This is a genomic window from Bradyrhizobium zhengyangense (assembly GCF_022012555.1).
Classification (GTDB): Bacteria; Pseudomonadota; Alphaproteobacteria; order Rhizobiales; family Xanthobacteraceae; genus Bradyrhizobium; species Bradyrhizobium zhengyangense.
In genome coordinates this window covers 786,011-901,353 of sequence record NZ_JAKLTZ010000001.1, presented here as the reverse complement: position 1 = coordinate 901,353, position 115,343 = coordinate 786,011, and the positions used below count along the sequence as shown (strand labels likewise).

The window sequence follows — 115,343 nt, the reverse complement described above, 5'->3', positions numbered from 1 at the left end:
ACGATCGGCGACAACACGGACGCCTCCAACACCGGCGTGATGCAGATTTCAGCCATCGGTGCCGACAACAATTATGCCCATGCGATTTCCGGTAGCGGCGGCACCTTTGCCGGAAACGGCGCCTCGGCGAACACGTCGGATAATTCGACCGTCAATGCCGGCATTGGTAACGGCAACCGCGGCGCCGCACCCTCCGGCTCCGACAACTTCATCTCGGTCGCCTCGCTGGCGATCCTCGCCACCCACACCGACAACTACACGACGATCGCCGATTCGGCGCAGGCCGCGGTCCTCGGGGCCAGCGGCGCGGCCTCGACACACAGCGCCAATTCCGTCGTGACGGCGGGGATCGGCATCAACAATACGATCGGGGTGAGGGGCACCAATCCCGGCCATTGCGACGTCTCGGATTGCGCCCCCGACCTGACCATCGCCGCCAACAACATCTTCAATGAGGTCGGCACCGGTTCCAGCGCCAATGCGGGCGCCGGTGGCGGCATCAACGGCGTCGGCGCCACCAGCGCCATCACGCTCGCGGGCGTTGCGACCGTCAATATCGGCAAGAACACGCACATCACCGCGGGCACCGACACGGTGCTGAACCCGGGCAATGTGAGGATGCTCGCCACCAGCACGATCACCGGCACCGACCGCGTGACCCTGGTCACCGGCGGCGGCATCGAAGGTGCCGGCGTCTCGTCGTCGCTGTCCGCGAATGTCGACAATAACATCAATATCGGCTCGGCGGCGGCGTTCGATGCCGGCGCGCTGACGTCGCCGTCTGCGGCCACGGCCGACCAGGTATGGATCACTTCGTTCGGCACGATCGGAGCCGGCACCTACACCATGTCGTCGGCCAACACCTCGTCCAACGCCAACACCTATGGCGTCGCGTTCGTCGCCGCCGCGGCCTTCGCCAACACTGACATCACCACCAACCAGAACATCGTGGTCGGCTCGTCGGTGCTGACGGCGTTCGACAACATCGATCTCACAGCCGGTCGGAGCCCCGACGGGTCGAGCCCGACCACCATGCAGGATGACGCGTCTGCGATCAGCTTCGCGAGGGGACTCATCGCGGTGCCGGACGCGCGCGCGTCCTCGACGCTCACCAACAACACCAGCGTCACGATCGCGGCCGGCGCATCGGTCAACAGCGGCCAGAACATCATCGCCGGCGGCTATGCCGGCGTGGTGAACGCGACCGCGACCGGCAGCGGCCACGGCTACGAGCTCGGATTCATTCCTGCCAGCGACGGCCACAGCGACCCCAGCAACAACGCCCATGCCGAGCTGACGGTCAGCGGTGCGCTGACGGCCGGGATCTACAACTCTCTGCTGATCACCATTTCCTGCGACTACAGCGCCAGCTGTCTCAGCGTGGCGCCTGGCGGCGCGCCGTTCAGCTTCAGCTACACCAATGCCTTCGACGGCACCACGCTGATCAACAGCCATTTCGACCAGGAGGTCCGCCACACCCTGCTCGCCGGGCTGAGCACGTCGGGGAACGCGTTCGCACTGGGTCAGCTGTTTGCTTCGGGTGGCACCGTCACCCTGAACGCCGACCACATCACCGGCAGTGGCACCGTCACCGCCAGGGGCGCGCCGACGATCTCGGTGAACAACCAGAGCGACGCTAATCTGATTCTCACAGGCGCCTATATCGGCATCGCTGCGGCGGGCGACATCTTCTTCACGGGCGCGGCGAGCGGCTTCGCGAGCGGATCGACGGCGACGCTTCACGCCAACGCGAACACCAGCGGGATCGCCACGATCGCGATCAACAACTCGTACAATCCGCCAAACTACGATCTAAGCGTCAACGGTCCGACGCTGCTGATCCTCGGCGACGTCACCAACGTCAACGGCCTCGTCACCGTGAACAACACGCTCGGATCCTACGGACTGTCGGCCAATCTGACCGGCCAGCAGGTCCAGATCACCGTGCCGAACGGCGCGGTTGCGGTCTCGGCGAATGATGATTCGGGCATGTATATCGCTGGCGGCTCGCCATTCTCGGAATGGTCGAGCTTCATGGTGTTCCCGGGTGGCAACCCCGCGAGCGGCGCGCCGGTCGGCAACATCGCAGCCGCGGTTTTGGCAAATACGTTGTATCCGGACGCCACTAGCGCTGCCGCGCTGAACAGGGACCTCTACGGCGAAGTCGGCGACCACCCGCCGGGCAATATCAGCATGATCCTGTTCGGCAACTGCATCATGTATTCCGGCAATGGTAATTGCATCCAGTTCCACGACCGGTACACGTCCAATTGGAACGGGGCCGTCAGCCAGTCGCAGAATTACGATTTCAACGTTAACAACTCCGACGCGATGCAGCCGTACATCACGTACTTCCAGCCGCTGACCAAGTCGACCGATGCGAGCCTGAGCGTCTCCCAGCAATATGCGCAGGCGAACCTGAGCGGCAGCCTCGCGAGCTTCCAGATCTACGGCTCCCAGGTCGCAATCAAGGCCAGCATCATCGACGTCAACGGCAGGATCACGGCCGGACGCCAGACCAATTACAGCATCAACCTGGACTCGAGCCTGTCCGCGCCCGCGGTCGTCACCACGACGACGACGGCCGTCGGCAACGACAACTCGTTCGGCTGCATGTTCTTCCAAACCGGCTGCGCGACGACGGTGACGAACACGAGCGTCTCGGGCGGATCCATTTCCGTGTTCGAGTACAATTATCAGCAGGCCATCCTGACCAATCCGACCGTCAACGCGCTGATGACGCTGGTCACAGATCAGTTCGGCGCCCCGCTGGCGACCTACAATGCCGCAACCAACCAAATCACCGTCGCCAACATCAACGCGTCGTCTGGCGGCGGCAGCGTGCTGCTCGACGGCAAGATCATCAGCACCAACCAGCTCGGCAACATTCACGTCAACGGCGGCTACGGCAGCGTCAGCATCAACAACCAGACCGGCCTCGACCTCGTGGTCAAGGGCGTCAACACCGGCAACACGGCTGCGGCCGCAGCGTTGACCAGCACCGTGACCCTGGTCGATCGCAATATCACGTCCGGCAACAACACTTCGACCTACGTCTATTCGCCGGCGACCAACGCCATCAACCTCTACAAGACCGCGAACGGCGCGCCACCCGTCACCAGTGCCGGCTGTACTGCGGCCAATAACTGCTCCACGACCTCTGGATCGGACGGATATTACGATCCGGTTTCGGGGCTGCGCTTCCAGTGGATGCAACAGGCCTCGATCCGTCGTGGCACTCTGACCACCGATCCGATCACCCACGTGGTCACGAACGTCATCGGGGCCTACTCGGACTGGGAATTCACCGGCGACGTCAATCAGCCGTGGTCATACGTCGCGGCGAACGGCACGCTGTCATCGACCCCGCAGGGACAGATCACGACGGGCAATTCCACGAGCTTGCCGGTATTCCAGGAGACCATCACCGGGAGGGTGGATCATTACGCCCAGACCAACGTCCAATATGGCAATTGTGACGGGCACACCTGCAGCTATTTCTTCTATCAGAACGGTAGCAACTACGCCGACTGGAACTACAATCTGGCGGACCAGGGCACGCTGACCCTCACCTCGTCGGTGAAGGCGGACAACCGGTTCGGGATCAATTTCGGCGGCAACGCCAGCGGCACGGTGAACATCGCCTCGAACGGCAACGTGATTTTCACCGGCGGCATCGTCAATCCGAACGGCGCGCTGTCGGTGAGCTCGTCCTCGCAGCAGCAGCTCTTCAACACGACGACCGGCGGCAGCATCTCGCAGACCTCGACCGGCTCGATCCTGACGCAGAGCGCTAGCTTCACTGCCTCGGGAGCCATTGGTTCGAAGGCGGCCCCGATCAACGCGACGTTGTCCAATACCGGATCGGCACCGGGTGCCCTGTCGGCGCAGGCGGGCGTCGGCGGCGTCTACCTGAACCTTGGTTCGGGCGCGACGCTCGGGCAGGTGTCGTCGGGCAACAGCAACACCGGCTTCGGCGACGTCGACATCACCGCGACGGGCGATCTGATCGCGGGGGCTAATGCGCAGGTCACCGGCCGCAACATCTCGTTGATCAGCACGCTCGGTGCCGTCGGTTCGACCAGCAATCCGCTCTCGATCAGCGCCAACGCGTCGCAGCAGGCCGACGGCTCGTATAGCGGCGGCATCGTCAACGTCGTCGCCCATGGCGACATCGGCCTGACCCAGACGGCAGCGTCCTCGGCCTATTCCAGCGATCTCAGGGTCGGCCTGATCGCGTCGGCGAGCGGCGACGTGCTGCTGAACGTGCCCTATGGCACGATCCGCGACGCGAGCGGGCAGACCGCGTCGCAAACGCTGACATCGGCGCAGGTCGCGGCGGTCTCCTCGGCCTTGCACCTGACTGCGCTCGATGGTGCCAACGATACCGCGCTTGCGAGCGTGATTGCGTTCTCCAATACGGTGAACCGCGATCTCGTGGCCTATAGCGTGCTGCTGCAGCATGGCACGATCCAGGCCGGTTCGGCGCCGCTGAACGCGTCCGGAATCGCGCATCTGGCCGTCGGTGTGCTGAGCTCGACCGATTACGCCACGTTCCAGAGCCTCACAGCCGCAGCCAATGCCACGATCGGATCGGACGGCACCCTGACCCTGACGGCGAACGGCATCAGCCAGTTCAGGGCGGCGGCGGCCACCGCACTCGGCATCGCCAACCCGACATCGGCGCAGATCCAGAGCTACGCCAACAGCCAGTACCAGGCCTTTGCAACGGCGATCCAGAGCTACGCCAATGCGCAGGGCACTTACGTGCTGGCGAGCGACCTCGCGTCGATCGCGACCTATGCGCCGACGGCCCTGTCGGCTGCGGACTATGTGACGTTCCAGACGTTGACCTCGAACGGTGCGACCCTCGGCACTGCCGGCGTTCTGACCTTGACCGCGGCCGGCGTTGCCGCGAACGCCTCGGCGGCGCTGGGATCGACGGCTTACACCGCGTTCCGGACACTGACCTCGAGCGGCAACGCCACGTTCAGCGGCAACACCCTCGTGCTGACCGCGGCGGGCCTCTCCGCCTATGCCTCGTCCGCACTCGGAGCTGCGTCTCCGGGCTACACCGCGTTCCAGAACCTGACCTCGGCCACGAACGGATCCGTCAGCGGCGGCGTGCTCACGCTGAACGCGACTGGCATCGCCTTCTTCACCGCAGCCGCGGCCGCGGCGCTCAATGTTGCCTCGCCGACGGCAGGGCAAGTGCAGGCTTATGCCAATGCGCAATACCAGGCCTATGCGCAGAACATCCGGGCCTACGCCAATGGCCAATACCAGGGCTATGCGCAGACGACGCAGACTTACGCCAACACGGCCTATCAGGGCTTGAAGACCACTATTCAGGCCTACGCGCCGACGCTGTACCTGCCGATCGCCACCGTGTTCGGACAAGCCTACGGGTCGAACTGGAAGACCAATTCGCAGGTCGCAAACTATGCGGCGAATTCGTCGGCACTACTGACGCTCAACACCTATGGCAGCGTCGTCAATGGCGTGTTCACGCTGGGCACCGGCGCGATCGGCGACGCCGCCGTCGCCAACTACGCGTCCGCCGGGCTGACGTCGACGCAATACGGCCTGTTCCAGACCCTGACGTCCGCGCAGAACAGCTCGGTCAGCAATGGCGTTCTCACGCTGACGGCAGCCGGCGTTGCGTATTATGCGTCGTCCGCGCTCGGATCGGGCTCCGCCAATTACACGACGTTCCAGGCGCTGACCGCGAACGGCTCGACCGTCAGCATCGCCGGCGTTCTGACCTTGACCGCGGCCGGCGTTGCGGCGAACGCCTCGGCGGCGCTCGGGTCGACGGCCTACACCGCCTTCCAGGCGCTGACCTCGAACACCAACGCCACGGTCAGCGGCAACACCCTCGTGCTGACCTCGGCGGGCCTGTCCGCTTACGCCTCGGCCGCGCTCGGATCGGCGTCCGCCGGCTACACCGCGTTCCAGAACCTTTCCTCGGCCGCCAACGGATCCGTCAGCAATGGCGTGCTCACGCTGACCCCGGCCGGCGTCACCTTCTTCACCGCCGCCGCAGCCGCGGCGCTGCATGTTACCTCGCCGTCACAGGCGCAGGTTCAGGCCTATGCCAATGCGCAGTACCAGGCTTACGCGCAGAGCATCCAGACCTACGCCAATGGCCAGTACCAGGGCTATGCGCAGACGATCCAGATCTACGCCGGCGCCAAGTACCAGACCTTTGCGCAGACCATCCAGACTTACGCCAACGGCCAATATCAGGGTTATGCGGGGACCATCCAGACCTACGCCACCGGCCTGTACCAGCCGCTGCAGACGGCCACGACGTTCAATGCCACGCCTGCGGTCGCGTTCTCGCTGCTGAGCGCCAGCGGCTCGCTGCAGAACGGCACCTTCGTGCTGACCAACAGCGGCATCCTGAGCTACGCAAAGAGCGCGCTGTCGAGCACCAACTACGCCCAGTTCGCCAACCTGCTCAGCAACGGCAGCTTGAGCGGCGGCACGTTCCAGCTCACGACCAACGGCGTCTCCTCGCTGGCCCAGACGGCGCTGACGCAGGACTACCAGAACTTCCAGACGCTCTACACCAACGGCTCTCTGGTGAACGGGGTCTGGACGCTGACGGCCGCGGGCATCGCAGCCTTCCGTCAGGCGGCAGCGACGACACAAAATCCGAACCCGACCGACGCGCAGGTGCAGGCCTATGCCAATGCGCTGTACCAGTCCTATGCGGCGAACATCAACGGCGCGGCCAACGTGCAGTATCAGGGCTACCTGACGTCGATCTCGACCGCGGCAAGCACGGCGTACCGGAACTTCGCCGCCGAATTGCTGGCGCAATACAATCAGTACAACCCCAACAACCCGATCGCGATCACCGATCTGCTCGGATCGACGGCGACATACACCGCCGCCAATGCGATGCAGTTCCTGCAGACCTTTGCGTTCCTGCTCCCTACCGCTGATAGGACGACGTTTGCGAGCCTGATGGCGCTCGGGCAGATTCAGAACGGCACCTTCGTGCTCAACAACGTCGCGTCCTATGCCCAGACCGGACTGAGCGCCACCAACTTCAGTGCGTACACCGCGCTGCTGGCCTCCGGCACGTTGTCGAACGGTGTGCTCTCCCTGTCGCCGGCTGGCTTGAACGGCATGGCGCAGGCCCAGCTGACGCCGAACTACCAGTCCTACGTCAATCTCACCTCCAACGGCTCGTTGCAGAGCGGTAACTTCGTCTTCAGCAACGCGGGCGTGTTCGCCAACGCGCAGGCCGGCGTGACCGCCGCCTATAATTCGTTCCAGCAGTTGATGACCAACGGCTCGGTCGTCAACGGCGTGTTCACGCTGTCGAGCAGCGGCCTGTCGGCCTACACGCCGATTGCCGCGGCGGCGCTGGGCATCGCCAACCCGACGGCGCTGCAGGTGCAGACCTACGCCAACCAGCAGTACCAGAACTCGCTGTTCAGCAGCGCCAACCCGATCTACCAGTCGTACGCACAGTCGATCAGCTCCGGCGCCCAGGGACAGTACACGGATCTGGCCCACAAGGTCTTCGTTTACCTGCAGCAACATGATCAGCAGGGCTGCAGTGGCTTTGGCGGCTGTTCGGGCCCGATCCTGGCTCCGGGGCAGACCTCCGCCACCGATGCCCAGGTTGCGCAATATGCCAGTCAGGCGCTGTTCGGCACTGACCTGCAGAACTATCAGACGCTCACCGCCAACGGCACGGTCGCCAATGGCGTGCTGACGCTGAATGCGGCCGGTCTCGCGCCGGTGTCCGCGCAGGTGCTTTCCGCGCCGCTCGCGACCGCCTTCAGCTCGCTCCTGAGCACGGGCTCGCTGCAAGGCGGACAGTTCGTGCTCAGCTCGGCGGCCGTTTTGCAGAATCTTCAGACGTTGGCGACCGGCGGCAGCGCGGCGTCCGGGCTGTTCCAGTTCAACACCGCCGGCATCCTGGCCAATGCGTCGACGGCGCTGGGCAGCAATCCCTTGCAGCAGCTTCTGGCGAGCGGCTCGGTCCAGACCACGACGGTGAACGGGGTCTCGACCCCGAGCTTCGTTCTCAGCGATCCCGGCGTGTCCTATTATGCTGCGGCGGCGCTGACGGCCGCGAACTACCTGACGTTCCAGGGGCTGACCGCGAGCGCCAATGGTGAGGTCGTCAACGGCGTGCTGACGCTGTCCGCCGCGGGCATCGCGCAATTCTCGGCGGCGACGGCTGCGGCGCTGCACCTGGGCACGACGGCTCCGACGGCGGCACAGGTTCAGGCCTATGCCAACAGCCAGTACCAGGGCTTCGCGACCACCATCAAGACCTACGCCAATTCGCAGTATCAGAGCTACGGCAGCACGTTCTCGTCCTACGCCAACGGTCAGTACCAGCCGTTGCAGCAGGAGGTGCTGAACTACGCCGCGAACAACCTCAATATCGTGGTTGACCTGCCGAGCGGCACATACCGCACCAGCTTCGATTTCAGCGGGACTTGCCAGTACAATAATTGCTCCGCGCCGGCGCCGATCACCAATGCGGTTCTGGCCGACTGGGCGCAGCAGGCGCACTCGGGCACGAACGTCAACAATCCATTCGGCAACGGCTTTGGCACGATATCGACCGCGGACTACAACAGCTTCACCGCGATGCTCGGGCAGGGCACCGTGCAGAACGGAACGCTGACGCTGAATTCGGCGGCGCTGCAAAGCTACTACTCGAACCCGGCGTCGACCTCGTCGATCCTGAATCAGTCCTATCAGGTGTTCCAGGCGATCGTCGGGGCGGGTAACAGCACGATCCAGAACGGCACGCTGACGCTGACCTCGGCCGGCATCACCAACGTTGCGGCCGCCGCTGCAGCCTTCCTCGGATATAATCCGACCAATGCGCAGGTGCAGGCCTTCGCAGCGCAGTCCTATGTGAGCGATCTGGCTTCGATCCAGGGTTACGCCGCGACCCAGTACCAGTCCTACGCAACGTCGATCAGCACCTACGGCAACACCCAGTATCAGGGCCTCGTCCAGACCATCCAGAACTACGCCAGCACACAGTACCAGGCGAACGTGACGACGATCCAGGCCTACGGCAATTCGCAGTACCAGGCCCTCACGGTCAACGGCACGCCGCAGGTGAGCACCGGCATCCTCAGCCTGGTGGCCAACTCGGTCTACTCGACGGGACAGATCGTCTCCACGCTGAGCAATGCCGCGTTGCTGCCCTCGGCAGGGACCGTGGGCACCAATGTCACGGCCAGCGTTGTCGGCCGTAACGTCACGCTGAATGCCGGCAACAGCGTCGGCAGCACGGCGCCCAGCGTCTCGATCGGCCTGACCGATCTGAAGGACGGCACGATCACGACGACACAGCAGGCCGCGCTGTCGGTTGCGACCACGCCGGGTTCGATCACGTTCAGCGCGACGGTCAGCAACCAGGTTCTGGCCGGGATCGACCTCGCTCATCTTCCGGCCGGCGTCACCGTCAACGGAAACACGCTCAGCGGCCTGACGCTCGGCAACCTGCCGAGCGGCGTCACGGTCAACGATCTGAACTCCGTCGAGCTGGCGCAGACGGCGCCGCTCTACGTCAACGCCAGCGGCACCTTCAACGCGACGGCGGGTACAGCGCTGTACGTCCAAGCGGCCGCGAGTGAGGGACATCCGGTCGCGAGCCTGACGGTCGGTCAGATCACGGCCGGCGGCGATGTCACCCTGCTGGCGCCGCAGAGCATTCTGGCGGCGACCAATTCCTCCGGCGCGGCGCTGTATGCCAACCAGGTGGTGATCAATCCGGTCAACGGTGCGATCGGCAACCTGACGATGGCCGCCACGAACGCGATCGGTTCGGCCGCCAACGCGTTCACCTATCAGATCAACGGCAAGCTGGTCTCGGCGCAGGCCGGCACCGACGCCTATCTGACTGCAACCGGTGGCGACGCCATCTTCGGCAAGGTGTTTGCCACGAACACCGTCTCGCTCACCGCGACCAACGGCAATATCGACAGCTATCTGGCGGGTGTCACGATGGCCGCCAGCAACATCATCCTCAACGCGTCGGGCGATGTCGGAACACAGAACACACCGTTCACGGTTCAGGTCGGCGCCACCGGCCTGTTGAGCGGTACGATCGCCGGATCCGGCTTCTTCTATAGCCCGACGCTGGCGACACAGAATCCGGTGTCGCTCAACGTCGGCAACCTGACAGCCGCGAACGGACTGACACTGATCAGCGATGCCGGCATCTCGTTCAGCGGCGCCGCGGGTTCGTCGCAGGGATCGGTCACGGTCTGCTCTGGACCGTGCCTGACCGGTTCGACCGCGGTCGGCGGATCGATCACGATGAGTGCGAATGCCTCGATCCTGACAGGACAATCGATCAGCCTGACCGCGCCCGGCGACATCGTGCTCGGCGAGCTGATCTCGACCGCCAGCCCGTCCTCGACCGCGACCGTCATCACGGTCAACAGCACCGGCGGCACCATCACGGCGAACGGCGATGGTCACACCAACCTCACGGCGACGGCGGCGAACGCCGAAGCGTCGCTCGCCGCAAACAGCGTGGGCACCTCGAGCCAGAGGCTCAGCGCCAATGCGTCGCTGCTGACGGCGACCGCCTCTACTGCAGGCATCTATCTGAGCTCGGTCGCCGATCTCGATGCGGTCGAGCTGTCGGCAATCCACGGGTCGGTCGATATCGTCTCGAGCGGCAAGCTGACGCTCGACAACGTCCTGGCGGGCACGGCCATCGGCGCGAGCGGTACCATCACCGCCAAAACGCTGACGCATACCGGCGACGTCGTCATTGGGACCGCGACGAGCCGTGGCTACATGACGGTCGACAGCGCCGGCGCCCTTCGCTTCACGCAGCTTGGCACCACGGCTGGAGCCATCGGGCTGACCGCCTACGCCGCCGTGAACGGCGGAACGCTCGATGCGGCGGCTGGGCTCGGCGTCACCTCGACGACCGACAGCATCACGCTGGCGTCAGCGAGCAGCGGCGGCTCGCAGTCGATCCGGGCCAACCAGAACGTCACCTTCAATAGCCTGACCGCGACGGGTATCACCGGCGATGCCGGCAACATCACGGTCGTCGCCAGCAACGGCTTCGTGCTGGCGCAGACGGTGCCTGCGAACGGGACGGCGACGCTAGGTTCGGTCGTGGCCAACGGCTCGGCCTCGTTGACCGCAGGCACGACCAACACGGGCAGGGTGCTGACGGCCACCACTGGGTCGGCCTCGATCACCGGCGGTGGCCTGGTCGATTGGACCTCGCTCACGGCCGCAACGACGCTGGGTGTGACCTCGACGGCCGACAGCATCACGCTGGCGTCAGCGAGCAGCGGCGGCTCGCAGTCGATCCGGGCCAACCAGAACGTCACCTTCAATAGCCTGACCGCGACCGGCATCACCGGCGATGCCGGCAACATCACGGTCGTCGCCAGCAACGGCTTCGTGCTGGCGCAGACGGTGCCTGCGAACGGGACGGCAACGCTAGGCTCGGTCGTGGCCAACGGCTCGGCTTCGTTGACATCAGGGACGACCAACACGGGCAGGGTGCTGACGGCCACCACTGGGTCGGCCTCGATCACCGGCGGTGGCCTAGTCGATTGGACCTCGCTCACGACCGCAACGACGCTGGGTGTGACCTCGACGGCCGACAGCATCACGCTGGCGTCCGCCAGCAGCGGCGGTGCGCAGACGATTCATGCGAGGCGGGATGTCACCTTCAATAGCCTGACCGCGACCGGCATCACCGGCGACGTGGGCAACATCAACGTCACCGCCGACCAGGGCTTCATCCTGGCGCAGACGGTGACGTCGGGCGGCGTGACGACGCAGGGCTCGGTCACGGCCCATGGCTCGGCGGCGCTCGTTGCCGGTACGACCATCACAGGCAATACGCTTGCGGCAACGACCGGCTCGGGCCTGCTGACCGCAGGCGGTCCGATCAACTGGAACGGTCTCAACGTCGGCACGACGCTCGGTGCGACAGCGAGCCAGGGCAGCATCGCCGTCCAGACCGCTCAGAGCGGCGGGACGCAGACCATCCACGCCCATGACGCCGTGACGTTCAACGCACTGACGGCCACCGGCATCACCGGCGACGGCGGCAACATCAACGTCACCGCCGACCACGGCTTCATCCTGGCGCAGACAGTGACGTCGGGCGGCGTGACGCAAGGCTCCGTGGCAGCCCATGGCTCGGCAACGCTGATCGCGGCATTGTCCAACACCGGGCACAATCTCACGACGACCACAGGCGATGCGATCCTGCGCGGCACGGTGGTCCGCTGGGACAACCTCAACGTCGGCGGCTCGCTCGGTATCAGCGCGACATCAGGCGGCATCAATCTCGGAACGGCCGTCAGCGGCGGCACGCAGACGCTGCACGCCGTGACCGACATCGTCTTTAACCAGCTCACCACCACCGGAATCCCGGGCGATGCCGGCGACATCAACCTCACGTCCGACACCGGCGCGCTTCGCGGCGGATCGATCAGCGCCAACGGCGATACGCATTTCGACACAGCCGGCCCGATCGCGCTCGACCGTATCAGGGGCAGCACGATCAAGCTGTCCTCGCGCGGCGACCTGACGATCGGCTTCGTCAGCGTGGTGAGGGAACTCGACCTCGCCGCCAACACCATCAACGTCAAGGGCGAGCAGATCCGCTCGACGCCGCCCATTCCGCTGATCATGAACGTGACCGGCTACAACGGCGGGACGGCGACATCGGCCAACATCTCGCTCGATCCGGACAGCATCATGATCAATCAGTTCAAGGTGGTGGATGCCAACTTCCTGACCGATGCGCGCGCGGTGTCGATCCTGAACGGCTATGTGCCGGGTCAGCTCATTCTCATCACGGCGACCGAGCAGGTGCTGCTGAACAACCGGTCGCCGGCGCCGACCAACTGGCCCTCGCTGCAGCTCTACCAGCCGGGCGGCGTCTTCACGATGAGCCAGGTCGCAAACGCCAATGTCAGCAACGCCTATGTGGTGTTCTACAGCGGCGACATGTCGGCGACGGTTACCAATTATGGGGCAACCCACACCTGCTGCACCGACTACACCGGCGCCAGCATGATGCGGAACATTGCGGTCGACGGCGAGGGCTATGAGAGCATCGACACCTGGTTGGCGCAGAAGAGCGTGGGGACGTTCTACCAGCTCGGTCTCTCCGGCCATGCGCGGCTCGACGCATTGCTGTCGCCGCGTCCGGTCGAGACCATCGGGTCCGGTCCTGCAGTGAACATCGAGGGGCTCAGCGACATGCGCAAGCTGCGCCGCCACGGGCAGCGCACGGGGCGCCCAGGCTGGAAAGATGCCGCAGCTGGTGTCGTGACGAAGCCGGCGACAAGCCGTCTTGCGGAGGCGTGGTAGGTCTGGGATGCGGATTCTGGGGGCGGCACTGGGGATCGGGCTTGCGGCGTCGAGCATCGTCGCCGCGCGCGCGCAGGTGCCCTCGATCAATCCCGGCGCCATTCAGAACGACGTCGACCGGCAACGCCGCCAGTTCGAACAGCAGAGCGCGCCGCCCAAGCTGAACGGTCCCGCCGTGGTCGGTGGCCAAAGGGAAAAGTCCCCGCTGATGAAGCCGGGCGGCCCGAAATTCCGCCTGCGCAAGCTCGAGTTCGACCCGTCCAAGTTCATCACGCAGGCCGAGCTCGATGAGATCGCCAAGAAATATGTCGGCAAGAATGTCGATATCGCGACGCTGTTGCAGATCGTCGCGGACATCAACGCGATCTATACGGAGCGTGGGATCGTCACCGGCATCGCGACGCTGCCGGATCAGGATCCCAAGGACGGGACGGTCAAGATCAAGCTAACCGAAGGCCGGCTGCAGAAGACCACCGTCGAGGGCAACCAGCAGACCCGGACCGACTATATCCTCCAGCGGGTGCAGGAGCCGGAAGGCGAGGTCCTCGACGTTCCCAAGCTCAATCGCGACGTGACCTGGTTCAACCGGACCAACGACGTGCAGATCAAGGCGCTGCTCCAGCCCGGCACGAGCTTCGGCCTGACCGATCTCCAGTTCGCGGTGATCGAGCCGCCGGTCGACACCTGGCAGCTCTTCGTCGACAACCAGGGCTCCGAAAACACCGGGCGCTGGGAGGGCGGCACTTTCTACAAGCGCCACGGCCTGTTCGGCGTCGACGACCGCCTGACCTTCTACGGCGTCCGCTCCGACGGCAACCTCAACGGCAATGTCGCCTACAGCGTGCCGGTCAATCCCTGGGGCGGACGCGTCGGCGTCAGCTATACCGAAGGCAAGATCAAGATCATCGAGGGGCCGTTCGTTGCGCTCGACGTCACCGGGCGGTCGAGCCAGGCCGCGGTGAATTTCAGCCAACCGGTCTGGGCGACGCAGAACTGGCTGGTGCTGCTCAACGCCGCCGAGACCGAGGGCAAGACGGTGAGCCGCTTCTCGACGGTTGCGGTGACCGACGACCATTATGACAAGGCCACGGCCGGCGTCTCCGTGACCAATTCCGGCAACACCTATTCGATCACGGTCTCGCCCGCCGTGAACTACATCGAATGGCAGGACCACGTGCTCGGCAACAACCGCACGTTCAACACCTATACCGGCTCGCTGAGTGCGACCAGCGCGGCCGGTCCCCCCAATTTCAGCACCAATGTGCTGGCGAGCTGGCAGTACACGCAGGAAAAGCTGCTGCCGGGCGACCAGATTTTTACAATCGGTGGTCCGACGACGGTGCGCGGCTATCCGTCCAACGCGGCGTCCGGCGACAGCGGCTATTATTTCAACGCCGAGCTGCACTACAACTGGTCGCAATGGCTGCGGGGATTTGACACCTACATCTTCACCGACTGGGGTGCGGTGTATTCGACAGCCCCCGGCATCACCGAAATGGCCTCCGTCGGCGTCGGCTTCTCCTGGACCTATGCGCAGTTCATGACGTTCGAGGCCAATTACGCGACACCGCTGAAGAATGCGGTCTCGACCCAGCGCCATTACGAGGCGTATGGCCGCGTCATCTTTCGCCCGCTGTTGATGTTCGAGAAGCAGCACACCGCCACGCCTGTGGCGGCTGTTGCAGACAAGAGCAAGTCGTAAGGCCTCTCTAGCGCCGCAGCGTGAACTCGCTCGCGTCCCGCCGATGCTCCCACTTCGCCCGCTCGAGCTCGGGCTGGTCGCACTCGGCCTCGGGGTAGCCGATGCAGAGATAGGCGATGAACTTCCAGGAGGCGGGCACGTCGAGCACGCCGTGGATGCGCTGCGGGCTGAGGATGGAGACCCAGCCGAGCCCGATGCCCTCGGCGCGCGCGGCGAGCCACATCGCGGTGATGGCCGCGACCACGGAATATTCCAAGGTCTCCGGCATGGTGGCGCGGCCGAGGCCGTGGCCGATGTCGCTGGCCTTTTCGGCGAAGATTGCGAGGTGGCAAGGTGCCTGTTCGAGACCCGAGAGCTTGAGCGTGGCATAACGGGCGGCGCGCTCGCCGGAATAGCAGCCGAGCGCATCGGCGTTGCACGTCTTGAAGTCGTCGATCACGGCGCGGCGCCGCGCGGGATCATCGACGATGACGAAGCGCCACGGCTGGCTCAGGCCGACGGACGGCGACAGGCAGGCGGTGTCGATCAGCCGCTCCACGGCGCCGTCAGGCAGCGCCCGGTTGCGAAAGCGGCGCACGTCGCGGCGCCACACGAACAGCTCGCGCAATTGCCGGCGGAAGGTATCGTCAAACTCGACCATGGCTCATCCTCCGCCGTGGAGGAAGGCTGCCGCGACCAGCAGGATCAGGATCTCGCCGACCTGCTCGAACGTGCCGAGGATGTCGCCGGTGTGTCCGCCGATCTGGCGAATGGCAAGTCGCGCCAGGATCAATCCGGCTGCTGACAGCAGCGCGAGGCCGACCAGAGCCTTGGCCGGCCCGAGCGCCAGCGCAAGCACGAGCGTTCCGAGACCGAACGCCGTGGCCACGCTGCGGCCCGGCGGCGCTCCTGCGTTCGCCGAAAGCCCGTCGGCGCGCGCCGGGGCGACCAGCGACATGAAGGCCGGCAAGCCCGCGCGCGCTGCCGCATGCGCGGAGACGAGTGCGAGCATCACGGCCCAGGGATTGGCGATCGCCGCAAGCGCGCTCCAGCGCAGGCCAAATGAAACGATCAGTGCGCAGACACCATAACTGCCGATCCGGCTGTCGCGCATGATCTCGAGCTTGCGCTCGCGCGTGCGGCCGCCGCCGAGCCCGTCGGCGGTATCGGCAAGCCCGTCCTCGTGGAGCGCGCCGGTGATGAGCGTGGTCGTCGCGAGCGCGAGCAGGGCGGCGAGGTTCGGCGCCAGTCCAACGCCAATGGCGATCTTGTAGACGAAGGCGCCCGCAAGCCCAACCAGCAATCCCGCGACCGGCAGCGCCCAGGTCGCGCGCGCGACGGTGCCTTCGCCAGATGGCTTCGACGAGGCCACGGGGAAGATCGTGACGAAGGACGCCGCGATTCTGAGATCGGCGACGACGTCTTTCAGAATGTCGGCGCGCGGCGTCATTTCAGCTTCATCGGCAGGCCGGCGACCACGAACTCGACTTCGTCGGCGGCGGCTGCAATGGTCTGGTTCATGATGCCGGCAGCGTCGCGAAAGCTGCGGGCCAGCGCATTGTCGGGGACGATGCCAAGTCCCACCTCGTTGGTGACGAAGACAACGGGGCTCTTGAGACGGGACAGGGCGGCGGCGAGCTCGCTCACTGCGTGCTCCCAGTTGCGCTCGGCATGCATCAGATTGGAGAGCCACAGCGTCAGGCAATCCACCAGCCGCGCACCGCCGCCATCGCTTGCGATCAGCGCGGGCACGAGATCGAGCGGCACCTCCCGCTCGATCCAGTCGGTTCCGCGCCGCGTGCGGTGTCTTGCGATGCGCGCCTCCATCTCGGCATCAAGCGCCTCGGCCGTCGCGACATAGACGGGCTGCCCGGGAAACGCACGCGCGCGCGTTTCCGCACGCTTGCTCTTGCCCGATCGCGCTCCGCCCGTGATCAAGATGACGGCCATCAAAGTCTCCTGTGGGCCTGACTAATCACCAATCGCGGCCAAAGACAAAGCCGAAATCAGCCGATCAGGGGCTTGCGCTTGCCCCTGGCTTTGCGCAACAGGGGCGGGACAGGAGGCGGATGTGGGCTTTGCGGGCGCGATGGTGGTGGCGATGGCGGTGGATGCCCTCACGGGCTGGCCGTCATGGCTGTTCGCGCGGCTCGGCCACCCCGTGACCTGGCTGGGCCGGTTGATCGCAGCCGTCGACGCCAGCTGGAATCGCGAGTCCGACCCGCCAGCGTTTCGCCGCGCCGCCGGCGTCGTCGGCGCGCTTCTGGTGATTGCGCTCACGGTCGCGCTTGGTTGGCTGCTTCAGTCTCTGCTTCCCTCAGGCTGGATCCGGATCGTGCTGATCGGCATCCTGGCCTGGCCGCTGGTCGCACTGCGCTCGCTGCATGATCATGTTGCTGCTGTCGCCAGGCCCCTGCTGGACGACGACATCGCCGCCGCGCGCGAGGCGGTCTCGCGCATCGTCGGCCGCGATCCCGCCGCGCTCGATGAGGCCGGCATCGCACGCGCGGCGATCGAGAGCCTCGCCGAGAACGCCTCCGACGGCGTCGTCGCGCCGGTGTTCTGGGGCGCGCTGTTCGGCTTGCCGGGAATCCTCGGCTACAAGGCCATCAATACGCTGGATTCCATGATCGGCCATCGCAGCGAACGGCACGAGGCCTTTGGCTGGGCAGCCGCGCGTATCGACGATGTCGCGAACTTCATTCCGGCGCGCGTGAGCGGATTTTTGTTCGTGCTGCTCGCACCGCAGCGCTCCCAGGCGCTGTCGTGCATGACGCGTGATGCGCGCCGGCATCGCTCGCCCAATGCCGGCTGGCCGGAAGCGGCGATGGCCGGCGCGCTGGGTGTGCGGCTCAGTGGTCCCCGGACCTATCACGGCAGCGTCACGAACGAGCCCTGGCTCAACCAGGGCGCACGCGATCCGCTTGCGGCCGACATCGCCGGGGGACTGGCGATCTACCGCCGCGCCATGATGTTGCTCGCGGGCCTGCTTGCGATCCTGGCCTTCGCGTGAAAGAACGGGACATGCGCGAGCACGGTGGAAATCTCGATCTGGCCCGGCAGCGTTTTGGCGGGCGCGCAGAAGACTGGATGGATCTGTCGACCGGCATCAACCGGCTGCCTTATCCCGTGGGCAAGATATCAGCGCATCACTGGCAGGCGCTGCCGTCGCGATCCGAGATCGAGGCGCTGCATCGGGCTGCCCAACACGCCTATGGCACATCAGCGCCTGTTGTCGCGATGGGTGGCGCACAAGCCGCCATTCAATTGTTGCCACAGCTCGCGCCGCGCGGCCTGGCCCGCATCCTCGCTCCGACCTACAACGAATATGCGTCCGTTCTCTCAGCCGGGGGATGGCAGGTCGAGGAGGTGAAGGAGATCGACGCGCTTGCGGGCGCGAACCTTGCCATCGTCATCAATCCCAACAATCCCGACGGCCGCCGTCACGACCCGAACGACCTGCTCGCGCTGTTGCCGCGCGTTGGACACCTCGTCATCGACGAGAGTTTTGCCGACGCCGTTCCCGAGCTCTCGCTCGCCTCGGAAGCCGGTCAGCCGGGGCTGCTGGTCCTCCGCTCGTTCGGCAAGTTTTATGGTCTTGCCGGCCTGCGGCTCGGCTTCGCGATCGGCGAAGCGGAGGACATCGGCAAGCTCGCGGCGGCATCAGGTCCATGGCCGGTCTCGGGCGCCGCGATCGCGATCGGCTGCCGCGCCTTGCATGATGATGCCTGGGCGAAGGCGACGTCAGCGCGGCTCGTGCGGGACTGTGCGCGCCTCGACGAGATGGTGCAGGCGCAGGGCTGGCGGCTCGTCGGTGGCGCATCATTGTTCCGTCTCTACGAAACGCCTGACGCGCTTGTTGCGCAGGAAAAGCTCGCGGGCGGCCAGATCTGGTCGCGGGTGTTTGCGAAAGAGCCGACGTGGCTGCGACTCGGCCTTCCGGGCGCCGAGGCCGAATGGACGCGCTTGGCCAAAATTCTAGCGCGCTAGCGCGAGCAGGCCTTCGACGTCGAGATGCCGTTCGATGTGATCGGCGAGGGCCTCGAGCGCGCTCTCGACCCTCGCGTGATACGGCTCCTCGCCTGCGGGAATGTCAAGCTTTGCCAGATATGCCTTGCGGAAATCGTCCGACGTGAACAGGCCGTGCAGATAGCTGCCCTGCACGCGCCCGTCGCGCGAAATCGCACCCTCCGGCTCGCCGTTCAACTTCGCGAACGGCCGCGTGCGGTCGGGTCCATCAGTGCGGCCTATGTGGATTTCGTAAGCCTGGATCGGCTGATCAGTCGCCGCGTGAACGGCTGCCACACGCGTCAGCGTCTTCTGCGGACTCATCACGGTCGTCACGTCCAGTAGCCCGAGACCCTGTGTATCGCCGGCAGGACCTTCGATTCCGGCCGGATCAGCAACGCTGCGCCCGAGCATCTGATAGCCGCCGCAGAGGCCGAGCACATGGCCGCCCCTGCGGCGGTGCGCGATGAGATCGATGTCCCAGCCTTGCGCGCGCAGGAAGGCGAGATCGCCCCGCGTGGACTTTGAGCCGGGGATGATGACGAGCCTGACATCGCCGGGGATCGCTTCGCCCGGGCGCACCATCACGAGATCGACTGAAGGCTCGAGCTTGAGCGGATCGAGATCGTCGAAATTGGCGATCCGCGACAGCGCGAGGCAGGCGATCTTGCACTGGCCGGGCTTGCGCGCGTCGCTCAGGCCCAGCGCATCCTCGGCCGGTAGCTCGCCGGCGCGCGGAAACCACGGCAGCACGCCGAGGCCGCGCCATGCAGTCTTTTGTTCAATCAGCTTGTAGCCGTCGTCGAACAGTGTGGGATCGCCGCGGAACTTGTTGATGACAAAGCCCTGGATCATTGCGGCATCATCAGGGTCGATCACCGTTTTGATACCGACCAGCTGTGCGATGACGCCGCCGCGGTCGATGTCGCCGACCAGCACGACCGGAACGTCGGCCTTGCGGGCAAAGCCCATATTGGCGATGTCGGCCTTGCGCAAATTCACCTCGGCCGGGCTGCCGGCGCCTTCGACCAGCACCAGATCAGCGCGCGCCTTCAGCCGTTCAAAGCTCTCCAGCACCGCGCCCATCAGCGATGGTTTCATCGCCGCATATTCGCGCGCGCGTGCGGTTGCGATGCGCTTGCCGTGCACGATGACCTGCGAGCCGACATCAGTCTCGGGTTTCAGCAGCACCGGATTCATGTCGGTATGCGGCTCGACACCGGCGGCGAGCGCTTGCAACGCTTGGGCGCGGCCGATCTCGCCCCCATCGACGGTGACGGCCGCATTGTTCGACATGTTCTGCGGCTTGAAGGGAAGCACGCGCAATCCGCGCCGTGTGAAGGCCCGCGCGAGACCGGCGACGATGAGCGACTTGCCCACGTCCGAGCCGGCCCCCTGGATCATCAGCGTGCGTGTCATTGATCTCAGAACTCGACGCCGGGCTGCGCCTTGATGCCGGAGCGGAACGGATGTTTCACCAGCGTCATCTCGGTGACGAGATCGGCGATCTCGATCAGCTCGTCCTTGGCATTGCGGCCGGTGAGCACGACATGCGTCATCGGCGGCTTCGAGGTCTTCAGGAAATCGACGATTTCGGCGATGTCGAGATAGTCGTAGCGCAGCGCGATGTTGATCTCGTCGAGCACGACCATGCGCAGGCTCTCATCTGATATCAGCTCCTTCGCCTTCTCCCAGCCGGCGCGCGCGGCCGCGATGTCGCGCGCGCGGTCCTGCGTCTCCCAGGTGAACCCTTCGCCCATGGCGTGGAACTGGCAGAGCTCGCCGAAATGGCCGGTGAGCAGGCGCCGCTCGCCGGTATCCCAGGCGCCCTTGATGAACTGCACCACGGCGCAGGGGAAGCCATGGGCGACACAGCGCACGATCATGCCGAAGGCGGAGGAGGACTTGCCCTTGCCGGCGCCGGTGTGGACGATGATGAGGCCTTTTTCGCCGCTCTTGGTCGCCATGATCTTGTCGCGGGCGACCTTGATCTTCGCCATTTTGGCGGCGTGCTTTGCGTCAGTCTTGGCGTCATTCTTGGCGTCGGTTTCGTCGGCCGTTTGGGTCTCCGGTTCAGTCGTCATCGTATCCGGTCCTTCGGCTTGACAAGAGGCGGCCGGGGGCAAATGGTGGCCCGGCGTTGGTTCCTGTCCTATGACAGGCGAAGAGGGAATGCGATAGGGTCCGAATCGGCAAGATTTGGGTCCAAAATGCAGCCGCCCCCGCGACCGTGACCGGAGAGATGCCCAAAGCCACTGATCCCCCAGGGATCGGGAAGGCGGGGATCGAAGGGGAAACCCTGCTCCGCAAGCCGGGAGACCTGCCAGCGCGGACGATGTTTGGACCGGCGGACGGGGTGTTCCGCGACGGGGAAACGGACCTTCGCAAGCAAGGTCCGTGAGCCTCTTCGCCTCCCGCTGATACTTCTGGAAGAGGCGATGACTGTCACACTGCACGTCTGCATCACCTGCCGCGCCGGCCAGACGCTGGGCGAAGGCGAGGCCACGCCCGGCAAGCGCCTGCACGGCGCGATTCTCGAAGCCGGCGTGCCTGAGGGCGTCAGCGTGGTTCCCGTCGAGTGCCTGTCTGCATGCAGCCAGGGCTGCTCGGTCGCGCTCAGCGCGCCCGGTCGCTGGTCCTATGTCTATGGCCGCCTGTCGGATGCGAACGCGCGGGACGTGGTTGCAGGCGCTGCCGCCTATGCTGCCGCGCCCGATGGCCTCGTGCCCTGGCGCAGCCGCCCCGAAATCTTCCGCAAGCAATCGCTTGCGCGCATTCCCCCCATCGCCGTGTTGCCGGAGGCCGCCGAATGAACTCGCTTGCAAAAGTTCCTGTGACCGTGGTCACCGGCTTTCTCGGTTCGGGCAAGACGACGCTGATCCAGCATCTGCTCAGCAATCCCAATGGCAAGAAGCTCGCCGTGCTTGTCAACGAGTTCGGTAGCGAAGGTGTCGATGGTGAGATCCTGAAGTCCTGCGCCGATGAGAACTGCCCGGAAGAGAACATCGTCGAACTCGCCAATGGCTGCATCTGCTGCACCGTTGCCGACGATTTCATTCCGACCATGGAGAAGCTGCTGGCACGGCCAGTGCGGCCCGATCACATCCTGATCGAGACCTCAGGCCTGGCACTGCCAAAGCCGCTGCTGAAGGCGTTCGACTGGCCGGAGATTCGCTCGCGCATCACGGTCGATGGCGTGATTGCGCTGGCCGATGCCGAGGCGGTGGCCGCCGGTCGTTTCGCGCCGGACCCGGCTGCCGTCGAAGCGCAGCGCGCGGCGGATGGGAATCTCGATCACGAGACGCCGCTGTCAGAAGTGTTCGAGGACCAGATCGCCTGCGCCGATATCGTGCTGCTAACCAAGGCCGATCTCGCAGGCGCCGCGGGCATCGAGGCCGCCAAGGCGTTGATCACCGCCGAGATGCCGCGCCGCGTGCCGATGCTGTCGATCACTGACGGTGCCATCGACGCGCGCGTGATCCTCGGCCTCGGCGCTGCCGCCGAGAACGATCTCGCCGCGCGTCCCTCGCATCATGATGGTGAGGACGACCACGAGCACGACGATTTTGCCTCCGTCGTGATCGATCTTCCTGAGGTCACCGACATCGATGTGCTGGTCGCGTCGGTGCAGCGTCTTTCGCGCGAGCAAAACGTGCTTCGCGTCAAAGGCTACATCGCCGTCGCGGGCAAGCCGATGCGGCTGCTGCTGCAAGCGGTCGGTGAACGCGTGCGCCACCAGTTCGACAAGCCCTGGGGTGCAGGCAACAGGCAATCAAAGCTCGTCGTGATCGGCGAGCACGGCGATATTGACGAGGTCGCGATTAGAGCGGGACTGGGAGTCTGATGCACGTCGTCTTCCGCGAGAGCCGCGGTCTCGAGGAGACCACGACGCCAAGGGACATCGGCCAGGACCCGGCCGATCTCGTGGTACTCTCGTTCTCGGATTCCGACCTTGCGGCATTCGCGGCGGGCTGGCGGCGTGGCCAGGACAGCCTGCCGTCGCTGCGGCTCGCCAATCTCGCGGAACTGCGTCATCCTCTCTCGGTCGACACCTATATCGAGCGCACGCTGTCGCAGGCGCGCGGCATTCTGGTGCGCCTCATCGGCGGTGAATCCTACTGGCCATACGGGCTGGCGGCGCTCCAGCAACTGGCCAAAGACCGCAATATCGTTCTCGCCGTGCTGCCGGCCGACGGCCGCGACGACATCAGGCTGGATGCGTACTCGACCTTGCCGGTTTCGACGCTGCGCCGGCTCAAAGCGCTCTGCGACACAGGCGGTCCCGTCGCGGCGCAAGCCGCGATTGCGCAGCTCGCGCTGGCCTCAGGCCTTTATGCCGGGCCTGTTGTCGGCGAGATGAACGTGCCCGAAATGGGCTTTTACGACCCTGCGCGTGGTGTCATTGCCGCGCCGACGCCGCGCGAGCGGAAGCCCCTCACGCTCGTGACGTTCTATCGCTCCTATCTCACGGCTGCCGACACCGGTCCCGTCGATACGCTGATCGCCGCGTTGCGCGAGAAGGGTTTTGACGCCTATGGGGCCTTCGTCACGTCGCTAAAGGCGGCAGGCGTCGGAGATTGGCTTCGCGCGCATCTCGCGCAAAATCCGCCAGCCGCGATCGTCAACGCGACGGCGTTCTCGGCGATGGGCGACGACGGCACGACGCCGTTCGACGCTGCGCCGTGTCCCATCTTCCAGGTCGCGCTCTCCTCGGCGCGGCGCGAGGACTGGGCGGAATCGCTGCGCGGCCTGTCGCCTGGCGATCTCGCCATGCATGTAGTGCTGCCTGAGGTCGACGGCCGCCTGTTCGCCGGCGTGGTGAGTTTCAAGTCGGCCGCGGAACGCGATCCCGATCTGCAGATCTCGCATCTGGCCCATAGGCCGGATGAGGAGCGTGTGAAAGCGGTTGTCGCCCGCGTCGCTGCTTGGCGAAGGCTTGCCTGGAAGCCGGCGGCCGTGAAGCGGTTGGCCATCGTCCTTTCGAACTATCCCGGGCGTCCGCATCAGATCGCACATGCGGTCGGTCTCGATGCGCTGGCGTCGGTCGAAGCGCTGGTGGCCGATCTCGGGGAGGCCGGCTTTGATGTTGCGCCGGTGCATGCACTCGGCGAGACGTTGCTGAAGCAGAAATTGACATGGAGTGTCGCAGACTACCGCGCGGCGCTCTCGCAGCTTCCGCAAGGTTTGCAGGACGATCTCGCGCAAGCCTGGGGCGCGGCGGAGAACGATCCGAGCTGCCGCGATGGCGCTTTCCACTTCGCAGCCATCGCAAGCGGCCGATCGATCATCGCGGTCCAGCCCGAGCGGGGCGATGCGGCGACACGCGATGGCGACTATCACGATCTCGCCCGCACGCCGCGCCATGCCTATGTTGCATTCTATCTCTGGCTCCGCGGGCAGGGGATCGATGCTGTTGTGCATATGGGCGCGCATGGCACGCTGGAATGGCTGCCGGGGAAATCCGTGGCCCTTTCATCCGCGTGCTGGCCGGAAGCGCTGATCGGCGATCTCCCTGTGATCTATCCCTTCATCGTCAATGATCCCGGCGAGGCTGCGCAGGCCAAGCGGCGGATCGGCGCCGTCACCATCGGCCATCTGCCGCCGCCGCTCGAACAATCCGCGATACCGGAAGGCCTTCGCCGGCTCGAACGCCTGCTCGACGAATATTCGACCGCCGATGGTCTCGACCCCGCCCGCCGTCAGCGCCTGATCGCCGCGATCCGCGACGAGGCGCGTGCGGCCGGCCTCGAAGACGATCTTGGTATTGTAGCCTCGGCTGCGCCAGCCGAAGCCATCCCGCGGATCGATCGCTTCGTCTGCGATCTCAAGGAAAGCCAGTTCGGCGAGGGCCTGCACGTGTTCGGCCGCGGGGCCTGTGGCGATGCTGAGCGGGATGCGCTACGCATCGCGCTCGCAGGACAACGCGTGGCGCCGGGCCCGTCCGGCTCGCCCTATCGCGGACGCCAGGACGTGCTGCCGACGGGACGCAATCTCTTCGCCGTCGATCCGCGCGCCGTGCCGACGCCCTCAGCGCATGCGCAGGGCATCAAGCTCGCCGAAGAGCTGCTGCGTCGTCATTTGCAGGATCATGGCGACTGGCCGAACGGCCTCGTGGTCGATCTCTGGGGCTCGGCGACGATGCGCACCGCGGGCGAGGAGTTCGCGATGGCGCTGCATCTGGCCGGCCTCGCGCCGCACTGGGATCATGCCTCCGGCCGCGTCACCGGCTACGACATCATCGCGCCGGCTGAGCTCGGCCGTCCCCGCATCGACGTGACGCTACGCGTGTCCGGCCTGTTCCGCGATGTATTCGCGGGCCTGGCGCAATTGTTCGAAGCTGCTTCCGAAGCGCTCGCATCGCGCGAGGAAGAGGGCGACGAAAATCCTTATCGCCATCGCGCTTCCCGTGTGTTCGCGCCGCGCCCCGGACAATACGGCGTCGGCCTTTCGGCCATCCCCGATGCGTTCACATCGGAGACGCGCGATGCGGCCGGCGAAGCCTGGCTATCGGCATCGTCGTGGGCGTTCTCCGCCGATGGCGAGATCAGGCCGGATCGTGCCGGTATCGAGCGGCGGCTCGCGTCTGCCGATGCGTTCGTCCACGCCCAGGATCTACCCGAGACCGATCTATTGCTTGCCGCCGATTATGCCGCGCACGAAGCCGGGGTCGCGGCAGCGGCCACGCATCTCGGCGCATCAGGGCCCTCGCTCTATCATCTCGACACGACGCGCCCCGACGAGCCGCATGCGCGCACACTCACCGAAGAAATTTCCCGCGTCGTCCGTGCCCGCGCCGCCAATCCGGCCTGGATCGCCGGCATGATGCGCCACGGTTTTCGCGGGGCAGCCGAGCTATCAGCGACGCTGGAGCATATGGCCACCTTTGCTCATCTCGCCGGCGCCGTGCCGCCGCATCTGTTCGATCTCTACTATGATGCGACGCTCGGCGACTGCGATGTCCGCGCCTTCTTGGCCCGCGAGAATCCGGCGGCGCTTGCCGTAATGGAAACCTGCTTCACGCGCCTGCACGAGGCCTCGCTCTGGCGGACGCGCCGCAATTCGATTGCGGCGGCGCTGAAGGAGGCGTCATGAGCGCGGCGTCGGTGAAGGGCTGGTGTCCCGGCGCGCTGCGGCCGATGCAATCGGGCGATGGGCTCGTGGTCCGCGTTCGCCCGTTCGGCGGCCGGCTCGATGCCGCACAGACCGCCGGGCTCGCGCATCTCGCCGAGCGCCATGGCAATGGTTTGATCGACATGACCAGCCGCGCCAATCTCCAGATCAGGGGCGTCAGCGAGGCCAGCCACCGGCTGCTGGTCGACGGGCTCGCACAATTGACGCTGCTCGATCCCGATGCCGAGACTGAATCCCGGCGCAACATCCTGGTCACGCCGTTCTGGCGCGAGGGCGATGAGACCCAGGCGCTCGCCGCCGAGCTCGAAGAGGCATTGGCGGGCTCTGCGCTCGAGCTGCCGACGAAATTCGGCTTCGCCATCGATGACGGCACCTCGCGCGTGCTTGCCGGAAATTCCGCTGATGTGCGGATCGAACGTGACGCTGCCGGTGGCCTCCTCGTGCGCGCGGATGGCGTCAGGCTCGGTCGCAGCGTCGCGCGTGGCGAGGCTGTAAGCACCGCACTTGCTGTCGCACGCTGGTTCGTCGCATCAAGTATCAGGGATGGGCGCGGGCGCATGGCAACGCATCTTGCGGCCGGGGCAAAAATGCCTGAGGGCTTGCGCGGCCAGGCGGAGCCTGCGCCGATCATGGCCGCCGCGCGTCCTGGTCTCTATCCGCAAGGCGCCATGGTCGGCATCGCCTTCGGTCAGATGCCGCATACGACGCTCAATCAGCTCTCTGCTTGCGGGCTTGCGCTGCGGATGACGCCGTGGCGGATGGTTTTGAGCGAGGGCAAGCGGACAATGCCATCGGCCTCTGGCTTGCTCACGGAGCCTTACGATCCGGCGCTGCGCGTCATTGCCTGCAGCGGCGCACCACGCTGCCGCGAGGCCCATGCCGATACGCGGGGGCTGGCGGCGGCGCTTGCGCAAAACATCGGTGGGGCCGCGCAGCTTCACGTTTCGGGCTGCGCCAAGGGCTGCGCCCATTCCGGCGCGGCCGCGATCACGCTGGTCGCGACGGCCAAGGGATTCGATCTCGTGCGCGGCGGCTCGACGCGCGACGAGCCGATCCTGCGCGGGCTCGACCACGACGACATCGTTCGCGATCCCTCCATTCTGATGGGAGGGCACTGATGCCGCATATTTACGAGACCGATGATGCGGCGATCTACCGACAATCCTTTGCCACTATACGGGCGGAGGCCGATCTGGCGCGCTTCACGCCTGAGGAGGAGCAGGTCGTGGTGCGGATGATCCATGCCGCCGGCATGGTCGGCCTCGAGGCGCATATCCGCTTCACGCCGGGCATGGCAATCGCCGCGCGCGCGGCCTTGCAGAAGGGCGCGCCGATCCTGTGCGATGCGCGGATGGTGTCTGAGGGAATTACGCGCGCCAGACTGCCTGCGGCAAATGCCGTGATCTGCACGCTTGCCGATGAGACCGTTGCCGCGCTGGCGCGATCCATGCGCAACACCCGCTCGGCCGCGGCACTGGAGTTGTGGCGGCCGCATCTCGACGGCGCGATCGTCGCGATCGGCAATGCGCCGACCGCGCTGTTTCATCTGCTCAACATGCTTGAAGATCGCGACTGTCCGCGGCCGGCGGCGATCATCGGCTGTCCCGTCGGCTTCGTCGGCGCGGCTGAGTCAAAGGCCGCGTTGATGGCTGATCCGCCAGTGCCGGCACTCACCGTTGAAGGCCGCCTCGGCGGCTCCGCGATCACGGTCGCTGCCGTGAATGCACTGGCGAACCGGAGCGAATAGCCATGGGACGCATCATCTGCTGCGGTCTCGGCCCTGGCGATCCTGATCTGATGAGCGTGCGCGCCGATCGCACGGTGCGTGGCGCCAAGCACGTTGCCTATTTCCGCAAGAAGGGTCGGCCCGGGCAGGCGCGGCGCATTGTCGAGGGGATGCTGGCTGGCGACGTCACTGAATATCCCATGGAATACCCTGTCACGACCGAGATTGCCTTCGACAGCCCGGACTATGTCCAGCTTCTCGCCGGCTTCTACGACGAATGGGCGGAGCGCCTGGCGCGGCTTTCGCGTGCCGTCGACGTGGTCGTGCTCTGCGAGGGCGATCCCTATTTTTACGGCTCCTTCATGCACCTCCACACGCGCCTGCAGGGCCGCGTCGAGATCGAGGTGATTGCCGGCATTCCCGGCATGGTCGGCTGCTGGAATGGCGTCGGCCAGCCGATTGCCCTCGGCGACGACGTGACGACGGTGCTGATGGGCACGCTTCCTGAAGCCGAGCTCGAACGCCGCATGCGCGATTCCGATGCGGTTGTGATCATGAAGACCGGACGTAATCTTGCAAAAGTGCGGCGCGCGCTCGCGTCCGCCGGGCGGCTCAACGATGCCTGGCTGGTCGAGCGCGGCACCATGCCGGGCGAGCGCGTCGCGCGGCTTGCGGAGATCGACGCCGCTGAGTGTCCTTACTTCGCGATCGTATTGGTGCACGGCAAGGGCCGGCTTCCGGACGCCGCCGAATGACGGGCACGCTGACCATCGCGGGCCTCGGCCCGGGTAGCGAGGCGCTGGTGACGCCGGAGGTGTCCGCCGCGCTCGCTGCCGCGACCGATATCTTGGGTTACGCGCCCTATGTTGCGCGTGTGCCGGCGCGACCCGGGCTCACCCTGCATCCCTCCGACAATCGCGAGGAGCTCCAGCGTGCGGCTGAAGCATTAAGGCTCGCGGCCGAAGGCGGCCAGGTCGTTATCGTCTCCTCCGGCGACCCCGGCGTCTTCGCGATGGCCTCGGCCGTGTTCGAGGCGCTCGAACGGGCGCCGCACTATCAGGATCTGCCGATCCGCGTGCTGCCTGGCATCACCGCGATGCTGGCCGCCGCCGCGCGCGCCGGTGCGCCGCTGGGCCATGATTTCTGTGCGATCAATCTCTCCGATAATCTGAAGCCGTGGACGGTGATCGAGAAGCGGCTGCGGCTTGCCGCGGAAGCGGATTTTTCGATTGCGATGTATAATCCGCGCTCGGCAAGCCGGCCGGAAGGATTTGGCCGCGCGCTGGCCGTGTTGAAGGAGGCTGGTTGCGGCGAGCGCCTCGTGATCTTCGCGCGCGCGATCAGCGCTTCCGACGAGAAGATCGCGACCGTGACGCTGAATGACGCGACGCCTGAGATGGCCGATATGCGCACGCTGGTCATCGTCGGCAATTCCCAGACGCGGCGCGTCGGCCACTGGGTCTATGCGCCGAGGCAGGTCCGATGACCGAGCCACTGCATCACCTCAGCGACGCTCTCCACCCGCAGCCGTTCAGGCAGCTTCGGTCGCGAGATCATGATCACGGGCAGGCCGAGGATGCGGGCCGCATCGATCTTGGCGCGGGCGCCGTCGCCGCCGGAATTGCGGGCGACGATCGAGGCGATGCCGCGCGTGCGCATCATCTCCAATTCGCCGTCAAGCGTGAACGGTCCGCGCGATACGATCACATCCGCGGCGAAGGGCAGGGGCGCTTCGGGCGGATCGACGAACCGCAGCGTGTAGGCGTGCTGTGGCTTCGTTGCGAACGGCGCGATGTGCTGACGGCCGATGGCGAGAAACACGTTGGCCGGCGCCTCGGGCAGCGCGGCGGCCGCTGCGTTGACATCGCCGACTTCAATCCAGATGTCGCCGGGTGCTTTCACCCAAGAAGCGCGCTCCAGCGCGATCAGCGGCGTACCGGTCTCCGCGCACGCGTCGATGGCATGACGGCTCATCTCGGCGGCAAAGGGATGCGTCGCGTCGATCACATGGGTGATGCGTTCGCTACGGATATAATCAGCAAGTCCGCTCACGCCGCCAAAGCCGCCGATGCGGGTCGGCAGCGGCTGATCGGCAGGCGCGCGCGTGCGCCCACCGTAGGAATACACCGCATCAATCCCTGCGCGCGCGATCTCCGCGGCGAGCAGGCTCGCATCGGCAATCCCGCCCAGAATAAGGGCGCGCATCATGGCTGATTCCTTGGCTGATCCCTGGCTGACCATCATCGGTATCGGCGAAGATGGCCTTGCCGGGCTGTCGGAAGCAAGCCGAAAGGCGCTTGCTGGCGCGGAAACCGTGTTCGGCGGTGAGCGCCATCTAGCGCTCGCGAATGCGGGGAGCCGTGGCCGCACCTGGCCAGTGCCATTTGATTCTGATGTCGTGCTCAGTTGCCGCGGCCGGCCGACTGCGGTGCTGGCTTCCGGCGATCCCTTCTGGTACGGCGCAGGTGCAGGCCTCGCCGAAAAACTCGGCGGCGGCGAGTGGATCGCACATCCCGCACCGTCGACCTTCTCGCTCGCCGCCGCGCGGCTGGGCTGGCGGCTCGAATCCGTCATCTGCCTCGGTCTTCATGCTGCGCCGTTCGAACGTCTTGTGCCGCATCTGGCGGACGGCGCTCGGATCATTTGTCTCGTGCGAGACGGCAAAGCTGCCGGCGATCTGGCGCGATGGCTGACGGAGCGCGGATGGGGTGTCTCGCCATTCTGGACTCTCGCCGCGCTTGGCGGACCCCATGAAAAAGTCGGCAAGTATCACGCGGAGACCTATACGCGTGCTCCCACTGTAAATCTGGTTGCTGTCGCCTTCGAGGCGAGGGGGGCGGACGGGCTGTCTCGCGGCTCAGGCCTCCCGGACGCTCTTTTTGCCCACGACGGTCAGATCACAAAACGGCCGGTGCGCGCCTTGGCGCTCTCAGTGCTCGGGCCGTGTCCTGGCAGGAGGTTGTGGGACATCGGTGCGGGTTCTGGATCAATCTCGGTGGAATGGGCATTGGGCGGCGGGTCTGCGATCGCTGTCGAGGCGCGCGAGGATCGTGCCGCCAACATCCGCAGCAATGCGGAAGCGTTCGGATTGGAACACAAGATCACGGTCATCGCAGGCACTGCGCCCGAAGCGCTCGCAACCTTGGACGCGCCGGATGCTGTTTTCATTGGTGGCGGTCTCGATCGCGCAATGTTCGATGCCGTCTGGTCGCGACTTGCGCCGGGGACACGGCTGGTTGCACATTCCGTGACGCTGGAGACGGAGGCATTGCTCGGCGAACTGCATCAACAGCATGGCGGCGAGCTGATGCGGGTCGAGATTGCGCATGCCGCTCCGCTCGGCCGTTACCGCGCGTGGGAGACGACGCGTCCGATGGTGCAATGGAGTACGGTCCGATGAAGGTCGCCGGGCTCGGATTCAAGAAGGAAGCGACGCTGGCCTCATTGCGCGAAGCGCTCGTGGCCGCAGGCGGCCCAGGCGGCCTCGCGGCCGTAGCGACCATCAGCGACAAGGCTGACGCGGAGGTGCTGAAGCAGCTGGCGCACGAGTGTGGCGTTCCGATCAAGGCTGTGCCAGCCGACGTGCTGGCATCCATCGAAACGCCGACGCAATCGAAGCGGATCACCGAAACGTTCGGCACAGGATCGGTCGCTGAGGCAGCAGCTCTCGCGGCCGCCGGCGTCCGCGCGCGATTGATCGCGACGCGCGCGATCTCGCAGGATCGCACCGCGACCGCCGCGATCGCGGAAGGAGACGGCCCATGACGGTGCACTTCATCGGCGCCGGGCCGGGCGCAGCCGATCTTCTCACGCTGCGGGGGCGCGATCTGATCGCGTCCTGTCCGGTCTGCCTCTATGCGGGCTCGCTGGTGCCCGAGGGCGTGCTGGCGCATTGCCCGCCGGGTGCGCGTATCGTCAACACCGCGCCGCTGTCGCTCGACGAGATCATGGCCGAGATTGCCGCCGCCCATGCCGAGGGCAAGGATGTCGCACGGCTGCATTCCGGCGATCTCTCGATCTGGTCGGCGATGGGCGAGCAGCTTCGCCGTCTGCGCGCGCTCGGCATTCCGGTCACGGTCACGCCCGGCGTGCCGTCCTTCTCCGCGGCCGCCGCGGCGCTCGAAACCGAACTGACACTGCCCGGTCTTGCCCAGTCAGTCGTGCTGACGCGCACACCGGGCCGCGCCAGCGCAATGCCCGAGGGCGAGAAGCTCGCGGCCTTCGCCGCGACCGGCGCCGTGCTCGCCATTCACCTGTCGATTCATCTGCTCGACAAGGTCGTTGCCGAACTCACCCCGCATTATGGCGGGGATTGCCCGGTCGCGATCGTCTGGCGCGCGAGCTGGCCGGACCAGCGCATCGTCCGCGCCACACTGGCAACGCTCGATGCCATTGTAGCTGCCGAGATGGAACGCACCGCGCTGATCCTGGTCGGCAGGACACTTGGCACCGCGGATTTCGACGAGAGCCGGCTTTATGCTGCTGAATACGACCGGCGCTACCGGCCCGTCGGCGCTGAGCCGCGCTTTCCGGAGGCGTCGTGATGGCGGCAGGCCTTGTCATCTCCGCGCCGGCCTCCGGCGTCGGCAAGACCACGCTGACGCTGGCGCTCGCGCGCGCCTGGCGCCATCGCGGCTTGAACGTGCAGTGTTTCAAGAGCGGCCCAGATTATATCGATCCGGCCTTCCACGCAGCCGCCACAGGCCGTGCTTCGGTCAACGTCGATAGCTGGGCGATGGACCGCGCGACGATCGAACATTTGGTGAGCCGTGGCAGCGACGCCGACATCGTGCTCGCCGAGGGCTCGATGGGCCTGTTCGACGGCGTCGCCGCGCGCGGTGTCACCGGCACCGGCGCCACCGCTGATATCGCGGAGATGCTGGGCTGGCCGGTGGTGTTGGTGATCGATCCCTCCGGGCAGGCGCAGACGGCCGCGGCGATCGCCGCGGGTCTTCGCGATTATCGCGCCGGCGTGCGCCTTGCGGGCGTCGTGCTCAATCGCGTCGCCAGCCCGCGTCACGAAGACCTTGTGCGGCGCGCGCTCAACGAGGCCGGCATCGCCGTGTTCGGCGCGCTGCCGCGCCATGCGGAGATCAGCCTGCCGAAGCGGCATCTTGGCCTTGTGCAGGCCGAGGAGCAGGCGGAGATCGGCAAGCTGATCGACGAGGCCGCGCGCTTTGTCTCCGAGCATGTGGATCTCGATGCGGTGCTGCGGTCGGCGGCTTCCAGGTCGCCGCAAGGCGTAACGAATGGCCTGAACGTGATGCCGCCCGGCCAACGCATCGCGCTCGCCCGCGATGCCGCGTTCTCCTTCGTCTATCCGCACATGCTGGAAGCCTGGCGCGCGGCCGGCGCGGAGATATCGACCTTCTCGCCGCTGGCGGATGAAGAGCCCGACGCCAGCGCCGATGTGTGCTGGCTCCCCGGCGGCTATCCCGAGCTTCACGCCGGAAAGATCGCGGCGAACATGCGCTTCCGCAGCGGCCTGCGCGCCTTCGCCGAGACGCGGCCCGTGCACGGCGAATGCGGGGGGTATATGGTGCTCGGCACTGCTTTGACCGATGCCGAGGGTATCCGTCATGAGATGGCGGGCCTGCTCGGACTGGAGACGAGCTTTGCCAAGCGTCGCATGCATCTGGGCTATCGCCTTGCCGCGCTCGCGGCGCCGATGCCGGGGCATCAGGTTGGCGCGCGTTTGCGCGGCCATGAATTTCACTATTCGACGATCCTGGCCCAGCCAGACACGCCGCTGGCGGTCGTGCGCGATGCGACGGGTGCGGTCGTCGCCGAGACCGGTTCGCGGCGCGGCCACGCCACCGGAACGTTCTTTCATCTGATCGCGGAGGACCGGTGAGCGGCTTTGTTTCCTTCGTCTCCGCCGGCCCCGGCGATCCTGAATTGCTCACGCTCAAGGGCGCTGCGCGGCTGCGCGAGGCGGATGTCGTGCTCTATGACGATCTTGTCTCCGGCGCGATCCTCGATTTGGTGCGACCCGGGGCCAACCTCGTCGCTGTCGGGAAGCGGGCAGGGCGGCCGTCGACGAAGCAGCATCATGTCAACCGCCTGCTGGTTGACTACGCAGCCACGGGCGTCCGCGTCGTGCGGCTGAAATCGGGCGATGCCGGCATCTTTGGTCGACTTGAGGAGGAGCTGGAGACGCTGCGCGAGGCCGGCGTCGGCTATGAGATCATTCCCGGCGTCACCTCGGCCTGCGTCGCCGCCGCGCAAGCTGGCATCCCGCTGACACGTCGTCACACCTCGCGCCGGGTGCAATTCATGACCGGTGCCGATGTCACCGGCGAGCTGCCCCCAAATCTGAACTGGACCGCACTGGCCGATCCCGATGCGACGACCGTGGTCTATATGGGCCGGAGAACCTTTCCGGCGCTGGTCGCGAAGCTGATCGAGCATGGCCTCTCGCCGAGCACGCCGGCATTGTTCGCGGAATCTCTCGGCCGTGCCGATGAGCGTCTGGTCCGCACCACTATTGTCGAGCTGGCCGATCAGCTGAGCCGCGGCGGTGCGGCCTCCACGGCCGCGGTCATCATGTTCGGCGCGCTGGCGGAGGGCGCATCGTCATGATGAAGTTGTCTCTGATCGGCATCGGTTGCGGCGATCCCGCGCAGCTCACGCAGGCTGCGATTGGCGCGATCAACGCGGCAGATCTGGTCCTGATCCCGCGCAAGGGCGCCGCAAAATCCGATCTCGCCGATCTCAGGCGAACAATTTGCGCCGATGTGCTCACCAACGCCACCACGCGGATCGCCGAGTTCGATCTTCCTGTGCGTGACGCCAGCGAGGCTGACTACCGCAAGGGCGTGGACGATTGGCACGACGCGGTCGCCGCGAGCTGGTCGCAGACGATCGCCCATCATCTCGGCGGTGAGGGCAAGGTCGCGCTGCTGATCTGGGGCGATCCCTCGCTCTACGATTCGTCGCTGCGCATCGCGCGGCGGCTCAATCCGTTGCCAAACATCGAGGTCGTGCCGGGCATCACCTCGATCCAGGCGCTGTGCGCGGCGCATGCGCTGCCGCTCAACGATATCGGCGAGCCATTTCTGGTGACGACGGGGCGGCGCTTGCGCGAAGGCGGCTGGCCTCAAGGCGTCGATACCGTCGTTGTGATGCTCGACGGCGGCACGGCGTTTCAGTCGCTGGATCCTGAAGGCCTTCACATCTGGTGGGGTGCCTATCTCGGTATGACCGACCAGATCATTCTGTCCGGCACGCTGGCCGAAGTGGGCTCGCGCATCGTTGCCGCGCGGCAAGACGCGCGCGAGCGTCATGGCTGGATCATGGACAGCTACATTCTCAAGCGCAGGCCATAAGCGAGGCAGCATGCTCCCCGAATGGATCACCCAGAAATGCCCCGAGATCTCCGCTGATCATCGCGAGGCGGCCATCGCGCGGCAGGCGCAACTGACGAAACCGACCGGGGCGCTCGGCCGGCTCGAGCAGCTCGCGATCGAGCTTGCGGGCCTGCAGGCGAGCGAACGTCCGCGCGCGACGCGCGTGCCGATCATCATCTTCGCCGGCGATCACGGCATCGTCGCACAGGGCGTGTCGGCCTATCCGCAAGCCGTTACCATCGCGATGATGGCGAACTTTGCGTCCGGAGGTGCTGCAATCTCGGTGCTGGCGCGTGAGCTGGGCTCCAGCCTGGAAGTGGTCGACGCCGGCACGCTGGCCGAGGACGCGTTGCCGGGCATCGTCACCGACAAGCCGCGCCACGGCACGCGCGATTTCAGCGTTGAGCCTGCGCTCACGCCGGCGGAGCTGGCATTTGCCTTCGAGGCCGGCCAGCGCGCAGTAGCGCGGGCGAAGGCCAGTCAGCCCGATCTGCTGATCTTCGGTGAAATGGGCATCGGTAACACCACAACGTCTGCGGCGATGGCCGCAAGCCTGCTCGGCATCAGCGCCGAGGAGATCGCGGGCAGTGGTACCGGCGTCGATGCGGCGGGCCGCGCGCACAAGGTGCGCGTGATCGAGGCCGCGATCGCGCGTCATGGCGTGGCGGGCACCTCGCCCGAGAAGATCCTGTGTGCCGTCGGCGGCCTCGAGATCGCGGCCATTTCCGGCGCGATTATCGCGGCCGCGCAGGCGCGCATTCCCGTGCTGATCGACGGTTTCATCGTCTCGGTCGCAGCACTGGCAGCAGTGCGGCTCAACCCGTCGTGCCAGCCGTTCCTGCTGCCGTCGCATCAATCGGCGGAGCAAGGGCATCGGCTGGTGCTGCGCGCACTGAACGTGCAGCCCTTGATCAGCCTCGATCTCAGGCTTGGCGAGGGCTCGGGCGCCGCGATCGCGTTGCCGCTGGTGCGATCGGCCTGCGCGCTCCACAACGACATGGCAACGTTCGCGCAGGCCAATGTGCCTGACAGGCCTAGCTGACTCGCTGATTGACCGACACGACACGCCAGCCGGTCGCGAGCCGGTCGATCCTGGTCAGCGACAGCGGATCGATCACGAAGCGCAAGGCGGCTGGCGACGTCAGGTCGAGCGCGATGCAGAGCGCGGCGCGGATGGTGCCGGAATGCACGACCAGCGCTGCCGAACCCGCGCCGATCCGTGCGAGACCCAGCCGGACGCGCGCGACCTGGTCCTCAAAACTCTCGCCACCGTGCGGCCGTCCGCGCGCTGGATCGCTCCAGAACCGCGCATAGGCCTCGCCACCGCTGCGAGCGAGCTCGTCATGCCGCCGGCCGGTCCAATCGCCAAAATCCTGCTCGCTGAATTCAGCCACCAGCTCGGGCGCGAGCCCCAGCGCGCGCGCCGTCTCGACCGTGCGTCGGGCCGGGCTCGCATAGCTCGCCGCATCGCGCGGCAGGCACAGACGCAGCGCCTCCAGCTGCGCGTGATCGCCGAGGTCGGCGGGCGCGTCATTGGCGTGGATGGTCCCTGCGATGCCGTCGACGGGGGCATGCCGTATCAGCCAGAGGAAGGTCTCGCCTTCCATGCAGATCTCCCGGGGAAATTGGCCGCTGCGGCAATATCGCCGCATCGGCACATTGACTCTGTCTTTGCCGTAATCCTAGATGCTCGCGACGGTTTCCCCGAAAGGGGATGAAAAGGGAATGCGGTGCGGGGACGTTGTCCCCAACGCCGCAGCTGCCCCCGCAACTGTAAGCGGTGAATCCTTCGTCACAAGCCACTGGGTCCTCGGTCCCGGGAAGGCGACGAAGCGGTCACGACCCGCGAGCCAGGAGACCTGCCGTCAGCCGTGGTCACACGCGAAGATGTCGGTCGGGGAGTACAGACATTCGGCTTCATCGGAGGGCTTATAGCCTGATGATGGGACCTTGGTTCGCGGTGACGTGCCACTGACGTCACACCGAGGTCCAGGACCGTGTCTTCCATCCGTATCGTACGACCGCGCCGCTTTCTGCTGGCGTCCGCCGCTCTCACATCTCTTGCCGCCGCCGATACGCCCGCTGCGCTCGCGCAGCAGGCCGGCCAATCTCTGCCACCGGTGGAGGTGTCGCCCCCGCAATCCCGCAAGCAGGCAAAACCGCCGGCGCGGGACGCGGCAAGCGGACGCCGCGCGACTGCGCGCAGGCCTGTCGCCGTAGCGGCGGTGGCAAAGCCAGTTGCGCCGAACGCTGCGGTGCCGACGCCGCTCAATAGCAACGCCGTTGCCGAGAGCGCTTCGCGCCTCGGCCTGACGGTGCGGCAGACGCCTGCGACCGTCGAGGTGATCTCCGCCGAGACCATGCGCGAGCAGGGCTACCGCACCGTCTCCGACGTTGCGCAAGGCGCGGTCGGCGTCACCGCCGGCGACAATCCTGCCGAGCCCTCGGCCTTCTCGATGCGCGGCTTCACCAACAGCCAGATCAACACGCTCTACAACGGCATCAAGATCGGCCCGCAGAACATGACATCGCGGATCATGGACACGGCCAACCTTGAAGCCGTGGAGATTCTCAAAGGCCCGGCCTCTCTGATATCGGGCGAGGGTGCCGCCGGCGGCGCAATCAATTTCGTCACCAAGCAGCCGCACACGGGGCCGATCCGGAACGAAGCCGATTTCTCGTACGACTCGCTGAACTCGTTCCGCGCGCATTACGGCTCGGGCGGCAGCACCAATGTGCAGGGGCTGGACTATCGCTTCGACGTCAGCCGTTCCTCGCTCAACGGCTTTGCCGACGACACCAACACCAAGACGTTCGACGTCTCGGGCCAGCTCAATTACCGCATCTCCGACAGCCTCAAGGTCTGGGGCGCGATCGAGTATCGCGAGGACCGCGGCAAGGCCTATTGGGGCGCGCCGCTAGTACCCGTGGCCTTTAGCAGCTCGCATGCGACGGCAGGCATCGTCTCGGGCACTTATGTCTCGAACTTCAACGGAACCAATCTCGGCCCCGTTACGATCGATGATCGCACCTTAAATACCAATTACAACGTGCTCGACAACCGCAACGTGGCACAGGAAGTCTGGCTGCGCGGCGGCTTCGAGCTGAAGCTGGCACCCGACCTGACATTAAAGAGCCAGGCCTATGCTTACGGCGCGGAGCGATCGTGGTTCAACAATGAGGTCGAGGCGTTCAACGCCACGACGAATACAGTGGATCGCAGCCGTTTCTATGTCGCGCACAGCCAGCGCTTGGTCGGCAACATCACCGACCTGACCTGGGACTCGAACATTGCTGGCCTCGACAATCGTCTCGTCACGACGCTCTCGTCGAGCTATCTCGATTTTGTCCGGCCCGGTGCGGCCAATTTTCCTGGCGATTCCGTCGATCTCGTCGATCCCGATCGCGGCTTCTACGGCCTGCTCACGACCAAAGAGCAGACTGCGCGTATCGACAACGAGGCCCTGTCGTTCGAGGACCGGCTGAAGCTGACACGGACTTTTGCGCTGATCGGCGGCCTGCGCGTCGAGCATATCGGGCTCGATCGCAACTCGACCGACGTCGTCGGTCTGGAGAACGCCGGCTTTCCGTTCCCGAAATCGTGGGCACCCGTCACGGGGCGCATCGGCTACACCTGGGAAGCGGTTCCGGGCCTGACGTTCTTCAGCCAGTACGCCACCGGCGCCGACATCTCGGCCAACAACATCTTCCTGCTGGGACCGACCCAACCGCTCGACCTCACCACCGCGCGCACCTATGAGACCGGCGTCAAGCATGTGCTCTGGGATAACAGGGCGGAGTGGTCATTCTCGGCCTACGATATCGTGCGCAAAAATGTCTATGCCGCAGCCGGCGGCCAGACGCTCAACATCGCGGGACGGCAGGACTCAAAGGGCGTCGAGCTCGCCGGATCGATCCGCCCGATCGAGCCTTTGCGTCTGTGGGGCAACATCGCCTATGTCGATGCGCGCTATGCCGACTATGATTTCGTCGGCGGCTCGTTCTCGGGCAACACGCCGCCGAACGTACCGCGCATTGTCGCCAATGCCGGCGCGTCCTGGCGGTTCCTCACGCCATGGCCGGTGGAGATCGGCATCACCGGTCGTCATGTTGGCGATCGCACCAACAGCGACGCCAACACCGTGACGATGAATGCGTACACGGTGGGAGACCTCTACGCCTTCGTCGATATTCCCAAGGCGGTCTTCAATGCCGTCGACCAGGCCCGCCTGACCTTCCGGGTGCGTAACTTCACCGACAAGCACTACGCGATCTGGGGCGACCCGTTCTATCCCGACCAGGTCCTCTTGGGCGCACCGCGGACCTACGAGATCTCCGCTGCGTTCAAATGGTGAGGCCATAAACGCATGATGGCCGCGATTGTCCTCTTGCACCGCTGGCTTGGGATCGCGTTCTGCCTGATGTTCGCGATGTGGTTTGCGAGCGGAATTGTGATGCATTTCGTTCCGTTTCCGTCGTTGACCGAGGCGGAGCGCCTTGCCGGCCTGGCGCCGGTGGAGCGCGGGCCGGCCGTCATGGCTGTTGCCGATGCCGTGACCGCGAGCGGAATCACCGGCGCCACGCGCGTTCGCTTGATCCAGCGCGGCGACGGGTCGGTCTATGTCGTGTCGGGACCGTCGCGCGTGCGGGCTGTCCATTCGTCAGACGGGGCCGACGCGTCGGTGGAGTTTCCCGATACCGCGCTCGCCATTGCGCAAGACCATGCCCGCCGACGCGGGCTCGATGCCGCACGCGCCACGATCGTTGCGCGCGCGGACTACGATCAATGGAGCGTCCCCAACGGCTTCGATCGCCACCGGCCGCTGTTCCGCATCGCTCTCGGCGATGCGGCCGGAACGGAAGTCTACGTGTCGTCGCGCACCGGTGAGGTCGTACTGGACACAACCCGCAGCGAGCGTGGCTGGAATTGGGTCGGCAGCGTCCTGCACTGGATCTATCCAGCGGTTCTCAGGAGCAACTGGGCGCTGTGGGATCGCGTGATCTGGACGCTGTCGCTGTTGGCCTTGATCGGGGCAATGTTCGGCGCGGTGCTCGGTGTGATCAGGATCAGGATTCGCGGACGCCAGATCTCGTCGCCTTACCGCGGCTGGCACGCGCTGCACCACATCATCGGGCTCTTTTCGACTATGTTCGTGTTGGCCTGGATCTTCAGCGGCTGGCTCTCCATGGATCACGGCCGGCTGTTCTCACGCGGGCAATTGACCGCGGCTGAGGCGAGCGTGACGAATGCGGTGCCGGACTGGCGCGCGGCTCCATCTTTCGATCAGCGGCCGCTATCGACGTCATCCCGTGAAGTCGAATGGTTCGCCTTCAATGGCAGCGCCTATCGGCGCGATCGGACAGACCTTGGCAGCCAGACCCTGATCAAAGCAGGCGAGCCAGCCCGCGATCGGCAGATGGCATTCCTGGAGGAGCAGGACGTCTCCAGCCTGACACCACGTTTGGCGGCCGGATGTGACGCGGCGTCCGTTCTTGCCGACAACGACGCCTATCCCGCCCGTCCCATCGTCCCCGGTGCGCCCGTCTATCGCTCCCGCTGCGGCGATCTCTGGTTCGACGTCGATGGTGCCGATGGCAGCATCGTGCAGCGGCTCGATGCCTCGCGGCGGGCCTATCGCTGGGCCTACAGCGCGCTGCACACGCTCGATCTCCCCGTTCTCATGGCGCATCCGCGCCTGCGCGATGGCCTGATCGTCGGACTTTGCGCACTGGGCCTGGTGTTTTCCGTCACCGGCATCGCGATCGGCTGGCGGCGTTTGCGGGCGACATTTGCGACCAAAGCGGCATGACGCGCCATTAAGTGTTTCTGGTCACGGCGCGCGCCGACAGCGTAACGACGCACATCAGCGCGGCGAGCATCCAGAAGGCCGCCGGCAATCCGACGGCATGGGCGACAAAACCGATGCCGGCAGGGCCAATCAGAACGCCGGCATAGCCGGCGGTGGTGATCGACGCCACCGCGAGCCCGGTGGGCATGGCCGTTTGCCGCGCCGCGCCGCGGAACAGCACCGGCACGAGGTTCGACGCGCCGAGGCCGATCAGCAGGAAGCCGGCGATGGCAACGGACGCGCTCTGTGCCAGCAGCAGCACGGCAAGGCCCGCGACCGCAAGCAGGCTTCCCCCGATCAGTGTCGCCCGATCGCCAATCCGTGCCACGACGGCATCGCCGCCAAGCCGGCCGGTGGTCATCGCGATCGAGAACACGATGTAGCCGATGCCGCCTCGCGCCTCGCTGACGAGGCCTGCGTCGATGACGAGCAGTGCGCCCCAGTCGAGCATTGCGCCTTCGATCAGGAAGGTGACGGCCGCGAGTAGCGCCAGCAACAGCACGATGCCGTGCGGCAGCACGAATAGCGGGCCTTCCTGCGCCTGAGCCCTTCGCAGGAGGCGCGGCCAGGTTATCGCCATCGCGATCAGCATCAGCGCGGAACAGATCAGGGCGCTTCCGAGCGGCCCAAGATGCAGCGACAACAGCGCCGTCATCACCGCGGATCCGGTGAAGCCGCCAATGCTGAAGAGTGCATGGAAGCCCGACATCAAAGGCTCGCTCGCCGCGCGTTCGACCTCGACAGCATGAATGTTCATGGCGACATCGATCGAGCCGAGCGCACCACCGAACGCGAGCAGCGTCAGCGCCAATGCCACGGGCGTGCCGGCGACGACCAGCAGCGGCAAGATCAGGGCAAGGCCGATCCCGCCGGCGATGATGATCGGCTTGGTGCCGTAACGTGCGCTCAGGATACCGGTCGCGAGCATCGCGAGGACCGAGCCGATGCCGAGGCTGAGCAGCAGCAGGCCGAGGACGGCGTCGTCGACCGCGAGCCGCGCCTTCGCGAACGGGACCAGCGGCGCCCAGCACGCAAGGCCAAATCCGGCGACCAGGAACGAGAGGCGCGTGGCGAGCCGCGTCGCTGGCCGGTCGGCTGAGGTCATCGATGGACTCCGGGAGGGAAGCGCGCGGGTGAGGGGTGTGCTTAGATCATCAACGGGAAGCGAAGGCCAGAGTTCCGGCAGCGCGGTGAGTTGACGTTTTGTATCATTGTGATGTCGTTCCTTGCGCGGTCACCTGCTCGGTCAACCCCCGCACATCAGAACATTCCATTTTACCGAAGTTCGGATTTGTCGCATATATCGGCCGTCGCGCGAGCCGCGGATGGCGGTGATGGACCCTAGGGGCACAAATAAATGGAAGCTGCGCTGACCGCTGTGCATAGCTCGTAGGCATCCGACGATCGGATATCGCGATTCGAGCGCCTGCAAATTAGCCAAACGGTTCGTTTGCTCCGAGTGCGGCGCGGCGAAAGTCGCTATTCGCACGGAAAAATCCGTGGCGCGCTGCACGTTTCTCCCTACACTTGCGTGCTCATTCCGCGGGCAGTTCGGCCCGCCGTGATGGTCGCGAGCCGCACCTTCTAGGCGTGCATCATCATCTCCGCGCCCGAGGGTTTATTGTGGTGCGGCTGCAGGTGCCAAACGGGAAAGGCGGACGGCATGAAAGCTGCTTGGCTGGAAAAGCGTCGCTCGGCCACGTTATGCTGCGCGCCGACCCGCCATTGAAGCTGCGATCGTCAGCCTCGCCAAAAAAAGTCGTCAAGAAATCAGGATATCGCTGATGCGTCTCGTCACAGTTGCCGCCGCCCAGATGGGCCCGATTCAGAAGGCCGACAGCCGCGAGGCCGTGGTCAAGCGCATGATCGCGCTGATGGACGAGGCGAAAGCCAGGGGTGCTGATCTCATCGTCTATCCGGAACTGGCGCTGACGACATTCTTCCCGCGCTGGTATGTCGAGGACCGCGCGGCATTCGACAACTGGTTCGAGCGCGAGATGCCGAATGCGGCGACCAAGCCGCTGTTCGAGCGCGCGGCGCAGCACAGAATCGCGATGAATTTCGGCTATGCCGAGCTGACGCCCGATGGCCACCACTTCAACACGGCCGTTCTGACCGACAAATCCGGCAAGATCGTCGGCAAATATCGCAAGGTCCATTTGCCCGGTCATGTCGAATACGAGGCACATCGATCGCATCAGCATCTGGAGAAGCGCTATTTCGAGCCGGGCGATCTCGGCTTCAATGTCTGGCGCGAGCTCGGCGGCATCATTGGCATGGCGATTTGCAACGATCGCCGCTGGCCCGAGACCTATCGCGTCATGGGCTTGCAGGGCGTCGAGATGGTGCTGATCGGCTACAACACGCCGTCGGTGAATGCGGAGCAAGGCGAGGAGGGTGTCGAGAAGCGCCTGTTTCACAACCGCCTCTCCGTGCAGGCCGGCGCCTATCAGAACGCGACCTGGGTGGTTGCCGTCGCCAAGGCCGGCGTCGAGGACGGGCATGCGCTGTTCGGCGGCAGCCTGATCGTCGATCCCAATGGCGAGATCGTCGCTGAAGCAAAGACCGACGGTGATGAGGTTCTGGTCCATGCTTGCGACCTCGATGCCACCACCTTCGGCAAGACCACGATCTTCGATTTCGCCCGGCACCGCCGCATCGAGCATTACGGCCTGATCACCAGCCGGACCGGCGCGGTGCCGCCACCGGCGAAGTGACGCCACCGGTCTTCCCGCAAGCTGACGACCACGATGGAGTGCCCCGTGACAGAACCCACCTACGACCTCATCATCCGCGGCGGGCGCGTCGCCACCACGACCGACGTGTTCGAGGCCGACGTCGCCATCTCCGGCGAGGCCATCGCTGCGATGGGCCGCGGCTTGCCGCCAGCCAAGCGCGAGATCGATGCGCGGGGCAAGCTGGTGCTGCCGGGTGGCGTCGACAGCCACGCGCATATCGAGCAGCTCTCTGCGGCCGGAATCATGAATGCCGACACGTTTGAGAGCGCGACCGTATCGGCAGCCTTTGGCGGCACCACCACGGTGATTCCATTCGCGGCCCAGCATGTCGGGATGAAGCTGCCGCAGGTGGTGGAGGACTATCACGCGCTCGCCAGGAAGGGCGCCGTGATCGACTACGCCTTTCACATGATCATCGCGGACGCGACCAAGGAAACGGTCGAAGAGCACATTCCCGCGCTGGTGAAGCAGGGGCATGCGTCGATCAAGATCTTCATGACCTATGACCGGCTCAAGGTCGATGACGAGCCGCTGCTCGATATTCTCCTGGCGGCGCGCCAGTCCGGCGCGATGCTGTGTGCGCATGCGGAGAACCACGGCATCATCGCCTGGATGGTGAAGCGCTTGCTTGCACGCGGCTACACGATGCCGAAATACCATGCCGTCAGCCACGCCCGCGTGTCGGAAGCAGAAGCCTTCACGCGGCTGATCGGCATGGCGGCGCTGCTCGACCAGCCGATCATGATCTTCCATGTCTCGACCGCTGAGGGTGCCAGGGTGATCCGTGATGCGCGCGGGCAGAGGTTGAAGGTGTTCGCGGAGACCTGTCCGCAATATCTGTTCCTCACTGCTGGCGATCTCGACAAGCCCGGCGCGGAAGGCGCGAAGTGGATGTGCAGCCCGCCGCCGCGCACGCATGCCGACCAGGAAGCGCTGTGGCAGGCATTGTCGCTCGGCGATCTCCAGACCATTTCGTCGGATCACGCGCCGTATCGCTTTGACGAGACCGGCAAGCTGCGCGCCGGCCCCAATCCGAACTTCAAGCAGGTCGCCAATGGCCTGCCGGGACTCGAGCTGCGCTTGCCGCTGCTGTTCGACGCGATGGTCTCGAAAGGACGCCTGGGTCTCGAAAAATTCGTCGAGCTGACCGCGACGGCGCCCGCCAAGATCTACAATCTGCATCCGCGCAAAGGCTCGATCGCTGTCGGCGCCGATGCCGATATCGCGATCTGGGATCCCAATCGCGAGACCGTCATCGCCGACGAGATGATGCACGATCTCGCCGGCTACACGCCGTTCGCTGGACGCAAGCTGAAAGGCTGGCCGGTGTCGGTGCTGTCACGCGGCCGGCTGATCGTCGACGGCGGCAAATGCCTCGCCAGTGCGGGCAGTGGCCAATTCCTGGCGCGCAGCGGCGGCGAAGCGGCGAAGCCGACCGGCCGGCTCGTCGCGGACATGGATCCGGAGCGGAATTTCGGAGCCAGACTGCTGTGATCGCGCGCCCCGCGCGATGAAGATCGTTGTCCGCGCAGCTGCGCAGCGACAGCCGGAAGTCGCCAATATCCTGCTAGCGAGGAACGGTTGCTGGCATACCATTTGCAAGCCAATGGGCTCTGTTTCACCTCGCTTTGGCCAATGAACGGCCGGCATCACGGCATGATTGGGAGGATATTATGGATCGCAGGACCGTATTGAAGGGACTGGCCGGCGCGAGCGGTCTGGCGTTGACCGGTGGCCTCTCGGCTCCGGCGATCGCGCAAGGCGCCTCAGCCCGCACCCTGCGTTTCGTGCCGCAGGCCAATCTCGCCAATTTCGATCCCATCTGGGGCACCCAATATGTCGTGCGCAATGCGGCGGCCCTGGTCTGGGACACGCTCTACGGCGTCGATTCCTCGCTCGTACCACAACGCCAGATGGTCGAATCCGAGGAAGTGACCGACGACGGCATGACCTGGACGTTCAAGTTGCGTTCGGGCCTGAAATTCCATGACGGCGAGCCGGTGCTGAGCAAGGACGTCGTCGCGAGCCTCAATCGCTGGGCTGCGCGCGATCCCATGGGCCTGATGCTCAAGGCGATCCAGCAGGAGCTCACGGCCGTCGACGACCGCACCTTCAAATGGGTCCTGAAGCAACCCTTTCCGAAGATGCTCTATGCGCTTGCCAAGAACAATTCGCCTTGCGCCTTCATCATGCCGGAGCGCATCGCGCAGACCGATCCGTTCAAGCAGATCTCGGATTATGTCGGCTCCGGCCCGATGAAGTTCTTGACGGGCGAGTGGGTGCCGGGCGCGAAAGCGGTGTTCGAAAAATTCGCCGATTATGCGCCGCGGCAAGAGAAAGCGTCCTGGCTCGCGGGCGGCAAGCAGATCCTGGTCGATCGCGTCGAATGGGTGATCATGCCGGATCCGGCAACCGCAGCGGCGGCGTTGCAGAATGGCGAGATCGACTGGTGGGAAAACCCGATCGCCGATCTCGTTCCGGTGCTGAAGAAGAACAAGAACATCAATGTCGATATCGGCGACCCCCTCGGCAATATCGGCTCCTTCCGCATGAACTTCCTGTATCCGCCCTTCAACGACGTGCGCGCGCGGCGCGCCGTGCTGATGGCGATGAGCCAGGAAGACTACATGCGTGCGCTCGTTGGCGACGACGACTCGCTGTGGAAGCCGCTGCCCGGCTTCTTCACGCCAGGTACGCCGCTTTACACCGAAATGGGCGGTGACATCCTGAAGGGCAAGCGTGACCTTGATGCCGCCAAGAAGCTGCTTGCGGAGAGCGGCTATTCCGGTCAGCCGGTGACGTGTCTCGTCGCGCAGGACCAGCCGATCACCAAGGCGATGGGCGATGTGACGGCCGATCTTTTGAAGAAGCTCGGCATGAATGTCGACTTCGTGGCGACGGATTGGGGCACGGTCGGCTCGCGCCGCGCACAGAAGACGCCGCCGGGACAGGGCGGCTGGAACATGTTCCACACTTGGCATGCAGGCGCGGACTGCATCAATCCTGCGCCCTACACCGCCATTCGGGCCAATGGCGACAAGGCCTGGTTCGGCTGGCCGACCAGTGCCGGCACGGAGAAGGAGGTCACGTCCTGGTTCGAAGCCAAGAATTTCGACGAGGAGAAGGCCGCAATCGGCCGTCTTAACAAGGCGGCGATGGATGACGTCGTCTACGCGCCGACCGGTTTCTTCCTGAGCTACACCGCGTGGCGCAAGAACGTGTCCGGTGTCACCAAGGGGCCGCTGCCGTTCTTCTGGGGCGTGTCGAAGACCGCATGATCCTGCGCTGAGGCCAGATGCTCTCCTACATCCTCCGGCGCATCGTCGCCACCTTGCCGGTGATGGCGATTGTCGCACTGTTCGTGTTCGGCCTGCTTTACATCGCGCCGGGTGATCCGGCCGTGGTGATCGCGGGCGACCAGGCGAGCCCGGAGGATGTGGAGCGCATCCGCCAGAGCCTTGGCCTCGACCGGCCGTTCCTGATCCAGTTCGGAAGCTGGATGTGGCGTCTTATGCACGGCGATCTCGGCACCTCGATCTTCACCAACCTGCCGGTGTCCACGATGATCGGGCAGCGTCTCGGACCGACACTGTCTTTGATGATGGTCACGCTGCTGCTCACGATCGTCGTCGCGGTGCCGCTAGGCGTCGTCGCGGCGTGGAAGGCCGGCAGCTTCATCGATCGGGCCATCATGGGCTTTGCCGTGTTCGGCTTCTCGCTGCCTGTCTTCGTCGTCGGCTACGTCCTCGCCTATGTCTTCGCGCTCCAGCTCGAATGGCTCCCCGTGCAGGGCTATACGCCGCTCAACCAGGGCTTCTGGCCCTGGCTGCAGAATTTGATCCTGCCGGCAATCGCACTCGGCTGCGTCTATATCGCGCTGGTCGCGCGCATCACCCGCGCCGCCATGCTCGAAGTATTGCAGCAGGACTATATCCGCACCGCCAAGGCGAAGGGCCTCGGGCAGGGCGGCATCCTGTTCATTCACGCGCTGAAGAACGCTGCGGTACCGATCGTCACCGTGATCGGCATCGGCATCGCGCTACTGATCGGTGGCGCGGTCGTGACCGAGAGCGTGTTCGCGATCCCAGGCCTCGGCCGCCTCACCATCGATGCGATCCTGCGGCGCGACTATCCGGTCATTCAGGGCATCGTGCTGCTGTTCAGCTTTGTCTACGTCCTTGTCAATCTGATGATCGACGTCACCTACACGCTCGTTGACCCGAGGATCCGCTATTGACCGACACGACCGTCAATCCACAGGTGCTGCCGGCCGGCCTCGTGCTTGCGCCGCAATTGCCTGACATCCTCCGGCCGGTCACGATCCGCCGTGGCTTTATCGGGTTCTTGCGCAGCCATCCCACCGTCGCAATCGGCGGCGTGCTGCTGCTGATGCTCGTCCTGATCGCGGTTTTTGCGCCGTATCTGTGGACGGTCGACCCGACTGCGCTCGCGCCTGCCAAACGCACGAGGGCGCCGTCGGCAGTCTTCTGGTTCGGCACCGACGCGCTGGGCCGCGATATCTATTCACGCGTGCTGTTCGGCGCACGGGTCTCGCTGACGGTCGGGCTGTCGGTCGCGATCTTCGCCTCCGCGGCCGGTCTTGCCATCGGCATGGTCTCGGGCTTCGTCCGCTGGGCCGACAGCATCTTGATGCGCTTCATGGACGGCTTGATGTCGATCCCGCCGATCCTGCTCGCGATCGCGCTGATGGCGCTGACGCGCGGCAGCGTCGGCAACGTCATCCTGGCAATCACCGTCGCCGAGATCCCGCGCGTCTCGCGCCTCGTCCGCAGCGTGGTACTGTCACTGCGCGAGCAGCCTTATGTGGATGCGGCGGTCGCATGCGGCACGCGCGCGCCGATGATCATCCTGCGCCACATCCTGCCCAACACGGTCGCGCCGATGCTGGTGCAGGCGACCTATATCTGCGCCAGCGCCATGATCACCGAGGCGATCCTGTCCTTCATTGGCGCCGGCACGCCACCCACCATTCCGTCCTGGGGCAACATCATGGCCGAGGGGCGCGCACTATGGCAGGTCAAGCCCTACATCGTGTTCTTCCCGGCGGCGTTCCTGTCGATCACCGTGCTCGCCGTGAATCTGCTCGGCGATGGCCTTCGCGATGCGCTCGATCCGCGCATGGCCAAGCGTCTCTGACGGGGGCTGATCGCGATGGCGTTGTTAGAGGTCGAAAATCTCCAGACCCATTTCCGTACCCCCAGCGGCATCAACCGCGCGGTGGACGGTGTGTCCTTTCATGTCAATGAGGGCGAGACGCTCGCCATTGTCGGCGAGTCCGGCTGCGGCAAGTCGGTTACCTCGATGTCGCTGATGCGGCTGATCCCGGAGCCGCCGGGCAGGATCGCGGGCGCGATCCGCTTCGCCGGCAAGGATCTGCTGCGGATGTCCGACCGCGAGATGCGGGCCATCAGGGGCAACGACATCTCGATGATCTTCCAGGAGCCGATGACGAGCCTCAACCCGGTTCTGACCGTCGGCCGCCAGATCCGCGAGACGCTGATGATCCATCAGGGCCTGGATAAGCAGGCGGCAGAGACGCACGCGATCGAGATGCTGACGCTCGTCGGCATTCCCGAGCCGAAGCGGCGCGTCCGCGAATATCCGCACCAGCTCTCCGGCGGCATGCGCCAGCGCGTGATGATCGCGATTGCGCTCGCCTGCAATCCAAAGCTCCTGATCGCCGACGAGCCGACCACCGCGCTCGACGTCACCATCCAGGCGCAGATCCTCAAGCTGATGCTCGATCTGAAGCGTCGTGTCGGCGCCGCGATCATCCTGATCACCCACGATCTCGGCGTCGTTGCCGAGATCGCCGAGCGCGTCATGGTGATGTATGCCGGCCGCAAGGTCGAGGAGGCGCCGGTCGCCGAGCTGTTCCGCTCGCCGCGCCATCCCTATACGCAAGGATTGCTCGGCGCGGTGCCCAAGCTCGGTTCGTCGCTCGCCGGCACCACGACGCGGCTCGCTGAAATTCCAGGGCAAGTGCCCGATCTGCGCAAACCGATCGCCGGCTGCGTCTTCGCCGGCCGCTGTGCGCTGGCGACCGATCTGTGCCGGCAATACGCGCCGGGCCTCGAAGAGAAGGGCCCGGGCCATATCGCGGCCTGCCACTACGCATCCAAGGGAGCCGTCGCGGCATGAGTGTCCCTCTGCTCCAGGTCAACGACCTCAAGAAACATTTTCCAGTCAACAAGGGCCTGTTCGGGCGACAAACCGAATTCGTTTATGCCGTGGACGGCGTGTCGTTCGAGATTGCGCGTGGCGAGACGCTGTCGCTGGTCGGCGAATCCGGCTGCGGCAAGTCGACGGTCGGCCGCGCGATCCTGCGGCTGTTCGATGTGACCTCGGGCCAGGTTGTCCTCGACGGTCAGCGTATCGACGACGCACATCCGAGCACGATGCGCCAGCTGCGGCAACGCATTCAGGTCGTCTTTCAGGATCCGTTCTCCAGCCTCAATCCGCGCATGCGGGTGCGCGACATTCTGGCCGAGCCGATCCGCAATTTCGGCCTCGCCAAATCGGCAACCGATCTCGAGACGCGCGTGACCGCGCTGATGGACACGGTGCGCCTGCCGCGCGAGGCGCTGAACCGCAGACCGCACGAGTTCTCCGGTGGCCAGCGCCAGCGCATCGGCATCGCCCGGGCGCTCGCGGCTGAGCCCGAGCTGATCGTCTGCGACGAGGCTGTCTCTGCGCTCGACGTCTCGGTCAAGGCGCAGATCGTCAATTTGCTGCAGGATCTGCAGCGCGAGTTTGGCCTTGCATTGCTGTTCATCAGCCATGATCTCGCAATCGTCGAACACATGACCCACCGCGTCGCGGTGATGTATCTCGGCAAGATCGTCGAGATTGCGCCACGCCGTGAGATCTTTGCAGCACCCCGACATCCCTATACCAAAGCGCTGCTCTCGGCGGTGCCGCTGCCGGAGCCCGGGGCCAAGCGCAATCCCATCATTCTCGGCGGGGACGTGCCGAGCCCGATCAATCCTCCAAAAGGCTGCCGTTTCCATACGCGCTGCCCGTTTGTGTTCGATCGTTGCCGGACCGAAGAGCCGCACCTTCGTTCAGAAGGCGAGCAATGGGTCGCCTGTCATCTGGATGCGCTGCCGGCGGGATAGGGCGCAGTCGTGATGCTGAACGCAGCCATAAAAAAGAGGCCGTCCTGTTGGGGGCAGGGCGGCCCCAAGAGGCTCGTAGGCCCGGGAGGAGGAGGGCGCGAGCCGGCGCAAGCGGCAGGGCACTTACGCGAAGAGCGGTATCGACGGTGTTGTCATGCAGCCGTGCTCACGATGTGGTCCTGATCCCATGACGGGCGTCGTCGTGGCATCGCTTCAACGTCAGGCCGGTGGTTCTTGCTGGCCGCACGCCAGCGCGCCGGGGTCTCGCCGCTGACGCGCTTGAAGACGGTCGAAAAGTGCGCCTGCGTGCTGAAGCCGACTGCCAGAGCGATCTCCGCCAACGGTCTCTCGGTCGTCGTCAACAGCGACTTCGCCTGTTCGATGCGATGATTGAGCAGATATTCACGCGGACGATATCCGGTCGCTGCACGGAACTGCGCGGCGAAATGCATCCTGGAAAGGCCCGCGACGCCGGCGAGCTCGGACAGGCTGATGCCGCGTTCGAAATGAGCGGCGATGTGTTGTTCGACGCGCCGCAGGCGCCATTTTGGCAAGGCATTGACCTTGGCGCGCGGCAATTCGGGCCGGGCCAGATGCATCGCCAGAATCTGGCCAATGCAATGCGCGAATTGATGTCCGGCAGCGTCGCCTTGCTCGGCGAGCGCTCTGGCCAGTCCCGCAGCGAGTGGATCGCGCAGCAGAATGAGGTCGTCGAGACCTTCGGCTGCGGCTACGGACCACCGCGTCGGGAATTGCTCGGCGGAGATGTGGAGGTGCAGGAAGGCGCAAGGCGACTGGAATTGTGCGCTCAGTTGCCGCGACGGCGCGCTGACAAATAGCGTGCCTGACGGCATGGTGCCGTCGAAGATGATCCGGCGGCCCCTGGTCAAGGTGGCCCGCGTCGTCTTCAGCGCAATGCCGACAAAATAGCGATCGGACGGCGTCGTCGCTGAATGCCAGGAGGTCTCGCGGGAATTCTCCCACCGCGAAATCGTGATGTCGTCTAGCTCGGTCTGCGCGCTGCAAGCGATCTGACGCCACTCGTTTTCCCGGGTGATCGCCTTGGCGGCGCGGGGCGCTTCGTGATTCCCCCGACCGGCCGGAAGATTGATCCGGGCGTGGGCCCTCTGCAATTCGGTCAGCATTGCCTGTTCCTTCTGAGCTGCGCGATCGTTCGCGAGGATCGGTGGAGACGCATCCTCGGCATGCTCACAGGATAGGCCTGGGCAGGCTCGGACGCCCGTTAGGGGTGATTAGGATCTGTTAGATTATGTGGGGGTGGATCGGATGCCGCGGCCAGTCGCAGCGACCTCAACTTAAGCCAATATGTCAGGGACTTATCGGTCACTCGAAGACGGCATCGAAGATCTCGACGTCGATCAGCACGGGTTTGGCAATCACGGCCGCGTCAGGCTGTCGCGTCAATGTGCGTCGGAGGGTTGGCACCACGATGCCGCAGAAATTCTCGTGGGCCCACGAATAGTGCGCGACACGCGCGCCCAGGAGATCGTGGTCGGCTCGTCGCTGCAAGGCGTTCTCGTCGAAATAGAAGATTTGCTCGGACGCAAGGTTGATGAGGCTCGACGGGAATTGCGCGCGAAGGCATCGCCACGTCTCGCTGTTCTCCTGCCAGGGCGGCAGCTCCTCCACCACGACGTCAGGACGGGCGAGGAGGAATGGTGTCGTGAGATAGGTCCAGATCTGGACGCCGCAGAAGAACACCAGATGCAGTTCGTCCGCCAGCGCATGCGTGCCGTTGGTCGGGAAGTCAAGGCTTGGGTTTCGCCAGGTTCGCAGCACCTGGCCATCCAGGCTCTCGATCGTGATCGCGTCCGCCTGAAAGGCGCCGGACTGCTCGCCGCCGGTGATTCCAGTGAAACGGACCGATTGTGTGCGCGTCGATCCTTCCGCGGTCACATCCTTGAATTCGCGGGCATGTCCGGCGTCGGAAAACAGGCTACCGCCGACCGACAGATGCAGAGTGAACCGGCTCAAGCTGTCCCAGCGGGCCAGTCCCCCGCAGGCGTCGATCGCATCATCAAGAAGTGCCATGTCTCACTGCATCCACCATGAATTGTCGTCACCATGGCGGGGCGCGGGCGGCTTGGCGTGTTAGAAGTTGTTAGGAGTTGCAAGAACGTGATTTTGCGGTATCCCGTTGAAGACGCTTCTAATTCAGGGTGCTCAGCAGCCCTTTGGCGGCGACCAGGTCGCGGCTCGACAGGCCTTCCTGATAGTGCGCGACGATCGGCGCCAGCAGGGCCTGGGCGTCGCTCTTTCGACCGGCCTGCAGCCAGACGCGAGCGAGGCTCATCGCCCCCCGCAGCTCCCAGCCGCGCGCGCATTGCCGGCGCGACAAGGCGAGCGATTGCTGGAGCCAGGCTTCGGCTTCCGTCGCCCGGGCGGATTGCACCAGAATGTCCGCCTTGACCCGGAGCATTTCCGGCATGTCGAAGGATTCGCCGTGATCGCCGATCTGGGCGATGGCCTCATCGATCGTGCGCAACGCCTCATCAGCCTGGTTCTGGGCCGCAAGCCCCTCCGCGAGCGCCGTTGCGAACACCGTCGTCATGATCCGGTGCCGCGTGGCGTACAAGGTCGCCTGGCTGCGGCGAAGATGCTCGATGCCTCCGGCGATATCCCCGCGGCGGAGCAGAAGCTCGCCCTTCTGGCCGATACCGACCGCGTGATAGGGGCCGAGAAAATGCCGCGCGGCGTGATCGATCAGCCGCTCGATCAGGCTCTCGGCGCTGGTCCAGTCACCGACCCACAGAAACACGTAGATGGTCCAGATCAGGGAAATGCCGAGCGTCAGCGGTTGCTCGAGCTGCTCGGCTTCCCTCACGGTGTAGCGCGCCGCCTCGATGGCGCGATCGGGCCGGCCGCTGAGCCAGAGCCCTCGCGCCAGAGCCACCAGCGCGACAATGCGGTCGTCATAGCCAAGATGGCCGATATTCAGCCGCTGTGAGCCCGGATTGTCCACCATCGCGCTCTCGCAGAACTGAACAGCCTTGTCCTGGTTGCCGATCAGATGATGGGCCACCCCCAGCATCCACTCGACGTTCAGCGTGCTGGTCGGGTCGTTCAGCTTCCTGGCGACGGCCTGGCCTTGTTCGCCGGTGCCGAGCGCACCGTGAAAATCGCCGACCCGGGTGAGATAGATATGCAGCCCGCGCAACAGCCAGAGCTGCCAGTGCAGATCGTCGAGTTCCTCGGCCAGTTGCAGGCTGCGCGTGAATGCGGAGCGGACCCCTTCCGCATTGCCCTGGGTGAACATCACGGACACGCCGTGGGCCGCCTGCAAGGCCATTTCCTTGCGGCGGTCGATGGTATCCGCAGATGCAAGCGCCTGCTGGGTCCAGCTATGGCATTCCGTCAGCAAGGTCAGCTCGAGGAAGAACTGCGCGGCTGACGCGGCCAGGTCCACGCCGACCGTGCGGTCGCCACTTTCCGAGAAGCTCCACGTTAGCGCGGCGCGCACATTGGGCAGATGATCGGCATAGGGCAGGAAACCGCCCGCGCTCTGCATGCCCGTCGATTTCGCCGAGATGTTGTGCAGGAAATCGCGGAAATATTCGGCGTGGGCGCGCGCGACGCGGGCCGATTCTCCGCTCTCGACGAGCTTGTCGCCGACAAATGCGCGAGTCGTATCGAGCAGGCGGTATCTCAGCCGACGTTCCGCAGGCGAGGTCGCAATGAGAGATTTCGAGAGCAGATTAGTGATCGCTTCGACCGCCTCGGCTTCGTCGATGCTCTGACTTGCGGCGACCGCGAGTGCAGCTTCCAGCGTGAATGGTCCGACGAAGATCGACAATCCGCGCAAGGTCGCGCTCTCCGCCACGGGGAGAAGATCGTAGCTCCAGCTCAGCGCCGCGCTCAGCGTCTGGTGCCGGGGTATAGCGGTGCGACGTCCCCGCCAAAGCAGCGAGAAACGGCTGTCGAGCAGCGATGCCGTGCCGGCGATGCCGTAGGCATTGACTCGCCCGGCGGCAAGCTCGATCGCGAGCGCAATGCCGTCCAGGCGCCGGCAGATATCGGCGACGAGAGGCGCATCCTCCTCGCTGAGTTCGAATTCGCTGAGGCTCTCGGCGATCCGCTCGACGAAAAGCTGGCTGGCCGGATAGGCAAGGACGTCGGCCATGCTCAGTCCGTCGCGTTGCGGCGGACAATCCAGCGGAAACAGCCGGTATACCCGTTCGCCTTCGGTGCGGAAGGATTCCCGACTGGTGGTGAGAATATGCAGCTCAGGGGCTTCCCGCACGATGCGCTCTGCCAGGGGGGCGAGCTCGTCGATGATATGCTCGCAGCTGTCGAACACCAGCAGCATCGGGCGGCTGCTCAGCGACTGCAGCAGCCCCGGTAGCGGGTCGTCGGAACTGACGGTCAGGCCAAGGGCTGCGGCGATCGTGCCAGGGACGAGCTGAGGGTCCGTCAGCGCGCCAAAATCGACGAAGCAGACCTGGCCGTCGAAGGCCGCATACTGGCCATGCGCCACGGCGAGCGCGACGGAGGTCTTGCCGATGCCGCCGGGGCCGACGATGGTGACGAACCGATGCAGGGAAAGTTCGGCTCCGATCTTCTCGACCGCGTCGTCGCGGCCGATCATCTTCGCAAGCGGGGCGGGCAGGGAGCGAAGTGCGGAAACAACCGCGCCGGTCCTGATCTCTGCAGGTGCCGCGCGGAGCAGCGGCGCCGTGAAACAATAGCCCCGGCCAGGCACGTTGACCACATAGCGGGAGCCTTCGCCGGCATCGCCCAGCGCCTTGCGAAGCGACGTGATGTGAAATCGCAGGCTGCCCTCATCGACATTCACATCGGCCCAGACCCGCTTGACCAATTCCCGCTTGTCGACGACCTCGCCGGCACGCTCGGCGAGAAAGATCAGAATGTCGAGCGCGCGGCCGCCGAGATGCAGCGGCACGCCATCCTTTTCGAGCAGCCTGGACCGCGGAAACAGCCGGAAGGCCCCGAAGGAAATGGCTGAGTCCTGGTCGTTAGTGTCCGGCACGCGCCATGGTTCCAGCGAAAGGAAAGAGCTGCTGTCTGTTTGATCTACCAGAACGTTACCGAGAGTAAACCGGCCGAAAGCGGCGAAATCGAGCAACAGGCATAGGACCGGGTCGAAAGCGTTGGGATGAAACGCCGCGAATTTTGTTTAAACGCGAACGGCTTATGCGGGAAGCGGGAAATATCAGAGTGCTTCAGGCTGAAGCTTGTGCCATGGCCCGAAGATATCACGCGCCATGCAATCATAACACAATCTTGCAACGTCTAACGAGCGTGAGCGGCGGGTCTGCATCAGTATAGGCTTCGAGTTAGGCCCAATTTCAATGGGGGAAGCTATGATGCCCGATATCAGCGCTCGGCCGAACGACAGGGGCGTTCGATCACATTATGTCGCCAATCTGGACGACGTCTCGCGCGACTGGGAACTCGTCCTGCGTGAGTCTCACCATCGTATGAAAAACACGCTGACGCTGCTGGGCGCGTCAGTCCGTCGCGACTTCACGCGGGCCGGAGGCCGGGACATGTCGGTTGCGGTGGAGCGGCTGGAGCGGCGGATTGTCGCCTTCGGCAGGCTCTATCAGCTCTTGTCCGACAATGACGACCTCTCGGAGATCTCCGTCGGAGCCTTCTTCGAAAAGCTCTGTGGTGCGCTTTCCGAAGCGGTGCTGGAACCGGCCGGCATCCGCTGCGAAGCATCGGTCGAAAACGGGGCGCTGCCGGCCTGGCAGTGCCACCGGCTCGCGCTGATGTTGACGGAACTGATTACGAATGCGGCAAAGCATGCCTTTCCATGCAAGAACGGCGCGCTGATCCGCATCGAGGTTGTGAACCGCGAGGGCAGCTGGCTTTGCGCAGTGGCCGACAATGGCGTCGGCGCGACCGGACCGCTTCAAGGGGCCGGCAGCCGGATCCTCGAGGGCTTGGCGCGCAGCATCTGTGCCCGGATGCATGGCGAAGCCGGGCGGGGCGGCACACGTGTCACCATCGCCATGCCGCTCGCTGCTGCGTGAGGAAGTGGCGCACATTCGCTAACGAAGCATAACAACCGATAGCGAGCACTATTTCATCGTTCGCGCAAAACTCGTGGTGTCACAAACGGTCTCGGTGCCGAGCCCGTATCTCAAATCAGGGAGTGCGACATGACCATCGCCGGGATGAATCACACAGCCGCCGCCAACCCGGCGAAATCGCGTGCCGTCGACCTCAAGCTCGAGGTCGTCGTGATCCCCGTGTCGGATGTGGATCGCGCCAAGGCATTTTATGCCAGTCTTGGCTGGAGGCTGGATGCGGATTTCGCCTCTGCCGACGGCTGGCGCGTCATTCAGTTCACACCGCCGGGCTCAGCCTGTTCGGTGATCTTCGGCAAGAACGTCACGTCAGCGGAGCCCGGCTCGGCGCAAGGCCTGTATCTGATCGTCTCCGACCTCGAAGCCGCACGACAGGATCTGCTCGCGCGTGGCGTCAAGATCAGCGAACCCTTTCACGGTGGCGGCGATGTTCACGCCGGCACGGACGAGCCATACCTGTTCGGCAGTATCAGGCTCAACGGTGCTGATCCAAAACGCGGCAGCTACAGCTCGTTTGCCTCCTTCAGAGATCCAGATGGCAACTGCTGGCTGTTTCAGGAGATCACGACGCGGCTGCCGGGTCGGATCGAGGCCACGGACACCACGTTCACCTCGTCAAGCGAACTTGCAGGCGCGCTGCGGCGCGCGGCAGCGGCGCATGGCGAACACGAGAAGCTGACTGGCGGACACGACGAGAACTGGCCGGTCTGGTACGCCGATTACATCGTGCGCGAGCAAGCCGGTCAGCCGCTGCCGACCTGACTTACGACCTTAGCCGATAGGTCGGCATTCACGGCGCGCGATAGCCGATCTCGCGCCGTAATGCGTTTGCACGGCGCATCTTGTGATGATCATGCTTCACCTTTCGAGCTTGCGTCGCGACAACTCGCAAAGGCTAACGCGCCCTAACAATCCATAACGAGCCAATGGACTGTCTCTGAGCCAATCTAGATCAAGGACGAGCCGATCTCGATTTCGAGTTTCGGTCAACGTCACGGACCAGAACCAGGGAGATGCGTAATGACAACGCAGACACGAGTCGACATCATCAACCCGGACCGCCGCCAATTGCTGGGTCAGGCCGCGATGATGGCTGTTGCTGCAGGCACGGCGAGCCTGTTTCCGGCGGGTTCGGTCAAGGCCGCCGCGAGCGATGCAATCCGCCCGTTCCACGTCAGCGTGCCTGAGGAGGATCTACTCGACCTGCGCCGCCGTCTCGCCGCGACGCGGTGGCCGGATCGCGAGATTGTCGCCGATCAGTCGCAGGGCGTGCAGCTGTCGACCGTCCAGCAGCTCGTTCGCCACTGGCAGACAGACTACGACTGGCGCAAGATGGAGGCCCGCCTGAATGCGCTCCCGCAATTCGTCACCGAGATTGACGGCGTCGACATTCACTTCATCCACGTGCGTTCGAAGCATGACAGCGCGCTCCCGATGATCGTCACGCATGGCTGGCCCGGCTCGGTCATCGAGCAGATGAAGATCGTCGGTCCGCTGACCGATCCGACCGCGCATGGCGCAGCAGCCGCAGATGCGTTTCACCTCGTGATCCCGTCGCTCCCGGGATACGGCTTCTCCGGCAAGCCCGCGGCCCTTGGCTGGGATCCGCAGCGTGTTGCAAGGGCCTGGGTCGTGCTCATGGAGCGGCTCGGCTACAGCAGGTACGTCGCCCAGGGCGGCGATTGGGGTAACGCGATCACGGAGCAAATGGCGCTGCTGGCGCCTCCGCAGTTGCTCGGCATCCACACCAATATGCCCGCGACCGTTCCGGACGAGATCGCCGAGGCACTCCAGCCCGGTGGGGCAAAGCCGTCGGGCCTCATGGCCGACGAGAACCTTGCCTACGATCAGCTCGACGATTTCTACAAACATGGCCTCGGCTATGCGATCGAAATGTCGAACCGGCCGCAGACGCTCTATGGCCTCGTGGATTCGCCGGCAGGTCTGGCGTCCTGGATGCTCGACCACGACGCCCGCAGCACAGCGATGATTACACGAGCCTTCGACGGCAAGTCCGAAGGATTGTCGCGCGATGATGTCATCGATAACATCACGCTCTACTGGCTGACCAACACGGCGGTGTCTTCGGCGCGTCTGTACTGGGAGAACAAGCTGGCGTTCTTCGCGCCCAAGCACGTGAAGATTCCGGTCGCTGTCAGCGTTTTCCCCGACGAGATCTATGCCGCGCCGCGCAGCTGGGCCGAAAAAGCCTATCCCAAGCTGATCCATTACAACCGGCTCGACAAGGGCGGCCACTTCGCGGCATGGGAACAGCCCGTGCTGTTCTGCGCGGAGGTGCGCACCGCGTTCCGCTCGTTGCGCCAGTCGATTTGAGGCAGGCCGGCAAGTTGAGGCAGGCCGGCAAGGCGTGTCCCGCCCTTCAAAAGACACTTCGGCGGTGCAAATCCTGAAGTGTCCCACGCAATGCCAGCGGCGCCGCCCTTCCACCGGTGCGGAGCGCCGCTGGTCGATCCGCCCCCAACAAGGAGAAGTGAGATGATCCGCAAGGCAAAGGCAGTTTGGCAGGGCACGGGCCGCGATGGCACTGGTCATCTGTCGAGCGAATCCGGCGTGCTCGCCGCGACCCCTTATTCGTTCAAGACCCGTTTCGAGACTGAGAAGGGCACCAATCCCGAGGAATTGATCGCGGCCGCACATGCCGGCTGCTTCACCATGGCCCTGGCGTTCGGCCTCCAGCTCGCCGGGTTCACGCCGACGGAGCTGTCGACCGAGGCCGCAGTCTCGCTCGAACCGGAAGGCAAGGGATTCAAGATCAGCAAGTCCGCTCTCACGCTGCGCGCCAAGGTGCCTAATCTCGACGATGCCGGCTTCGCCCACATTGCCGGCGAGGCCGAGAAGAACTGTCCGGTTTCCAAGGTTCTCAATGCCGAAATCAGCCTCGACGCCAAGCTGGTCTAGTCGGACCGCTTCGAATAGATTGGCCATCCGGTCCTTCGCCAAGAGGCTGAAACCGGAAGGACGTCCCTAGCATGACGGGAGCTGACAAATGACGACAGAGCGCGCGGTTTTGGCGGGAGGTTGCTTCTGGGGCATGCAGGATCTCATCCGCAAGCAGTCGGGCGTGATCTCCACGCGCGTAGGCTACACCGGCGGACGGGTGAAGAACGCCACCTATCGTAACCACGATGGCCATGCCGAAGCGATCGAGATCATCTTCGATCCTGCGAAGACCACCTTCCGGACCATGCTGGAGTTCTTCTTCCAGATTCACGATCCGACGACGCTCAATCGCCAGGGCAATGATTTGGGGACCAGCTACCGCTCAGCGATTTTCTACACGTCAGATGAGCAGAAGCGTGCGGCGGAAGATACCATCGCAGATGTCGAAGCGTCTGGCCTGTGGCCCGGCAAGGTAGTGACCGAAGTTGCTCCAGCCGGCGAATTCTGGGAAGCCGAGCCCGAGCATCAGGACTATCTCGAGCGTTACCCTGAGGGCTACACGTGTCACTTCATTCGGCCGAACTGGAAACTGCCGCGGCGCGCGGCCGTCGCCGGAGGCTAGCGATGGCCAAGGGCTACTGGATCACCCTCTATCGTTCGATTTCCGATCCAGAGGCGCTGGCGGCCTACGCGAAGCTCGCGGGGCCCGCGATTATTGCCCACGGTGGTCGCTTCCTCGCCCGCGGCGTTGCTGCGGAGGTCTATGAGCAGGGCATCGCCCAGCGCACCACGGTGACCGAGTTTGACAGCCTCGAACTCGCGGTGGCGGCACACGACAGCCCTGCCTATCAGGAGGCGCTGAAGACGCTCGGCAATGCCTGCGAGCGGGATGTCCGGATCATCGAAGGACTGGAGTGAGGGGCGGCGGTGCGAACTCGAACCGAATCGCGCTGGTGCTTGATTTGAGAACGGTCGCTAAACTCTAACGAGAAGGCGGGCGGAAATGCGCAAGCCATCCTCGCCGCATTGCCAGCAGCGTTGGTTGCCAACCGGCTCGGCCGGTAAAGGGCTTGATCTCAGGCGGGCGTCGCGTCTTGGCGCGCCTCCGGCCGGCATCCGCAGATCGCGTCGACGGCCTTCCGGGCGAGTTCTCGCAGTTCGGCGCGGCGGGTGCCAGCACGCGCGCGAATGGCAATCGTCTGCATCGTGGCAGCAGCAAGGATTGCGAGTGCGGCAGGGTCGACGTCCGGTTTCAGCTCGCCCTCGTCCCGCGCGCGGCGGAAGCGAGCTTCGAAATCGGCATCGATTGCGCGCAGTCCGGCCGAGACGCTGTTGCGGATCTCCGCATCTTCCGCGACTTCGGTTACGGCGGTTCCGACCACGAAGCAGCCGCGCGTGGTTCCCCTGCCGGAAAAATAGATCGAGAGCGCTGCCTCATAGGCCAGCATCAAGGCTTCGTCCAAGGGATGGTCCCCTGCGAGGGCCTCGCGCGTGGCGGCCAGGCTCGTCTCCCAATAGTGCGCGAGCGCTTCAAGATAGAGCGCGTGCTTGTTACCGAACACCGCATAGAGGCTCGGCGGGCTCATGCCGGTCACGGCGGCGACCTTGTCGAGAGATGTGCCGGAATAGCCGGTCCTCCAGAACGCTTCCGTGGCCCGTTTGAGGGCCGTTTCTGCGTCGTAGGCGGGGGGGCGTCCGCGGCGCGACGGGCTCGTGTCGTTCTTCTTCCGTGCCATGTCAGCATGATCCTGGTTGCGACGGTCTACACGTATATTTGTATGGATCGTTATAAAAATCAATGGCGGGCCATCTTGATCACCATATGGAGGTACAATATTTGTAACGAACGTTATTAAATGAGATAAGGACAACGTCTATGAGTCTGAACTTTGCGCCAATCACCGGCTGGCTGGGTGATCGCAGGCGCTCCCGCGGGAGCGGAGCAACTGAGCCTTTGTTCGGAATGGATCTTGCCGAGCGGCTGCGCCTGCCCCTGATGGTTGTGCTGCCGGCCGCGGCTGCCATGTTCGGCGCCTACATGTATCTGGTGCAGGAACGCTTTATCTCGACGGATGACGCATTCGTGCGCGCCGCGAAAGTGACCATCAATGCACGCGTGTCCGGTCAGGCGGTCGAGATCGCCGTGCACGACAACGAGCGCGTTCGGCGGGGCCAGGTCCTGTTTCGGATAGATCCGGAGCCTTATCAGATTGCCGTCGACCAGGCCGAGGCCCGGCTCGCCAGCGCGCGGCTCCAGATCGAATCGCTCAAGGCGACCTACCGCCAGCAGCAGGCTGAACTGCAATCGGCGAGGGACGCTGCTGCCTTCGACGAGCACGAGTTCGATCGCAAGAAAATGCTGGTCGCTTCCGACTTCACGCCGCGCGCGGTCTACGAGCGGGCTGAAACCGATCTCAAGGTCGCGCGTCAACGCACGGCGTCGATCGAACAGCAGATTGCAAACACGGTCGTCGCGCTCAATGGCGATCCTGATACCGACATCGACCGCCACCCGACGGTTCGTGCGGCCAAGGCGCAGCTCGACCGTGCACGGCTCGATCTTTCCTACGCGACCGTGAGGGCGCCCGACGACGGTGTCGTTACGAAGGTCGACGACCTGCAGGTTGGTGGGTTCGTTTCCGCGGGGGCGCCCACGTTCTCGCTGATGTCGAGCCGGGACGTGTGGATCGAAGCCAATTTCCGTGAGACAGGCCTGACCCACATGCGTCCGGGCCAGGCGGCGATGATTGATGTCGACGCCTATCCGGACCGCAAATTCGAGGCGCATATCGTCAGCATGAGCCCCGGCACCGGGTCGGACTTCTCGGTTCTGCCGCCGGAAAACGCGACCGGCAACTGGGTCAAGGTGGTCCAAAGACTGCCAGTGCGTCTGGAACTCGACGATACCGATCCGAGCCGACCATTGTTCTCCGGCATCAGCGTGACGGCGCGCGTCGACACGGGCCGTCGCCGAAGCTGGATACAACTGCTCCAACCCGCGAGCGCGACGGAGGTCAAATGAGTAGGCCCATCCCATCGACATCGGGGGCCGGCGGTCGTTATGCAATCTCCGCGGCGGCCCTTATGGCAACCTATTTGCAGGCGGTGAACATTTCCCTGCCGAACGCGGCGCTACCGCACATCCAGGCGACGCTCTCGATGGCCAATGACGAGGTCGGCTGGGTGTTCTCCTCGTATATCGCTGCAAGTGCCGTGACCATGTCGATCACACAATGGCTGGCGGGACGGTATGGGCGGAAGGCGATATATCAGGCGGCGCTGATCACATTCGGCCTAGGTCTCGTCTTCGATACGCTGGCGACGACGTCGATCCAGTTCGTGCTGGCCCGGATTCTCCAGGGAGCGGCGAGCGGGCCGCTGGTGCCGCTCTCATTGGCAATTCTGCTCGAGGTGACGCCGGCAGAGCAGCGTGCGCGCATGGGTCTGGCCGCGACGGCCTGCTCGCTGCTCGGCATCAGTACGGGTCCCGCGATTGGCGGCTGGCTCAGCGAATATTACGGTTGGCCGTCGATCTTCAACGTCAGTGTGCCGATGACGGCCATCATCTTCGTGACGATGGCTCAGTTGCTGGGAGAGAAGCGTCAAGACCGAGGCCAGGCGTTCGACTTCTTCGGGCTGACGACCTTTTCCGTTGGCATGATCGGGCTACAGATGCTGCTTGATCGAGGCGAGCGCCTGGAATGGTTCGCCTCGAAGGAAATCTGGGTCGAAGCGATCGCCGCGGTTCTCGGCTTCTATCTCTTCACCGTGCACGTTTTGACGAGAAAGGAGCATTTTCTGCGCACGGTGCTGTTCAGGGACCGCAATCTTCTCCTCGCGACGGTGATTTCCTTCGTGCTCGGTTTCGTCCTGTTGCCGACATTGGCATTGACGTCTCCGATGCTGGAGGAATTGCTCAATTACCCAGTCGACACCACCGGCTACATGAATGTTCCCCGCGGCGTGGCGTTGGTGGGAGCCCTGGTACTGACGAGCCTTGCTCCGAGCCAGTTAGACTATCGGCCGTTCCTCATGGGTGGAATGGTGCTCGTGGTCTATGCCAATTGGTTGATGCTCGGCTATTCGCCGGGGATGGATTGGCGGCCGATTGTCGAAGCCGGTTTCCTTCAGGGTGCAGGTCTCGGCATGTCGCTGGCGGCGCTCGCGAGAGCGGCGTTCGGAACCCTTGATCCGAAGTTTCGCCCTGAAGGTAGCGCTCTGATCAACCTGTCGCGGCTCTATGGCAGCACCATCGGCATTGCCGTGGTCCAGCTGTTCTTCTATGCCAACACGCAGGCCGTGCACATAGCCCTCGCCAAGCACCTCACACCGTTCCGTGTGGCGGCGAATACGGCAGGTTCGATCGCGAAGCCGAGCCTCGCCGCTCTCAATGGCATTGTCACGCGCCAGGCGGCCACCGTTGCAGTCATCGATCAGTTCGAGATCCTGATGTTCGCCATGCTCGCCGTGATCCCGCTGGTCTTCTTTCTCCGCAAGCCCCGGCCCTCCGGTTAAGGGCCCGAGACAGAAAGTCGCATCTCATCTTCAACTTCAATCATTTCGTCCCGCGCAGGTGCGGGAGTCGGGGACAAGCAAAGGAGTATCAGCATGACGACGTCCGATTCGCTTCGTGACACGAGGATTCCCACACACGCGTCCGGCTCCATCCCCGCCGTGGGATTTGGCACGCTGATCCCGGATCCGGTCGTGACGAGGCAGGCCACGAAGGCTGCTTTGGAGGCGGGCTTTCGACATCTCGATTGCGCCGAGCGCTACCGTAACGAAGAAGCGGTCGGCGACGCGATGCAGGAGGTGTTCGCAACGGAGAAGCTTCGGCGTCGGGACCTCTTCGTTACGACCAAGCTATGGAACACCAACCATCGGCCGGAGCGGGTGAAGCCCGCCTTTGACGCGAGCCGCAGGCGACTGAAACTCGACGACATCGACTGCTACATCATTCACACGCCCTTTGCCTTTCAACCTGGCGACGAGCAGGACCCGAGGGACGAGCGCGGGCGGGTCATCTATGACTCTGGAGTCACGTTGGCGGAGACATGGGAGGCAATGGAGCGGCTCGTTGACGAGGGCCACTGCAGGTCGATCGGCCTTTCGGACATCACTTTGGAGAAGCTGCGCGAGATCGTCGCAGTCGCGCGGATCAGGCCCGCCATGGTGCAGGTCGAATCCCATCCGTATTTGCCGGAATGGGAGTTGCTCGACTTCTGCCGCGAGCATGGAATTGTGCTGCAAGCGTTTGCGGCACTTGGACACGCCATGAAGCCGAACGTCCTGGCCGATCCTGTGATCACAGCTATCGCGGAGCGCCTGCATAAGACGCCGGCTCAGATTGCGCTCGCGTGGGCCGTACAACGCGGCTCTGCCTTCCTGACCACCTCGACGAATCCTCGGCGCATCCGGGAAAACTTCGATATCTCGGCTCTACCTGAGGACGCCATGCGGGAGATAAAAGAGCACATCAAGACGAACATCAGGTTCAACTCGGTAGTTGAGACCGGCGTACCCGGCTTTATTCCGAGGGCCGAATGAACGGAATGACCTGAGCCGCGTTCCATGACCACGATCAGCTTTGACTTTTTGGATCGGAATCTCCGGAGCGAGATGCGTTCGGATCATGTTTGCAGGTCCGCAATCAGGTCGCGCGCGAACCGCATATCGGCGATCCCGGATCCTTCGGTCATCGCATTGCATGCCTTCTCCAGAACCGCGCGTGCCTCAGCGCGCTGGCCTTGTCCGATCCTGAGCTGCGCAATGCTGATCGCGCAGCGCAGCTGCCAGAAATGCGCGCCTTGCTGTGTTGCTAGATCCATGGCTTCGTGAAAGCAGGCGTCGGCGGCTTCCGATTGCGGTGACTCCCTCAGCAACAGCTCACCCTTGATGCGGAGTAGCTCCGGCAGATACCAACGCTCCTGCCTGTCGTTGCAGCGCGCCAACACGTTCTCGATCGTGTCGAAGCCATGATGAACCTGATTGGCTTGTCCGAAGCAGGCGGCTAGTTCGCCAAGCAGGGGAAGGAAGCGCGGCAGGAAGCGGGCATCGCCGGCGCGATTGAGCTCGTCTCGCAACAGCGGCAAGCCGGTCTCGACGTCTGTGCGCTTTGCAGCGACCAGCGCGTTGAACGCGCGGGCCCATAGCCCCCAGAGCCGGATGGCGTGGCGATCAGCATGCTCCAGCAATTCGGTCCCGTAGCGCTCGGCGGCGTCGTAGTCGCCAGCCAGGAAGGCAATCGGGCAGGCGGCCTGTCCCAGCACGCTGCAGAAGGTCAGCGCATGGCCGTTGGCCCGACCTTCGTGGATATTCTGTTCGGCCAACGCCAAAGCCTGATCGGCATGACCCTGCAGCCACAGGATGCGGGCGCGAAAGTATTGCGTCGATATCCGCAGATCGAGCGGGAAGATCTTGGGCTTCTCGGCCAATACATGCAGCGAGGCATTGACCCGGTCGATACGGACCCGTGCCTCGCTCTGGTCTCCGAGATAATGCAGTGCGACGGCCATCAACCGGTCCGCCAGCATGAGATCAGTCTTGTCGGACGAATTCGCGGCGGCTTCGGTGAAACGATCGGCGAGCGCGCGCGCCTTGCCAAACGCCCCGTTGTTGAACTGATCGATGCACAAGCCCCAGAGAGCCCGTAACCGGAAATCCTTGTCGTCGAGCTTCTCGGCCAATTCGAGCGTGGACTCGAGGATCGGGCGGGCCTCGCGTGCCCGGCCTTCGCCATACATCAGCGACCAGCCGAGCGCTGCCAGGAGCTGCATGCGTACGCGCTCCTCGTCATGGTCTGCCAGCGCGGCAAGCGCGGTCCTGGCGCGCTCGCGACACTCTGCGAACAACGAAAGCCGAATCCAGAGCGTCACGGCCACCGCCGTCAGGGCGATACCAAGCCGTGCATCGCCTTCAGGCGAAAAGGCCCAGTCCAGCGCAGCGCGCAAATTGTCCAATTCGGCGCCGTAGGCGCCAAGCCAGTCCGACAATGGGGAGGAGGTTTCGGCTTCAGCGCGTTCGAACAGGCCGTGAAAATATTCGGCATGCCGCTGTGCGATCCGCTTCGCTTCATTGGCTTCGCTCAGCTTGCCGAGCGCATAAGTGCGCGTGGTGTCCAGCAGGCGATAGCGCAATGTTCGCGCACCTGATGGTGCGATCAGCGACTTTGTGACGAGATTGTCGATCGCCTCCATGGTCGCGGCGGCGCTGAGCCCGTCGCCCGAGGCGACGGCAGCAGCCGCCTCCGGCGTGAACGGCCCGGCGAACACGGAAAGTCTCCGCAAAATGGCGCTCTCGGATGCGGGAAGCAGGTCGTAGCTCCAGTCGAGCGCGGCGCCGAGCGTCTGATGTCGCGGGATGGCCGTGCGCCGCCCGCGCCATTGCAGCGAAAAGCGGCTGTCGAGCAGGGATGCCGTGCCGGCGATGCCATAGGCGTTGACGCGCCCTGCTGCGAGCTCGATCGCAAGCGCGATGCCGTCGAGGCGGCGGCAGATGTCAGCCACCAGCGGTGCTTCTTCTGCGCTCAGCTGAAATGGTCCGGAGCTCTGCGCGATACGTTCGACGAAGAGCTGGGCCGCCGGATAGGCAAGGACGTCGGCCACGGCGAGGTCGTCGCGCCGGGGCGGACAATCCAGCGGGAACAGCCGAAAGATCCGTTCGCCTTCGCTGCGAAAGGATTCCCGGCTGGTTGCCAGCACATGCAGTCGCGGTGCTTCGCGAACCAGGCGCTCGACCAGCGGCGCGAGCGTCTCCAGCACGTGCTCGCAGCTGTCGAAGATCAGCAGCGTCGGTTTCGTCTGCAGGTGCGTCAGCAGCGCCGGGACCGGATCCTCCGCATTGATGGATAGCCCGAGCGTCGATGCGATGGTGATTGCTGCGAGTTCAGGCTTCCGCACCGGTCCGAAGTCGACGAAGAACACATGCCCGTCGAAATGGGCAAGCCGGCGATGGCCGACGGTCACGGCCACTGCGGTCTTGCCGATGCCACCGGGGCCGACCACTGTCACGAAACGATGCATCGCGAGCCCGGTCGAAATCTTCTCGATGACGTCGTCTCGCCCGATCACGTGCGCGAGCGGGGCGGGAAGGAAACGCGGTAGAGGGATATCAGTCGGGCGAGCAGGAGGGGCGGGAGCAACCTGGGTGAGAGATGCGACGAAGCAATAGCCGCGCCCGGGGACGTTGACGACATAGCGGGCCGACTTGCCGGTGTCGCCGAGTGCCTTGCGCAAGGCTGCGATGTGGAAGCGGAGGCTGCCATCGTCGACATTCACGTCTGCCCAGACACGCTTGACGAGCTCGCGCTTGTCGACGACTTCGCCGGGCCGCTCGGCCAGGAAGATCAAGATGTCGAGCGCGCGGCCGCCGACATGAAGATGCGCGCCGTCCTTTTCCAGGAGTCGCGACCTTGGAAATAGACGAAATGGCCCAAAAGAAATGGCCGAGTCCTGGTTGTTGTCTGACACGCGCCATCGCCCCCGCTGCGGGGAGTCAAAATTGTTTGACTTTTTCCTATCAGAACGAAGCGTACAGTAAACTGGACGAAAGCAGCGGGAGCGGCTTGAGGTGCGCGCGCTGTTGCATTGACTGGATCTGGGGCATTTTGAAATATTGCTGTCAGATGAACGGTTTAGGCTAGTGGATGAGGTTGGTCATTCGCTGAGCTGTCCGTCTTGCGCAGGGATCGTAGTCGAAAAACGGATGGACACTCTCATTTTGCGCACGAACCGCGAATGCCTCGCTGATCGACTGTGCCGTTGACGATGGCCGGTTGCTGCTGCGTATGGAGGCTTGGGAGCCGGTCCCTTCTCTGATCAAATCTTACGACGTTCGGAACAGGACATGTCTTCGCCCTCGAGACGAGATTTCGTCAATGCGGCCACGTTTGCCGTTGCGCTCGCCGGACTTTCGCGCGGCGGGAAAGCCGCTGATTATCCATCGCGCCCCATTCGGCTTGTGATTCCCTATGCGGCCGGCGGCTCGGGCGATCAGATCGGGCGCCCCTGGGTCGAGAAGATGTCATCTCAACTTGGCCCGACGTTTGTGGACAATGTCGGCGGTGCGGGCGGCGCGATCGGGACGTCAGCGGTGGCGCGCGAGAAGCCCGATGGCTATTCGCTGCTGCTGGGAAACGGCAGCACGCAGGTCATCATCCCCCTGACGACGCCAAATCCCTCGTATTCCGTCGGGGATTTCCGGGCGATCTATCGCCTGATCAGCAGTGCGCTGGTTTTCGCCGTCCATCCATCGCTGCCTGCCACAGACCTGCAAGGCCTGATCGCCTATGCCAGGAGCAAACCGGGTACGCTGTCCTATGGAACTCCGGGCATCGGCACCGGCAATCACCTCGTGGGGGAACTGTTCAAGCAGCAGGCCGGAGCCCTGGATATCGTCCACGTTCCCTATCGCGGCATCGCACAGGCCACCAACGACCTCGTGAGCGGTCAGATATCTCTCGTCATTGCCGTCATGTCGGTTCAATTGCAGCAACTGGGCCGGGCCGGCAAGGTGAGGTTGCTTGCGGTCACGACCGACAGACGGTTGAGCGGCGCGCCGGAGATTCCGACCGCGATCGAGTCCGGCATGCCTGATCTCAGCTACGAGGGATGGTTCGGTCTTTTCGCTCCGAAAAAGACTGACGACGCGATCATCGATCGCATCGCGCAGGCAACACGGGTGGCGATGGCCGATCCGGCACTGCTGGCGAATTATCGCGCGCAGGGGATGGAGCCCGACAGCGATTCGGGTCCGGAGAAATTCCAGCAGACTGTCGATGCCACTTCGGCAAGTCTTGCGCCGGTGATCAAATCAATCGGACTTCAAGCGCTGTAAGTGCGCCGGCGTTTCGTGTGTTGGAGGCGTCGTACAATCTCTGCGGGCCCGATGCCGGTGGCCCACGAACTGCGCTTGCAATGTTTAGTAAACCGTGCATTACTAAACAAATCGAGCCTGCCGGGCCTATAGAATCCGGGTGGCGCGAGGAAACACCAGTTTAGTTACTCAGCTCGTCGTGGACTGTGTCGCTCTGCTCGAAGCATTCGAGCGGGTAGGAAAGCCGCGCCATGTCGATGGCCGGCCCACTCGGAGGGAACGTGTAATGAAACGAACGAAGACGCTTGTAGTGGCATGCGCGGCAGTCGCCGCCGCGCTCAGTGTCGGCGCGGGCACCACGCCCGCGCACGCGCAAGGAAAGACCATTACGCTGTGCTGGGCCGCATGGGACCCCGCCAACGCATTGGTCGAATTGTCGAAGGACTTCACCGCCAAATCGGGTATCGGTATGAAGTTCGAATTCGTGCCGTGGACCAATTACGCCGATCGCTTCCTGAACGAACTCAATTCGCATGGCTCGCTGTGCGACCTCATCATCGGCGATTCACAATGGATCGGAGGCGCCGCGGAGAACGGCCAGTACGTCAAGCTCAACGATTTCTTCAAGAAGGAAGGAATCAGCATGGACGACTACATGCCGGCGACGGTGGTCGGTTATTCCGAGTGGCCGAAGAACACGCCGAACTATTGGGCGTTGCCCGCGATGGGCGATGCGGTGGGCTGGACCTATCGCAAGGACTGGTTCGCGCGGCCTGACGTGCAGAAGGACTTCAAGGCCAAGTACGGTCGCGAGATCGGCGTGCCGAAGACGCTTGCCGAGCTGAAGGACATCGCGCAATTCTTCCAGGGCCGCGAGATCGACGGCAAGAAGGTCTATGGTGCCTCGATCTATACCGAGCGTGGCTCGGAAGGCATCACCATGGGCGTCTCGAATTACCTCTACGATTACGGCTTCAAATACGACGATCCGAAGAAGCCTTATGCGATGGACGGATTCGTGAACTCGGCCAATGCGGTGAAGGGACTCGAAGCCTACAAGGAGCTCTACAAGTGCTGCACGCCGCCCGGCGCCTCCAACTCCTACATGTCGGAAGGGCTTGACGCCTTCAAGTCCGGTCAGGTCGCGCTGCAGATGAACTTCTTCGCGTTCTTCCCGGGCCTCTACAAGGACCCGAATGTCGGCGGCGACAAGATCGGCTTCTTCGTCAATCCGGCCGGTCCCGCCGCGCAGGCGACGCAACTCGGCGGACAGGGCATCTCGGTGGTCTCCTACTCGAAGAACCAGGCCGAGGCGCTGCAATACATCAAGTGGTTCTCCGGCGGCGACGTCCAGAAGAAGTGGTGGGCGCTCGGCGGCTATTCCTGCGCCAAGTCCGTGTTGAACGATCCGAGCTTCCCTGGTAGCGCGCCCTTTGCCAAGGAGTTCCTGCAGTCGATGGGCATGGTGGTCGACTTCTGGGCCGAGCCGTCCTACGCCCAGCTGCTGCAGGCGGAACAGAAGCGCGTGCATGATTATGTGGTGGCCGACAAGGGCACCGCACAGGAAGCGCTCGACGGTCTGGTCAAGGACTGGAAGGCGATCTTCAAGGAAGAAGGCAAGAAGTTCTGAGGTTGATACCCGGAGCGCGTGCGCTCGCGCTCCGGGCTTTCCTTCGAGATGACCGGGATCTGTCGCCACGCGACGGCCCGGGTGCCAGGATCGGTCGCTGCAATGAATGAATTGAGTGCCTCTTCGCGGATCACCTATCGGGCCGTCATGGTCCGGCCCAGTGTGGCGCGTCGTGTCCGCGGCCTGTCGGACAAGACACTCGCCTGGCTCTTCATCACGCCGACGATCGTGTTGCTGCTGGCGATCAATATCTTTCCGCTGCTCTGGACGATCTATCTGTCGTTCACGAATTATCGCGCCAACCGGGCCAATGTACCGACCATCTGGCTGGGTGCCGACTGGTACCAGTCGATCCTGACCGATCCGGACATCTGGGCGGCAATGCAGGTCACGGCGCATTTCGTGATCTGGACTGTTGTGATCGAGACCGTTCTCGGATTTGGCCTTGCCTACCTCATCGACAAGAAATTCCGCGGCCACGGCATGTGGACCACGATCATCCTGCTACCGATGATGCTGTCGCCCGCGGTCGTCGGCAATTTCTGGACGTTCCTCTACCAACCCCAGATCGGCTTGTTCAATTATGTGGTCGCCTTTTTCACGGGACGCGCGGCCTCGTCCTTCCAGATGCTCGGCGACGTCACGCTGAGCCCCTGGGCCATCGTCATCGTCGATGCCTGGATGTGGACGCCTTATGTGATGCTGATTTGTCTCGCCGGCCTGCGGTCGATCCCAGATTACATCTATGAAGCCGCCGAAGTCGATCGCGCGTCGAAATGGCGGCAGTTCTGGTCGATCACGCTGCCGATGGCGCTGCCGTTCATCATGTTGGCGGTGCTGTTCCGCGGCATCGAGAATTTCAAGATGTTCGACATGGTCAACCTGCTTACCGGCGGCGGGCCGGGGTCGACCACGGAAGTTGCCTCGATCACACTCAAGCGAGCAGCGTTCGAGAGCTGGCGCACCGGCTACTCCTCGGCCTTCGCGATCATCCTGTTCGTGACGGTCTTCGGCCTCGCCAACATCTATGTCAAGGCGCTGAACAGGGTGAAAAGCCGATGACATCAGCCACCACAGCCCATTCTGTCGTCGAGCCGTCGGCCACGACGCGGCGTTTTGCCGGCTCGCTGGTCGTGCTCTACGCTGTCATCACCATGATCCCGCTGGTCTGGATCATGCTCACCGCGTTCAAGTCGCCTGACGATGCGATCTCCTATCCGCCCAAGGTGCTGTTCAGGCCGTCGCTCGAAGGCTTCTGCAATCTGTTTACGACACGCTCGCGCCAGACGCCAGAGTTCATCCGCTCGTTGGGACCGCCGCAGGGGATGTGCGACAGCATCGCGCGCGACCGCAACATGGTGGTCGCAGGTCCTTCGAATTATGTGCCGCGCTTCATCAACTCGCTGATCATCGCGTTCGGCTCGACCGTGCTCGCTGTCGCGCTCGGCACCTTGTCGGCTTACGGCTTCTCGCGGTTCCGCGTGCCTCTGAAGGATGATCTGCTGTTCTTCATTTTGTCGACCCGGATGATGCCGCCGATCGCGGTCGCGATCCCGATCTATCTGATGTATCGCACCATCGGATTGTCGGACACGAGACTCGGAATGATCCTGCTCTATACCTCGGTCAACGTCTCGCTCGCGGTCTGGCTGCTCAAGGGCTTCATCGACGAAATTCCGCGCGAATACGAGGAAGCCGCGATGATCGACGGCTATACCCGCTTCCAGGCCTTCGTGAAGGTGGTGCTGCCGCAGGCCACCACGGGAATCGCGGCAACGGCGATCTTCTGCCTGATCTTCGCCTGGAACGAATACGCTTTCGCGGTGCTTCTCACCTCGGGCAATGCGCAGACGGCCCCGCCGTTCATTCCGATCATCATCGGCGAGGGCGGACAGGACTGGCCCGCAGTGGCCGCCGGCACGACGCTGTTCCTGGTGCCGATCGTGGTGTTCACGGTGCTTCTGCGCAAGCATCTGTTGCGCGGCATCACCTTTGGAGCTGTCCGCAAATGAGCCTCGATGTCACCCCAGCCATTGCACGTCGTGGTCTCGCCGACCGTGTTCTGCGTCGCGGCCCGCTCGAAGCCATCGCGACGACAATCATCGCCGCCGGCGTCGTGATGCTGATGCAGCCGTTCTCGCTGACACTGTATTCCTGGTCGTTTGCGACAACCCTGTTCGGCACGGTGATGTTCACCATCGTGTCCAAGGTGCGGGAGTAGGGCGCGATGGCACAGATCAAGGTCGAGGCGCTCGACAAATCTTTCGGTGCGTTTCATGCAGTCATGTCCGCCAGCTTCACTGTGGAGAATGGCCAGTTTCTCTGCCTGCTCGGGCCTTCCGGCTGCGGCAAGACCACGACGCTCCGCATGATCGCGGGACTGGAGCTGCCGACGGCAGGGACTATCCGGCTCGACGGCGAAGACGTGACGATGAATCGCGCGTCGGCCCGCGACATCGCCTTCGTGTTCCAGCTCTTCGCGCTCTATCCGCACATGAACGTCCGGCGCAACATCGGCTTTCCCCTGAAATGCGAGGGCATGGGTGCGGCCGAGCGCAACCGGCGGGTGGTCGAGGCCGCGCGCATCCTGCGGATCTCGCATCTGCTCGACCGTTCCGTCTCGGGCCTTGCGGGCGGCGACCGGCAGCGCGTGGCGCTGGGGCGGGCGATCGTGCGCAAGCCAAAATGTTTTCTGATGGACGAGCCGCTCGGCGCGCTCGATACCGAGATGCGCGAGGCCATGATTCATGAGCTGCGTTCTCTGCATGACCGGCTCGGCGCCACGACCGTCTACGTCACCCATGACCAGCTTGAGGCCATGGCGATGGCCGACAGGATTGCGGTGATGAACAATGGTGTGGTCGAACAGGTCGCAAGCCCGCGCGACATCTATGACCGGCCGGCTTCGCTGTTCGTTGCGGACTTCATCGGCTCGCCGCCGATGAACTTCCTGCCGTTCCGTGGCGGCTTGCAGACCGGTGCGGAGGCGATCCGACTCGGCGAACGGGACGTTGCGATTCCGGCTGCGCGCGAGGCGATGGCGGAGAGCGAGCTCGTGCTTGGGGTGCGGCCCGAGCACATACGTTTCACGGATCGCGGCATGGTGCGCGGCGAGGTCTATGGCACGGAATATCTGGGCACGACGCAGATCGTGACGGTGGCGACGAGCTACGGCGCGCTCAAGGCCCGCTCACCCAGCAGCAGATCGTTTCGGACGGGCGAGACTGTCGGGCTCGACTTCCGGCCCGATACGCTGTCGATCTTCGACAAGGCGTCGGGTCGGGCCATTCGCACCGCGCTGCACGAAGGAGTTGTGCATGGCTGAGGTTGAGATCATCTCCGTCTCCAAGGCCTTCGGCAAGACGCAGGCGCTGAGCGACTTGTCGCTGACGATAGGTGACGGCGAATTCGTCGCACTGCTCGGGCCGACCGGTGCCGGCAAGACCACCGCGCTGCGTTTGATTGCCGGGTTGGAGCAGCCGGATAGCGGCTCGATCCGCATCGACGGGCGCGACGTCACCGGCGATGCTCCCGCGGACCGCGACGTTGCCTTCGTCTTCCAGCAATATTCGCTGTATCCGCATCTCACCGTGTTTGAGAACATGGCCTTTGCGTTGCGGGCGCCAACCCGCCGCGTAGGCGAAGCCGATATCCGCACGAAAGTGCAGGAGGTCGCGCGTCTGCTTCATATCGAGACCAAGCTCGACAACAAGGCGACGCAGCTATCGGGCGGGCAGATGCAGCGCGTCGCGATCGGTCGGGCGCTGGTGCGTTCGCCTTCGATCTATCTGATGGACGAGCCGCTGTCCTCGCTGGATGCCAAGCTGCGCGGCGAACTCCGCCTCGAGCTGAAGCGGATCCAGGTCGATCTCGGCGCGACGATCCTCTATGTCACCCACGATCAGACCGAGGCGATGACCATGGCCTCGCGCATCGGCGTGATCGAGGGCGGACGGCTGTTGCAGATCGGCTCGCCGCGCGAGATCTACGAGAACCCGATCAACGCGCATGTCGCCGCAAGGCTGGGCCAGCCGACGATCAATCTGCTGCCAGCGGCCCTGTTCGGTCGCGCGCCTGCCGGTGCCGAGACGGTCGGCGCTCGGACCGAGCATCTGACGATTGCGCGCGGCGGCGGCGATGTCTCGGCAACCGTCAGGCGGGTCGAGCATCTCGGCGACCAGAGCCATCTCCATCTCGACCTTGCCGGCCGACCGGTTGTGACCCTGGCGGATCCCGAGGCGGGCTTTGGCGCCGGCGATGTCGTGTCGCTCCGTCTGAACAAGCCGCTGTTTTTCGATGCGAATGGCTGGAGGGTGGCGGCATGAGCCTTGATCGGGTAGCCAGGGAAAGACTGGTGCGAGCGCTGGCATGTTCAGTGATCGAGCACGCGGACGAATTGACGAGCCTCGACCAGGCGATTGGCGATGGGGATCACGGGCTGAACATGAAGCGCGGTTTCGAGGCGGTGCTCGCGGCATTGCCGGGCCTTGCCGACAAGTCGCTGCCCGACATGCTGAAGGCGATTGGAATGACGTTGGTCATGAAAGTCGGCGGTGCGTCAGGGCCGTTGGTCGGAACTTTCTTCATGGAGCTGGGTAAGTCTCTTCCGGAACAGCCGAGCCGGTCTGATCTGGTCGCGGCGACGGACAAGGCGATCGAGGCCGTCAAGGCGCGCGGTCGTTCCGAGGCGGGGCAGAAGACGCTGCTGGATGTCCTGGTGCCGGTTCACGCCATTCTGGCAGGCGGCGGTGATGCCAAGGCCATTGCGGCTGAAGCTGTGCAGGCGGCCGATCGCACCACGCCGATGCTGGCGATTCGCGGCCGCGCATCGTTCCTTGGTGAACGCTCCATCGGTCATATGGACCCGGGCTCGCGCTCGGCATCCCTTCTGATCGGCGCGGCAGTTGAGATATTGGAATTCGAGGTCAATCCATGAGCAACGTCGGAATTGTCATCGTGTCGCATTCGCCGAAGATCGCGGAAGGCGCGGCCGATATGGTGCGCCAGATGGTCGGTGAAGCAGTGCCGCTGGCCTGGACCGGCGGCGATGTCGATGGCGGGTTAGGTACGAACGTTGCCGGAATCCTCGAGGCGATCGAGACCGCCTGGTCGTCGGCGGGTGTTGCGATCCTCGTCGATCTCGGCGGCGCCGAGACCAATTCGGAGATGGCGGTGGAGATGCTCCCCGAAGATCGTCGCGCGCGCGTGCTGGTTTGCAATGCCCCGGTGGTCGAGGGGGCGGTGATTGCTGCGACCGAATCTTCGGGCGGCTCATCGCTTGCCGCCGTCAAGCGCAGCGCGGAGGAATTCTATGCATGATGCCAACGCCAACCGGGCGGCTCAGTCGTTCGCGCCGCTGACCGCCTCCGCGGTTCTCGTCAACCCGGTCGGCCTGCACGCGCGGCCATCGGTGAAGCTTACGCAACTGGCAAAGGGCTTTACCGCGAAGATCGAAATTGCGCTTGCGGCGGAGGGACCCTGGACGGACGCCAAGAGCCCTGTGAAGGTCATGCGTGTGAAGGCGCCGCAGGGCGCAACGCTCCATTTCCGCGTCAACGGTCCTGATGCCGAGGCCGCGCTCGCGGCCATGCTGGCGCTGGTGCATGACGGTTTCGGCGAGGCGTAAGTCGTGGGCGAGATCCATCTCACCGGCCATCCCGCTTCGCCCGGCCTCGCCATCGGCCCGGTCGCGGTGCTGACGACAGAAGTGGCGGGCAGGGCTGAGAAGGGCGATCCGGCACAGGAGGCCGCGGCGCTGAAGGCAGCGATTGAAGGAGCAGCAGCGGAGCTCGCCGACCTGATCGCGACGGTTCACGGCGAGGCCGCGGAGATCCTGGAGTTCCAGGTTGCGATGCTCGGCGACGATGCGCTTGCAGAAGGGGCTTACGAGGCCGTCGCGGGCGGAACGGCTGCCGATGAGGCCTGGCGCGCGGCACTCGAAGCCGAGATTTCAGGCTATCGCGCGGCGGACGAGGAATATTTTCGGGCGCGTGCTGCCGATCTCGTCGACATTCGCGATCGCGTCCTCGCGGGCCTGAACGGTGCAAACACGATCTCTGAGATTTCCGGCGATTCCATCGTCACGGGTGATGATATTTCGCCATCGACGTTCCTCGCTGTCGACTGGACCCGCGGCGGCGCAATTGCGCTCGCCAGCGGATCGCCGTCATCGCATGTTGCGATGCTCGCGCGATCGCGGGGCGCTCCGATGGTGGTCGGGTTGGGGCCGTTGCCATGGAACGGACAGCCGCCGTCACTGGCGCTGGTCGACGGTGACGCCGGCACCGTGATCTTCGATCCCCAGCCTGAAACGCGCCGCCTGTTCGAGCACCGGATGGCAGCCGCGACTGCCGCGCAGATTGCTGTCGATACTGGTCGCCTCAAACCCGCGCTGACCGCCGATGGAAAGCGCATCGCCGTCATGCTCAATGTCGCCGCGCCGGAAGAGCTGGCGAGTCTCGATCCCGCCATCTGCGACGGCATTGGCCTCGTACGGACGGAGTTTCTGTTCGAGGGATCGAGAGGGCTTCCGGGCGAGGATGCGCAATATCAGGTCTATCGGCGCATTCTCGAATGGGCCGAAGAGCGGCCCGTGACGATTCGCACGCTCGACGCTGGCGGCGATAAGCCGATTCCCGGCGTGACGGTCGATGGCGAGCGCAATCCATTCCTGGGCCTGCGCGGAATCCGGCTCTCTCTGGCGCGACCGGAGGTGTTTCGCGTGCAGTTGCGCGCGCTCTGCCGCGCGGCCGTGCATGGGACACTGAAGGTGATGCTGCCGATGGTCGCTGTCCCCTCCGAGCTCGACCGCGCCAACGCCATGCTGGACGCAGAGTTTGCGGCTCTCAGCGCAGAGGGCATTGCCTGCGCCCGGCCGCCGCTCGGCATCATGGTCGAGGTCCCCTCGGCCGCACTCTGCGCCGACGATTTCGACGCGGCGTTTTATTCCATCGGGTCCAACGACCTCACTCAATACACAATGGCCGCGGCGCGCGACATCGGCGCTGTCGCGGATCTCAACGACGCCGGCCATCCCGCGGTGCTGGCGCTGATCGCGCGGACGGTCGAGGCCGGGCTTAAGCGTGGCGTCGAGGTCTCGCTCTGCGGCGATGCCGCCGCCGATACGCGCTTGACGAATGCGCTGCTGGCGACGGGCCTGACGATCCTCTCGGTCTCGCCGATCGCTGTAGCCCGGCTCAAGGCTGCCATCGCCGGGGTGACCGCATGAGTGACGATGCAGGCGAAGACGCGAGCCGGCCGGGCGACAGCAACGTCGCGGATTACAAGCTCATCCTGCGGCGGGCGCTCGACAACCGGCCCTCGGGGACGCGGTTGAAGCTCGCGGCCGCGCTCGGCAAGAACCGCTCCTTCGTCAGCCAGATCACCAATCCGGCCTATCTGGTGCCGATCCCTGCAAAGCATGTCGCGATCATTTTCGAGGTCTGCCATCTCTCCGGCTCTGAGCGTGCGGCGTTCCTCGAAGCCTATGGGCGCGCGCATCCGGGGCGGCTGCGCGGCGCCCATCGCGAGGCGCGCACGCGCGTCGTGACGGTGACGGTGCCCGATCTCGGTGACGACAAGAAAAATCGTGCGCTCGAGCAGCTCATCGTCGACTTCGCTGCCCAGCTCGCCCGCTACGCCGAAAGCATCGGCTGACGAATTCGTAACGCAAAAGATAACCGGGAGGACGCCATGAAAAAGCTGATCAACAGCGCCGACACGGTGCTCGAAGAGAGTCTCGACGGATTGGCGGCAGCCCATGCCGATATCCTGCTGCTCGGTGCTGACAGGAAGTTCGTGCGCCGCCGCAATCTGAAGCCTGGCAAGGTTGCGCTGATCTCGGGCGGTGGCTCCGGGCACGAACCGCTCCATGCGGGTTTTGTCGGCCACGGCATGCTCGATGCTGCCTGTCCGGGGCAGGTCTTCACCTCGCCGACGCCGGATCAGATGATCGAGGCGGCGGAGGCCGTCGATACCGGGGCAGGCGTGCTCTTCATCGTCAAGAATTACGAGGGCGATGTGATGAATTTCACCATGGCCGCCGAGATGGCCGGGCGCGAGGTTGCAAGCGTGGTCACCAATGACGACGTCGCGGTCGAGAAATCGACCTACACGACTGGTCGTCGCGGCGTCGCGGGCACGCTGATTGTGGAAAAGATGGTTGGCGCTGCGGCCGAAAAGGGCATGCCGCTCGCCGCGCTCAAGACGCTCGGTGACGATGTGAACAGGCGCACCCGCTCGATGGGCGTCGCGCTGTTGCCGTGCACCGTGCCGGCGGTGGGCCGGCCGAACTTCACGCTGGCCGACAACGAAATGGAGATGGGCGTCGGCATTCACGGCGAGCCGGGGCGACGCAGGGTGCCGCTGGCCTCTGCCGATGCGATTGCAGCCGACATACTTGGCGCGATCCTGGATGATCTCGAACCGAGCAAAGGCAGCGAAGTCCTGCTTCTGATCAACGGGTTCGGTGCGACGCCGCTGATCGAGCTCTATCTGATGGCCAATAGCGCCAAGCGCATCCTGGACGGGGCGGGAGTTACGGCCACGCGTTTTCTTATCGGCTCCTATGTGACCTCCCTCGACATGGCCGGTACGTCGATCACTGTCTCCGTGCTCGATGGTCAATCGAAGGAATTGTGGGACGCGCCGGTGCATACCGCCGCGCTTCGCTGGCGCATGTGATTGGCGGAAACCAGGCTCGATCACCAACGACATGGCTCACGTCGCTCGATGACGGATTGGGGCGAGGGTTGGTCTTGCAAGATTGCGTGTGCACGATGCGCGCACGGGAGCTTCAATAGAAGCTCATCGCAGTCGGTATGAGCTGGCTTTGGCCAGCCTCGCACGATGTGCGCGACCCGCGGGCGTCTGGTTGCGGAAGCAATTTCTGTCGCTGGACGAGGAACGTGGCGTCGGAGCAATCGTGCCCCGTCCTCCACTCTAGGCAAATTCCCTGAAAGCACCGGCCGCCCTTGCCGCCGCCGCAGTCGGACGACCTGGGACGGCGCCAGCGGCCGTTCGAACCGGCTCGGGAAGGCGGGATCTCCCATTGACAGGTCGCCCGAGATGATAGAATTATAACAAGATAAGTTGCAAAAATAACAATATGTCACCATCGTACCAGCATCTCGCGGGGGCGACGGGAGGAAAGTTTGGAATTGTCCGGTTCGGTTGCAGCAGAATCCCTGCCGTCGACCTCGCTTGTGATGGTCAGTGCCATCAACAAGCGTTTTGGCGGCGTGCGGGCGCTCCGCGACGTCGACCTCCAGGTTCGCGCCGGCGAGGTGCATGCGCTGCTCGGCGAGAACGGCGCCGGAAAATCCACGCTGATCAAGATCCTCAGTGGAGTTCATAGCCTCGACAGCGGCACGATCGAGATCGCTGGCAAGCCCGTGGAATTCGACAGCCCGGCGAAGTCGCGCGAGGCGGGGATCGCCGTTGTCTACCAGGACCTCAGCCTCGTCGAATCCTTGAGTGTTGCGGACAATTTGCTGCTCGGTCGCGAGCCGCGCACAGCTTTCGGCTTTGTCCGGAAGCGCGCGCTGATGGTCAGGGCCGAGGCGTTCCTGAAAGAGCTGGGCATTCCCCTGGATACGCGCGCGACTGTCGGCTCGCTGCCGTTCGCCTACCGCCAGATGACGGAGATCGCAAAGGCGCTGATGGGCGAGGTCCGGCTGCTGATCCTCGACGAGCCGACGTCGTCGCTGACATCGGATGAGGTCCGGATCCTGTTCGACGCGATCGGGAAGGCGACGCGCCGCGGCGTCGGCGTGATCTATGTGACCCATCGGCTGAACGAGGTCTTCGAGATCTCGCAGCGCGTCACTGTGCTGCGCGATGGCGCCAACGCCGGCACGTTCATCACCGCCGAGACCGACATGAAGCGGCTGGTGAACGCCATCGTCGGGTCAGATCGATCGGTATTGACAGGCTCGCGCACTGAGCCTGCCGTGAAGCGTGAGTTGGATCCGTCGCCGGTTTTGTCGCTGTCGAACGTATCCAACGACCGGCTTCGCGCGGTCGATTTGTCCGTGCGGAAGGGCGAGATCCACGGTCTTGCCGGGCTGATCGGGAGCGGACGCACGGAGATTTTGGAGACGGTGTTCGGCCTGCGACCGCTCGAGAGCGGCGCAATCGAAATCGAAGGCCGCCGCTGGCTGCCGGCCGGGCCGGCCGATGCGATCGAGCAGGGCGTCGCGCTGGTGCCGGAGGACCGGCACGTGCAGGGCCTGGTCCTCGATCATTCGATCGAACGAAACGTCACCTTGCCGCGGATTCCGCATTTCTCGCGCTGGGGCTGGATGCAGCAACGCGCCGCAGCCAGGCGTGCGGAAAGTGCGGTCGCAAGGCTTTCGGTGAAAGCGCAAGGCGCCTCCAGCCTGGTCAGGACGCTCTCGGGCGGTAACCAGCAGAAGGTCGTGTTCGGAAAATGGAATGATCCGCGGCCGCGCGTGCTGCTGCTGGACGAACCGACCGTTGGCGTCGACGTCGGCGCACGTGAGGAGATCTACGCCGTGATCCGGAATGCCGCCCGCGACGGCAGCGGCGTTCTGGTCGTCTCGTCCGACCTCGTCGAATTGATCGAGCTCTGCGACCGCATCTCCGTGATCGTCAATGGGCGCGTCGCTCGAACGCTGGTGCGCGGCGAGATCGATGACGCCGAAGAGCTGCACCATCTCCTCCAAATCTACCAGGCCTCCGGGCTGAGCACATCGCAAGAGTTGTCCGCATGACCGAACTGACCGCTCCCAACGTCGTCGCTTCGTCGACCCGGTCCGACCGGCGCCGTAGAATTGTCCAGAATCTGCTGCGGGGCGAGAGGCCGTACATGCTGTACATCGCCTTCGTGATCCTGCTGGTCGTGTTCAGCCTGTCCTCGCCCTGGTTCCTCTCGGTCGACAACTTCCTGAACATCGGACGGCAGACCACGCTGGTGTCGATCATCGCAGTCGGCATGACCTTCATCATCATCGCGCGTCAGATCGATCTGTCGGTCGCATCGACGCTGGCGCTGTCAGGCATGGCGGCGGCTCTGGCGATGAGCCAGATCAACAACAACTGGATCGTCGGCGCCGTCGCCGGGCTTGGCACCGGCGCGCTGGTCGGGCTGATCAATGGCATCCTGACCACGCAACTGTCGATTCCATCCTTCCTGGTGACGCTGGGCTCACTGAGCATGGCGCGGGGACTGGCGATGATGGTGACCAACACCAAGCCCGTCATCATCACCAACGAAACCTATTTCGCGATCTTCGGCGAAGGCACGTTCCTCGGCATCCCGGTTCCGATTGCCTGGACATTGGCGGCGATGATCGTCGGCATCCTGCTGCTGCACTACAACGTGTTTGGCCGTCGCATCTATGCGGTCGGCGGCAACCCGACTGCGGCGCTCTATTCCGGCATCAACACCAAGCGGATCACGACGGCGGCCTTCGTCCTCACCGGCACGCTCGCGGGCCTCGCCGCGCTGGTGCTGTCCGCGCGCTCACATGCCGCGCGACCCGATGTCGTGCAGGGCATGGAGCTCGACGTCATCGCTGCCGTGATCCTCGGCGGTTGCAGCCTGTTCGGCGGGCGCGGCTACATCCTGGGAACGCTGTTCGGCAGCTTGATCATCGGCACCCTCAATAACGGCCTCGTTCTGCTCGGCGTGAGCTCGCCGATGCAGCTCGTGATCAAGGGCGCGATCATCGTGGCCGCGGTTGCCTTCACGAAACGCTAGCCAGAGTCAGGCGCGGCGCATGAGCCACTGGTTCATTGCGCCGCGTGGGTAGGGGCAAGGTCGCTGGCCCTCCGGTAATCGGCGACCAACATGGAGGAAACAAATGAAACCAATCTTGCGACACGCCTTGCCTTTGACCGTGTTGATGGCCACTGCGGCCGTCGCGACGATCCCGTCGGCCCGCGCTGAAGTGCCCGCGACCTGCGTCAAGGGCGTCGATCTCGCAACGCTCGGACCAAAATCGATCGTCGGCCAGGGCCCCCACGGCGAGAAGGCGGCTTCGCCCGAGGTGCTCGCGCTGTCGGAGGCCGACGTTGCGAAGATCAAGGAGAAGCACTTCAAGGTCGGCATCTCCATGCAGACCGTCAACCTCGACTGGTCGCAGCTCCAGATCCAGGGCATCACCGACACGCTGAAGAAGTACGGCGTGACGGTGACCGGCGTCGCCTCCGCCGAATATCAGGTCGACAAGCAGATCGCCGATATCGAGAACACCATCCAGCAGCATCCTGATGGCATCATCTCGATCCCGGTCGACTTCACCGCGACCGCGCCGACCTACAAGAAGATCGCCAAGGCCGGCATCAAGCTCGTGCTGATGGACAGCATCCCGACCGGCCTGAAGCATCCCGAGGAATACGCCACGATGGTCTCGGCGGATAGCCAGGGCAACGGCCAAATCGCAGCGCAGATCCTGGCGTCCTGCATGCCGCAGGGCGGCACCATCGGTCTCGTCAATTTCGGCGTCGACTATTTCAGCACTAACGAGCGCACCAAGGGGGTGCGGGAGTGGATGAAGGCGAACCGGCCCGACATCAAGATGAAGCAGGTCGATTTCACTGATCCGCCAAAGGTCTCGCAGATCGCGGGCGACTTCCTCACCGGCAATCCCGACGTCAAAGGACTCTACGCGGTGTGGGATCAGCCGGCACTGGATACGCTAAGCTCGATGCGCGCCCAGGGCATCGACATTCCCATGACGACGGTCGATCTCGGCCTGCAATCGGCGATCGAGATTGCCAAGGGCGGTCCATTGAAGGCGACCGGCTCGCAGCGTCCCTATGACCAGGGCGTCGCCGAGGCGATGGCGATGATGAACGCGCTGTTGGGCAAGGAAACGCCCGGCTGGGTCGGTGTGCAGTCGCTGCCGGTGACGCAGGCGAACGTGTTGGAGTCCTACAAGACCGTCTTCAAGAAAGACCCGCCGGCCGAGCTGACGGATGCCTGCAACAAGGCGAAGCCCGCTTGTAATTGAGCTCGCGGTTACAATGCGTGGTTCTACCGGACCACGCATTGTCCAGCAGGCCTGATCCGGGCGGACCAGCCCCCATCCGGATCAGGCTGCGCTGGTGATGTATTCGACGGGAAGGTTGCGGAAGTGCTTGCGCGTGTCTGGTGGCACTGCGCCGCCGACGATGATCCGCGAGAATGAGCCGACGTCAGAGAAGAAGGCCGGCTTGAGGCTGCCGAGCTTGCTGGCATCAACCACCAGGATGCTCTCCATAGCGGTCGCGATCACGGCCTGCTTGATAGCGACCTCGTGAAAATTCGAGCAGCTGGCGCCGCGGGTCCAGTGCAGGCCGCCGGCCGAGATGAAGGCCTTGTTGACCCCGAGACGCCGCAGATAGGACAGGCCGTCATCCGACGAGAATGATTGCGATGATGGATGGTAGAGCCCGCCCATCAGCATCACCTGCGTTGCCGGGCGGTGAGTGACGATCGTGGCAACGTTCAGCGAATAGCAGATCACCGAGAGCGGCATGTCCTCGGGCAGGCAATCCGCCAGCGACTGCATGGTGGTGCCGCAGTCGATGAAGATGGTGTCGCCTTCCCGGATCGAGGCGGCAGCGGAACGGCAGGCGAGGCGCTTGTCCTGCGTGTGCTGGTCGATCTCCTGCTCGAACGTGTACTTGATACCGGTCGGCGAGGCCGCATTGACCACGTAGCCGCCGAGCAAGGCGAGCGTACCGTCCGGACCGGCGAGGTCGCGCCTCACCGTCATCTCCGACACTTTCAGCAAGTCAGCGGCGTCCTTCAGATGCAGCGCGCCGCTGGTTTCGACGGCGCGGCGCAGCCGTTGCAGCCGCTGGACGCGGGTCTCGCTGGAGCGTGCGGTCGGTGTTTCAGCCATTTTCGTCACCGAGCTTGCTTATCCGGTTGACAATGATCTTACAATGATGTGAGTTTAGCAACGTCAATTTGTTACAATAATAACATCTAGTCCGGAGGGCGGTCCTGTCAGCGATGGCAGGCAACGGAAGCTCCGACGGGCAAGGGATGGGAGGATCGCATGTTGCAATCGGCACCAGTCTATCTGTCGCTTCCGCCGATTCGCTAGCACCGCACGCGTACCGATGGCGCAGGGCGTCTTGATATCAAATCCATCCGCGGTGCCGGTGCAGCCACATGCACGGGATCACAATCACACTCATGCCATCGCGCGCAACACCGGCCGCGCGCTCGAGGTGGACTGGGTCGACGAGATCAGGATCAATCTGTCCGCCGCCGAGCGCCGCGTCGCGAGCCTGCCCGGCCGACGCACCGTCAAGAAGGACGCGCAGGCGGCGTGGCTGCTCAAGGCAATCACCTGCATCGATCTGACGACACTCAACGGCGACGATACGACCGAGCGTGTGAAGCGCCTCTGCGCCAAGGCGCGGGCGCCGCTACGGCGCGATCTCCTCGAGGCCGTGGGCTTTGCCGGGCGCACGCTGCACACGGGCGCGATCTGCGTCTATCACCGCTTCGTCGCAACCGCCGTCGAAGCGCTCGAAGGATCCGACATTCCGGTGGCTGCGGTTTCGACCGGTTTTCCTGCGGGCCTCATCCCCCACGATCTCAAGCTCAGGGAGATCGAGGCTTCCGTCAGGGACGGCGCGCAGGAGATCGACATCGTCATCACGCGCGAGCATGTGCTGACCGGCGATTGGCGCGCGCTCTACGATGAAGTGCGGGATTTCCGGGCCGCCTGCGGGGAAGCGCATCTCAAGACGATCCTGGCGACCGGCGATCTCAAGACGCTGCGCAACGTCGCCAAGGCCTCGATGGTCTGTATGATGGCCGGCGCCGACTTCATCAAGACTTCGACCGGCAAGGAAGGCGTCAACGCCACGCTGCCGGTGACGCTGGCGATGCTGCGCATGATCAGGCTCTATGAAGAGCGCACCGGCTTCAAGATCGGCTTCAAGCCAGCCGGTGGAATCTCGACCGCGAAGGACGTGCTCAACTATCAGTTCTTGATGAAGGAGGAGTTGGGGCGCGACTGGCTCGAACCGGATCTATTCCGGATCGGCGCCTCGAGCCTGCTCGCCGATATCGAGCGCCAGCTCGAGCATCACGTCACCGGCCGCTACTCGGCCTTCAACCGCCATCCCGTGGGCTGAGCATGAGCATCGCACATTACTATGAGACCATGGAGTATGGTCCAGCTCCCGAGGCGGACGGCGAGGCGCGCGCCTGGCTGAAGCGGCATGAGGCGACGTTCGCGCATTTCATCGCCGGCAAGTTCGTGAGCCCAGCTTCGGGCAAGCATCTGACGACGATCGAGCCGGCCACCGGCAAGTCACTCGCTAAAATCGCGCAAGGCGTCGCTGCCGATGTCGAGGCTGCCGTCACCGCAGCCCGATCGGCGCAGGCACCGTGGGCGAAGCTCGGTGGTCACGGTCGCGCCCGCCATCTCTACGCGCTGGCGCGTATGCTGCAGCGTCATGCGCGACTGTTCGCGGTGCTGGAAGCGATCGACAATGGCAAGCCGATCAGGGAAACCCGGGATCTCGACGTGCCACTGGCCGCGCGCCATTTCCTGTATCACGCCGGCTGGGCGCAATTGCAGGAGCGCGAATTCGCCGACCACGTTCCGGTCGGTGTGATCGGCCAGATCATCCCCTGGAATTTTCCGCTGCTGATGCTGGCCTGGAAGATCGCGCCCGCGCTGGCGGCTGGCAACACCGTGGTGCTGAAGCCGGCGGAGTTCACCTCGCTCACCGCGCTGCTGTTCGCTGAGCTCGCGGCGGAAGCCGGCTTGCCGCCCGGAGTGCTGAATGTGGTGACCGGCGACGGCGCCACCGGCGCGCTCCTGATCGAAAATCCCGGTGTCGACAAGATCGCCTTCACAGGATCGACCGAGGTCGGCCGATTGATCCGCCAGTCGACCGCAGGCAGCGGCAAGTCGCTGACCCTCGAGCTCGGTGGCAAGTCGCCGTTCATCGTGTTCGACGATGCCGATATCGATGGCGCCGTGGAAGGCGTGGTCGATGCGATCTGGTTCAACCAGGGCCAGGTCTGCTGCGCCGGATCGCGGCTGCTGTTGCAGGAGGGTATCGCCGAGACCTTCCGCAAACGTCTGATCCGCCGCATGGAGACGCTCCGCGTCGGGTCGCCACTCGACAAGGCGATCGACATGGGGGCGGTGGTCGCGCCTGTCCAGCTCGAGCGGATCAAGGCGCTGGTCGAAACAGGTGTGAAGGAGGGGGCCGAGAAGTATCAGGCGTCCGGGGCGATCCCCGCAGAAGGCTGCTTCTATCCGCCGACCTTGCTCTGGAACGTCCATCCGTCCTCGACCGTGGCGATCGAGGAGATCTTTGGGCCCGTGCTGGTCGCAATGACATTCCGCACGCCTGATGAGGCCGTGATGCTCGCCAACAACACGCGCTACGGGCTTGCCGCCAGCGTCTGGAGCGAGACCATTGGCCTCGCGCTCGATATCGCGCCAAAACTTCAAGCCGGCGTGGTCTGGGTCAATGCGACCAATCTATTCGATGCCAGCGTCGGCTTCGGCGGCTATCGCGAGTCCGGCTTCGGCCGCGAGGGCGGGCGGGAAGGTCTCTTCGAATATCTCAAGCCGAAAGCATGGGCCGGCCGCAAAGCGCGAGCCAAGCTGCCGCCACTGCCTGAAGCCGCGACCGAGGGCGCTGGATTCGGCACGCCGTCGATCGACCGAACCGCCAAGCTTTTCGTCGGTGGCAAGCAGGTCCGCCCCGACGGGAATTATTCGCGCAGCGTGTTGTCGCCGAAAGGAAAACACCTTGGCGAGGTCGGCGAGGGCAATCGCAAGGACATCCGCAACGCGGTGGCTGCCGCGCGTACGGCTGAAGCTTGGGCGCGGGCGACGGCGCATAATCGCGCCCAAATCCTCTACTACCTTGCCGAGAATCTGTCAGCGCGCGGCGACGAGTTCGCCCGGCGCATCAGTGATATGACCGGCGTTTCGCCTGCCAAGGCGCGCGCCGAGGTCGAGGCGAGTATCGAGCGGTTGTTCAGCTATGGGGCCTGGGCCGACAAATATGAGGGGACGATCCATGCGCCGCCGCTGCGCGGCGTGGCGCTTGCGATGCACGAGCCGATCGGCGTCGTCGGGGTCGCCTGTCCGGACGAAGCTCCGCTGCTGGGCTTCATCAGCCTGGTGGCCCCGCTGATCGCGATGGGCAACCGCGTCGTCGCAGTGCCGAGCGAGCGGCATCCGCTGGCTGCGACCGATTTCTACCAGGTGCTGGAGACGTCGGACGTGCCGGCCGGCGTCGTCAACATCGTGACGGGCGAGCGCGATGCGCTTGCCAAGGTCCTTGCCGAGCATGACGACGTCGATGCGCTCTGGGTGTTCGGCTCGCAGGAGGCCTCGACTGCGGCGGAGCGGCTCTCGGTCGGCAATCTCAAGCGCACGCTGGTCGACCATGGACTGGCGCTCGATTGGTACGACAGGGCAGCGAGCGAGGGGCCGATCCTGCTCCGCCATGCGGTGCAGGTGAAGAACATCTGGATTCCCTATGGTGACTAGAGACGTCACCTGGCGGTGATATGAATGGGCATCCGGACCATCAGAGTCCGGTCGTTTTTGAAGAAGGGAGGACACAACATGCTCAAGGGCATCAACCCACTGCTCAATGCCGACGTGCTCTATGCCTTGCGCGCAATGGGGCACGGGGATCGCCTCGTCGTGTGCGACACCAATTTCCCGGCGGACTCGATCGCGCGTCAGACCGTGTTCGGCGAGCTGCTGCGCATCGACAATGTCAGCACGGCAAGGGCGATCGAAGCCATTCTCTCGGTGATGCCGCTCGATACGTTCGTGGACGATGCGGCGATGCGCATGGAGATCGTCGGCAAGCCTCAGGAGGTGCCGCCGGTGCAGCACGAGGTGCAGGCCGTGATCGACCGCGCAGAGGGGCGCTCCTGGCCGCTGGTCGGGGTCGAACGCCACGCCTTCTATGAGAAGGCCAAGACGGCCTATTGCGTGATCGCGACCGGCGAGCGGCGCTTCTACGGCTGCTTCATCTTCTCCAAGGGCGTCATCGCGCCGGACGGAGAGTGATGACCATGAGCAAGTCTGGCGTCGCAGTCCTCGGCATCTTCGTCGTCGACCTGGCCTTCCGGGCCGGCAACATGCCGGCGATCGGCGAAACCATCGCAGGCTCGGGATTTGCCATGGGGCCGGGCGGCAAGGGCTCGAACCAGGCCGTCGCCGCGGCGCGCGCGGGCGCGGACGTGACCTTCATCTCCCGGATCGGCAGCGACGCCTTCGGTGATCTTGCCATCAAGACCTGGGAAGCCGAAGGCATCAGGCCGCGCGTCGCCAGGACCAAGGAGGCGCCGACCGGCGCCGCCTTCATCTACGTCCACGAGACGCGTGGCGACAACGCCATCATCGTGGTGAGCGGGGCGGCCGACGGCCTCAGCCCCGATGATGTCGACGCGGCCGCGGAGGCGATCCGCTCTAGCCGCGTCTTCGTGACCCAGCTGGAGCAGCCGGTCGCCGCCGCGCAGCGCGGGCTCGAGATCGCGCGCGCCGCCGGCAGCATCACCGTGTTCAACCCGGCGCCCGCGGGCGTCTTCGACGATGGCCTGTTCGCCTTGTGCGACTACGTCGTCCCCAACGAGACCGAGGCCGAAGCGCTGACCGGGATCGCGGTCGGCGATCTCGCCGGTGCTCGCCGCGCGGGCGAGGCGCTGCTGGCCAAGGGCGCCGGCACCGCGTTGATCACGCTCGGCGAGCGTGGGGCACTGTTTCATGGACGCGATCGCTCGCTGCACGTGCCGCCGTTCGCTGCCGGCAAAGTGGTCGAGACGGCCGGCGCGGGCGATGCCTTCGTCGGCGGCTTTGCGGCAGCGCTCGCGGGCGGCGCCGATCCGCTGGACGCGGCACGCTTCGGCTCGGCGACAGCGGGGATTTCCGTGACGCGCGCCGGCACTGCGCCAGCGATGCCGCGGCGCGCCGAGATCGAAGCCCTGTTGAAGGTTTGATCTACCGATGATGCGGAACGATCCGATCAAGCATGTCTTCATCTGGCCGGCGGTGCTCGTCGTGCTGGCGATTTCGATCTTTCCGCTGATCTATTCCCTCACCACGAGCTTCCTCAGCTATCGCCTGATTCCGCCGATCCCGCCGCGTGTGGTGTGGTTCGGCAATTATGTCACCCTGTTGCAGGAGCCGCGCTTCTGGAACGCGATCCTCACGACGACCTTGATCGCCTTCATCGCGGTCAGCTTGCAATATGTTATCGGCTTTAGCGTTGCGCTCGCGCTGAACGCGCGCGTGCCGGGCGAACGGCTGTTTCGCGTGGCCTTGCTGCTGCCGATGCTGCTGGCTCCGGTTGCCGTCGCGCTTGTGGCCCGCATGATCTTCAATCCGACCATGGGTCCGCTCAACCAGTTTCTCTCCATGTTTGGCCTCGCGAACCTGCCGTTCCTCACCAATGGACATTGGGCGCTCGGCTGCATCATCGCGGTCGAGATCTGGCAGTGGACGCCCTTTGTGGTCCTGATGATGCTGGCCGGCCTGCAAACGCTCCCAGAAGACGTCTATGAGGCTGCCGAACTCGAGAACGCCAGCGCGTGGCAGCAGTTCTGGGGCATCACCTTTCCGATGATGCTGCCGATCTCCGCCGCTGTCGTCTTCATCCGCCTGATCGAGAGCTACAAGATCATGGACACCGTGTTCGTGATGACGGGCGGCGGACCGGGCGTCGACACCGAGACGCTGACCCTGTTCGCCTATCAGGAGGGCTTCAAGAAGTTCAATCTCGGCTACACCTCGGCGCTGAGCTTCCTGTTCCTGATCGCCATCACGATCATCGGCGTGACTTATCTGGCGCTGCTGCGTCCGCATCTGGAGAAGCGCCGATGAGCGGGCAGGGCCTCACCGGACTGTCGACCTGGAGCCGCCGCCTGATCGCAGCAGGCGTTCTCGCCTGGTGCCTGATCACGGCGTTCCCGCTCTATTGGGTGGTGGTCACAGCCTTCAAGACGCCGCCGGGCGTGGTCGGTGGTCCGACCTATATTCCCTTCGTCGATTTCACGCCAACGCTTCAGCCCTTCATCGATCTCTACCAGGGCATCCGCGGTGAATTCTTCCACACCTTCCTGAACTCGACCATCGTCGGGCTGTCCGCGGCAGCGATCGCGACCGCGATCGGGGCGATGGCGGCCTATGCGCTTGTCAGGTTCGAATTCAAGGTGCGATTTGGCGCCGGCCTGATCTTCTTCCTGCTCGCGCTCGGCGGATATCTGCTCTTCAACAACAATCTCGGATTCACCCGCGCGCAGGCGCTGCTGCTCGCGTTTCCGATCGCGCTGGTCGTTGCCATCGTCGCCAACCGCCTGCCGCTGCCGGGTCCGATCCTCGGCAATGAGGACATCCTGTTCTGGTTCGTCAGCCAGCGCATGTTTCCGCCGATTGTCACGGCCTTTGCTCTGTATCTGCTCTACAGCGAAATCGGCCGGCTCGGCTTCCAGCTGATCGACAGCTTTGTCGGCTTGACGCTGTGCTACGTCGCGTTCTCGCTGCCGATCGTGGTCTGGCTGATGCGCGATTTCTTCGAGGCGATCCCGATCGAGGTCGAGGAAGCCGCGATGGTCGACAACGTGCCGAGCTGGCGCATCTTCCTCGGCATCGTGGTGCCGATGTCGATGAACGGGCTGCTGGCGACTTTCATGATCACGCTGGCCTTCGTCTGGAACGAGTTCCTGTTCGCGCTGTTCCTGACCAATTCCAAATGGCAGACGCTGCCGATCCTGGTGGCCGGACAGAACAGCCAGCGCGGCGACGAATGGTGGGCGATCTCGGCCGCGGCGCTCGTCGCCATCGTTCCGATGATGATCATGGCGGGCCTGCTCAGCCGCATGATGCGGTCGGGTCTGCTGCTCGGGGCAATCAAATAGCAAAAACTGATCTAGGGAGGACTGGACGATGTTGCGACGGACGTTTCTGATGCTGACCACCTCGCTCGCCGTGGCTTGCGCTGCGAGCCAGGCGAACGCGGCCTGTAGCCCGGATTATTCCGGCGTCACCTTGACGGTGGCATCGCAGACCGGACCCTATATCGCCTCCGCGCTCAAGCTCGGCGCGGATGAATGGACCAAGAAGACCTGCGGCAAGGTCAATGTCGTCGAGTTTCCGTGGTCGGAGCTTTACCCGAAGATCGTGACGTCGCTGACCGCATCGGACGCGACCTTCGACCTCGTCAGCTTCGCGCCGGCTTGGCTGCCGGACTTCGTGCCCTATCTCAGCGAGATGCCGAAGGCGATGCAGTCAGGCAAGGACTGGGATGATATCGAGCCGGCCTACCGCGAACGGCTGATGGTGTGGGAAGGCAAGATCTATTCGCAGTCGATGGACGGCGACGTCCACACCTACACCTATCGCACCGACCTGTTCAACGATCCCAAGGAGAAGGACGCCTTCAAGGCCAAGTACGGCTACGATCTGGCGCCGCCCAAGACCTGGAAGCAATATCTCGACATCGCCGAGTTCTTCCAACGTCCCGACAAGGGACTTTGGGGCACCGCGGAAGCCTTCCGTCGTGGCGGCCAGCAGTTCTGGTTCTTCTTCAGCCACGCGGCAGCCTACACCAACAACCCGAACTATCCGGGCGCGATGTTCTTCGACCCCGAAACGATGGATGCCCAGATCAACAATCCGGGCTGGGTGAAGGGACTGGAAGAATATATCCGCGCCTCCAAGCTTGGCCCACCCAACGCCTTGAACTTCTCATTCGGTGAGGTCAACGCGGCCGTGGCGGGCGGTCAGGTCGCGGAATCGATCGGTTGGGGCGACACCGGCGTGATCGCGGCCGATCCCAAGCAGTCGAAGATCTCAGGCAAGGTCGGCTCGGCGGTGCTGCCTGGCTCTGACGAGATCTGGAACGCCAAGACCAAGAAGTGGGACAAGTTCCCGGCCGTCCTGCCGGCGCCCTTCATGGCGTTCGGTGGATGGCAGATTGCCGTGCCGAAGGTCGGCAAGAACCAGCAGGCGGCATGGGATTTCATCAAGACGCTGACCAGCCCCGAAGTCTCCGGCCAGGCCGCCATTACCGGCGGCACGGGTGTCAACCCGTACCGCAAGTCGCACACCGCGAATCTGGAGCTGTGGAGCAAGATCTTCTCGCCGCAGGAAGCCAAGCAATATCTCGGCGCGCAGGCCGACTCCATCAACGGCAAGAACGTCGCGCTCGACATGCGTCTGCCCGGCTATTTCTCCTACACCGAGGTGGTGGAGATCGAGCTTGGCAAGGCACTGGCCGGGCAGACCACGCCGCAGGCCGCGCTGGACACGGTCGCAAAGGAATGGAATCGCCTGACTGACGAGTTCGGTCGTGCAAAACAGCTCGCTGCCTATCGCGCGGCGATGGGCCTGCCGCCCAAAAACTAAAGCCGAGAACTAAAGCCAAGAACTAACCTGAGAACTAACCTCCGCTGAGACTTCCCCGGATGACGCGTCAGCGTCATCCGGGTCTTGTTGACCGTCGATCTAAGGGACGGGAAAAGGATTCCATGGCGCGCGTCGAGATCGAGAATGTCAGCAAGGCATACGGGCCCTATGAGATCATCGAGGGGCTTGATCTGAACGTGGCTGACGAGGAGTTCGTCGTGCTCGTCGGCCCGTCGGGCTGCGGCAAGACCACGACGCTGCGCATGATTGCAGGACTGGAGACGGTCACGAGCGGAAGCATCCGCATCGGTGATCGCGATGTGACGCAGCTGCGTCCGGGCCTGCGCAATTGCGCGATGGTGTTTCAGAGCTACGCGCTCTATCCGCATATGACGGTTGGCGAGAATATTGGCTACGGCATGAAGGTGCGCGGCGAGGAGCGCGCCAGCATCGCGAAAGCGGTCCAGGACGTGGCCCGGGTGCTCGACCTCGAGCAATATCTGGACCGTCGTCCCAAGCAGCTCTCCGGCGGGCAGCGGCAGCGTGTCGCGATCGGCCGCGCTATCGTGCGCAGCCCGGACGTGTTCCTGTTCGACGAGCCGCTATCGAACCTCGACGCCAAGCTCCGCATCGAGATGCGGACCGAGATCAAGGCCTTGCACCGTCGTCTCGCCAAGACGATCGTCTATGTCACCCACGACCAGGTCGAAGCCATGACCATGGCCGATCGCGTCGTGGTGATGAATCGCGGCCGGATCGAGCAGGCGGCCGATCCCATCACGATCTATGAAAAGCCCAGCAATCTCTTCGTTGCGGGCTTCATGGGCGCCCCCAGCATGAACTTCATCCATGGCGAAATCGCCGCGCGCGATGGGGCGCTGGTCTTCACCGAGCCGTCGGGGACGGCGTTGAAACTGCCGAAATCCCGCGAGGCGGCCTATGCAGGCAGCGTCGGCAAGCCTGTCGTGCTTGGCGTGCGGCCCGACCATGTGTTGCGGCAAGACGCCCCGGCTGGCTCGTCCGTTCGGATCATGGTGAAGGACGTAGAGCCGCTCGGGCCGCATACGCTCGTGATCGGCACCGTCGGCGCGTTCCCGTTCACGGCGCAGATGCCGGTGGGGGTGGCTGCGGCGCCGGATCATTTCATCGACGTCGCGCTCGATCTGGAGCGGACCCATCTGTTCGACAAGGCGTCGGGGAAAGCAATCACCTGACAACGCGGCTCAGAACCGCTTCGCCATCTCCGCGAGGCGGCGATGCGCGGTCTCGCGGGCGGCGCGGATCGGCTCAGTCGGACCCGCGGTCGGTCCGATCGGCACGAAGCGCACGTCGCTGACACCGATGAAGCGGAGCGCCTCGCGCAAATAGGGCGTAGCCATGTCGATGCGGCCGCGGTTCATGCCGGTGGCAAAGTCGCTGCCGGAGGCGAGGATAACGATGGTCGGACGATCCTTCAGCAATGGAAGATAGCCCTGCGCGGGCTCGAAGCGGAACGTCAGGCCGGGCTGGATGATGATGTCGAACCACTGCTTCAGCTTGTAGGGGATGCCGAAATTCCACATGGGCGTCGAGATCAGAACGCGGTCGGCCAGTGAAAAGCGCAGCGCCATCCGTTCGGCCTCGGCGAAGCTGTCCCGCTGCGCGTCATTGAAGGCCTGCGCCGTCATCCGCGCATATTTGGCCTCGACGATGGGTCCCGCAAATTCCGGCATCCGTTCGCGCCAGAGATCGACGACATCGATGTCCCAATTGGGGCGGGCCTGGCGAAAGCGGTCAAGGAAGACGGCCGCGCCGGCGCTCGACTCGGAATCGGGGCGCGGCGAGCAGGAGAGATGCAGAAGCTTTGCCACCGCTCATCCCAGCGCTCTGATGACGGCATCCGCCCTGGTAACGACGGCAACGTTCTGCATGGCAAAATTGATCGAGGCCGAGTGCCAGTCCGCATTCATGGTCGAACAGCAATCCTCCGGCACGATCATGAAATAGCCCTTGTCGGCGCCGGTGCGCGCGGTGTGCTCGACCGACATGTTGGTCCAGGCACCGGTGTTGATGATCATGTCGCGGCCGGTGGCTTTCAGGATCGTCTCCAGCTTGGTGCCTTCCCAGGCACTCATCCGCATCTTCTCGACCACGTAATCGCCGGGCCGCGGCTCGAGGCCTGACACCGGCGCGGCGCCCCAGCTGCCGCGCACCATCGCCTTGCTGTCGACAAGCCCTTCGAACAGCGGCGCGTTCAGCGTCACGCCGGGCGCTCCTGGCTCGACCACGAACCAGACATGGATGATGGCAACGCCGCGCGCCCGCGCCGTCTCCGCCAGGCGCCGGACGTTCTCGACGACATGCTGCTGCTTGGCATGGCCTGGCGCACCGGAGTCAGCGAAGGCGCCGCCATCCATGATGACGTCGTTCTGGAGATCCTGGATGATCATGGCGCAGCGCTGCGGATCGAGGCGCAGCTCGCCGTCGGCAAGGATCGGCGCCGCAGCTGCAGGACCGGGGCTCGCGGCGCCACCGCTGCTGCGCCTGCCGCTCATATAGGGTTCGTGGCGCGGTCCGGTCCTGGTCGGGATCGCGTAGACCGAATGCGTCGAGGTCAGGTAGAGCGTGCGAAAATCAGGTCCACCCCAGGCGAGGTTGGCGACCAGTTCGGGCACGCGAACCTTGCCGAGCAGCTCGCCCCGCGGCGAATAGACCCAGACGCCGCCGGGCGCGGTGACCCAGACATTGCCGTGCTGATCGCATTTCATGCCGTCGGGCAGGCCAGGCTCGAGCTCCGACTTGATGCCGCTCGCGAACACCCGAGCATTCGACAGCGAACCGTCGCCGCTGACGTCGAACACGCGGATCAGCGCCTGCACGGTGTCGTTGACATAGAGCAGTCTTTCGTCGGGCGAGAAGCAAAGCCCGTTCGGCTGGTCGAACAACGTTCGATCGACCACCAGCTTTGGTTCGCCGCCAGGCATCACACGGTAGACGCCCTGAAAGCCGAGCTGCCGCGGTCGCTCGACGCCGTAGACCGGCATGCGGCCATACCAGGGGTCGGAGAAATAGATCGCGCCCGAGGAGTGCACGCAGACATCGTTGGGACTGTTGAGCTCCTGCCCGCTAAAGTGCGAGGCCAGCACCTCGCGCCGTCCATCCGGCCGTTCACGGATCAGCGACGACGTCGCATGCTCGCAGACGATCAGATTGAGCTCGGCATCGTAGGTCATACCGTTGCATTTGTTCGACGGACGCTTGACCTCGGCGACACCGCGCCGCGAATCCCAGCGCCGGCGCACGTCGCCCGGCATGTCCGAGAACAGCAAATAATGATCGATCGGATGCCAGATCGGTCCTTCCGTGAACTCAAAGCCTGTGCCGACCTGGGCAACGGGTGCGTAAGGATCGATCAGGGTCTCGAATTCAGAACGTAAGGTGACGTGCGTCATCGGTCGGTCCTCACATCGTGCTACGCGGGAAACCAGTTGCGTGCGGGCAGGGACTGCACGATTGGTCCGGGCACCTGATCGTGCAGACGCCCCACGACATTGCCGCCTTCGATCTTGGCGGGGCGGTCGTGCACTGGCAGCAGATAGCGCGAGTTGCTGAGCAGCTTCTTGATTGCGGCCTTCTCCGCACGCTTGCTGGTGCCGTGGTTGCCCGTCGTGCGCGGCTCCCAGTCATGGATTTCGTGGAAGGGCGTGACGATCTGGTCGTTGAAATCGTAGATCACGTCGCCGCAGATGGTGGCGATTCCGTCGGCGGTCTCGACAATGATGTTCATCGAGCCCTCGGTGTGGGCATTGGCGGCATCGCAATAGACGCCGGGCATCAGCTCGATCGGGCCGGTGATCTCCAAGTCGAGAAAGCGGAGCGCACTCTTGGTGTGCAGGCGGTCGATCAAATGCTTGATGTCGGGCGCCGGATATTGCGGATGCATCAGGCCGGAGACTGAATATTCCAGCTCCTTGCGGTTGAGAACGACCGTCGTGTTCATCGGGAACAGATCGTCCTTGCCCGCATGGTCGATGTGCAGATGGGTGTGGCAGACGAAGCGCACGTCGCCCATGCGCACGCCGTGGCGGGCGAGCTGGTTCTCGATCATGTGTTCGTGGTATTGCAGTCCCCGCATGCCCAGCGTCTCCATGATCTGATTGGAGCGATAGCCGGTGTCGACCACGACAGGATATTTGCCGCCGAGGATCAGAAAGCCCAGCGTAAGGACGCGGCGGGTGCGGCCGCAGTCGCGACCGAGCACCAGGAAGCTCGATTCCAGCTCGATATCCCCGTAGTCCAGGATCTTGATCTCCAGCGCCATTCGTTTCCCTCCTCGTGTTCTTTCTTGTCTTTCAAAGCCGATAGACGCGTGTTGCGGTGCCTCGGAAGATCGCATCCCGCTGCTCGGCGCTCAGCGAAGCGGCGGCTGCGCGAAATGCGTCAACAAGCGCGCGATAGCTGGTCCACAATTTCTCGATCGGGAAATTCGAGCCGAACAGGCAGCGCTCGGCGCCGAAGATCGCAACGGTATCCATGACCACCGCGGCGATGTGCGCGGGATCATTGCGGTGGATGAAGGTTCCAAGCCCGGAGAGCTTCGAGACGACATTCGGGCAGGTCGCAAGCCGCGCCATGCCCGCGCGCCAAGCGGCGCGGCCTGCTGGCGAAAGGTCTTCGAGCATGCCGGCATGCTGGAGGATGAAGGTCACCTTGGGGCAGGATTCGGCGAGATGTGCGGCATCCGGCATCTGCGGCGTGAAGACCTGGAGATCAAAACTCCAGCCGTAATCGGCGAGCCGCGCGACGTTGCGGCGGACCACGGGATCGATGCACAGATCGGGCTTGGCCGCGAAACGATAGAGCGGGTTTGCATGCCAGTGCAGCTGCATGCGCACGCCGCGCACCAGGGAATAGCGCTTGAGGCGGTCGAGCTGCGGACGCACGTCGTCCACGGCGAAATTGGCATAGGCGACGATGGCGTGCGGCCAACCGGTCTCGTCGGCGGTCCGCTGCACCCAGGCCGCCTCGTCCTCGAAACGATCGTTGGCCCAGTTGGTCTGGACGTAAACCGAGCGGGTAACGCCGTTGCCCTTGAGATCGTCGAGAAATTCCTCGATCGGATAGTCGCGCCGGATGGCCTCGTAGGCTCCGAAGATGCGAGGTTGCATCGGGCCGACCAGCCAGGGCAGATCGGCCTGCCGCCAGATATGATGATGCCCGTCGATCATCTCAGTCACGCAACTCTCCTTCGTCCCAAGGCGAGGACATGCGCGACGATCGACGCGCTCGATCCGCCGTCGACGAGATCGTCGACGAAGCGCTCGATCGCAACGAGCGCCTCGGTCTGCGGCCGAAAGCCGGGTCCGGACGCCAGCGGCGTCAGCCAGCTCACGCGCCAGGCCCGCTGCGATAGTTTGGCCACCGCATCGCGCAGGGCATCGGGCTCGCCGCGCTCCAGCCCATCGGAGACGACGACCACGGCCGCCCCGCGGGCATAGCCGCCAAAGCGCGGCACCGCGAGGAAGGCTTGCAGCGCATCGCCGATGCGGGTGCCGCCGTCCCAGTCGCTGACGAGATGCGCGGCCGCGCTCAGCGCCTGCTCGCGGCGCTTCACGCGCAGCGCGCGGGTGACACGGGTCAGCCGGGTGCCGAAGGTGAAGACCTCGACATTGGGCGCGGCCTGCACCAGTGCATGCGCCAGCTTCATGTTTTCCTCGGTGCGGCTCTTCATCGAGCCGGAGACGTCGATCAGCAGCAGGAATTTGCGTGGGCGCTGGCGCCGCTTCAGATGCCCGAGCCGCAGGATCTCGCCGTCGCTGCGGACGGAGTCGCGCAAGGTGCGACGGAGGTCGGCAAACGGTCCGCGGCGGGCGCGCATACGACGGTGACCACGTCGCTGCGGCAGGCGCCGTGGTGCCTCGCGGGACAAACGGCGGAGCGCCTCGGTGGTGGACAGCTGCGCGAAGCGGCGCTCGACCAGCGCCTCGGTACGGGTCGCTGTCAGGCCGGACTCGTTGGCGTCGTCGGAGAACAGCGGCTCCTCGTCGCCGCGGCCTTCTTCCTGGAGCCGAACGGTCTCGTCATCCTTGCCGTCATCGGCATGCTCGATTGCCTCACTGCCGCGGAAATGGAGGTCGAATAGCCGGTCAAAGGTCACGCGGCGCTCGGGTGGCGGGGCGAGGGTGGCCAGAGCGGCCTGCCTGATATCCCCGAGGTCGCGCGGGCCCAGCAGTTCGATCGCGGTAAGGAACGCAGTGGTCTGCTCCGGCGCGACAGCAAAACTGTTGGCGCGCAGCAGTGCGACAAAGGAGACGAAGACGCGGGCGGCGCGCGGAAGTTGAAGCTCGGTGCTCATGCCGTGGCCTCCGCGAGCATTGCGTCGAGCCGGGGCGCGATGAAGTGCAGATCCTCCTCGTCCTTGAGCGCCACGCCGATCGAGCGCTTGAAGGCGTCGGGCCAACGCGCACCGCCCTTGTGCAGCAACGTTGCGGCCTCGGCCCAGTCGACAGCTTCGGCGATTCCGGGCGCTTTGCTCAGCGGCTCGCGCCGGAGCTTGCCGACCGCCGCGACGACCGCCCGCGCAGTGGCTTCGGCGACGCTTGAGGCTCGCAGCATCACGATGCGCGCCTCGCGCTCCTCGGTCGGATAGTCGATCCAGTGATAGACACAGCGGCGGCGGAGCGCTTCGTGCAGGTCGCGCGTCCGGTTCGATGTCAGCACCACCACGGGACGCTCGGCGGCGCGCACCGTGCCGCGCTCGGGGATCGAAATCTGGAAGTCAGAGAGGAATTCGAGCAGAAACGCCTCGAACTCCTGGTCGGCGCGGTCGATTTCGTCGATCAGGAGCACCGTGGAATCAGGCGCACGCAGTGTCGCCAGCATGGGCCGCTCGATCAGGAACGTCTCGCCATAGATGTCGATGCTCTCATCGCCGGCCTGGCGGATCGCGAGCATCTGACGAGGGTAATTCCATTCGTAGAGCGCCGCGGAGGCGTCGATGCCCTCATAGCATTGCAGGCGGATCAGCCGGCGGCCGAGCACGGCGGCAATGGCCTTTGCCGCTTCGGTCTTGCCGACACCCGGCGCACCCTCCAGCAGCAGCGGCTTACCGAGCGCGAGGCCGAGATAGGCCGCGGTCGCAAGGCCTTCGTCGGCGAGGTAATAGGCCGCGCGCAGCGCCTTCTCCAGCGCCTCCGGGCTGTCGATGCCGACGATGTTGCTGCGGACCGCCATGAACCAAAACCTCTAGCGCCGCGCCTGCGGCCGCGCGCCACCCTGGGCCTTGATTGCGCGGAGCACCTTTTCAGGGGTGATCGGAAGATCATCGATGCGCACGCCGACCGCGTTGAAGATCGCATTGGCCACCGCCGGCAGCACCGGGTTCGCGCACATCTCGCCGGGGCCCTTGGCGCCGAATGGACCATCCGGGGCAGGGCGCTCCAGCACCGCGATGTCATGCGGGCAGATGTCGCCGGGGCCGGGCATCAGATATTCAACGAAGTCGCGCGGGCCATGCACGGGCTCTGGATAGTAAGGCTCCGGCGTCTCATAGAGCGCGTGGCTGACGCCCATCCAGGCGCCGCCGACGAGCTGCTGCTCGACCAGGCGCGGATTGAGCGCACGGCCGAGTTCATAGGCCGAGTCCATTCGCACCATCGCTACTTCGCCGGTCTCGTCGTCGACATCGACCTCGGCGACGAGGCAGGCATGGGCGTAGCATGTCGCCGGCGACATCTCGCCGGTCTCCGGATTCACTTCGGAGAGCGGCACCAGGAAGATGCCGCGACCCGAGATGGTCTTGCCCTGCTTGAACTGCGCGGCAATCGCGACGTCCTTGGTCGAGATCGAGCGGTGCGGCGCACCCTTGACATGGATATTGCCGCGCCCGTCGGTCTCGAGATCGGCGGCGTTGACCTCCAGCTCCTCGGCGGCCGCCTCCATCATCACGCCGCGCGCCTCGCGCGCCGCCGCCATCACGGCATTGCCGACGCGATGGGTGCCGCGCGAGGCGAACGAGCCCATGCAATGCGGGCCGGTGTCGGAATCGGCCGTGTCGACATAGACATCCTCGACCGGCACGCCGAGCGTCTCCGCGCAGATCTGCCGCGTGACGGATTTCATGCCCTGGCCAAGATCGATCGACGACAGCGCCACCGTGAACTTGCCGCTCGGGTTGGAATGCACTAGCGCCTGGCTGGGATCACCGCCGAGATTCATGCCGATGGGATAGTTGATCGACGCGATGCCGCGTCCGCGATGCCGGGTCATCTAGCGCCTCCTGGTGCCGAAGACGGAGGAGAAGCGGGTCGCACCATGCGACGGTGCAGGTGGCCGCGGCGAGGGCGGCGGAGGAACCGGTGGAGGCGGCTCGCGCGGCGGTTCGCGCGTGACAGTGGGTGGCAGCCTGTCGTAGCTGGTGCGCTGCTGAGCCGGAGCGGTGGGACGTGCGCGCGAAGCATCCGCCGGTGTCGGCGGGATTACGGCGCGACTGCCGCCGCCGTCCTTGCGCGACGATGCGCGCTTGAATTCCTCGCGAAGCGGCCATTTTGCCTTTTCGGCCGCAACCTGCACACATTCGATCAGCGCCGTGTTCTTGGCTTCGCGCCGGTGCGCTTTCATGTCACCGTCGCGATAGGCGTTGAGGATCCGGAACTCCATCGGGTCCATGTTGATGAGGTGCGCCAGCTTGTCCATCTGGCACTCGATGGCAAAGTCCATCGCGGTGACACCGAAGCCGCGCATGGCGGTCGCCGGCGTGCGGTTCGTGAAGACGCAATAGACGTCGCCATAGACGTTCGGGATGGTGTAAGGGCCCGGCAGATGCGCTGCGCATTTCACCGCGGCGTAGCTCGACAGCCGCGTATAGGCGCCGCTGTCGAAATAGGCGAGGATCTTGCGCGCGACGATGCGGCCGTCACGCATCACGCCGTCCTTGATGTAGATGCGCTCGGCGCCGCGCGGCGGGCCGTATTGCATCTCCTCTTCGCGCCCGAACACGTAGCGCACGGGTTTTCCAGTCAGCATCGCGCCGAGAATGGCGAGCGGCTCGGTCAGCGTATCCACCTTGCCGCCGAACCCGCCGCCGACGGTGCCGCCGATGAAGTGGAAGGTGTTGGACGGGACGTCCAAAATCTTGGCGCAGGTATCGACCGAGAAGAACAGCGCCTGGGTCGAGGTGTAGACGACGAAACGGCCGTTGGTGTCGGGGGCCGCGATCGCGCCGTTGGTCTCGGTCGGCGCGTGCTCGATCGGCGACATCTGGTAGCGCTGCTCCAGCACGTGATCGGCCGTCGCCAGCGCCGCATCGGCATCGCCGAAGCGAAGCCGCTGGTGGTCATAGGTCTCGTGATAGGTGAAAGTGTTCTTCGGATAGGTCTCGTTGACCACGGGCGCGCCGGGCTTCAGTGCGTCCTCGACGTCGAATACCGCCGGCAGCGGCTCGTAGTCAATCCTGACCTTTGCGATGGCCTCAAAGGCCTCGCGCTCGCTGTCGGCGACGATGGCGACAATGGGCTCGCCCTTGTAGCGGACCTTGTCGACCGCCAGCGACGGCTCGTCGTCCTTGCCGAAATTGATCAGGCTCAAAAGCGTGTTGAGATTAACCGGCACGTCGGCGCCGCGGATGATCCGGCGCACGCCGGCCGAACGCTCGGCCTCGGCCGTGTCGATACGGCGGATGCGTGCATGTGCCTGCGTCGAGCGTACGACCTTCAGATGCAGCATGCCCTGCAGCTTGTGGTCATTGAAGTAGCTCGACGTGCCCGTAACGTGGCCGAGCATGTCCTGGCGCTGGGTGCCCTTGCCGATTTCCTTCAAATTATCGTCGCGCTCGTCGGCGAAAATATCCTTGCGCAGTTCCAGCATGGCGACGTCCTTCAGGCGCTGACCCGGCCGCCGGCGGCGGCGAGGATGGCATTGATGATCGGCTCATAGCCGGTGCAGCGGCAGATGTTGCCGGAGATGGCCTCGATGACCTCGTCGCGGCTGGGCGAGGGATTGCGGTCGAGCAGGGCTTTTGCAGCCATCAACATGCCCGGCGTGCAATAGCCGCACTGGGCGGCGAAATTGTCCGCGAAGGCGCGCTGGAGCGGATGCAGGTTCGGACCCTGCTTCATGCCGTCGAGCGTCTCAACGGAGCGGCCCGCGACTGTTTCCGCCAGCGTCAGGCAGGAGAGGTGGAGTTCGCCGTCGATCAGCACGCTGCAAGTGCCGCAGCCGCCCTGGCCGCAGCCGAATTTCGGCGTCATGTCGCCGATCAGTTCGCGCAGCGCCACCAGCAGATTGGTGCCGCCGTCGACGAAGATCGCGACGTCGCGGCCGTTGTGACGAAATTGCAGGGGTATTTTGGACATGCGGTCTATTCCTGTCCGGACAGCAGGCGGCGCAGGTGGACGCCGACAATTTCGCGGCGATACCAGGCGCTGCCGAGCGCATTGTCGGGGGGTGACGTTCCTTCGGTCGCCGCGGATGCAGCGGCGGCGATGGTCGCCGCGTCCAGCGAGCGTCCTTCCAGTGCCCGCTCGGCAGCGCGGGCACGGATCTGTGTCGGCGCCATCGAACCCAGCGCAATCCGCGCGCCTGCGATCCGGCCGCCTGAGATCGGCAGATGCGCGGCGAGCGTGATGACCGAACCGCCCTTCGGCTTGATACGCGCGATCTTGCGATAGCGGAACGCCTCGCTGCTTACAGGCCGGGTGCAGGAGATCGACAAGACCAGCGTTCCGGGCTGCCGGTCGCGCGCCTGCAAAAATTCTTCGACTCCGATGTCGCGCGCGCCAAAGGCGCCCGCGACGGCGACGGTCGCATCGAGCGCGAGCAGCGCGACGGTGAAATCTCCATAAGGATTCGGCGCAAAGAGATTGCCGCCGACTGTTCCCATGTTGCGTACCGCAGGGCCGCCGATCGAACGCGCAGGGGCGTGCAGGAAGCCAAGATCGCGGTCAGCGAGGATGCGCGCGAAGGTGACGCCGGCGCCCAGCGTGATGCGCGGGCCGGATGCGTCGATCCGGGTCAATGCCTGATCTTGGGCGCGGACGACGGTCGAGATCGCAACATCGCCCTCGTTCAGCGCTCGCATCACCAGCGTGCCGCCGCCGAGATAGCGCGCGCTGCGATCCGAGGACAGTGCCCCCGCCGCCTCGCTGGCGCTCGCAAAAGTCTTCACTGTCACGGCCATCTAGGCGGCCTCCTTCAGATGCCGGCGGATTGCATCGAATCCGGCCTGGTAAATGTCTTCGGCGACCATGTGGGTGATGCGGTCGCGGTCTTCCGGCCTGGCCGTGAAGCGCGACTCCCAGTGCCAGAACGTGCGGTCGCCGTCGGTCACAGGCAGCAGGCGGACATGGGCGACGTAGTTGAACATCGGGATCGGTGTATCGAGCAGGCAGTAGCTAAAACTCTGTTCGAGGTCGGATAGCGCCAGCAATTGCTCGCGCAGCTCCGCGCCGTCCTTCAGCTTGAACCGCCTGATACAGCCGATCTTGTCCGAGGCATGCGCGCGCTCGATCGAGGAGGTCGCCACTGCCGGATGCCAGCGGTCGTGCCCGTTGAAATCGCGCAGCATCGCCCACGCCGCATCGGTCGGTGCGTCCAGGATCGTGCTTTTGACGATATGCGGCACGGATATCAGCCTCCGAACACGCGCTTCAGGGCATCGAACCCGCCCTGGAACACACCGCCGCCGATATTGCCGACGAGCTCGGTCTCGCGCTCCGGCGCGCAGTCGAACTCGGCGGTCCATTCCACAAAGGTCTGGTCGCCGTCGGTGACCGGCGTCAGGCGCAAGGTTGCGACGTAGTTCTCGACGCCCATCGGGGATTCCAGGATCGAGTAGGTGCAGAACATGTCGTAGTCGGAGAGGCCGAGCAGCTTCTCGCGGATGCGGTCGCCATTGCGCAGGCGAAAGTCGCGCACACATCCGATCTTGTCCGAGGGCTCGCCGCCCTCGATGCGGCTTTCGGCAATCGCCGGGTGCCAGTTCGGCAGGCCGTTGAAATCACGCACGCGCGCCCAGACGCGATCGTTGCGCGCATTGACGACGGTGGAGACGTAGACGCGGGGCATGGGTCAGACCTCAGCTCTTCTTCCGCGGACCGCGTTCGGCCGGCGGTTCGCCGCCGCCCTCGGCCGCAGGCGGGGAGGCCGCGGGTTTGTCGCCGCCACCGCCGCTCTTGCGTGCGGACTCCTTGATACCCTGCATGTCGCGAGCTTCGCGGATCAGGCCCGGCATCTTGGCAAGGCTGCCACCCTCGACGCCGATGTCCGACAGAAGGGAGTCGATCAGCGGCGCCTGCACGCGGTAGCGCAGCGCGGAGTCGATCACCTCGTCGGTGGCGCTGCGTCCGCCATTGCCACCGCCGCCGTTGCCATGGAGGCCGTCAACCTGGAGGATACGGATGCCCTCGATCTTCTCCATCGGCTTGACGCTCTCGCGCACGATACCTTCGATCTTGTCGAGCAGCTTTCGGCGGAACAACGAATAGCGAGCCTGGTCGGTCAGCACGTTCTCGGCCTCGTTGAGCATCCGCTGCGCCTCGGCTTCGACGGCCGCACGCACACGTTCGGCGTCCGCGGCGATCCGTGTCTCCTCGGCCTGCTTCTCGGCGAGCAGCACCTCGACCGTCTTGCGTCGTTTTGCGATCTCGCTCTCGCGCGCGGTGATGACGCGTTCGGCGGCCTCGGTGGCCCGCATCCGCGCTTCCTCCGCCATCGCCTTCGCGGCCGATTCTTCCAGCGACTTTTGGTGAATGGCGATCGCCTTCTCCATCAAAACAGTCTCGACCTCCTTCTCGCGGTTGACCTCCAGCTTGCGCAGCTCGCGCTCGCGGCCGACACGAGCCTCGTCGAGGCCGCGGTCGGACGCGATGCGGGCGCGCTCGACTTCCTCGCGGGAGGCGATCTCGGCCTCCTGCAGTGACTGGACACGGGCCACCTCGAGCTGCTCGATTGCGCGTCGGCGCTCGAGGCGGGCGGCCTCCAGCGCCTGCTCGCGCGAGACGTCGGTGGTCTCGACCTCCTTGCGGGCGACGATTTCGGCCTGCCGAACCTGGCGGTCGGCGTCGATCCGCTCGGACTTCTTGGCGGAGAGCGCGATGACGCGGTCTTCGTCCGCGATCTCGATCGCCTTCTTCTGCTCGATATTGAGCACCTCGCGCTTCTTGGACGAGTTGATCCGCTCGGCCTCCAGCGCGAGATCGACCGTGATGCGCTGCCGCTCGATGGCATCGCGCCGCTTCAGCTCGGCGGCCTCCAGAATGCCGGTGCGTTCGATCTCCAGCGAACGCGTGTCGCGCTCGGCCTGGATGCGCTCGGCCGCGACCGCCTTCTCCTGGGCAATGCGGGCCGCCTCGATCGCCTCGCGGGAGGCGATGTCGGCCTCCTCGACGGCCCGGTTGCGCGCGATCTCCAGCGAGCGGACGCGCTCTTCCTGGGCAATGCGCGAGGCTTCCGTGGTCTCGCGCGCGGCGATCCCGGCGACTTCGAGGCTCTGGTTGCGCTCGATCTCCAGTTGCCGCGTGCTCTGCTCGGCGGCGATCCGCTCAGCGGCCAGCGTCCGCTCGCGGCCGATGCGGGCGGCCTCGACCGCACGCTGCGCCTCGATCTCGGCCTCCTGGATGGTGCGGACCTGCTGGATCTCCAGCGCGCGGGTACGCTCATCGGAGGAGATGCGCTCGACATTCACGATCAAGGTCTGGGCGATGCGGGCCTTTTCGGTGGCTTCGCGGGCGGCGATCTCGGCCTCGTCGACGGCGCGGGTGCGCTCGATCTCGCGGCGCTTTGTCTCCTCCTCATTGGCGATGCGGGCGTCGGTGACGACACGGTCCTGCTGGATGCGGGCCTTCTCGATGGCCTCGCGTGCCGCGATCTCGGCTTCCTCGACAGTGCGCATGCGTTCGATCTCGCGCTGGCGGACATCACGTTCGGAGGCAATCCGCGTCGTGTCGATCGAGCGCTGATTGGCGATTCGGGTCTTCTCGATCTCCTCGCGCGCCAGCAACTCCTTTTCTTCGATGGTGCGGGTGCGCTCGATTTCCTTCTGGCGCGTCTCGCGTTCGGCGGCGATGCGGGCCTCCGCAATCGCCTGCTCATTGGCGATCCGCGAGCGCTCGATCGCCTCACGCGCAGAAATCTGGGCCTGTTCGGCCTCGGTCTCGCGCAGCGCGCGTTCGCGGGCGACTTCAGTGCGCTGGAGCGCGCGGCGCATCTCGATGTCGCGTTCCTGCTCCAGCCGCGCGGTCTCGCTCTCGCGCTCGATTTCGAGCGCCTGCCGCTCGGCCTCAAGATTGCGGGTGCGGATCTTGATCATCGAGTCCTGCTCGATGTCATTGCGCAGCTTGCGCCGGGCCTCGATGTCCTCCATCAGCCGGGTCAAGCCTTCGGCGTCGAACCGGTTCGAGGGATTGAAGAATTCAAGGTCGGTCTGGTCGAGATCGGTGATGGCGACGGATTCGAGCTCAAGACCATTCTGGGCGAGGGCTTCGGCCGCATTGGTCTTGACGCGTGTGACATAGTCGCCGCGTCGTTCGTGCATCTCTTCGAGGGTCATTTCGGATGCGACCGAGCGGATCGCTGAAATGAACTTGCCGGCCAGCAGCGCATGGAGCTGTTCCGGCTCCATGGTGCGGCGGCCGAGCGTGGCGGCGGCGATCGAGACCGCTTCGCGGGTGGCCTGGACCCGGACATAGAAGTCGGCCTCGATGTCGACACGCATGCGGTCGCGGGTGATCACCGCGTCCTGCCGCGAGCGCACGATGCCCATCGGCAGCACGTTCATGTTGACGGGCGTGTAATCGTGGATGAAGGGCAGCACGAACGCGCCGCCGTTGATGACGACGCGTTCGCCGAGGAAACCGGTGCGGACGAACGACACCTCCTTGGAGGAGCGATGGTAGAGCCAGTTGACGATGTAGACGCCAACCACGATCACGATGATGGCGACGATCAGCCAGAGGATGAGCTCGCCGACCAGGATCCCTGACATGTTTCCCTCCCTCGATCTTGCAGGCGTTACGGCGCGCCGATCGCCTTGAATTTGCGGACCTGTTCCGTCAAAGCCCGCTCCACCGGCAGCCGCTCCATCGAGGAGGCGCCGTAGAAGCCGTGGCAGTAACGCGTGTTCTTCATGATGAAATCGGCATCGGCGGGATCCGCGATCGGGCCGCCATGGGCGAGCACCAGGATGTCAGGGTTGACGCTGAGCGCCGCGGATGCCCAGGTGTCGATGCGTGCCGGGCAGTCCTTCAGCTTGGGCGCGGTCTGCGCGCCGATCGTGCCGCCGGTGGTGAGGCCGAGATGGCAGACGATGATGTCGGCGCCGGCGATCGCCATCGCCGCCGCTTCCTTCTCGCTGAAGACGTAAGGCGTCGTCAGCAAGTCCTTCTCGCGCGCCTTCGCGATCATGTCGATCTCCAGCGCGTAGGACATGCCGGTTTCTTCGAGATTGGCGCGGAAGACGCCGTCGATCAGGCCGACGGTCGGAAAGTTCTGCACGCCGGCGAAGCCGAGTGTCTTGAGCTGGTCGAGGAACACATCCATGTCGCGGAACGGATCGGTGCCGTTCACGCCCGCGAGGACCGGCGTCTTGCTGACGACCGGCAGCACTTCGCCGGCCATTTCGACGACGATCGCGTTGGCATCGCCATAAGGCATCAGCCCGGCAAGTGAGCCGCGCCCAGCCATACGATAGCGGCCGGAATTGTAGATGACGATGAGATCGACGCCGCCGGCCTCCTCGCATTTGGCCGACAGGCCGGTGCCGGCGCCGCCGCCGACGATCGGCTCGCCGCGCTTCGCCATCTCGCGGAACCGCTTCAGGAGTGCTGCGCGTTCAAACCGGGCCATCGGTCACCTCGCTACTCTCCGGCGTGCCCCGGCGCGTCCGAACAGGGTTCGGAACGCGCTCACGATGATCGAGGCGAACTCGGGATCGTTGATGTTCTGCTTGACGCGAATGAGTTGCCGGTTGCCGGTCTGCCGTACCGTGCGCTCCAGCGCGCGGAACAGGGCAGCGTCGGCCTCGGGGTCCCAGAACGGCTGGCCGCGGGCATCGAGCGCGGAAACGCCACCCTCGGGCAGGAAGAAGCGCACTGGCCCGTCCATCTGGTTCAGCCGTTCGCCGATCCAGCGGCCCATGCGTTCGTTCTCGTCCGCAGTGGTGCGCATCAAGGTCACCTGCGGATTGTGGACGTGGAATTTGCGGCCGCGACAGCGCTCGGGGATGGTGTCGGGCGCGCCGAAATTGACCATGTCGAGCGCGCCGACCGAGCCGACATAGGGCAGGCGGGTGCGGATAACAGCGCCGAAGCGATCCTCCGTCGCCGGAAACACGCCGCCCATCAAGAGGTCGCAGATCTCGGTGGTGGTGAGATCGATCACGCCGGCAAGCTGACCGGAATCGACCAGCTTCTCCATCGATCGTCCGCCGACGCCGGTGGCGTGGAAAACAAGACACTCGAAATCGTCGGCGAGCTCGGCTGTGATCTTCTGCACCGCCGGCGTGGTGACGCCGAACATGGTGATGCCGATCGACGGCAACCCGGCACTCGCAGCGCGCTCCTTCGCTTTACGCGGGTCGAGCCGCGCCTTGACCATGCCGGCGATGGCATTGGCGCCGTTCGACAGCACCGCGCGCGAGATCGAATTCAGCCCCTGCACGTCGGTGACCGAATACATCATGGTGATGTCGGCAGGACCGACATAGGGCGCGACGTCGCCCGAGGCGACCGAGGAGATGATCAGCTTTGGCACGCCGACGGGGAGGGTGCGCATGGCAGGGGCGACCAGCGATGCCGCTCCCGAGCCTCCGGCCGAAATGACGCCGGCGATGTTGCCCTGGCGCTTGATCCAATTGGCGAACGCATCCGCCATCGCGGTGACAGCGGCGCCGCGGTCCGGGCCGAACACAGCCGAGCCGCCGCGGCCGTGGTTCAGCGCAATCTCCTGCGCGGAGACGTCGCATGTGGCGTGCTTGCCGCTTGTGGAGACGTCGACGAGCCGCGTGCGCAGCCCGCTCTCGCCAATGATGTCGCGGATGAAGCGAAGTTCAGTACCCTTGGTGTCGAGCGTGCCGACGACCAGAACCACTGGGGGCCCTGACGTCTGCGTCGTCACCGGCTCGCGCTTGCGCCGTGCGGGCTCGTCGAGGCGCGAGACCTGCGTCGACAGTGTGCGCGCGGCGGCTTCGATACGGCCGATCGGGACCGGCTGCGACCAGCGCGTCGGCGGAGTGGGGTTGGAAATGTAGACCCGGATCGGACCGCTGCTGCGTGGAAGCTGAGCAGCTGGCTTGGCCTCGCCGTCGGTAGAAGGCACATCGAGATCGGGCTCCAGTTCGGCGTGCAGTCCGACGCCAAGCAGGCGCTGCTGGAGCTCCCGGTCGGCGGACAGCCGAGCTGAATCGATGATGCGGTTGATGCGGCCGTTGACCATGATCGCGACGTTGCGCGAGATCGCGGTGGCGACGCCGATGTTCTGCTCGATCACGAGCACGGACATGTCGCCGTCTTCGCCGAGCTGAAGCAGCATCTCTTCGACCTGGGCGACGATGACGGGTGCAAGCCCTTCGGTCGGCTCGTCCATGATCAGCAATTGCGGATTGGTCAGCAGCGCGCGCGAGATCGCGAGCATCTGCTGCTCGCCGCCTGAGAGCTGGCCGCCGCCGTGGTCCTTGCGCTCGGCGAGCCGCGGAAAGGTGTCGTAGATGCGCTCGACCGTCCAGGGGCCGGAGCGCATGCCGCCGGCGAGCCGCAGATGTTCGTCGACGCTGAGCGAGCGCCAGAGTCGGCGGCCCTGTGGCACATAGCCGACGCCGAGCCGCGCGATATTCGCGGGCGGCCGCCGCGTGATGTCGTCGCCGCGAATCCGGATCGAGCCCCCGCTCACGGGCACCAAGCCCATGATCGCCTTGCACAGCGTGGTCTTGCCCATCCCGTTGCGACCGACCACGGAGAACACGCCGGCATCGAGCGTGAGGTCGACGCCCTGCAGCGCGTGCGAATGGCCATAGTAAACGTCGAGGCCGCGGACCTCGAGCGCTGCAGCGCTGCGGCGGGCCTCACTCATGGCCGCCTCCGAGATAAAGCTCCTGCACCTCGGGGTCGGACTGGATCTCCTCCGGCACGCCTTCCTTGAAGATGCGGCCGTTGTGCATCATCGTCACGCTCTCGACGACGCGTAAGGCCACGTCCATGTCGTGCTCGATGATGATGTAGCCGATATGCGCCGGTAGCGAGGTGAGGATCTCGACCAACTCGGCGCGCTCGGTCGGCGACAGGCCCGCGGCCGGCTCGTCGAACAGCACGAAGCGGGGTGCGCCGGCGAGCGCCAGCGCGATCTCGAGCTGCCGCTGCTGGCCGTGCGCGAGCTCGGCGACGCGCTGGTCCCTGACCGCGCTCAAGTGCACCGCCTGCACCAGATTGTCGGCGGCGTGCATCAGCGCATCATTCTGACCGGGCCGCAGGAACGAGAAGCGTCCGCGCGAGACGCCGCGGCAGGCGAGATAGACGTTGTCCTGCACCGTGAGGCCGGGGAACAGCGCGGAGATCTGGTAGGTTCGCCTGAGGCCGCGACGGATGCGCTCATAAGGGGGGAAGTGCGTGACGTCCTCGCCAAAGAAACGGATCGTGCCTGAGGTCGGCGGGAAGTCGCCGGTGATGCAGTTGAACAGCGTGGTCTTGCCGGCGCCATTGGAGCCGAGCACGGCGCGCCGCTCGCCGGGGCGCACGGTGATGGTGACGTCGGTGAGCGCCGCCAGCGCGCCGAACAGCCGCGTGACGCCGCGCAGTTCCAGGGCTGCACCGGCGCCGACGGCGGAGAGGCGCTGCGCGACGCTATCCATGACCGCGCCCCCCGCCCGGGCGATCCGACTGCGGACGATGGCTCCGCCGCCAGCGCTGCCACAGGCCGATCACGCCATCCGACGACCAGAATACGATCGCGAGGAAGCCGAGGCCGATCAGCAGCCGGAAGCGGTTGCCGTCGAGCCCGATCTTGACCAGGAAGTCGAGCGCAAAGGTACGCAACAGCACGAACACCAGCGCGCCGATATAGGGGCCGATCGGCCGCGTGATGCCGCCGACGATGGCGATGATGAGGATGTCGATGCAGGCGCCGACGCTGACAGAGCCCGGCGAGATCTGGCGATAGTTCCAGACCTGGAGCACGCCGGCGAGGCCCGCGATGAAAGATGCCACCGCGTAGGCCGCAACGCGGTGGGCATTGACATTGAAGCCGAGCGCCGCCATGCGGCGCGGATTGTCGCGCACGCCCTGGAGCGCGAGGCCGAACGGCGCGCGGGAGATGTAGTCGACGGCGAAATAGCAAAGCGCGGCGACCGCGAGCACGACATAGTAGAACGGAATGTCCGCCCGCCAGTTGACGCCCCAGAAATGCGGCGTCGCGACGTTGTTGATGCCGGTATGGCCGTTGAAGATCGCCCAGTTCTGGTTGGTAAAGTAGTAGAACGCCGCACCAATCGCGAGCGTGATCATGATGGTGTAGATGCCCTCGGTGCGCACGGCGAGCGCACCGCCGAGCGTGCCGAAGATGGTCGCGAGCGTCAGCGCCATCGGCACCGCCAGCCACCAGGGCCAGCCCAGGCTGATATTGGCGTTGTCGCTGGTTCCGAACACCGCGACCATGTAGGCGGCAAAGCCCGCGATGGTGAGCTGCATCAGGCTGACCATGCCGCCATAGCCGGCCAGGAACATCAGGCTGAGCGCGATGGTGCCGAGCATCAGCGTGGTTGCGAAGATCTCGATCAGGAAGAAGCCGTTGGCGATCAGCGGCATGATCAGCAGGATGATCGCTACGATCCAGGCGGCGGGATTGTTGAGGTCGGGCCAGGAGCGAGCAGCCTGCCGCTGCGCCGCCGAGGCGGGGCTGCGGATCTGAATGCGCGTATCGTGGGTAACGGACATGTCAGCGCCTCGCCAGCAGGCCCTGCGGCCGAAGCGCCAGCACCAGCACCATGATCAGGAAGGTCACGACGATGGCGTATGTCGGGATGTAGACCGAGCCGAGTTGCTCGGCGAGGCCGATGATGAGTGCGCCAAGCGCGGCGCCGGGGATCGAGCCCATGCCGCCGACGATCACGACGACGAGCGAAGCAAGCAGGAAGCGAATGTCTTCGCCGGGCGACAGTGACTGGAAGGTGCCGCCGACCACGCCCGCGATGCCTGCAAGGCCGGCGCCGAGCGCGAAGACCAGCACAAACACGGCCTGGATGCGCACGCCGGTCGCAGCAAGGATGTCGCGGTCGTCGACGCCGGCGCGGATGATCATGCCGATCCGGGTGCGGTTGAGCGCAAGCCACATCGCGATGCCGATGATCACGGAAGCCAGGAAGATCACGAGCCGGACCAGCGGATAGCGCAAGTAAACCGGCTCGCCCGACGATTTCACCGCGGTGATGAGCGGCAGATCGATCGGGCCAATCAGCCAGTTCGGGGTCTGGATCTGGTAGAAGTCGCCGCCGCAGGCCCACAGCATGAGATCGGCGAACACGATGGAGAGGCCGATCGTCACCATGGTCTGGCGCAGATCCTGGCCCTCCATGCGGCGGAACACGAGCACCTGGAGCAGGACGCCGACCAGCGCCGTCAGGATGAAGGCGACGATGAAGGAGAGGATCCACGATCCGGTCGAGGCGCTGATGGCGTAGCCGACATAGCCGCCGAACAGATAGAGCGAGCCGTGCGCGAGGTTGACGTTGCGCATCAGGCCGAAGATCAGGGTGAAGCCGCTGGCGACGAGGAAATAGAGGCCGCCGAGCGTGATGCCGTTGAAGAGTGCGTTGAGGAAAACCCGCTTGCGACCGATCGCGTCTTCAAGCCCGGGCGGCCAGACCGCAAAGATCAGCCACAGCACTACCGCGACCGCGATGATGACGATCAACGACCAGGCCGGATGGCGTTCGACAAAGCGGGTCATGGCGTCACCTCGCTCCGCTTGCGATGGCCACCACCACACCTCGAATGCAGGTCGGACAGCCCTGTGCAGGCTGCGTACCGCGCCATGGATTTGCGTCCTCCCCGGACATGCGATCCTCTTGCCGGGATCGCGTTCCGCCCATCCTAGTGGGGCGGCGAGAGAGGCACTTGATCGTGAGTATCTTTTCGCGCGTCCGTCAGCCGCGCAAAACCTTGGCGGCGCGGCGATAATCGGTCGGCGCCATCCCGACATTGGCGGCGAAGAAGCGGGTGAAACCGCTCTGCGAGGAGAAGCCGAGGTCGAAGCCGATATCGGCGATCGGCGCCTCGCTCGCCACCAGCGCCTCCAGCGCCTGCTCCATCATCAGGGTGTTGAGATAGAGGTGCGGCGTGACGCCGGTCTGGGTGCGGAACAGCCGGTAGAAATGCGGCCGCGACAGGCCGGATTCGCGCGCGATGGTGTCGAGCTCGATCTCCGCGCCGGGGCTCTCCGACATCATCTTGATGCACTTGCGAACGCGAAAATCGGTGATGGAACCATTCGCGCGCAGATCGGGCGCGGTCTCGGCCTGCTGCCAGCTTTCGTCGTAACAGATATCGATCAGCCGTCGCAGCTCGCCGTCGAGGCTGTTCAGCGAGGGTGCGCCGCACACAAGGGCGGCCGCGTGCCTGATG

Annotated in this window: 93 protein-coding genes and 2 riboswitches (2 of these 95 running past the window's edge); of the genes, 60 read left to right on the top strand and 33 right to left on the bottom strand. The window is 64.7% G+C overall.

The window, feature by feature from the left end:
* Window positions 1–13,359, top strand: partial view of a leukotoxin LktA family filamentous adhesin gene (locus L6639_RS04285; RefSeq protein ID WP_237859133.1) — the 3' portion only. It extends 11,148 nt beyond the left edge of the window; only the last 13,359 of its 24,507 coding nucleotides appear in the window; its start codon lies beyond the left edge, outside the window; it ends in the stop codon at window positions 13,357–13,359.
* A 7-nt stretch (window positions 13,360–13,366) separates the two neighbouring features.
* Window positions 13,367–15,061 carry a ShlB/FhaC/HecB family hemolysin secretion/activation protein gene (locus L6639_RS04280; RefSeq protein WP_237859131.1) on the top strand — a complete coding sequence of 565 codons (1,695 nt, stop codon included), beginning with the start codon at window positions 13,367–13,369 and terminating at the stop codon, window positions 15,059–15,061.
* A 7-nt stretch (window positions 15,062–15,068) separates the two neighbouring features.
* Here L6639_RS04280 and bluB read toward each other — a convergent pair whose 3' ends face one another.
* The 3 genes from bluB to cobU are packed head-to-tail and all read right to left on the bottom strand — an operon-like array spanning window position 15,069 to window position 16,990.
* The gene (bluB, locus tag L6639_RS04275) at window positions 15,069–15,701 is read right to left on the bottom strand and encodes a 5,6-dimethylbenzimidazole synthase (protein WP_237859130.1); all 633 of its coding nucleotides are present in this window, start codon (window positions 15,699–15,701) and stop codon (window positions 15,069–15,071) included.
* 3 nt (window positions 15,702–15,704) lie between these two features.
* Window positions 15,705–16,490, bottom strand: coding sequence for an adenosylcobinamide-GDP ribazoletransferase (gene cobS, locus L6639_RS04270; RefSeq protein ID WP_237859129.1), 786 nt, complete (start codon window positions 16,488–16,490; stop codon window positions 15,705–15,707).
* Window positions 16,487–16,990 carry a bifunctional adenosylcobinamide kinase/adenosylcobinamide-phosphate guanylyltransferase gene (gene cobU, locus L6639_RS04265; protein ID WP_237859128.1) on the bottom strand — a complete coding sequence of 168 codons (504 nt, stop codon included), beginning with the start codon at window positions 16,988–16,990 and terminating at the stop codon, window positions 16,487–16,489. Before cobU ends, cobS begins: the two co-directional genes overlap by 4 nt.
* A gap of 121 nt (window positions 16,991–17,111) precedes the next feature.
* Between cobU and cbiB the strand changes: the two genes are divergently transcribed.
* Both cbiB and cobD read left to right on the top strand, forming a co-directional pair.
* Window positions 17,112–18,053 carry an adenosylcobinamide-phosphate synthase CbiB gene (gene cbiB / locus L6639_RS04260; RefSeq protein WP_237859127.1) on the top strand — a complete coding sequence of 314 codons (942 nt, stop codon included), beginning with the start codon at window positions 17,112–17,114 and terminating at the stop codon, window positions 18,051–18,053.
* Window positions 18,054–18,064: 11 nt separating this feature from the next.
* Window positions 18,065–19,030 carry a threonine-phosphate decarboxylase CobD gene (gene cobD, locus L6639_RS04255; protein ID WP_237859126.1) on the top strand — a complete coding sequence of 322 codons (966 nt, stop codon included), beginning with the start codon at window positions 18,065–18,067 and terminating at the stop codon, window positions 19,028–19,030.
* Here the strand turns inward: cobD and L6639_RS04250 are convergent.
* A complete protein-coding gene (locus tag L6639_RS04250) occupies window positions 19,019–20,467 on the bottom strand; it encodes a cobyric acid synthase (RefSeq protein WP_237859125.1) in 1,449 nt (482 codons plus the stop codon). The genes cobD and L6639_RS04250 overlap by 12 nt on opposite strands.
* A gap of 5 nt (window positions 20,468–20,472) precedes the next feature.
* Complete coding sequence (gene cobO / locus L6639_RS04245) at window positions 20,473–21,132, bottom strand: cob(I)yrinic acid a,c-diamide adenosyltransferase (protein ID WP_237859124.1); 660 nt, start codon at window positions 21,130–21,132, stop codon at window positions 20,473–20,475.
* Between the two features lie 40 nt (window positions 21,133–21,172).
* Window positions 21,173–21,390: riboswitch (cobalamin riboswitch) on the top strand.
* Between the two features lie 96 nt (window positions 21,391–21,486).
* Between cobO and L6639_RS04240 the strand changes: the two genes are divergently transcribed.
* The 7 genes from L6639_RS04240 to cobJ are packed head-to-tail and all read left to right on the top strand — an operon-like array spanning window position 21,487 to window position 29,391.
* A complete protein-coding gene (locus L6639_RS04240; RefSeq protein WP_237859122.1) occupies window positions 21,487–21,861 on the top strand; it encodes a DUF1636 family protein in 375 nt (124 codons plus the stop codon).
* Window positions 21,858–22,892: a cobalamin biosynthesis protein CobW gene (gene cobW, locus L6639_RS04235; RefSeq protein ID WP_237859120.1), complete on the top strand. Its 1,035-nt coding sequence runs from the start codon at window positions 21,858–21,860 to the stop codon at window positions 22,890–22,892. The genes L6639_RS04240 and cobW overlap by 4 nt, the downstream gene beginning before the upstream one ends.
* Entirely contained in the window at window positions 22,892–26,140 is a 3,249-nt protein-coding gene (cobN, locus tag L6639_RS04230) for a cobaltochelatase subunit CobN (RefSeq protein WP_237859118.1), read from the top strand. Before cobW ends, cobN begins: the two co-directional genes overlap by 1 nt.
* Window positions 26,137–27,297: a precorrin-3B synthase gene (gene cobG, locus L6639_RS04225; RefSeq protein WP_237859116.1), complete on the top strand. Its 1,161-nt coding sequence runs from the start codon at window positions 26,137–26,139 to the stop codon at window positions 27,295–27,297. Before cobN ends, cobG begins: the two co-directional genes overlap by 4 nt.
* Window positions 27,297–27,926 (top strand): precorrin-8X methylmutase, encoded by a 630-nt coding sequence (locus L6639_RS04220; protein WP_237859114.1) that lies wholly within the window; start codon window positions 27,297–27,299, stop codon window positions 27,924–27,926. Before cobG ends, L6639_RS04220 begins: the two co-directional genes overlap by 1 nt.
* Before the next feature lie 2 nt (window positions 27,927–27,928).
* The gene (locus L6639_RS04215; protein ID WP_237859112.1) at window positions 27,929–28,660 is read left to right on the top strand and encodes a precorrin-2 C(20)-methyltransferase; all 732 of its coding nucleotides are present in this window, start codon (window positions 27,929–27,931) and stop codon (window positions 28,658–28,660) included.
* Window positions 28,657–29,391: a precorrin-3B C(17)-methyltransferase gene (cobJ, locus tag L6639_RS04210; RefSeq protein ID WP_237859111.1), complete on the top strand. Its 735-nt coding sequence runs from the start codon at window positions 28,657–28,659 to the stop codon at window positions 29,389–29,391. The genes L6639_RS04215 and cobJ overlap by 4 nt, the downstream gene beginning before the upstream one ends.
* On the opposite strand, the gene L6639_RS04205 is transcribed toward cobJ, so the two are convergent.
* Window positions 29,367–30,113 carry a cobalt-precorrin-6A reductase gene (locus L6639_RS04205; protein ID WP_237859110.1) on the bottom strand — a complete coding sequence of 249 codons (747 nt, stop codon included), beginning with the start codon at window positions 30,111–30,113 and terminating at the stop codon, window positions 29,367–29,369. The genes cobJ and L6639_RS04205 overlap by 25 nt on opposite strands.
* A gap of 10 nt (window positions 30,114–30,123) precedes the next feature.
* Here L6639_RS04205 and cbiE point away from each other — a divergent pair, with 10 nt between their 5' ends.
* The 7 genes from cbiE to cobT are packed head-to-tail and all read left to right on the top strand — an operon-like array spanning window position 30,124 to window position 36,296.
* Entirely contained in the window at window positions 30,124–31,305 is a 1,182-nt protein-coding gene (gene cbiE / locus L6639_RS04200; RefSeq protein ID WP_237859443.1) for a precorrin-6y C5,15-methyltransferase (decarboxylating) subunit CbiE, read from the top strand.
* Window positions 31,302–31,670, top strand: coding sequence for a cobalamin biosynthesis protein (locus L6639_RS04195; RefSeq protein WP_237859109.1), 369 nt, complete (start codon window positions 31,302–31,304; stop codon window positions 31,668–31,670). The genes cbiE and L6639_RS04195 overlap by 4 nt, the downstream gene beginning before the upstream one ends.
* Window positions 31,667–32,449 (top strand): precorrin-4 C(11)-methyltransferase, encoded by a 783-nt coding sequence (cobM, locus tag L6639_RS04190; protein WP_237859108.1) that lies wholly within the window; start codon window positions 31,667–31,669, stop codon window positions 32,447–32,449. The genes L6639_RS04195 and cobM overlap by 4 nt, the downstream gene beginning before the upstream one ends.
* Window positions 32,449–33,759 (top strand): cobyrinic acid a,c-diamide synthase CobB, encoded by a 1,311-nt coding sequence (locus L6639_RS04185; protein WP_237859107.1) that lies wholly within the window; start codon window positions 32,449–32,451, stop codon window positions 33,757–33,759. The genes cobM and L6639_RS04185 overlap by 1 nt, the downstream gene beginning before the upstream one ends.
* On the top strand, window positions 33,756–34,487 hold the full coding sequence (gene cobA / locus L6639_RS04180) for a uroporphyrinogen-III C-methyltransferase (protein ID WP_237859106.1): 732 nt from the start codon (window positions 33,756–33,758) through the stop codon (window positions 34,485–34,487). Before L6639_RS04185 ends, cobA begins: the two co-directional genes overlap by 4 nt.
* Window positions 34,484–35,233: a precorrin-6A synthase (deacetylating) gene (gene cobF, locus L6639_RS04175; protein WP_237859105.1), complete on the top strand. Its 750-nt coding sequence runs from the start codon at window positions 34,484–34,486 to the stop codon at window positions 35,231–35,233. Before cobA ends, cobF begins: the two co-directional genes overlap by 4 nt.
* Window positions 35,234–35,243: 10 nt before the next feature.
* Window positions 35,244–36,296 (top strand): nicotinate-nucleotide--dimethylbenzimidazole phosphoribosyltransferase, encoded by a 1,053-nt coding sequence (cobT, locus tag L6639_RS04170; RefSeq protein WP_237859104.1) that lies wholly within the window; start codon window positions 35,244–35,246, stop codon window positions 36,294–36,296.
* Here cobT and L6639_RS04165 read toward each other — a convergent pair.
* Entirely contained in the window at window positions 36,289–36,861 is a 573-nt protein-coding gene (locus L6639_RS04165; protein ID WP_237859102.1) for a histidine phosphatase family protein, read from the bottom strand. The genes cobT and L6639_RS04165 overlap by 8 nt on opposite strands.
* A gap of 72 nt (window positions 36,862–36,933) precedes the next feature.
* Window positions 36,934–37,135, top strand: a riboswitch (cobalamin riboswitch).
* Between the two features lie 116 nt (window positions 37,136–37,251).
* Here L6639_RS04165 and L6639_RS04160 point away from each other — a divergent pair.
* Together L6639_RS04160 and L6639_RS04155 are read left to right on the top strand one after the other, a co-directional pair.
* Entirely contained in the window at window positions 37,252–39,609 is a 2,358-nt protein-coding gene (locus tag L6639_RS04160; RefSeq protein ID WP_237859100.1) for a TonB-dependent receptor, read from the top strand.
* A gap of 12 nt (window positions 39,610–39,621) precedes the next feature.
* The gene (locus L6639_RS04155; protein WP_237859098.1) at window positions 39,622–41,064 is read left to right on the top strand and encodes a PepSY domain-containing protein; all 1,443 of its coding nucleotides are present in this window, start codon (window positions 39,622–39,624) and stop codon (window positions 41,062–41,064) included.
* Between the two features lie 7 nt (window positions 41,065–41,071).
* On the opposite strand, the gene L6639_RS04150 is transcribed toward L6639_RS04155, so the two are convergent.
* On the bottom strand, window positions 41,072–42,208 hold the full coding sequence (locus L6639_RS04150) for an MFS transporter (protein ID WP_237859097.1): 1,137 nt from the start codon (window positions 42,206–42,208) through the stop codon (window positions 41,072–41,074).
* Window positions 42,209–42,887: 679 nt separating this feature from the next.
* Here L6639_RS04150 and L6639_RS04145 point away from each other — a divergent pair.
* The 7 genes from L6639_RS04145 (at window position 42,888) to L6639_RS04115 (ending at window position 50,980) form a co-directional block, all read left to right on the top strand.
* Window positions 42,888–43,820: an N-carbamoyl-D-amino-acid hydrolase gene (locus tag L6639_RS04145; RefSeq protein WP_237859096.1), complete on the top strand. Its 933-nt coding sequence runs from the start codon at window positions 42,888–42,890 to the stop codon at window positions 43,818–43,820.
* A gap of 45 nt (window positions 43,821–43,865) precedes the next feature.
* Entirely contained in the window at window positions 43,866–45,335 is a 1,470-nt protein-coding gene (gene hydA, locus L6639_RS04140; protein ID WP_237859095.1) for a dihydropyrimidinase, read from the top strand.
* 179 nt (window positions 45,336–45,514) lie between these two features.
* On the top strand, window positions 45,515–47,119 hold the full coding sequence (locus tag L6639_RS04135; protein ID WP_237859094.1) for an ABC transporter substrate-binding protein: 1,605 nt from the start codon (window positions 45,515–45,517) through the stop codon (window positions 47,117–47,119).
* Window positions 47,120–47,136: 17 nt separating this feature from the next.
* Window positions 47,137–48,078 (top strand): ABC transporter permease, encoded by a 942-nt coding sequence (locus tag L6639_RS04130; RefSeq protein ID WP_237859093.1) that lies wholly within the window; start codon window positions 47,137–47,139, stop codon window positions 48,076–48,078.
* A complete protein-coding gene (locus L6639_RS04125) occupies window positions 48,075–48,998 on the top strand; it encodes an ABC transporter permease (RefSeq protein ID WP_237859092.1) in 924 nt (307 codons plus the stop codon). Before L6639_RS04130 ends, L6639_RS04125 begins: the two co-directional genes overlap by 4 nt.
* Window positions 48,999–49,013: 15 nt before the next feature.
* Window positions 49,014–50,003, top strand: a complete 990-nt coding sequence (locus tag L6639_RS04120; protein WP_237859090.1) for an ABC transporter ATP-binding protein — start codon at window positions 49,014–49,016, stop codon at window positions 50,001–50,003.
* Window positions 50,000–50,980, top strand: coding sequence for an ABC transporter ATP-binding protein (locus tag L6639_RS04115; RefSeq protein WP_237859088.1), 981 nt, complete (start codon window positions 50,000–50,002; stop codon window positions 50,978–50,980). Before L6639_RS04120 ends, L6639_RS04115 begins: the two co-directional genes overlap by 4 nt.
* A gap of 152 nt (window positions 50,981–51,132) precedes the next feature.
* On the opposite strand, the gene L6639_RS04110 is transcribed toward L6639_RS04115, so the two are convergent.
* The 3 genes from L6639_RS04110 to L6639_RS04100 form a co-directional block, all read right to left on the bottom strand.
* Window positions 51,133–52,125, bottom strand: a complete 993-nt coding sequence (locus tag L6639_RS04110; protein ID WP_237859086.1) for a helix-turn-helix domain-containing protein — start codon at window positions 52,123–52,125, stop codon at window positions 51,133–51,135.
* A 199-nt stretch (window positions 52,126–52,324) separates the two neighbouring features.
* Window positions 52,325–53,032: a hypothetical protein gene (locus tag L6639_RS04105; protein ID WP_237859085.1), complete on the bottom strand. Its 708-nt coding sequence runs from the start codon at window positions 53,030–53,032 to the stop codon at window positions 52,325–52,327.
* Between the two features lie 118 nt (window positions 53,033–53,150).
* Entirely contained in the window at window positions 53,151–55,988 is a 2,838-nt protein-coding gene (locus L6639_RS04100; RefSeq protein WP_237859082.1) for an ATP-binding protein, read from the bottom strand.
* Between the two features lie 337 nt (window positions 55,989–56,325).
* Here L6639_RS04100 and L6639_RS04095 point away from each other — a divergent pair, with 337 nt between their 5' ends.
* The 6 genes from L6639_RS04095 (at window position 56,326) to L6639_RS04070 (ending at window position 60,873) form a co-directional block, all read left to right on the top strand.
* Window positions 56,326–56,997 (top strand): sensor histidine kinase, encoded by a 672-nt coding sequence (locus L6639_RS04095; protein WP_237859441.1) that lies wholly within the window; start codon window positions 56,326–56,328, stop codon window positions 56,995–56,997.
* A gap of 129 nt (window positions 56,998–57,126) precedes the next feature.
* Complete coding sequence (locus L6639_RS04090) at window positions 57,127–57,816, top strand: VOC family protein (protein ID WP_237859080.1); 690 nt, start codon at window positions 57,127–57,129, stop codon at window positions 57,814–57,816.
* A gap of 258 nt (window positions 57,817–58,074) precedes the next feature.
* The gene (locus L6639_RS04085; RefSeq protein WP_237859079.1) at window positions 58,075–59,388 is read left to right on the top strand and encodes an epoxide hydrolase family protein; all 1,314 of its coding nucleotides are present in this window, start codon (window positions 58,075–58,077) and stop codon (window positions 59,386–59,388) included.
* A gap of 162 nt (window positions 59,389–59,550) precedes the next feature.
* Window positions 59,551–59,973 carry an OsmC family protein gene (locus L6639_RS04080; protein ID WP_237859077.1) on the top strand — a complete coding sequence of 141 codons (423 nt, stop codon included), beginning with the start codon at window positions 59,551–59,553 and terminating at the stop codon, window positions 59,971–59,973.
* Window positions 59,974–60,061: 88 nt separating this feature from the next.
* Window positions 60,062–60,577, top strand: a complete 516-nt coding sequence (gene msrA / locus L6639_RS04075; protein WP_237859076.1) for a peptide-methionine (S)-S-oxide reductase MsrA — start codon at window positions 60,062–60,064, stop codon at window positions 60,575–60,577.
* A 2-nt stretch (window positions 60,578–60,579) separates the two neighbouring features.
* A complete protein-coding gene (locus tag L6639_RS04070; protein ID WP_237859075.1) occupies window positions 60,580–60,873 on the top strand; it encodes a DUF1330 domain-containing protein in 294 nt (97 codons plus the stop codon).
* Window positions 60,874–61,031: 158 nt separating this feature from the next.
* On the opposite strand, the gene L6639_RS04065 is transcribed toward L6639_RS04070, so the two are convergent.
* Window positions 61,032–61,691 (bottom strand): TetR/AcrR family transcriptional regulator, encoded by a 660-nt coding sequence (locus L6639_RS04065; RefSeq protein WP_237859074.1) that lies wholly within the window; start codon window positions 61,689–61,691, stop codon window positions 61,032–61,034.
* A 140-nt stretch (window positions 61,692–61,831) separates the two neighbouring features.
* On the opposite strand from L6639_RS04065, the gene L6639_RS04060 reads away from it, so the two are divergent.
* The 3 genes from L6639_RS04060 to L6639_RS04050 all read left to right on the top strand — a co-directional run bounded on the left by L6639_RS04060 (window position 61,832) and on the right by L6639_RS04050 (window position 65,502).
* Complete coding sequence (locus tag L6639_RS04060) at window positions 61,832–62,977, top strand: HlyD family secretion protein (protein WP_237859073.1); 1,146 nt, start codon at window positions 61,832–61,834, stop codon at window positions 62,975–62,977.
* Window positions 62,978–63,039: 62 nt separating this feature from the next.
* A complete protein-coding gene (locus L6639_RS04055; protein WP_237859072.1) occupies window positions 63,040–64,470 on the top strand; it encodes an MDR family MFS transporter in 1,431 nt (476 codons plus the stop codon).
* Between the two features lie 93 nt (window positions 64,471–64,563).
* On the top strand, window positions 64,564–65,502 hold the full coding sequence (locus tag L6639_RS04050; RefSeq protein ID WP_237859071.1) for an aldo/keto reductase: 939 nt from the start codon (window positions 64,564–64,566) through the stop codon (window positions 65,500–65,502).
* A gap of 83 nt (window positions 65,503–65,585) precedes the next feature.
* Here the strand turns inward: L6639_RS04050 and L6639_RS04045 are convergent, their stop codons facing one another.
* Window positions 65,586–68,423 (bottom strand): ATP-binding protein, encoded by a 2,838-nt coding sequence (locus tag L6639_RS04045; protein ID WP_237859070.1) that lies wholly within the window; start codon window positions 68,421–68,423, stop codon window positions 65,586–65,588.
* A gap of 376 nt (window positions 68,424–68,799) precedes the next feature.
* On the opposite strand from L6639_RS04045, the gene L6639_RS04040 reads away from it, so the two are divergent.
* The 16 genes from L6639_RS04040 (at window position 68,800) to L6639_RS03965 (ending at window position 84,375) form a co-directional block, all read left to right on the top strand.
* The gene (locus L6639_RS04040; RefSeq protein WP_237859068.1) at window positions 68,800–69,789 is read left to right on the top strand and encodes a Bug family tripartite tricarboxylate transporter substrate binding protein; all 990 of its coding nucleotides are present in this window, start codon (window positions 68,800–68,802) and stop codon (window positions 69,787–69,789) included.
* Window positions 69,790–70,054: 265 nt separating this feature from the next.
* Window positions 70,055–71,398: an ABC transporter substrate-binding protein gene (locus L6639_RS04035; RefSeq protein ID WP_237859067.1), complete on the top strand. Its 1,344-nt coding sequence runs from the start codon at window positions 70,055–70,057 to the stop codon at window positions 71,396–71,398.
* 102 nt (window positions 71,399–71,500) lie between these two features.
* Entirely contained in the window at window positions 71,501–72,460 is a 960-nt protein-coding gene (locus L6639_RS04030; RefSeq protein WP_237859066.1) for a carbohydrate ABC transporter permease, read from the top strand.
* Window positions 72,457–73,410, top strand: coding sequence for a carbohydrate ABC transporter permease (locus L6639_RS04025; protein WP_237859065.1), 954 nt, complete (start codon window positions 72,457–72,459; stop codon window positions 73,408–73,410). Before L6639_RS04030 ends, L6639_RS04025 begins: the two co-directional genes overlap by 4 nt.
* Window positions 73,407–73,619, top strand: a complete 213-nt coding sequence (locus L6639_RS04020; protein ID WP_237859064.1) for a hypothetical protein — start codon at window positions 73,407–73,409, stop codon at window positions 73,617–73,619. Before L6639_RS04025 ends, L6639_RS04020 begins: the two co-directional genes overlap by 4 nt.
* Before the next feature lie 6 nt (window positions 73,620–73,625).
* A complete protein-coding gene (locus tag L6639_RS04015) occupies window positions 73,626–74,723 on the top strand; it encodes an ABC transporter ATP-binding protein (RefSeq protein WP_237859063.1) in 1,098 nt (365 codons plus the stop codon).
* The gene (locus L6639_RS04010) at window positions 74,716–75,723 is read left to right on the top strand and encodes an ABC transporter ATP-binding protein (RefSeq protein WP_237859062.1); all 1,008 of its coding nucleotides are present in this window, start codon (window positions 74,716–74,718) and stop codon (window positions 75,721–75,723) included. The genes L6639_RS04015 and L6639_RS04010 overlap by 8 nt, the downstream gene beginning before the upstream one ends.
* The gene (gene dhaL, locus L6639_RS04005) at window positions 75,720–76,334 is read left to right on the top strand and encodes a dihydroxyacetone kinase subunit DhaL (protein ID WP_237859061.1); all 615 of its coding nucleotides are present in this window, start codon (window positions 75,720–75,722) and stop codon (window positions 76,332–76,334) included. The genes L6639_RS04010 and dhaL overlap by 4 nt, the downstream gene beginning before the upstream one ends.
* On the top strand, window positions 76,331–76,717 hold the full coding sequence (gene dhaM, locus L6639_RS04000) for a dihydroxyacetone kinase phosphoryl donor subunit DhaM (RefSeq protein WP_237859058.1): 387 nt from the start codon (window positions 76,331–76,333) through the stop codon (window positions 76,715–76,717). The genes dhaL and dhaM overlap by 4 nt, the downstream gene beginning before the upstream one ends.
* Window positions 76,710–77,024 (top strand): HPr family phosphocarrier protein, encoded by a 315-nt coding sequence (locus L6639_RS03995; protein ID WP_237859056.1) that lies wholly within the window; start codon window positions 76,710–76,712, stop codon window positions 77,022–77,024. The genes dhaM and L6639_RS03995 overlap by 8 nt, the downstream gene beginning before the upstream one ends.
* Window positions 77,025–77,027: 3 nt before the next feature.
* A complete protein-coding gene (ptsP, locus tag L6639_RS03990) occupies window positions 77,028–78,626 on the top strand; it encodes a phosphoenolpyruvate--protein phosphotransferase (RefSeq protein ID WP_237859055.1) in 1,599 nt (532 codons plus the stop codon).
* Entirely contained in the window at window positions 78,623–79,054 is a 432-nt protein-coding gene (locus L6639_RS03985; RefSeq protein WP_237859054.1) for a hypothetical protein, read from the top strand. Before ptsP ends, L6639_RS03985 begins: the two co-directional genes overlap by 4 nt.
* Before the next feature lie 36 nt (window positions 79,055–79,090).
* The gene (gene dhaK / locus L6639_RS03980) at window positions 79,091–80,080 is read left to right on the top strand and encodes a dihydroxyacetone kinase subunit DhaK (protein ID WP_237859053.1); all 990 of its coding nucleotides are present in this window, start codon (window positions 79,091–79,093) and stop codon (window positions 80,078–80,080) included.
* A gap of 470 nt (window positions 80,081–80,550) precedes the next feature.
* On the top strand, window positions 80,551–82,131 hold the full coding sequence (locus tag L6639_RS03975) for a sugar ABC transporter ATP-binding protein (protein WP_237859052.1): 1,581 nt from the start codon (window positions 80,551–80,553) through the stop codon (window positions 82,129–82,131).
* Entirely contained in the window at window positions 82,128–83,120 is a 993-nt protein-coding gene (locus L6639_RS03970) for an ABC transporter permease (protein WP_237859051.1), read from the top strand. The genes L6639_RS03975 and L6639_RS03970 overlap by 4 nt, the downstream gene beginning before the upstream one ends.
* Before the next feature lie 103 nt (window positions 83,121–83,223).
* On the top strand, window positions 83,224–84,375 hold the full coding sequence (locus tag L6639_RS03965; protein ID WP_237859050.1) for a substrate-binding domain-containing protein: 1,152 nt from the start codon (window positions 83,224–83,226) through the stop codon (window positions 84,373–84,375).
* 81 nt (window positions 84,376–84,456) lie between these two features.
* On the opposite strand, the gene L6639_RS03960 is transcribed toward L6639_RS03965, so the two are convergent.
* Window positions 84,457–85,251, bottom strand: coding sequence for a DeoR/GlpR family DNA-binding transcription regulator (locus tag L6639_RS03960; RefSeq protein ID WP_237859049.1), 795 nt, complete (start codon window positions 85,249–85,251; stop codon window positions 84,457–84,459).
* 238 nt (window positions 85,252–85,489) lie between these two features.
* On the opposite strand from L6639_RS03960, the gene deoC reads away from it, so the two are divergent.
* The 8 genes from deoC (at window position 85,490) to L6639_RS03920 (ending at window position 94,976) form a co-directional block, all read left to right on the top strand.
* A complete protein-coding gene (deoC, locus tag L6639_RS03955; RefSeq protein WP_249798036.1) occupies window positions 85,490–86,503 on the top strand; it encodes a deoxyribose-phosphate aldolase in 1,014 nt (337 codons plus the stop codon).
* A 2-nt stretch (window positions 86,504–86,505) separates the two neighbouring features.
* A complete protein-coding gene (locus tag L6639_RS03950) occupies window positions 86,506–88,893 on the top strand; it encodes an aldehyde dehydrogenase family protein (RefSeq protein ID WP_237859048.1) in 2,388 nt (795 codons plus the stop codon).
* 78 nt (window positions 88,894–88,971) lie between these two features.
* Window positions 88,972–89,427: an RbsD/FucU family protein gene (locus L6639_RS03945; RefSeq protein ID WP_237859047.1), complete on the top strand. Its 456-nt coding sequence runs from the start codon at window positions 88,972–88,974 to the stop codon at window positions 89,425–89,427.
* Between the two features lie 5 nt (window positions 89,428–89,432).
* Window positions 89,433–90,356: a ribokinase gene (gene rbsK, locus L6639_RS03940; RefSeq protein WP_237859046.1), complete on the top strand. Its 924-nt coding sequence runs from the start codon at window positions 89,433–89,435 to the stop codon at window positions 90,354–90,356.
* A gap of 7 nt (window positions 90,357–90,363) precedes the next feature.
* A complete protein-coding gene (locus L6639_RS03935) occupies window positions 90,364–91,239 on the top strand; it encodes a carbohydrate ABC transporter permease (RefSeq protein WP_237859045.1) in 876 nt (291 codons plus the stop codon).
* Window positions 91,236–92,273: a carbohydrate ABC transporter permease gene (locus tag L6639_RS03930; protein WP_237859044.1), complete on the top strand. Its 1,038-nt coding sequence runs from the start codon at window positions 91,236–91,238 to the stop codon at window positions 92,271–92,273. Before L6639_RS03935 ends, L6639_RS03930 begins: the two co-directional genes overlap by 4 nt.
* Window positions 92,274–92,322: 49 nt before the next feature.
* Entirely contained in the window at window positions 92,323–93,762 is a 1,440-nt protein-coding gene (locus tag L6639_RS03925; protein ID WP_237859438.1) for an extracellular solute-binding protein, read from the top strand.
* 122 nt (window positions 93,763–93,884) lie between these two features.
* Window positions 93,885–94,976, top strand: a complete 1,092-nt coding sequence (locus L6639_RS03920; protein ID WP_237859043.1) for an ABC transporter ATP-binding protein — start codon at window positions 93,885–93,887, stop codon at window positions 94,974–94,976.
* A gap of 9 nt (window positions 94,977–94,985) precedes the next feature.
* Here the strand turns inward: L6639_RS03920 and L6639_RS03915 are convergent, their stop codons facing one another.
* The 19 genes from L6639_RS03915 to L6639_RS03825 all read right to left on the bottom strand — a co-directional run.
* Window positions 94,986–95,612 (bottom strand): FMN-dependent NADH-azoreductase, encoded by a 627-nt coding sequence (locus L6639_RS03915; protein WP_237859042.1) that lies wholly within the window; start codon window positions 95,610–95,612, stop codon window positions 94,986–94,988.
* A gap of 3 nt (window positions 95,613–95,615) precedes the next feature.
* Window positions 95,616–97,193 carry an isochorismatase family protein gene (locus tag L6639_RS03910; RefSeq protein WP_237859041.1) on the bottom strand — a complete coding sequence of 526 codons (1,578 nt, stop codon included), beginning with the start codon at window positions 97,191–97,193 and terminating at the stop codon, window positions 95,616–95,618.
* A gap of 20 nt (window positions 97,194–97,213) precedes the next feature.
* A complete protein-coding gene (locus tag L6639_RS03905) occupies window positions 97,214–98,062 on the bottom strand; it encodes an MBL fold metallo-hydrolase (RefSeq protein ID WP_057758792.1) in 849 nt (282 codons plus the stop codon).
* 31 nt (window positions 98,063–98,093) lie between these two features.
* Window positions 98,094–98,978, bottom strand: coding sequence for an amidohydrolase family protein (locus L6639_RS03900; RefSeq protein ID WP_237859038.1), 885 nt, complete (start codon window positions 98,976–98,978; stop codon window positions 98,094–98,096).
* Window positions 98,975–100,096, bottom strand: a complete 1,122-nt coding sequence (locus L6639_RS03895) for a vWA domain-containing protein (RefSeq protein ID WP_237859037.1) — start codon at window positions 100,094–100,096, stop codon at window positions 98,975–98,977. Before L6639_RS03895 ends, L6639_RS03900 begins: the two co-directional genes overlap by 4 nt.
* Window positions 100,093–100,974, bottom strand: a complete 882-nt coding sequence (locus L6639_RS03890; protein WP_237859036.1) for an AAA family ATPase — start codon at window positions 100,972–100,974, stop codon at window positions 100,093–100,095. The genes L6639_RS03895 and L6639_RS03890 overlap by 4 nt, the downstream gene beginning before the upstream one ends.
* Before the next feature lie 12 nt (window positions 100,975–100,986).
* Window positions 100,987–102,009, bottom strand: coding sequence for a xanthine dehydrogenase family protein molybdopterin-binding subunit (locus L6639_RS03885; protein ID WP_128952609.1), 1,023 nt, complete (start codon window positions 102,007–102,009; stop codon window positions 100,987–100,989).
* Window positions 102,010–103,605, bottom strand: a complete 1,596-nt coding sequence (locus L6639_RS03880; protein WP_237859035.1) for a xanthine dehydrogenase family protein molybdopterin-binding subunit — start codon at window positions 103,603–103,605, stop codon at window positions 102,010–102,012.
* Between the two features lie 11 nt (window positions 103,606–103,616).
* On the bottom strand, window positions 103,617–104,093 hold the full coding sequence (locus tag L6639_RS03875; RefSeq protein WP_183243641.1) for a (2Fe-2S)-binding protein: 477 nt from the start codon (window positions 104,091–104,093) through the stop codon (window positions 103,617–103,619).
* 5 nt (window positions 104,094–104,098) lie between these two features.
* Window positions 104,099–104,917, bottom strand: a complete 819-nt coding sequence (locus tag L6639_RS03870) for an FAD binding domain-containing protein (protein WP_237859034.1) — start codon at window positions 104,915–104,917, stop codon at window positions 104,099–104,101.
* On the bottom strand, window positions 104,918–105,361 hold the full coding sequence (locus L6639_RS03865; protein ID WP_237859033.1) for an SRPBCC family protein: 444 nt from the start codon (window positions 105,359–105,361) through the stop codon (window positions 104,918–104,920).
* Window positions 105,362–105,366: 5 nt separating this feature from the next.
* Window positions 105,367–105,804, bottom strand: a complete 438-nt coding sequence (locus L6639_RS03860; RefSeq protein ID WP_015686997.1) for an SRPBCC family protein — start codon at window positions 105,802–105,804, stop codon at window positions 105,367–105,369.
* A 10-nt stretch (window positions 105,805–105,814) separates the two neighbouring features.
* Window positions 105,815–108,721, bottom strand: a complete 2,907-nt coding sequence (locus L6639_RS03855) for a flotillin family protein (RefSeq protein WP_237859032.1) — start codon at window positions 108,719–108,721, stop codon at window positions 105,815–105,817.
* Between the two features lie 26 nt (window positions 108,722–108,747).
* The gene (locus L6639_RS03850) at window positions 108,748–109,581 is read right to left on the bottom strand and encodes a phosphoenolpyruvate hydrolase family protein (RefSeq protein ID WP_237859031.1); all 834 of its coding nucleotides are present in this window, start codon (window positions 109,579–109,581) and stop codon (window positions 108,748–108,750) included.
* A 3-nt stretch (window positions 109,582–109,584) separates the two neighbouring features.
* Window positions 109,585–111,801 (bottom strand): ABC transporter permease, encoded by a 2,217-nt coding sequence (locus tag L6639_RS03845; protein WP_237859029.1) that lies wholly within the window; start codon window positions 111,799–111,801, stop codon window positions 109,585–109,587.
* Window positions 111,794–112,576 carry an ABC transporter ATP-binding protein gene (locus tag L6639_RS03840; protein WP_237859028.1) on the bottom strand — a complete coding sequence of 261 codons (783 nt, stop codon included), beginning with the start codon at window positions 112,574–112,576 and terminating at the stop codon, window positions 111,794–111,796. The genes L6639_RS03845 and L6639_RS03840 overlap by 8 nt, the downstream gene beginning before the upstream one ends.
* On the bottom strand, window positions 112,569–113,657 hold the full coding sequence (locus tag L6639_RS03835) for a branched-chain amino acid ABC transporter permease (RefSeq protein WP_237859027.1): 1,089 nt from the start codon (window positions 113,655–113,657) through the stop codon (window positions 112,569–112,571). The genes L6639_RS03840 and L6639_RS03835 overlap by 8 nt, the downstream gene beginning before the upstream one ends.
* Before the next feature lies 1 nt (window position 113,658).
* Window positions 113,659–114,669 carry a branched-chain amino acid ABC transporter permease gene (locus L6639_RS03830; RefSeq protein WP_237859026.1) on the bottom strand — a complete coding sequence of 337 codons (1,011 nt, stop codon included), beginning with the start codon at window positions 114,667–114,669 and terminating at the stop codon, window positions 113,659–113,661.
* 196 nt (window positions 114,670–114,865) lie between these two features.
* Window positions 114,866–115,343, bottom strand: the 3' portion of a protein-coding gene (locus L6639_RS03825) for a helix-turn-helix transcriptional regulator (RefSeq protein ID WP_237859025.1). 350 nt of this gene lie beyond the right edge of the window; 478 of the gene's 828 nt are visible here — the last part of the coding sequence; the start codon falls outside the window, past its right edge — the gene reads right to left on this strand; the stop codon is at window positions 114,866–114,868.

Bases quoted from the DNA above. Each gene is read 5' to 3' on its own strand.
- L6639_RS04135 (WP_237859094.1), top strand. From the start codon at position 45,515: ATGGATCGCAGGACCGTATTGAAGGGACTGGCCGGCGCGAGCGGTCTG.
- L6639_RS04215 (WP_237859112.1), top strand. From the start codon at position 27,929: ATGGGACGCATCATCTGCTGCGGTCTCGGCCCTGGCGATCCTGATCTG.
- L6639_RS04205 (WP_237859110.1), bottom strand. From the start codon at position 30,113: ATGATGCGCGCCCTTATTCTGGGCGGGATTGCCGATGCGAGCCTGCTC.
- L6639_RS03910 (WP_237859041.1), bottom strand. From the start codon at position 97,193: ATGACGCACGTCACCTTACGTTCTGAATTCGAGACCCTGATCGATCCT.
- L6639_RS04015 (WP_237859063.1), top strand. From the start codon at position 73,626: ATGGCACAGATCAAGGTCGAGGCGCTCGACAAATCTTTCGGTGCGTTT.
- L6639_RS03890 (WP_237859036.1), bottom strand. From the start codon at position 100,974: ATGGCGGTCCGCAGCAACATCGTCGGCATCGACAGCCCGGAGGCGCTG.
- cobM (WP_237859108.1), top strand. From the start codon at position 31,667: ATGACGGTGCACTTCATCGGCGCCGGGCCGGGCGCAGCCGATCTTCTC.
- L6639_RS03905 (WP_057758792.1), bottom strand. From the start codon at position 98,062: ATGGCGCTGGAGATCAAGATCCTGGACTACGGGGATATCGAGCTGGAA.
- bluB (WP_237859130.1), bottom strand. From the start codon at position 15,701: ATGGTCGAGTTTGACGATACCTTCCGCCGGCAATTGCGCGAGCTGTTC.
- L6639_RS04110 (WP_237859086.1), bottom strand. From the start codon at position 52,125: ATGCTGACCGAATTGCAGAGGGCCCACGCCCGGATCAATCTTCCGGCC.
- dhaK (WP_237859053.1), top strand. From the start codon at position 79,091: ATGAAAAAGCTGATCAACAGCGCCGACACGGTGCTCGAAGAGAGTCTC.
- L6639_RS03880 (WP_237859035.1), bottom strand. From the start codon at position 103,605: ATGCTGGAACTGCGCAAGGATATTTTCGCCGACGAGCGCGACGATAAT.
- L6639_RS04020 (WP_237859064.1), top strand. From the start codon at position 73,407: ATGAGCCTCGATGTCACCCCAGCCATTGCACGTCGTGGTCTCGCCGAC.
- L6639_RS03945 (WP_237859047.1), top strand. From the start codon at position 88,972: ATGCTCAAGGGCATCAACCCACTGCTCAATGCCGACGTGCTCTATGCC.
- L6639_RS04120 (WP_237859090.1), top strand. From the start codon at position 49,014: ATGGCGTTGTTAGAGGTCGAAAATCTCCAGACCCATTTCCGTACCCCC.
- msrA (WP_237859076.1), top strand. From the start codon at position 60,062: ATGACGACAGAGCGCGCGGTTTTGGCGGGAGGTTGCTTCTGGGGCATG.
- L6639_RS03870 (WP_237859034.1), bottom strand. From the start codon at position 104,917: ATGGCCGTGACAGTGAAGACTTTTGCGAGCGCCAGCGAGGCGGCGGGG.
- L6639_RS04055 (WP_237859072.1), top strand. From the start codon at position 63,040: ATGGCAACCTATTTGCAGGCGGTGAACATTTCCCTGCCGAACGCGGCG.
- L6639_RS04220 (WP_237859114.1), top strand. From the start codon at position 27,297: ATGCCGCATATTTACGAGACCGATGATGCGGCGATCTACCGACAATCC.
- L6639_RS03960 (WP_237859049.1), bottom strand. From the start codon at position 85,251: ATGGCTGAAACACCGACCGCACGCTCCAGCGAGACCCGCGTCCAGCGG.
- cobG (WP_237859116.1), top strand. From the start codon at position 26,137: ATGAGCGCGGCGTCGGTGAAGGGCTGGTGTCCCGGCGCGCTGCGGCCG.
- L6639_RS03885 (WP_128952609.1), bottom strand. From the start codon at position 102,009: ATGACCCGGCATCGCGGACGCGGCATCGCGTCGATCAACTATCCCATC.
- L6639_RS03840 (WP_237859028.1), bottom strand. From the start codon at position 112,576: ATGGATAGCGTCGCGCAGCGCCTCTCCGCCGTCGGCGCCGGTGCAGCC.
- cobF (WP_237859105.1), top strand. From the start codon at position 34,484: ATGATGAAGTTGTCTCTGATCGGCATCGGTTGCGGCGATCCCGCGCAG.
- L6639_RS04130 (WP_237859093.1), top strand. From the start codon at position 47,137: ATGCTCTCCTACATCCTCCGGCGCATCGTCGCCACCTTGCCGGTGATG.
- L6639_RS04280 (WP_237859131.1), top strand. From the start codon at position 13,367: ATGCGGATTCTGGGGGCGGCACTGGGGATCGGGCTTGCGGCGTCGAGC.
- L6639_RS04010 (WP_237859062.1), top strand. From the start codon at position 74,716: ATGGCTGAGGTTGAGATCATCTCCGTCTCCAAGGCCTTCGGCAAGACG.
- L6639_RS03845 (WP_237859029.1), bottom strand. From the start codon at position 111,801: ATGAGTGAGGCCCGCCGCAGCGCTGCAGCGCTCGAGGTCCGCGGCCTC.
- L6639_RS04250 (WP_237859125.1), bottom strand. From the start codon at position 20,467: ATGACACGCACGCTGATGATCCAGGGGGCCGGCTCGGACGTGGGCAAG.
- L6639_RS04165 (WP_237859102.1), bottom strand. From the start codon at position 36,861: ATGGAAGGCGAGACCTTCCTCTGGCTGATACGGCATGCCCCCGTCGAC.
- L6639_RS04035 (WP_237859067.1), top strand. From the start codon at position 70,055: ATGAAACGAACGAAGACGCTTGTAGTGGCATGCGCGGCAGTCGCCGCC.
- L6639_RS04150 (WP_237859097.1), bottom strand. From the start codon at position 42,208: ATGACCTCAGCCGACCGGCCAGCGACGCGGCTCGCCACGCGCCTCTCG.
- L6639_RS03860 (WP_015686997.1), bottom strand. From the start codon at position 105,804: ATGCCCCGCGTCTACGTCTCCACCGTCGTCAATGCGCGCAACGATCGC.
- cobD (WP_237859126.1), top strand. From the start codon at position 18,065: ATGCGCGAGCACGGTGGAAATCTCGATCTGGCCCGGCAGCGTTTTGGC.
- L6639_RS03925 (WP_237859438.1), top strand. From the start codon at position 92,323: ATGCTGACCACCTCGCTCGCCGTGGCTTGCGCTGCGAGCCAGGCGAAC.
- L6639_RS03835 (WP_237859027.1), bottom strand. From the start codon at position 113,657: ATGTCCGTTACCCACGATACGCGCATTCAGATCCGCAGCCCCGCCTCG.
- L6639_RS03875 (WP_183243641.1), bottom strand. From the start codon at position 104,093: ATGTCCAAAATACCCCTGCAATTTCGTCACAACGGCCGCGACGTCGCG.
- cobW (WP_237859120.1), top strand. From the start codon at position 21,858: ATGAACTCGCTTGCAAAAGTTCCTGTGACCGTGGTCACCGGCTTTCTC.
- L6639_RS04050 (WP_237859071.1), top strand. From the start codon at position 64,564: ATGACGACGTCCGATTCGCTTCGTGACACGAGGATTCCCACACACGCG.
- L6639_RS04040 (WP_237859068.1), top strand. From the start codon at position 68,800: ATGTCTTCGCCCTCGAGACGAGATTTCGTCAATGCGGCCACGTTTGCC.
- L6639_RS03855 (WP_237859032.1), bottom strand. From the start codon at position 108,721: ATGTCAGGGATCCTGGTCGGCGAGCTCATCCTCTGGCTGATCGTCGCC.
- L6639_RS03965 (WP_237859050.1), top strand. From the start codon at position 83,224: ATGAAACCAATCTTGCGACACGCCTTGCCTTTGACCGTGTTGATGGCC.
- L6639_RS03850 (WP_237859031.1), bottom strand. From the start codon at position 109,581: ATGGCCCGGTTTGAACGCGCAGCACTCCTGAAGCGGTTCCGCGAGATG.
- cobU (WP_237859128.1), bottom strand. From the start codon at position 16,990: ATGGCCGTCATCTTGATCACGGGCGGAGCGCGATCGGGCAAGAGCAAG.
- L6639_RS04095 (WP_237859441.1), top strand. From the start codon at position 56,326: ATGCCCGATATCAGCGCTCGGCCGAACGACAGGGGCGTTCGATCACAT.
- L6639_RS04025 (WP_237859065.1), top strand. From the start codon at position 72,457: ATGACATCAGCCACCACAGCCCATTCTGTCGTCGAGCCGTCGGCCACG.
- L6639_RS04155 (WP_237859098.1), top strand. From the start codon at position 39,622: ATGATGGCCGCGATTGTCCTCTTGCACCGCTGGCTTGGGATCGCGTTC.
- L6639_RS04115 (WP_237859088.1), top strand. From the start codon at position 50,000: ATGAGTGTCCCTCTGCTCCAGGTCAACGACCTCAAGAAACATTTTCCA.
- L6639_RS04240 (WP_237859122.1), top strand. From the start codon at position 21,487: ATGACTGTCACACTGCACGTCTGCATCACCTGCCGCGCCGGCCAGACG.
- L6639_RS04070 (WP_237859075.1), top strand. From the start codon at position 60,580: ATGGCCAAGGGCTACTGGATCACCCTCTATCGTTCGATTTCCGATCCA.
- L6639_RS03895 (WP_237859037.1), bottom strand. From the start codon at position 100,096: ATGAGCACCGAGCTTCAACTTCCGCGCGCCGCCCGCGTCTTCGTCTCC.
- L6639_RS04065 (WP_237859074.1), bottom strand. From the start codon at position 61,691: ATGGCACGGAAGAAGAACGACACGAGCCCGTCGCGCCGCGGACGCCCC.
- cobS (WP_237859129.1), bottom strand. From the start codon at position 16,490: ATGACGCCGCGCGCCGACATTCTGAAAGACGTCGTCGCCGATCTCAGA.
- L6639_RS03950 (WP_237859048.1), top strand. From the start codon at position 86,506: ATGAGCATCGCACATTACTATGAGACCATGGAGTATGGTCCAGCTCCC.
- L6639_RS04105 (WP_237859085.1), bottom strand. From the start codon at position 53,032: ATGGCACTTCTTGATGATGCGATCGACGCCTGCGGGGGACTGGCCCGC.
- L6639_RS04185 (WP_237859107.1), top strand. From the start codon at position 32,449: ATGGCGGCAGGCCTTGTCATCTCCGCGCCGGCCTCCGGCGTCGGCAAG.
- L6639_RS04030 (WP_237859066.1), top strand. From the start codon at position 71,501: ATGAATGAATTGAGTGCCTCTTCGCGGATCACCTATCGGGCCGTCATG.
- L6639_RS03985 (WP_237859054.1), top strand. From the start codon at position 78,623: ATGAGTGACGATGCAGGCGAAGACGCGAGCCGGCCGGGCGACAGCAAC.
- cobO (WP_237859124.1), bottom strand. From the start codon at position 21,132: ATGACGACTGAACCGGAGACCCAAACGGCCGACGAAACCGACGCCAAG.
- dhaL (WP_237859061.1), top strand. From the start codon at position 75,720: ATGAGCCTTGATCGGGTAGCCAGGGAAAGACTGGTGCGAGCGCTGGCA.
- L6639_RS03930 (WP_237859044.1), top strand. From the start codon at position 91,236: ATGAGCGGGCAGGGCCTCACCGGACTGTCGACCTGGAGCCGCCGCCTG.
- cobN (WP_237859118.1), top strand. From the start codon at position 22,892: ATGCACGTCGTCTTCCGCGAGAGCCGCGGTCTCGAGGAGACCACGACG.
- L6639_RS04080 (WP_237859077.1), top strand. From the start codon at position 59,551: ATGATCCGCAAGGCAAAGGCAGTTTGGCAGGGCACGGGCCGCGATGGC.
- L6639_RS03970 (WP_237859051.1), top strand. From the start codon at position 82,128: ATGACCGAACTGACCGCTCCCAACGTCGTCGCTTCGTCGACCCGGTCC.
- L6639_RS03830 (WP_237859026.1), bottom strand. From the start codon at position 114,669: ATGACCCGCTTTGTCGAACGCCATCCGGCCTGGTCGTTGATCGTCATC.
- L6639_RS04195 (WP_237859109.1), top strand. From the start codon at position 31,302: ATGAAGGTCGCCGGGCTCGGATTCAAGAAGGAAGCGACGCTGGCCTCA.
- L6639_RS03920 (WP_237859043.1), top strand. From the start codon at position 93,885: ATGGCGCGCGTCGAGATCGAGAATGTCAGCAAGGCATACGGGCCCTAT.
- L6639_RS04090 (WP_237859080.1), top strand. From the start codon at position 57,127: ATGACCATCGCCGGGATGAATCACACAGCCGCCGCCAACCCGGCGAAA.
- rbsK (WP_237859046.1), top strand. From the start codon at position 89,433: ATGAGCAAGTCTGGCGTCGCAGTCCTCGGCATCTTCGTCGTCGACCTG.
- L6639_RS04085 (WP_237859079.1), top strand. From the start codon at position 58,075: ATGACAACGCAGACACGAGTCGACATCATCAACCCGGACCGCCGCCAA.
- dhaM (WP_237859058.1), top strand. From the start codon at position 76,331: ATGAGCAACGTCGGAATTGTCATCGTGTCGCATTCGCCGAAGATCGCG.
- L6639_RS03995 (WP_237859056.1), top strand. From the start codon at position 76,710: ATGCATGATGCCAACGCCAACCGGGCGGCTCAGTCGTTCGCGCCGCTG.
- cobT (WP_237859104.1), top strand. From the start codon at position 35,244: ATGCTCCCCGAATGGATCACCCAGAAATGCCCCGAGATCTCCGCTGAT.
- L6639_RS03935 (WP_237859045.1), top strand. From the start codon at position 90,364: ATGATGCGGAACGATCCGATCAAGCATGTCTTCATCTGGCCGGCGGTG.
- L6639_RS04060 (WP_237859073.1), top strand. From the start codon at position 61,832: ATGAGTCTGAACTTTGCGCCAATCACCGGCTGGCTGGGTGATCGCAGG.
- L6639_RS04145 (WP_237859096.1), top strand. From the start codon at position 42,888: ATGCGTCTCGTCACAGTTGCCGCCGCCCAGATGGGCCCGATTCAGAAG.
- cobJ (WP_237859111.1), top strand. From the start codon at position 28,657: ATGACGGGCACGCTGACCATCGCGGGCCTCGGCCCGGGTAGCGAGGCG.